Source organism: Reichenbachiella sp. (genome assembly GCF_965233835.1).
In the GTDB taxonomy this organism is placed as follows: Bacteria; Bacteroidota; Bacteroidia; order Cytophagales; family Cyclobacteriaceae; genus Reichenbachiella.
The window spans coordinates 1065244-1180586 of record NZ_OZ247585.1; the positions used below are offsets into that span (position 1 = coordinate 1065244).

At 39.6% G+C, this 115343-nt stretch carries 100 protein-coding genes, 4 tRNA genes and 2 pseudogenes (1 of these 106 running past the window's edge); 49 read left to right on the forward strand and 57 right to left on the reverse strand.

Going from position 1 to position 115343, the window contains the following annotated elements; all coding sequences use genetic code 11:
* Positions 1–83 precede the first annotated feature (83 nt).
* The 4 genes from ACO6S2_RS04530 to ACO6S2_RS04545 all read left to right on the forward strand — a co-directional run bounded on the left by ACO6S2_RS04530 (position 84) and on the right by ACO6S2_RS04545 (position 7168).
* On the forward strand, positions 84–518 hold the full coding sequence (locus ACO6S2_RS04530; RefSeq protein WP_422361333.1) for a TerB family tellurite resistance protein: 435 nt from the start codon (positions 84–86) through the stop codon (positions 516–518).
* A gap of 174 nt (positions 519–692) precedes the next feature.
* Entirely contained in the window at positions 693–3095 is a 2403-nt protein-coding gene (locus ACO6S2_RS04535) for an efflux RND transporter permease subunit (protein ID WP_422361334.1), read from the forward strand.
* 50 nt (positions 3096–3145) lie between these two features.
* A complete protein-coding gene (ileS, locus tag ACO6S2_RS04540) occupies positions 3146–6520 on the forward strand; it encodes an isoleucine--tRNA ligase (protein ID WP_422361335.1) in 3375 nt (1124 codons plus the stop codon).
* Between the two features lie 12 nt (positions 6521–6532).
* On the forward strand, positions 6533–7168 hold the full coding sequence (locus ACO6S2_RS04545; RefSeq protein WP_422361336.1) for a lipoprotein signal peptidase: 636 nt from the start codon (positions 6533–6535) through the stop codon (positions 7166–7168).
* Positions 7169–7244: 76 nt separating this feature from the next.
* Here the strand turns inward: ACO6S2_RS04545 and accD are convergent, their stop codons facing one another.
* The 9 genes from accD to ACO6S2_RS04590 all read right to left on the reverse strand — a co-directional run bounded on the left by accD (position 7245) and on the right by ACO6S2_RS04590 (position 16642).
* Complete coding sequence (gene accD, locus ACO6S2_RS04550) at positions 7245–8087, reverse strand: acetyl-CoA carboxylase, carboxyltransferase subunit beta (protein ID WP_422361337.1); 843 nt, start codon at positions 8085–8087, stop codon at positions 7245–7247.
* A gap of 80 nt (positions 8088–8167) precedes the next feature.
* On the reverse strand, positions 8168–9379 hold the full coding sequence (locus ACO6S2_RS04555) for an NAD(P)-dependent oxidoreductase (RefSeq protein ID WP_422361338.1): 1212 nt from the start codon (positions 9377–9379) through the stop codon (positions 8168–8170).
* A gap of 257 nt (positions 9380–9636) precedes the next feature.
* A complete protein-coding gene (locus ACO6S2_RS04560; protein ID WP_422361339.1) occupies positions 9637–10404 on the reverse strand; it encodes a TIGR00266 family protein in 768 nt (255 codons plus the stop codon).
* Positions 10405–10422: 18 nt separating this feature from the next.
* A complete protein-coding gene (locus ACO6S2_RS04565) occupies positions 10423–10617 on the reverse strand; it encodes a hypothetical protein (protein WP_422361340.1) in 195 nt (64 codons plus the stop codon).
* On the reverse strand, positions 10610–12151 hold the full coding sequence (gltX, locus tag ACO6S2_RS04570; RefSeq protein ID WP_422361341.1) for a glutamate--tRNA ligase: 1542 nt from the start codon (positions 12149–12151) through the stop codon (positions 10610–10612). Before gltX ends, ACO6S2_RS04565 begins: the two co-directional genes overlap by 8 nt.
* A gap of 72 nt (positions 12152–12223) precedes the next feature.
* Positions 12224–12601 (reverse strand): RidA family protein, encoded by a 378-nt coding sequence (locus ACO6S2_RS04575; protein ID WP_422361342.1) that lies wholly within the window; start codon positions 12599–12601, stop codon positions 12224–12226.
* Between the two features lie 2 nt (positions 12602–12603).
* Positions 12604–14439 (reverse strand): glutamine--fructose-6-phosphate transaminase (isomerizing), encoded by a 1836-nt coding sequence (gene glmS / locus ACO6S2_RS04580; protein ID WP_422361343.1) that lies wholly within the window; start codon positions 14437–14439, stop codon positions 12604–12606.
* Between the two features lie 6 nt (positions 14440–14445).
* Positions 14446–15846 carry a DUF4270 family protein gene (locus tag ACO6S2_RS04585; protein WP_422361344.1) on the reverse strand — a complete coding sequence of 467 codons (1401 nt, stop codon included), beginning with the start codon at positions 15844–15846 and terminating at the stop codon, positions 14446–14448.
* Positions 15830–16642, reverse strand: coding sequence for a glycogen/starch synthase (locus tag ACO6S2_RS04590; protein ID WP_422361345.1), 813 nt, complete (start codon positions 16640–16642; stop codon positions 15830–15832). The genes ACO6S2_RS04585 and ACO6S2_RS04590 overlap by 17 nt, the downstream gene beginning before the upstream one ends.
* 117 nt (positions 16643–16759) lie before the next feature.
* Between ACO6S2_RS04590 and panC the strand changes: the two genes are divergently transcribed.
* The 5 genes from panC to ACO6S2_RS04615 all read left to right on the forward strand — a co-directional run bounded on the left by panC (position 16760) and on the right by ACO6S2_RS04615 (position 21731).
* Complete coding sequence (gene panC, locus ACO6S2_RS04595) at positions 16760–17617, forward strand: pantoate--beta-alanine ligase (protein WP_422361346.1); 858 nt, start codon at positions 16760–16762, stop codon at positions 17615–17617.
* Positions 17614–18627 (forward strand): lysylphosphatidylglycerol synthase transmembrane domain-containing protein, encoded by a 1014-nt coding sequence (locus ACO6S2_RS04600; RefSeq protein ID WP_422361347.1) that lies wholly within the window; start codon positions 17614–17616, stop codon positions 18625–18627. Before panC ends, ACO6S2_RS04600 begins: the two co-directional genes overlap by 4 nt.
* Positions 18628–18667: 40 nt before the next feature.
* Entirely contained in the window at positions 18668–19354 is a 687-nt protein-coding gene (locus ACO6S2_RS04605) for a zinc metallopeptidase (protein ID WP_422361348.1), read from the forward strand.
* Positions 19355–19547: 193 nt separating this feature from the next.
* Positions 19548–20687: an acyl-CoA dehydrogenase gene (locus tag ACO6S2_RS04610; protein WP_422361349.1), complete on the forward strand. Its 1140-nt coding sequence runs from the start codon at positions 19548–19550 to the stop codon at positions 20685–20687.
* 123 nt (positions 20688–20810) lie between these two features.
* The gene (locus ACO6S2_RS04615; RefSeq protein WP_422361350.1) at positions 20811–21731 is read left to right on the forward strand and encodes a helix-turn-helix domain-containing protein; all 921 of its coding nucleotides are present in this window, start codon (positions 20811–20813) and stop codon (positions 21729–21731) included.
* Here ACO6S2_RS04615 and ACO6S2_RS04620 read toward each other — a convergent pair.
* The 13 genes from ACO6S2_RS04620 to ACO6S2_RS04680 all read right to left on the reverse strand — a co-directional run bounded on the left by ACO6S2_RS04620 (position 21717) and on the right by ACO6S2_RS04680 (position 34712).
* Entirely contained in the window at positions 21717–22481 is a 765-nt protein-coding gene (locus ACO6S2_RS04620; RefSeq protein ID WP_422361351.1) for a geranylgeranylglyceryl/heptaprenylglyceryl phosphate synthase, read from the reverse strand. The genes ACO6S2_RS04615 and ACO6S2_RS04620 overlap by 15 nt on opposite strands.
* Complete coding sequence (locus ACO6S2_RS04625; protein WP_422361352.1) at positions 22441–22824, reverse strand: hypothetical protein; 384 nt, start codon at positions 22822–22824, stop codon at positions 22441–22443. Before ACO6S2_RS04625 ends, ACO6S2_RS04620 begins: the two co-directional genes overlap by 41 nt.
* Positions 22808–23170, reverse strand: a complete 363-nt coding sequence (locus ACO6S2_RS04630) for a phage holin family protein (RefSeq protein WP_422361353.1) — start codon at positions 23168–23170, stop codon at positions 22808–22810. Before ACO6S2_RS04630 ends, ACO6S2_RS04625 begins: the two co-directional genes overlap by 17 nt.
* 54 nt (positions 23171–23224) lie before the next feature.
* The gene (locus ACO6S2_RS04635) at positions 23225–24664 is read right to left on the reverse strand and encodes an SLC13 family permease (protein WP_422361354.1); all 1440 of its coding nucleotides are present in this window, start codon (positions 24662–24664) and stop codon (positions 23225–23227) included.
* Positions 24664–25854: a M20 metallopeptidase family protein gene (locus tag ACO6S2_RS04640; RefSeq protein ID WP_422361355.1), complete on the reverse strand. Its 1191-nt coding sequence runs from the start codon at positions 25852–25854 to the stop codon at positions 24664–24666. Before ACO6S2_RS04640 ends, ACO6S2_RS04635 begins: the two co-directional genes overlap by 1 nt.
* Before the next feature lie 120 nt (positions 25855–25974).
* Entirely contained in the window at positions 25975–26511 is a 537-nt protein-coding gene (locus tag ACO6S2_RS04645; RefSeq protein ID WP_422361356.1) for an SPOR domain-containing protein, read from the reverse strand.
* 51 nt (positions 26512–26562) lie between these two features.
* The gene (secA, locus tag ACO6S2_RS04650; protein WP_422361357.1) at positions 26563–29910 is read right to left on the reverse strand and encodes a preprotein translocase subunit SecA; all 3348 of its coding nucleotides are present in this window, start codon (positions 29908–29910) and stop codon (positions 26563–26565) included.
* 97 nt (positions 29911–30007) lie between these two features.
* Positions 30008–30778: a diaminopimelate epimerase gene (gene dapF, locus ACO6S2_RS04655; protein ID WP_422361358.1), complete on the reverse strand. Its 771-nt coding sequence runs from the start codon at positions 30776–30778 to the stop codon at positions 30008–30010.
* Positions 30779–30887: 109 nt separating this feature from the next.
* Positions 30888–31241, reverse strand: a complete 354-nt coding sequence (rplS, locus tag ACO6S2_RS04660; RefSeq protein ID WP_348308945.1) for a 50S ribosomal protein L19 — start codon at positions 31239–31241, stop codon at positions 30888–30890.
* Between the two features lie 92 nt (positions 31242–31333).
* Positions 31334–32692: a DNRLRE domain-containing protein gene (locus ACO6S2_RS04665; protein WP_422361359.1), complete on the reverse strand. Its 1359-nt coding sequence runs from the start codon at positions 32690–32692 to the stop codon at positions 31334–31336.
* A 90-nt stretch (positions 32693–32782) separates the two neighbouring features.
* Complete coding sequence (gene trmD / locus ACO6S2_RS04670; protein ID WP_422361360.1) at positions 32783–33475, reverse strand: tRNA (guanosine(37)-N1)-methyltransferase TrmD; 693 nt, start codon at positions 33473–33475, stop codon at positions 32783–32785.
* Positions 33465–33995 (reverse strand): ribosome maturation factor RimM, encoded by a 531-nt coding sequence (gene rimM / locus ACO6S2_RS04675; RefSeq protein ID WP_422361361.1) that lies wholly within the window; start codon positions 33993–33995, stop codon positions 33465–33467. Before rimM ends, trmD begins: the two co-directional genes overlap by 11 nt.
* A 6-nt stretch (positions 33996–34001) precedes the next feature.
* Positions 34002–34712: a 30S ribosomal protein S16 gene (locus tag ACO6S2_RS04680; RefSeq protein WP_422361362.1), complete on the reverse strand. Its 711-nt coding sequence runs from the start codon at positions 34710–34712 to the stop codon at positions 34002–34004.
* Positions 34713–34940: 228 nt separating this feature from the next.
* Here ACO6S2_RS04680 and ACO6S2_RS04685 point away from each other — a divergent pair, with 228 nt between their 5' ends.
* The 4 genes from ACO6S2_RS04685 (at position 34941) to ACO6S2_RS04700 (ending at position 42030) form a co-directional block, all read left to right on the forward strand.
* Positions 34941–37655, forward strand: a complete 2715-nt coding sequence (locus ACO6S2_RS04685) for a 2-oxoglutarate dehydrogenase E1 component (RefSeq protein WP_422361363.1) — start codon at positions 34941–34943, stop codon at positions 37653–37655.
* A 36-nt stretch (positions 37656–37691) separates the two neighbouring features.
* On the forward strand, positions 37692–39194 hold the full coding sequence (gene odhB, locus ACO6S2_RS04690; protein WP_422361364.1) for a 2-oxoglutarate dehydrogenase complex dihydrolipoyllysine-residue succinyltransferase: 1503 nt from the start codon (positions 37692–37694) through the stop codon (positions 39192–39194).
* Positions 39195–39290: 96 nt separating this feature from the next.
* Positions 39291–40685 (forward strand): dihydrolipoyl dehydrogenase, encoded by a 1395-nt coding sequence (lpdA, locus tag ACO6S2_RS04695; RefSeq protein ID WP_422361365.1) that lies wholly within the window; start codon positions 39291–39293, stop codon positions 40683–40685.
* Positions 40686–40821: 136 nt separating this feature from the next.
* A complete protein-coding gene (locus ACO6S2_RS04700) occupies positions 40822–42030 on the forward strand; it encodes a YncE family protein (protein WP_422361366.1) in 1209 nt (402 codons plus the stop codon).
* A 56-nt stretch (positions 42031–42086) separates the two neighbouring features.
* On the opposite strand, the gene ACO6S2_RS04705 is transcribed toward ACO6S2_RS04700, so the two are convergent.
* The 3 genes from ACO6S2_RS04705 to ACO6S2_RS04715 form a co-directional block, all read right to left on the reverse strand.
* The gene (locus ACO6S2_RS04705) at positions 42087–42437 is read right to left on the reverse strand and encodes a DoxX family protein (protein WP_422361367.1); all 351 of its coding nucleotides are present in this window, start codon (positions 42435–42437) and stop codon (positions 42087–42089) included.
* Positions 42438–42476: 39 nt separating this feature from the next.
* Complete coding sequence (locus ACO6S2_RS04710) at positions 42477–43571, reverse strand: BT_3928 family protein (RefSeq protein WP_422361368.1); 1095 nt, start codon at positions 43569–43571, stop codon at positions 42477–42479.
* An 89-nt stretch (positions 43572–43660) separates the two neighbouring features.
* Positions 43661–44212: a DUF1599 domain-containing protein gene (locus ACO6S2_RS04715; RefSeq protein WP_422361369.1), complete on the reverse strand. Its 552-nt coding sequence runs from the start codon at positions 44210–44212 to the stop codon at positions 43661–43663.
* A gap of 155 nt (positions 44213–44367) precedes the next feature.
* On the opposite strand from ACO6S2_RS04715, the gene folP reads away from it, so the two are divergent.
* From folP to ACO6S2_RS04730, 3 genes are all read left to right on the forward strand, one after another.
* Positions 44368–45207 carry a dihydropteroate synthase gene (gene folP / locus ACO6S2_RS04720; RefSeq protein WP_422361370.1) on the forward strand — a complete coding sequence of 280 codons (840 nt, stop codon included), beginning with the start codon at positions 44368–44370 and terminating at the stop codon, positions 45205–45207.
* A gap of 2 nt (positions 45208–45209) precedes the next feature.
* Positions 45210–46115, forward strand: a complete 906-nt coding sequence (gene cdaA, locus ACO6S2_RS04725) for a diadenylate cyclase CdaA (protein WP_422361371.1) — start codon at positions 45210–45212, stop codon at positions 46113–46115.
* Positions 46116–46182: 67 nt separating this feature from the next.
* Complete coding sequence (locus ACO6S2_RS04730; protein ID WP_422361372.1) at positions 46183–46674, forward strand: DUF4293 domain-containing protein; 492 nt, start codon at positions 46183–46185, stop codon at positions 46672–46674.
* A 72-nt stretch (positions 46675–46746) separates the two neighbouring features.
* On the opposite strand, the gene ACO6S2_RS04735 is transcribed toward ACO6S2_RS04730, so the two are convergent.
* Positions 46747–47421 carry a toxin-antitoxin system YwqK family antitoxin gene (locus ACO6S2_RS04735; protein WP_422361373.1) on the reverse strand — a complete coding sequence of 225 codons (675 nt, stop codon included), beginning with the start codon at positions 47419–47421 and terminating at the stop codon, positions 46747–46749.
* Between the two features lie 248 nt (positions 47422–47669).
* Here ACO6S2_RS04735 and htpG point away from each other — a divergent pair, with 248 nt between their 5' ends.
* The 6 genes from htpG to creD all read left to right on the forward strand — a co-directional run bounded on the left by htpG (position 47670) and on the right by creD (position 53395).
* Positions 47670–49562: a molecular chaperone HtpG gene (gene htpG, locus ACO6S2_RS04740; RefSeq protein ID WP_422361374.1), complete on the forward strand. Its 1893-nt coding sequence runs from the start codon at positions 47670–47672 to the stop codon at positions 49560–49562.
* A gap of 128 nt (positions 49563–49690) precedes the next feature.
* Positions 49691–50512, forward strand: a complete 822-nt coding sequence (locus ACO6S2_RS04745; RefSeq protein ID WP_422361375.1) for a toxin-antitoxin system YwqK family antitoxin — start codon at positions 49691–49693, stop codon at positions 50510–50512.
* A gap of 47 nt (positions 50513–50559) precedes the next feature.
* Positions 50560–51036 carry a GNAT family N-acetyltransferase gene (locus ACO6S2_RS04750; RefSeq protein WP_422361376.1) on the forward strand — a complete coding sequence of 159 codons (477 nt, stop codon included), beginning with the start codon at positions 50560–50562 and terminating at the stop codon, positions 51034–51036.
* Positions 51037–51107: 71 nt separating this feature from the next.
* The gene (locus tag ACO6S2_RS04755; protein ID WP_422361377.1) at positions 51108–51725 is read left to right on the forward strand and encodes a hypothetical protein; all 618 of its coding nucleotides are present in this window, start codon (positions 51108–51110) and stop codon (positions 51723–51725) included.
* Positions 51722–52012, forward strand: a complete 291-nt coding sequence (locus ACO6S2_RS04760; RefSeq protein ID WP_422361378.1) for a winged helix-turn-helix domain-containing protein — start codon at positions 51722–51724, stop codon at positions 52010–52012. Before ACO6S2_RS04755 ends, ACO6S2_RS04760 begins: the two co-directional genes overlap by 4 nt.
* A gap of 42 nt (positions 52013–52054) precedes the next feature.
* Positions 52055–53395 carry a cell envelope integrity protein CreD gene (gene creD / locus ACO6S2_RS04765; protein ID WP_422361379.1) on the forward strand — a complete coding sequence of 447 codons (1341 nt, stop codon included), beginning with the start codon at positions 52055–52057 and terminating at the stop codon, positions 53393–53395.
* A gap of 51 nt (positions 53396–53446) precedes the next feature.
* On the opposite strand, the gene ACO6S2_RS04770 is transcribed toward creD, so the two are convergent.
* The gene (locus ACO6S2_RS04770) at positions 53447–54856 is read right to left on the reverse strand and encodes an aldehyde dehydrogenase family protein (RefSeq protein WP_422361380.1); all 1410 of its coding nucleotides are present in this window, start codon (positions 54854–54856) and stop codon (positions 53447–53449) included.
* A gap of 188 nt (positions 54857–55044) precedes the next feature.
* On the opposite strand from ACO6S2_RS04770, the gene ACO6S2_RS04775 reads away from it, so the two are divergent.
* Positions 55045–55830 carry a hypothetical protein gene (locus ACO6S2_RS04775; RefSeq protein ID WP_422361381.1) on the forward strand — a complete coding sequence of 262 codons (786 nt, stop codon included), beginning with the start codon at positions 55045–55047 and terminating at the stop codon, positions 55828–55830.
* Here ACO6S2_RS04775 and ACO6S2_RS04780 read toward each other — a convergent pair.
* The gene (locus tag ACO6S2_RS04780; RefSeq protein WP_422361382.1) at positions 55827–58754 is read right to left on the reverse strand and encodes a DEAD/DEAH box helicase; all 2928 of its coding nucleotides are present in this window, start codon (positions 58752–58754) and stop codon (positions 55827–55829) included. The two genes, ACO6S2_RS04775 and ACO6S2_RS04780, sit on opposite strands and share 4 nt — an antisense overlap.
* Before the next feature lie 197 nt (positions 58755–58951).
* Here ACO6S2_RS04780 and ACO6S2_RS04785 point away from each other — a divergent pair, with 197 nt between their 5' ends.
* Both ACO6S2_RS04785 and ACO6S2_RS04790 read left to right on the forward strand, forming a co-directional pair.
* Entirely contained in the window at positions 58952–61360 is a 2409-nt protein-coding gene (locus ACO6S2_RS04785) for a bifunctional UDP-N-acetylmuramoyl-tripeptide:D-alanyl-D-alanine ligase/alanine racemase (protein WP_422361383.1), read from the forward strand.
* Positions 61361–61442: 82 nt separating this feature from the next.
* The gene (locus ACO6S2_RS04790) at positions 61443–61952 is read left to right on the forward strand and encodes a hypothetical protein (RefSeq protein WP_422361384.1); all 510 of its coding nucleotides are present in this window, start codon (positions 61443–61445) and stop codon (positions 61950–61952) included.
* A gap of 371 nt (positions 61953–62323) precedes the next feature.
* On the opposite strand, the gene ACO6S2_RS04795 is transcribed toward ACO6S2_RS04790, so the two are convergent.
* The 3 genes and pseudogenes from ACO6S2_RS04795 to ACO6S2_RS04805 all read right to left on the reverse strand — a co-directional run.
* Positions 62324–62455: a hypothetical protein gene (locus tag ACO6S2_RS04795; RefSeq protein ID WP_422361385.1), complete on the reverse strand. Its 132-nt coding sequence runs from the start codon at positions 62453–62455 to the stop codon at positions 62324–62326.
* Between the two features lie 30 nt (positions 62456–62485).
* A pseudogene (locus tag ACO6S2_RS04800) lies at positions 62486–62842 on the reverse strand (energy transducer TonB); the annotation flags it as partial.
* 447 nt (positions 62843–63289) lie between these two features.
* Positions 63290–64330 (reverse strand): annotated as a pseudogene (locus ACO6S2_RS04805) (hypothetical protein); the annotation flags it as partial.
* A gap of 48 nt (positions 64331–64378) precedes the next feature.
* On the opposite strand from ACO6S2_RS04805, the gene ACO6S2_RS04810 reads away from it, so the two are divergent.
* The gene (locus tag ACO6S2_RS04810) at positions 64379–64876 is read left to right on the forward strand and encodes a PaaI family thioesterase (protein WP_422361386.1); all 498 of its coding nucleotides are present in this window, start codon (positions 64379–64381) and stop codon (positions 64874–64876) included.
* Between the two features lie 40 nt (positions 64877–64916).
* Here ACO6S2_RS04810 and ACO6S2_RS04815 read toward each other — a convergent pair whose 3' ends face one another.
* Entirely contained in the window at positions 64917–65267 is a 351-nt protein-coding gene (locus ACO6S2_RS04815; protein WP_422361387.1) for a DUF6249 domain-containing protein, read from the reverse strand.
* A gap of 81 nt (positions 65268–65348) precedes the next feature.
* Here ACO6S2_RS04815 and ACO6S2_RS04820 point away from each other — a divergent pair, with 81 nt between their 5' ends.
* The 4 genes from ACO6S2_RS04820 to ACO6S2_RS04835 all read left to right on the forward strand — a co-directional run bounded on the left by ACO6S2_RS04820 (position 65349) and on the right by ACO6S2_RS04835 (position 66762).
* Positions 65349–65954 (forward strand): RNA polymerase sigma factor, encoded by a 606-nt coding sequence (locus tag ACO6S2_RS04820; protein ID WP_422361388.1) that lies wholly within the window; start codon positions 65349–65351, stop codon positions 65952–65954.
* 33 nt (positions 65955–65987) lie between these two features.
* Entirely contained in the window at positions 65988–66425 is a 438-nt protein-coding gene (locus tag ACO6S2_RS04825; RefSeq protein ID WP_422361389.1) for a hypothetical protein, read from the forward strand.
* Between the two features lie 90 nt (positions 66426–66515).
* Positions 66516–66591: transfer RNA gene (locus ACO6S2_RS04830), tRNA-Gly, on the forward strand.
* An 87-nt stretch (positions 66592–66678) separates the two neighbouring features.
* Positions 66679–66762: transfer RNA gene (locus ACO6S2_RS04835), tRNA-Leu, on the forward strand.
* 85 nt (positions 66763–66847) lie between these two features.
* Here the strand turns inward: ACO6S2_RS04835 and ACO6S2_RS04840 are convergent.
* Positions 66848–68596, reverse strand: a complete 1749-nt coding sequence (locus tag ACO6S2_RS04840) for a WYL domain-containing protein (RefSeq protein ID WP_422361390.1) — start codon at positions 68594–68596, stop codon at positions 66848–66850.
* A 341-nt stretch (positions 68597–68937) separates the two neighbouring features.
* Here ACO6S2_RS04840 and ACO6S2_RS04845 point away from each other — a divergent pair.
* From ACO6S2_RS04845 to ACO6S2_RS04860, 4 genes are all read left to right on the forward strand, one after another.
* A tRNA-Tyr gene (locus ACO6S2_RS04845) sits at positions 68938–69020 on the forward strand.
* Positions 69021–69235: 215 nt separating this feature from the next.
* Positions 69236–69290 (forward strand) — tRNA-Val (locus tag ACO6S2_RS04850).
* A gap of 375 nt (positions 69291–69665) precedes the next feature.
* Positions 69666–70766 carry a slipin family protein gene (locus tag ACO6S2_RS04855; RefSeq protein WP_422361391.1) on the forward strand — a complete coding sequence of 367 codons (1101 nt, stop codon included), beginning with the start codon at positions 69666–69668 and terminating at the stop codon, positions 70764–70766.
* 125 nt (positions 70767–70891) lie between these two features.
* Positions 70892–72307 (forward strand): RtcB family protein, encoded by a 1416-nt coding sequence (locus ACO6S2_RS04860; protein ID WP_422361392.1) that lies wholly within the window; start codon positions 70892–70894, stop codon positions 72305–72307.
* A gap of 29 nt (positions 72308–72336) precedes the next feature.
* On the opposite strand, the gene ACO6S2_RS04865 is transcribed toward ACO6S2_RS04860, so the two are convergent.
* The 10 genes from ACO6S2_RS04865 to ACO6S2_RS04910 form a co-directional block, all read right to left on the reverse strand.
* Positions 72337–72927: a hypothetical protein gene (locus tag ACO6S2_RS04865; RefSeq protein WP_422361393.1), complete on the reverse strand. Its 591-nt coding sequence runs from the start codon at positions 72925–72927 to the stop codon at positions 72337–72339.
* Between the two features lie 46 nt (positions 72928–72973).
* Positions 72974–74008, reverse strand: a complete 1035-nt coding sequence (locus tag ACO6S2_RS04870; protein ID WP_422361394.1) for a transglutaminase domain-containing protein — start codon at positions 74006–74008, stop codon at positions 72974–72976.
* A 1-nt stretch (position 74009) separates the two neighbouring features.
* Positions 74010–74744, reverse strand: a complete 735-nt coding sequence (locus tag ACO6S2_RS04875; RefSeq protein ID WP_422361395.1) for a carboxypeptidase-like regulatory domain-containing protein — start codon at positions 74742–74744, stop codon at positions 74010–74012.
* Between the two features lie 178 nt (positions 74745–74922).
* Positions 74923–75666, reverse strand: a complete 744-nt coding sequence (locus tag ACO6S2_RS04880; protein ID WP_422361396.1) for a glutamate racemase — start codon at positions 75664–75666, stop codon at positions 74923–74925.
* Positions 75663–76964 (reverse strand): class I SAM-dependent methyltransferase, encoded by a 1302-nt coding sequence (locus ACO6S2_RS04885; protein WP_422361397.1) that lies wholly within the window; start codon positions 76962–76964, stop codon positions 75663–75665. The genes ACO6S2_RS04880 and ACO6S2_RS04885 overlap by 4 nt, the downstream gene beginning before the upstream one ends.
* Entirely contained in the window at positions 76961–78166 is a 1206-nt protein-coding gene (locus ACO6S2_RS04890) for a hypothetical protein (protein WP_422361398.1), read from the reverse strand. The genes ACO6S2_RS04885 and ACO6S2_RS04890 overlap by 4 nt, the downstream gene beginning before the upstream one ends.
* A gap of 235 nt (positions 78167–78401) precedes the next feature.
* Positions 78402–79145, reverse strand: coding sequence for an N-acetylmuramoyl-L-alanine amidase (locus ACO6S2_RS04895; protein WP_422361399.1), 744 nt, complete (start codon positions 79143–79145; stop codon positions 78402–78404).
* Positions 79096–79947, reverse strand: coding sequence for a YARHG domain-containing protein (locus ACO6S2_RS04900; protein WP_422361400.1), 852 nt, complete (start codon positions 79945–79947; stop codon positions 79096–79098). The genes ACO6S2_RS04895 and ACO6S2_RS04900 overlap by 50 nt, the downstream gene beginning before the upstream one ends.
* A gap of 55 nt (positions 79948–80002) precedes the next feature.
* Complete coding sequence (locus tag ACO6S2_RS04905) at positions 80003–82708, reverse strand: DEAD/DEAH box helicase family protein (protein ID WP_422361401.1); 2706 nt, start codon at positions 82706–82708, stop codon at positions 80003–80005.
* A 50-nt stretch (positions 82709–82758) separates the two neighbouring features.
* A complete protein-coding gene (locus tag ACO6S2_RS04910) occupies positions 82759–83571 on the reverse strand; it encodes a helix-turn-helix domain-containing protein (protein WP_422361402.1) in 813 nt (270 codons plus the stop codon).
* Between the two features lie 158 nt (positions 83572–83729).
* On the opposite strand from ACO6S2_RS04910, the gene ACO6S2_RS04915 reads away from it, so the two are divergent.
* The 6 genes from ACO6S2_RS04915 to ACO6S2_RS04940 all read left to right on the forward strand — a co-directional run bounded on the left by ACO6S2_RS04915 (position 83730) and on the right by ACO6S2_RS04940 (position 92775).
* The gene (locus ACO6S2_RS04915; protein WP_422361403.1) at positions 83730–84125 is read left to right on the forward strand and encodes a YbjN domain-containing protein; all 396 of its coding nucleotides are present in this window, start codon (positions 83730–83732) and stop codon (positions 84123–84125) included.
* A 29-nt stretch (positions 84126–84154) separates the two neighbouring features.
* The gene (locus ACO6S2_RS04920; protein ID WP_422361404.1) at positions 84155–84862 is read left to right on the forward strand and encodes a PspA/IM30 family protein; all 708 of its coding nucleotides are present in this window, start codon (positions 84155–84157) and stop codon (positions 84860–84862) included.
* Between the two features lie 61 nt (positions 84863–84923).
* Positions 84924–85535, forward strand: coding sequence for a hypothetical protein (locus ACO6S2_RS04925; protein WP_422361405.1), 612 nt, complete (start codon positions 84924–84926; stop codon positions 85533–85535).
* A 16-nt stretch (positions 85536–85551) separates the two neighbouring features.
* Complete coding sequence (locus ACO6S2_RS04930; protein WP_422361406.1) at positions 85552–87717, forward strand: flotillin family protein; 2166 nt, start codon at positions 85552–85554, stop codon at positions 87715–87717.
* Positions 87718–87808: 91 nt separating this feature from the next.
* Positions 87809–91075, forward strand: a complete 3267-nt coding sequence (locus tag ACO6S2_RS04935) for a DNA repair ATPase (RefSeq protein WP_422361407.1) — start codon at positions 87809–87811, stop codon at positions 91073–91075.
* Positions 91057–92775 (forward strand): AAA family ATPase, encoded by a 1719-nt coding sequence (locus ACO6S2_RS04940; RefSeq protein WP_422361408.1) that lies wholly within the window; start codon positions 91057–91059, stop codon positions 92773–92775. Before ACO6S2_RS04935 ends, ACO6S2_RS04940 begins: the two co-directional genes overlap by 19 nt.
* Positions 92776–92781: 6 nt before the next feature.
* Here the strand turns inward: ACO6S2_RS04940 and ACO6S2_RS04945 are convergent, their stop codons facing one another.
* Positions 92782–94170, reverse strand: coding sequence for a TIGR00341 family protein (locus ACO6S2_RS04945; RefSeq protein ID WP_422361409.1), 1389 nt, complete (start codon positions 94168–94170; stop codon positions 92782–92784).
* On the reverse strand, positions 94163–94936 hold the full coding sequence (locus tag ACO6S2_RS04950) for a TerC family protein (RefSeq protein WP_422361410.1): 774 nt from the start codon (positions 94934–94936) through the stop codon (positions 94163–94165). Before ACO6S2_RS04950 ends, ACO6S2_RS04945 begins: the two co-directional genes overlap by 8 nt.
* Positions 94937–95094: 158 nt before the next feature.
* Between ACO6S2_RS04950 and ACO6S2_RS04955 the strand changes: the two genes are divergently transcribed.
* Together ACO6S2_RS04955 and ACO6S2_RS04960 are read left to right on the forward strand one after the other, a co-directional pair.
* A complete protein-coding gene (locus tag ACO6S2_RS04955; protein WP_422361411.1) occupies positions 95095–95877 on the forward strand; it encodes a zinc-dependent peptidase in 783 nt (260 codons plus the stop codon).
* Positions 95874–95966: an SEC-C metal-binding domain-containing protein gene (locus ACO6S2_RS04960; RefSeq protein WP_422361412.1), complete on the forward strand. Its 93-nt coding sequence runs from the start codon at positions 95874–95876 to the stop codon at positions 95964–95966. The genes ACO6S2_RS04955 and ACO6S2_RS04960 overlap by 4 nt, the downstream gene beginning before the upstream one ends.
* Positions 95967–95968: 2 nt before the next feature.
* On the opposite strand, the gene ACO6S2_RS04965 is transcribed toward ACO6S2_RS04960, so the two are convergent.
* The 5 genes from ACO6S2_RS04965 to ACO6S2_RS04985 all read right to left on the reverse strand — a co-directional run bounded on the left by ACO6S2_RS04965 (position 95969) and on the right by ACO6S2_RS04985 (position 99433).
* Positions 95969–96115 (reverse strand): hypothetical protein, encoded by a 147-nt coding sequence (locus ACO6S2_RS04965; protein WP_422361413.1) that lies wholly within the window; start codon positions 96113–96115, stop codon positions 95969–95971.
* Between the two features lie 11 nt (positions 96116–96126).
* Positions 96127–96678: an NADAR family protein gene (locus tag ACO6S2_RS04970; protein WP_422361414.1), complete on the reverse strand. Its 552-nt coding sequence runs from the start codon at positions 96676–96678 to the stop codon at positions 96127–96129.
* 109 nt (positions 96679–96787) lie between these two features.
* On the reverse strand, positions 96788–97300 hold the full coding sequence (locus ACO6S2_RS04975; RefSeq protein ID WP_422361415.1) for a hypothetical protein: 513 nt from the start codon (positions 97298–97300) through the stop codon (positions 96788–96790).
* Between the two features lie 11 nt (positions 97301–97311).
* Positions 97312–98016 carry a peptide chain release factor H gene (gene prfH, locus ACO6S2_RS04980; protein WP_422361416.1) on the reverse strand — a complete coding sequence of 235 codons (705 nt, stop codon included), beginning with the start codon at positions 98014–98016 and terminating at the stop codon, positions 97312–97314.
* Positions 98017–98026: 10 nt separating this feature from the next.
* A complete protein-coding gene (locus ACO6S2_RS04985; RefSeq protein WP_422361417.1) occupies positions 98027–99433 on the reverse strand; it encodes an RtcB family protein in 1407 nt (468 codons plus the stop codon).
* 489 nt (positions 99434–99922) lie between these two features.
* Between ACO6S2_RS04985 and ACO6S2_RS04990 the strand changes: the two genes are divergently transcribed.
* Positions 99923–100738, forward strand: a complete 816-nt coding sequence (locus ACO6S2_RS04990; RefSeq protein ID WP_422361418.1) for a hypothetical protein — start codon at positions 99923–99925, stop codon at positions 100736–100738.
* On the opposite strand, the gene ACO6S2_RS04995 is transcribed toward ACO6S2_RS04990, so the two are convergent.
* Genes ACO6S2_RS04995 through ACO6S2_RS05005 form a run of 3 tightly spaced genes read right to left on the reverse strand, consistent with a single transcriptional unit; the run spans position 100735 to position 103100 of the window.
* Entirely contained in the window at positions 100735–101187 is a 453-nt protein-coding gene (locus tag ACO6S2_RS04995; RefSeq protein ID WP_422361419.1) for a DUF2062 domain-containing protein, read from the reverse strand. The genes ACO6S2_RS04990 and ACO6S2_RS04995 overlap by 4 nt on opposite strands.
* A 10-nt stretch (positions 101188–101197) precedes the next feature.
* On the reverse strand, positions 101198–102322 hold the full coding sequence (corA, locus tag ACO6S2_RS05000) for a magnesium/cobalt transporter CorA (RefSeq protein WP_422361420.1): 1125 nt from the start codon (positions 102320–102322) through the stop codon (positions 101198–101200).
* A gap of 1 nt (position 102323) precedes the next feature.
* Positions 102324–103100 (reverse strand): crotonase/enoyl-CoA hydratase family protein, encoded by a 777-nt coding sequence (locus ACO6S2_RS05005; RefSeq protein WP_422361421.1) that lies wholly within the window; start codon positions 103098–103100, stop codon positions 102324–102326.
* 74 nt (positions 103101–103174) lie between these two features.
* Here ACO6S2_RS05005 and glpX point away from each other — a divergent pair, with 74 nt between their 5' ends.
* Positions 103175–104125, forward strand: coding sequence for a class II fructose-bisphosphatase (gene glpX, locus ACO6S2_RS05010; RefSeq protein WP_422361422.1), 951 nt, complete (start codon positions 103175–103177; stop codon positions 104123–104125).
* Here glpX and ACO6S2_RS05015 read toward each other — a convergent pair.
* From ACO6S2_RS05015 to ACO6S2_RS05025, 3 genes are all read right to left on the reverse strand, one after another.
* Entirely contained in the window at positions 104111–106825 is a 2715-nt protein-coding gene (locus tag ACO6S2_RS05015; RefSeq protein ID WP_422361423.1) for a CHAT domain-containing protein, read from the reverse strand. The two genes, glpX and ACO6S2_RS05015, sit on opposite strands and share 15 nt — an antisense overlap.
* A gap of 4 nt (positions 106826–106829) precedes the next feature.
* A complete protein-coding gene (locus ACO6S2_RS05020) occupies positions 106830–107804 on the reverse strand; it encodes a hypothetical protein (RefSeq protein WP_422361424.1) in 975 nt (324 codons plus the stop codon).
* Between the two features lie 75 nt (positions 107805–107879).
* On the reverse strand, positions 107880–108983 hold the full coding sequence (locus ACO6S2_RS05025; RefSeq protein ID WP_422361425.1) for an AI-2E family transporter: 1104 nt from the start codon (positions 108981–108983) through the stop codon (positions 107880–107882).
* A 221-nt stretch (positions 108984–109204) separates the two neighbouring features.
* On the opposite strand from ACO6S2_RS05025, the gene nadA reads away from it, so the two are divergent.
* From nadA to ACO6S2_RS05040, 3 genes are read left to right on the forward strand one after another with little or no spacing between them, the layout of a single operon-like run.
* The gene (gene nadA / locus ACO6S2_RS05030; protein WP_422361426.1) at positions 109205–110164 is read left to right on the forward strand and encodes a quinolinate synthase NadA; all 960 of its coding nucleotides are present in this window, start codon (positions 109205–109207) and stop codon (positions 110162–110164) included.
* 3 nt (positions 110165–110167) lie between these two features.
* On the forward strand, positions 110168–111721 hold the full coding sequence (gene nadB / locus ACO6S2_RS05035; protein ID WP_422361427.1) for an L-aspartate oxidase: 1554 nt from the start codon (positions 110168–110170) through the stop codon (positions 111719–111721).
* Positions 111722–111781: 60 nt separating this feature from the next.
* On the forward strand, positions 111782–113332 hold the full coding sequence (locus ACO6S2_RS05040) for a peptidase (protein WP_422361428.1): 1551 nt from the start codon (positions 111782–111784) through the stop codon (positions 113330–113332).
* 3 nt (positions 113333–113335) lie between these two features.
* Here ACO6S2_RS05040 and ACO6S2_RS05045 read toward each other — a convergent pair whose 3' ends face one another.
* The gene (locus ACO6S2_RS05045) at positions 113336–113650 is read right to left on the reverse strand and encodes a Yae1 family protein (protein WP_422361429.1); all 315 of its coding nucleotides are present in this window, start codon (positions 113648–113650) and stop codon (positions 113336–113338) included.
* 204 nt (positions 113651–113854) lie between these two features.
* Between ACO6S2_RS05045 and ACO6S2_RS05050 the strand changes: the two genes are divergently transcribed.
* Both ACO6S2_RS05050 and ACO6S2_RS05055 read left to right on the forward strand, forming a co-directional pair.
* Complete coding sequence (locus ACO6S2_RS05050) at positions 113855–114559, forward strand: TetR/AcrR family transcriptional regulator (RefSeq protein WP_422361430.1); 705 nt, start codon at positions 113855–113857, stop codon at positions 114557–114559.
* A protein-coding gene (locus ACO6S2_RS05055) for a peptidase domain-containing ABC transporter (RefSeq protein WP_422361431.1) crosses the window boundary here: on the forward strand, positions 114556–115343 show its 5' portion. It continues 937 nt past the right edge of the window; 788 of the gene's 1725 nt are visible here — the first part of the coding sequence; it begins with the start codon at positions 114556–114558; its stop codon lies off the right edge, out of view. The genes ACO6S2_RS05050 and ACO6S2_RS05055 overlap by 4 nt, the downstream gene beginning before the upstream one ends.

Sequence of the window (115343 nt, forward strand, 5' to 3'; positions counted from 1 at the left end):
TGTTATTTTATGTATCTTTAGTTAGAACTAATAAAAACCTACCTAATCTATTTGAACATACAAATTGATTTAAATTCTTACCTTTGAATGCAACCGGCATTTACTATAACCTTGATAAAATAATGAGTATTAAATCACAATTAAGCATGCTAGTGAAGTTAGCAAACATTGATAATGACTTTGCTGACGATGAAAGAGATATGATATTGATGGTGGGCAAAGCCAATGGAATTTCTGAAGATGAGATTAACGGATTGCTGGAGAGCCCAGAACCATTACCCCCACTGAGCACAATGACTGATGATGAAAAATTTGAATATCTCTTCAATGTAGTTCAACTAATGAAAATTGATAAGGAGGTTTTTTTAAGTGAAGTAAAATACTGTGAGGAAGTGGCGGTAAAGCTTGGATTTAAAAAGGCAGTAATAGCAGAGCTTTCAGCTAAAGTTTATTCTGACCCAACTATTGTGGCAAACAAGGAGTCTTTAAAAATGGCAGTTTTGAAGTATCAAAATTGAGTACTGGAGCACAGTTTGAAAATATTAAAAAGGAGGAATGTTCCTCCTTTTTTTGTATCAATATTTTAGTCTTTACATCCGAAAATAGATCGCAATTTTTAAGATGTCAGACTAAAAAAACAACGCCTTATTTAAATAGTAAAAATCCTTACCTTTGCAGATTCATTTTTGCTCATGTGGTATAAACTTTCACAAATCATACTCAAGCACAGGCTCTTATTGATCCTTGCACTTTTTGGCATTACAGGCTTCATGGCCTATAAAGCACAAGAAGTTAAATGGTCATTTAGTCTGGCTAATATCGTTCCGAAAACGGACCCTGAAATGATATATTTCAAGGAGTTCAAGAAACAATTTGGGGAAGATGGCAACATTCTGGCCATTGGTATCAAAGACAGCACGGTCTACCAAGAGGACAACTTTCGAAAGTTGAAGTACATGACGGATGAGCTCGCTAGCATCAGGTATGTGAAGGATGTATTGAGTTTGCCAAGTCTAAAGAGGTTGGTCAAAAACAAAGAAGACAATCGATTTGAGTTAAGAAATGTTTTTGACGATGTTCCTTCTGATCAGAGTGACCTTGATAGTCTAATTGCTTATTGCCAGAGTCTGAAGTTTTATAGTGGACAGCTGCTCAATGCAGAAAATGGGGCTAATATGGTTTTGGTGACCATAGAAAACGAGGTGATGAACTCAAAGGCTCGTAACACAGTGGTGGGAGATATTCTACAGGTTACCGAGCAGTACAAAGAGCATACTGGTATCGATTTGAGATATGCAGGCCTCCCATTTGTTCGATATATCAATACAGTAAAGATTAAAAAGGAACTTAATATGTTCCTCATTTTCTCCGTGATAGTCACGGGATTTATTCTCTTTCTCTTTTTCAGATCATTCAAGGTGGTGTTTGTGGCACTCTTTATTATCGGAATGATAGTAGTCTGGGTAATGGGTACGCTCGCGCTGTTTAACTATGAAATCACCTTGTTGACCGGCTTGATTCCTCCAATTATTGTTGTCATCGGGATCCCTAATGCAGTATACATGCTCAATAAATATCACCAGGAATATTTTCAGCATGGTGATCAGAGAAAAGCACTCGAGAGAATTATTCGAAAAATAGGCATCGTTACGTTGATAACAAACTTTACGACGGCTGTTGGATTTTTAGTGTTGGCCTTCACGGATATCGTTGTACTACGGGAGTTTGGGGTTATTGCTGGAGTGAATATTCTTGCCACGTTTGTGGTAAGTCTGATCATGATACCAGCAGTGTTTTCTTTTTTGAAACCGCCATCAAGTAGACATTTGAAGCATTTGGAATTTGTTCCGTTAGATAAGGTTTTAACTGGGTTGGACCTCCTAGTGCACCGACACAAATACTACATATTTGGGGCAGCTGCAATTATTGTGGTACTCTCTGGCTACGGAATCTCGAAGATAGAAGCGAGGTCATATATGGTTGATGATCTGCCTGAAGAAAGTCAAGTGAAACAAGACTTGAAGTTTTTTGAGGATAATTTTTCCGGAGTTATGCCTTTGGAGATTATCATCGATACAGGCACGAAAAAAGGAGTTCAAAGTCTCAAGAATCTGAAGAAGATTGATGAGTTTGAAACTTTCCTCAATTCACTGGACAATGTTTCACAACCGCTTTCTGTGGTTAGTTTTATCAAAGCGACCCGACAGGCCTTTTATAATGATAATCCTAGCAAATATGCACTTCCAAACAATCGGGATAAGAATTTCATCTTCAGGTATTTGAAAAAGGAGTCAGACCAACAAGGCATTTCAAAGGCATTCGTAGATAGCGTAGGGCAAAAGATTAGAGTGTCTCTGAAGATTGCAGACATTGGGTCTAACAAATTGGATGTGTTGGTCAATGATGTGATTCAACCCAAGATTGATGAAATATTCGGCGATACCAAAATGAAAGTTTCCATTACTGGAACCACTTTACTATTTATTAAAGGCAATAAATTTTTGATTGATAATTTGATCACCAGTATGATCATTGCATTTTTCATTATTGCTTTGATCATGGCGGTATTATTCAGAAATTTCAAAATGATCATTTTGTGTTTGATCCCAAATATAATTCCACTGATGATCACAGGAGGAATGATGGGGTTTGCAGGCATTCCGTTGAAACCAAGTACGGCGTTGATCTTTAGTATCGCTTTTGGTATTTCAGTAGACGATTCTATCCATTTTTTAGCCAAGTACAGACAGGAGCTGTTTGCCAACAACTTTTTTGTACCAGTTGCAGTTAGTAAGAGTCTAAGGGAAACTGGGGCGAGTATGATCTATACTTCTATTATTCTCTTTTTCGGTTTTGTGATTTTTGCGGCATCGGAGTTTGGGGGAACTGTTGCTTTGGGAGCACTGACATCAACTACTTTACTCATGGCTATGTTGACCAATTTGATTGTGTTGCCTGCGCTTTTACTAAGGTTTGATAAAGGTAGTAGAGATACGCACAGTCATCCGCTGATTGAGAAATATCCAGAATTCTATGATGAGAGGGAAGATGAAGAGATCGATTTGGATATGATCGAAGTGAAAGAGTCTAATTAACCCATACTGAGTTAGAAATCATTTTTTAATACGTATTAGAAAATAAAACATTGAGTTACAAAGAATATAAGAATATCAATTACGCTGAGGTTGCAGATGAGGTATTAGAGTTTTGGAAGAAAAATGATGTATTCCAGAAGTCTGTAGATGAGAGAGAAGGTGCAGAAACCTTTGTGTTTTACGAAGGTCCTCCATCGGCCAACGGTACACCAGGGATTCACCACGTGATGGCCCGTGCCGTAAAAGATATTTTTTGTCGATACAAAACGCTCAAAGGTTATCAGGTAAAAAGAAAAGGGGGCTGGGATACGCATGGTCTTCCTGTTGAACTTCAGGTTGAAAAGGAGCTGGGTATTACTAAAGAAGACATCGGTTCTAAAATCTCTGTAGAGGAATATAATGCCAAATGCCGTGAGGCAGTAATGAAGTTCAAAGATCAATGGGATGACCTGACTGAGAAGATGGGTTACTGGGTTGACTTGGACGATCCGTACATTACTTTCGAGAAGGACTACATCGAAAGTTTATGGCATCTATTGAAGAAATTTTATGACAAGGGCCTTTTATACAAAGGTTATACGGTTCAGCCTTTTTCTCCAGCTGCAGGAACTGGTTTGAGTTCACATGAGTTGAACCAGCCAGGGACTTATAGAGATGTAAAAGACACTTCCGTTGTTGCTCAATTCAAGGTAAAAAAATCTGATCTTTCAGCTAAGTTGTTTGATGGAGAAGAGGATTTATTCTTTTTGGCCTGGACAACCACACCCTGGACATTGCCCTCGAATGGAGCATTGGTAGTTGGTAAAAAAATAAAGTACGTGAAAGTGAAAACTTTCAATCAGTACACCTTCAAACCTATTTCTGTAATCCTTGCCAAGGACTTAGTAGGAAAGTATTTTTCTGAAAAGGCGAAAGAGGTTGCTTTGGAAGATTATAACGGAGGGGACAAGCTGATTCCTTGGAACATTGAAGCAGAATATACGGGTGCTGATTTGCTGGATATTCGATACGAGCAATTGTTCCCGTATGTGACTAATGAGGACCTGGAAGTCAATGCATTCAAGGTAATCCCTGGAGATTATGTAACGACGGAAGATGGTACGGGTATCGTACACGCAGCAGCCCTTTTTGGGGCAGATGATTACTTTGTTTCCAAAGCAGCGGGTGTACCACCTGTTGTAGCGAAAGATGAAAAGGGAGATGATATTCCTTTGGTAGATAAGCAGGGTAGATTCATTCCAGAAGTTACCGACTTCGCAGGGAAATATGTGAAAGAAGAATATTACTCAGACGAAGAAAGAAAAGCGGACGGTTTTAAGCCTACGGATGTTCTTATTGCCATCCATTTGAAAGAAGCCAACAGAGCTTTTAAAGTAGAAAAATACGAACACAGCTATCCGCATTGCTGGAGAACTGACAAGCCAGTATTGTACTATCCCTTAGACTCATGGTTTATCAAAACTACAGCCTACAAGGATCGACTGGTTGAACTGAACAATACTATCAACTGGAAGCCGGCTTCAACCGGTAGCGGTAGATTTGGCAACTGGCTGGAGAATCTGGTGGACTGGAACTTGAGTAGATCAAGATATTGGGGTACGCCATTGCCTATCTGGGTAACTGAAGATAGACAAGAGCAGAAATGTATTGGCTCAATTGCTGAATTGGAAGGAGAAGTGAGAAAGTCCATCGAAGCAGGCTTTATGACTGAGGAGTTAGGAGAAGACTTTGATTTGCACAGGCCCTATGTAGACGATATAGTTTTGGTAAGTGATTCTGGTAAAAGAATGACTCGTGAACCAGACTTGATCGATGTGTGGTTTGATTCTGGGGCGATGCCATATGCACAGTTCCATTTTATGGGAGATGACCCTACAGCCGATACTCAGGCAGAAGGAGGACTGAGCGATGTGTACCCTGCGGATTTTATCGCTGAGGGAGTGGATCAGACTAGAGGCTGGTTCTTTACGCTTCATGCTATTGCTGTTATGCTATTTGACAAAGTATCTTTTAAAAATGTGATAGCCAACGGTCTGGTACTTGATAAGAATGGTAACAAGATGTCAAAGCGCTTGGGCAATGCAGTGAATCCATTTGAGACTTTGGCTAAATATGGACCGGATGCTACTCGTTGGTACATGATCTCCAATGCCAACCCTTGGGACAACTTAAAGTTCGATATTGAGGGAGTTGCCGAAGTGCAGCGAAGGTTCTTCGGAACGCTTTATAATACTTATAACTTCTTCGCATTATATGCTAACCTGGACAATTTCAGTTTTAGCGAAAGCGAAGTAGATAATACGAAAAAGACAGAAAGTGATCGTTGGATTATCAGTAAGTTGAATACGCTGATTGGTCAGGTAGATGAGGCCTACAATGAGTATGAGCCTACCAAAGCTGCTCGTATGATTCAAGATTTCGTTATCGACGACATGAGCAACTGGTACGTGCGCCTGAACAGGAAACGATTCTGGAAAGGTGAATACAATGACGATAAAATGGCTGCTTATCAGTCGCTTTATACTTGTTTGAAAACCATTGCAAAACTAGCTGCTCCGATTGCGCCGTTTTATATGGATCGCTTGTATAATGACTTGAATGCCGTGTCAGGACATGAATCTCATGATTCAGTGCATCTTTCAAACTATCCAGAAGCCAATCCTGATTTGATCGACAAATCTCTTGAGATCAGAATGGAAATGGCACAAAAGATTTCCTCTTTGGTTCATTCCTTGAGAAAGAAGGAAAAGTTGAAGGTACGTCAACCATTGTCTAGAATCATGATACCTGTGTTAAATAAAGACACGGCTACTCATGTGAAAGCGGTTGAGGAATTGATCCTAAATGAAGTAAATGTAAAGGCCATTGAGTTTTTGGATGACACTTCGGGTATTCTGGTCAAGTCTATCAAGCCTAATTTCAGAAAGCTGGGTAAAGAACACGGTCCAAGAATGAAAGAGATATCTCAGAAGATAGGGGCTTTCACAAAGGATGACATCACGAATTTAGAGGCAAACAACAGTTTTGAATTGGACTTGGGCGACCAAAAAATAAATTTAACGTTAGAGGATGTTGAGATCAGTTCACAGGATATTCCGGGTTGGTTAGTGGCCTCTGAAAATGGATTGACCGTAGCCTTGGATATTCAATTGTCTGATGAGTTGAAACAAGAAGGTGTGGCCAGAGATTTAGTGAATAGAATTCAAAATTTGAGAAAAGACAGTGGACTTGAGGTCCAGGATAAGATCGCGGTGCAGCTGCAGGGTTCTGATGAATTGTTGAAGGCTTCTGTCGATTCGTTTAAGGATTATATTTGCCAAGAGACACAAGCTAATGAATTGAACCTCGTTTCAGAATTGGAAGGGGGGCAAGCTTTGGAGATGGATGAGTTTGAGGTGGCTGTGAAACTAAATGTTGTAAAATAAGAAGAAAATAGCGTGAAGTATTATAAATATTATTTGCTGAGTTTGGGGATCATTCTATTGGATCAGGTGGTGAAGCTATTGGTTCATTTCAATATGGATATGGGAATGCCTGGTCAAATTCATGTCATTGGTGATTTTTTCAAGCTGTACTACCTCACTAATCCGGGAATGGCATTTGGAATGAAGTTGGGAACCGAATATGGTAAATTGTTCTTGACGTTATTTAGGTTGGTTGCCATGGTAGGTATTGGTTATTACCTCTACACACTTATCAACAAAGGCGTCCACAAGGGTATGCTGATTTGTATAGCTATGATTTTAGGCGGAGCGATAGGGAATGTAATTGATAGTACTTTCTATGGAGTGTTTTTGGATAATGCACCTGTAGGTTCTCCTACGCCCTGGTTCTATGGTCAGGTGGTTGACATGTTCTATGTTGATATTTGGGAAGGTCATGTTCCCGATTGGATGCCTTTTATGGGAGGTAAGTATATGTCGCTGTGGCCTGTATTTAACGTAGCAGACGCCTCCATATTTGTTGGGGTATTTGCTATACTTATCTTTCAGAAGAAATTCTTCCATGAAGAAGAAGAGGAGGAAAATCAAGACTCTGCTGTTCAAACAGAAACGGTTGAAGTAGAGGCCTGAGAAAAAGGATCTAAAGAAACAAAAAGGGCTTCAAGTGAAAACTTGAAGCCCTTTTTGTTATGAGTCATTTAAGAATCTAGTTCTCCAATAGCTCTAATAACGTAGTTAATTTTCTTTTCAGGCTTCTTCTATCTACTATAAAATCCAAGAATCCATGATCTAAGACAAACTCAGCGCTTTGAAAGCCTTTTGGTAGATCTTTTCCGATGGTTTCTCTAATCACCCGTGGCCCTGCAAATCCAATCAACGCACCAGGCTCAGCGATATTGAAGTCACCTAGCATAGCATATGAAGCCGTTACCCCGCCTGTAGTGGGGTCTGTCAATAATGAGATGTAAGGAATTTTGGCCTCTGACAATAGTGCTAATTTTGCTGAAGTCTTCGCCATTTGCATTAAAGAGAAACCGGCTTCCATCATTCTAGCACCTCCCGATTTTGAGATCATCAAAAATGGAACTTTGTTCTTTAGAGAGTAATCGATAGCTCTGGCAATTTTTTCTCCAACTACCGACCCCATAGAACCGCCAATAAAGCTAAAGTCCATACATGCGATCACGATATCCTTGTTGTGCATTTTTCCAACTGCACTTCTTACAGCATCTTTTAACCCTGATTTTTTCTGAGTAGCAGCTATTCGAGTAGGATAAGGTTTTGAATCTGTAAAGTTCAAAGGATCGGCTGAAGTCATTTCAGCATCCAGTTCTTTAAACTCGTTATTGTCAAACAAAATTTCAAAGTACTCCTTAGAGCCAATTCTTACATGATAGTCATCTTCAGGACTTACGTACGAATTGTTTTTGAGCTCTCGCATGTGAACAATTTTACCGCTAGGGGTTTTGTACCACAGCCCATCAGGAGCTTCTTTTTTTGCAGTTGTAGGCGTCTGGATGCCTTTGTCTTTTCTATTAAACCAAGCCATAAATTACCTTTTGTTAGAAGGATTGCAAAGATATATTAGTTGAGAGACTTTCGAATATGTGCAGTTAGTTATTTGAACTTTTACTCTTTACCGTCTGCATAATCTTGTAAATAATCATAGTGAGAGGTCAATTTCCCATTCTCAGCAATCGTTGCTCTTTCAATTATTTTATCAGGGTCATCTCCTAGTAAACACGGAAGTACATTGTTTACCAATTCTTTTCCAAAGTCTTCAGAGGCATTTCTAGGCAACTCGCAAGGCAGATTGTCCACTGACATCACAGAAATATTTCCTTCATCAGAAAACGGAGGCATCTCTTGACCTGTGGTTGGGTCATAGTCAAATACTGGCTCATCGATAGTTGCCGGACGAATAGTAGATGGAATTGAACCTTCAATATCACAGGTTACATCTGCAATGATGTTGATTTTGAAATCTCTATGAGTCGCCTCTTCTCGAGTGAAAAGCACCGGTGCAGCTGGATGCCAGTAGGCACAAGCAATCAAAAGGTCTGCGCATTTGGCGTATTGATAAAAATCAGATTCAAAATTTTCCGGATGTTCGAAAAATTCTGATCTTGTAAATTCCTTTCCTTCTTTGTGCTTGTTATAATCTCTACTGTTCAACTGAGTAAAAACTGGTTCTTGAAAGTCTTCATTCACAAATCTTTCAGGAGTAACCTTTCGAATGTTCAATCCTAATAAAACTTCCATGGCGCCCTTGGCCACACGGCCACCACCAGTGATAACAATTTTAATATTGGGAAGCTTTACCTTGTTAAATTCCGTCTTCATATCTTCTAAATCAAAGCACTCATGTGCTCGTCTGATATTGAAGAGGTTATATCTTTTTCCGAAGGACCAAATGCCGTTATATGCACCTACGATACCTGCATATCTACCGAACGCAATAATGCGCTGACTGTTGGCATCAGTCAAGGTTTCATAGTCAATGAGTCTGATGTTTTTATCTAGTACTTCATTGAGCAACTCCCGATTGTACTCTTGCTTTTTGATCGTGTGAGAAAAAAAGAAGTATGTTTTATTAGGAATCAGTTTGCCTAATGGGACCTCCTTAACGCCAAATATGACATCGCAGTCATCTACAGCATCCACCAATTCAATTCCTTCATTTTGGTAGTCATCATCCGAAAAGCATCTGATATCACTTTTCTGGCAAACTAAATCAAGCTCAGAGAAATTCTCCTTAATTAGTTTGGCTTGCGATGGAATGATAGCTACACGTCGGTCGATTGGAATTTTACCTTCTTTGAGGATGCCAATTTTAGTCATTTGTAATGGGTTATCTGAGTATCAAATTGTGTCGCAAATATGCTTCATTTTTACTCGAATTGAAATGACTGCAAAGACTTCATTTTAACTATCGTCATCCTCCGATGCGACGAAGGAGTGTTCGGGGGATCTGTTCTTTAAGGCAGATACGCACAAGGGCAGTCTGCCATGAATTACAGATTGCCTGAATTGATATTTTGACAGCGTATGTACTAGGCGTGCCTCTAAATCAATCGGGCAATGACGGATTCCCGATATTACTCCAAGAAATCTCCTAGAATGGAAGAGGCTTCCTTTCTTGAGTTTTTACCATAAGGAGCAATAGCCTGTATGAGTTTTCTGATAGGCATAGATTGAAGCCATACTTTTCCAGTTCCTTTCATAGTGGCTAGAAACATACCTTCACCGCCAAACACCATGGACTTGAGTCCTCCAGCGGATTGGATATCAAAGTCGAGGGTAGGTTCAAAAGCCACCACACAACCTGTGTCGATCCTGAGTGTCTCATTATTGAGTTGTTTCTCGATGACTGTTCCTCCTGCGTGCACGAAGGCCATGCCGTCACCTTGAAGTTTTTGCAAAATGAAACCTTCTCCTCCGATTAAGCCCGAGCCCAATCTTTTGTTGAGTGTGATAGAAACCTTCGTGCCTAGTGCTGCACATAGGAATCCATCTTTTTGGACAATGAGTTCCTGATTTGGTGATTGTTGTAGATCGATTGGGATTACTGTGCCAGGATAGGGAGCTGAGAATGCTACTTTTTTCTTTCCTGCTCCGTGGTTGGTGAAGTGTGTCATGAACAGCGATTCACCAGTCAAAACTCGGGTGCCGGCTGACACCAGTTTCCCTAAAAATCCCTGATTCGGTTCAGACCCATCTCCCATTTTGGTTTCAAATGAAATGCCGTCTTCCATAAATAGCATGGCACCTGCCTCTGCTACCACGGTTTCTCGGGGATCTAACTCTACTTCAACAATTTGAATGCTTTCGCCTTTGATTTCGTAGTCGATTTCATGGCTTCTCATGTGGGGTGTAATTTAAGTTTAGGAATTAGTTTTAGTGTCACTCAGATCATCTCGGTCCCTCAGTTTTTTGTCTTCGACATTTTTATTCAGAAATTGATTGAGTTCATCAATTTTTAGTGAGGACTTGATTTCTCCGAAAGAATTAATGTTGACCTCGAATCCCTCTAATTCGGGATTGACATTTGGTTTTTTCTTTTTGTCTTTTTTACTCATTGTTGGTTGCCTGATCAAAAGCGTTGGTTGCCTTTTTTATACGATCAGTCACTTCATTTGTTCCGAGCACTTCCATGATCTTCATAAGGTCGGGCCCGCCTGCTTCGCCAGTGATGGCTACTCTCAATATTTGCATGACCATGCCCACCTTGGTATCATTCTCAGCGGCTGACTGTTCCAAGGTGGTTTGAAAGTCTTCAGCTTTTAATTTCTGATGAGCAATTTTTCCTACAAAAGTGGAAAACACTGCTTTTGCCTCACCCTTCCATTTCTTACGTATTACTTTATCCACATACTCAGTTGGGGCGGAGAAGAAGTACTGTCCTTTAGAAAGCAAGTCTGGAATAAAGTCGATGCGCTCTTGAAGCAACTCGGCAATAGCCAATGCTTTTGAATCATCGCAAGATATACTGGCTGCTTTTGTTTGATTCGACAGAAGTGTAGCTAAATCTGAAGGCTGCATTTTCCGGATATACTGCTGGTTGAACCAAATAGCCTTATCAATGTCGAATTTGGCTCCCGCCTTGCTGATTCGTTCTATGGTAAATGCTTCTACCAATTCATTTAAGCTGAAAATTTCGTTCTCAGTTCCGGGATTCCATCCAAGCAATGCAAGAAAGTTGACAAAGGCCTGACTCAGGTAACCTTCTTCTTTAAATCCTTTCAATGACGCGTCTTCCTCGGTTACTTTCCATTCCATAGGGAAAATTGGAAAGCCATTTTTGGCAGCGTCTCTTTTACTGAGTTTGCCGTTTCCATCAGGCTTCAATAATAAAGGTAGGTGGGCAAATTTCGGCATGTCTTTTCCCCAACCTAAATATCGATAAAGTAAAACGTGCAGTGGGGCAGATGGCAACCATTCTTCCCCACGAATCACATGAGTGATTTTCATTAGATAGTCATCTACCACATTGGCCAGGTGGTAAGTAGGCATGCCATCGGATTTCATGAGTACCTTATCGTCCATGGTAGAGGTATGGACATTGACCCATCCTCGGATCATGTCATTCAATCGAATATCTTCTTTAGCAGGTACTTTAATTCGAATTACATATGGTTCCCCGGAGTCTAGTCGCTTTTGTACTTCTTCAGCAGGCAGAGTCAGCGAATTTTTCATTGTATTTCGAGTGATCGAGTTATAATTCAAAGAGTTGGCCTTGGCTGCTTTGAGCGTTTCACGCATTTCGTCCAACTCCTCAGCTGTATCGAAGGCATAATAGGCCGTACCTTCATCGATCATTTGTTGCGCGTATTTTGCGTATAGATTCTTACGTTCAGACTGTTTGTATGGTGCGTAATCTCCTCCTTGATCAGTGCCTTCGTCAATCTCAATGCCACACCAAGCCAAGGAGTCTTTGATGTATTTTTCGGCTCCTTCCACAAAGCGTGATTGATCAGTGTCTTCTATTCTTAGGATAAATTTCCCCCCATGCTTTTTAGCAAACAGATAATTGTACAATGCAGTTCGTACGCCACCAATGTGAAGGACTCCTGTTGGACTAGGTGCAAATCTTACTCTTACTTCGTTACTCATCGATCAAATGTTTACAAAAAAATATGCCGGAGGATATCCGGCACGGCAAATTTATCAATATTTCAGGCTAGATTATATGATGGCAATGCAGGAAATTTCCACATTAACATTTTTCGGTAGACAGCTTACTTCCACAGTTTCTCTCGCGGGAGGGTTGCTAGTAAAATACTCTCCATACACGCCGTTGATTTTCCCAAAATTGCCCATGTCACTCACGAATATAGAGCACTTGACCACATGAGAATAATCTGCACCAGCTTCCTTTAATATGGCTCCCATGTTTTTCATTACTTGATGAGTTTCTTCTTCGATACTATCAAGTAACAATTTGTCAGTACCGGGAACTAGTGCGATTTGTCCAGATACATAAAGGGTGTTTCCAGCTAAAGTAGATTGACTATAAGGACCAATGGGTGCTGGAGCATTATCGGTGTTGATGATTTTGTGCATGATTATTCTACAGTTACGGATTTGGCTAAATTTCTTGGTTGATCCACATTGCAGCCACGCATAACAGCTACATGGTAGGAAAGTAATTGTAATGGAATGACAGATACCAAAGGCATCAAAGCTTCTTCACATGGAGGCACTTCAATGATATAATCAGCAAGTGCAGGAATCAAGGCGTCTCCTTTAGTCACTACGGCAATCACTACTCCCTTTCTTGCTTTTACTTCTTGAATGTTGGACACTACTTTGTCATATGAGCTGTCACGGGTGGCAATGAAGACCACTGGCATTTCTTCATCGATCAATGCAATGGGACCATGTTTCATTTCTGCTGCGGGGTAACCTTCGGCATGTATGTAGGAAATTTCTTTCAACTTCAGCGCTCCTTCCAAAGCCACAGGGAAATTATATCCTCGCCCTAAATAGATAAAATTCTTGGCGTCTTTGAATCGCTCTGCTATTTCTTCCACCACGGCATTGTTGTCCAACACTTCCTTGATTTTAGCAGGTATGTTAGACAACTCAACGAGTAGCTCTTTGTAGCGTGTTTGCGTAATGGTCCCTTTTTTGTGAGCGACACTTAACGCGATCATTGTCAAAACAGACAATTGACCTGTAAATGCTTTTGTGCTGGCAACCCCAATTTCGGGCCCTGTATGCAGATAAGCCCCTTCATGAGTTACTCTTGAAATGGATGAGCCTACCACGTTTACAATTCCCAATATGATGGCGCCTTTAGATTTGGCCAATTCAATGGCCGCCAAAGTATCAGCTGTTTCACCAGATTGGGAAATGGCGATTACAATATCTCCTTCGTGGATGACTGGATTTCTATAGCGAAACTCTGAAGCGTATTCCACTTCAACAGGAATTCTACAATATTCTTCAAACAGATATTCCGCAACCAGACCGGAGTGCCATGAGGTGCCGCAGGCCAGAACTATAATTCGCCGAGCATTTATAAGTGCCTGAGAATATTCGTAGATGCCCCCCAGGGTAAGGTTACCATTGGTGGCATCCAGGCGTCCTCGCATACTATCTGCGATGGAGTTGGGCTGTTCGAATATTTCCTTAAGCATGAAATGCTCATATCCGCCTTTCTCCAACTCCTCCAGTTTCATTTCTACCTTTTGAATGTAAGGCGTTTGCTCTACGTCGTCGATATTGGTGATTTTGAAATTGTCTCTATTGACAATGGCAATTTCGCGGTCTTTCAGATAAACCACCTCATTGGTGTATTCAATAATGGGAGTAGCGTCAGAGGCAATGAAATATTCGTTATTTCCAACTCCGAGAACCATTGGACTTCCCTTTCTTGCGGCTATTAGCTGGTCTGGGTTCTCTTTATTTAGAATGACAATGGCATAGGCACCTTCTACGGCATGAAGAGCCGAGCGAACAGCCTGCTCAAGACTGGCTCCATTTTGTTTTCTTATATCCTCGATGAAAGTAATGAGAACTTCGGTATCCGTGTCACTTTCAAATGAATAGCCTTTAGAAAGCAACTGTTCTTTAATGGTGTCATAATTCTCTATGATACCATTGTGGATAATAGATAATGACCTGTCAGCTGAAAAGTGAGGGTGAGCATTTTTGTCATTTGGTTCACCATGTGTTGCCCACCTGGTATGGCCAATGCCAATGGTTCCTACTATAGATTGCCCTGCAACTGATGATTCAAGCTCTGCTACTTTTCCAGCCTTTTTATAGATTTTTAAGTCGCCATCATAAACAGAGACACCAGTGCTATCATATCCTCTATATTCAAGTCTTTTTAACCCTTTAATAATTAAAGGGAAGGCCTCTTGCTGACCTATATAAGCTACAATTCCACACATATGTACTTAATCGGGGAGAGTATAATAAAGTTTTATTCTAAAGCCTGTTTCTTCGTCAAAGATTGAAAAATCCGGAGTTGTTATATCTGTTGGCATTAAAATCGCATGATCGACCTCAAGTGTTTGATTCTCCACTAATTGACCAAACAAAGTTGGAATTCCCTGATAAGTAAGTGTGGTGTTATCAAGTTCTGTTGTTAGCACCTCCGAGGTCCCTGCCAAATATCCATTGTCGGTAAGAATTGTGGTAGTTAGGAGTTGATTTGCAATTAACCCTTGCGAGTTAATTTTGGAACCGTCCTCATTGTCAACGAACATAAATCTCATATTGGGAGTGTTAGCATAGAATTGAGAATTTTCCTGTGTTTCTAATGCAAATTCCATCCTATTGACCTGAATATTAGGATTTGCATCAAAAAAATCAGTCAGCGCTGTCAAGTCTACTTTAGGGAAGATCCCACTAGCGGGTTGTAAATAGATGTTTCCATCATTCACCAGAAACTCATTATAATCTCCGTTTTCTGCCATCATCAATGATCCGCTACGATCCGTAGATATTTGAGAATAGTACAACCCGCTTCCTCCAAGTGTTAAATCCATCGTGTAGGATTCGAACAACGAATCTTTTACTACGCCACTTTCCTCATAATAATCCTGTATGTGATAATGTATTTTAATGGATGTAGAGTCATTTGGACTAATTCCAATGAGTGCTGTATTTGAAGGGTCTGGAACAATAGCTATGCCCTTGTAATCATACCAAGTAGATGCATTTAGACTTATGCTTTCGTCTTTGACGTATCCCATAAGTTTTTCTCCCATACTATCATTTAATCTAAATGAAAGTAAGTATGTGCTGTCATCTTCCAAATAACCAATTTCTGACTCGCTAAGATTGAAACTTATTGATCCTTCAGGTGTAGTCGAATTGTAAGGGACATTAAAATCTGATAAGTAAAATGCACCTGCATATAGGGTGTCCTCTACTTGGTAAATATCAAATGATTGACTAGGAATAATGTTATTGGAATGAACCTTCTTAATATCCAAGTTAAGAACGATTGAATCGTACACAATTGGATCCTGTCCATAATCCGCTAAGTCATCATCATAAATTGAGCTGCTTGGAATTGCTGTTAAAAATGTCAATCTAGAATAGGCCGTACTCGTTGTAGTGCCAAAAGTAGGATCTGAGCTTTTTCCAATTAATAAGCGTACGTCATTGCTTGTTCTAATACTATCGATGCGCACATTAGTAGCCTCTAAAGGGATCTCTGTGTATAAAACTTTTACGCTTAGACCCTCAGGATCTAAGCCCAAACCAATGTCATGGGCATCTTCACATGAAAAAATGGTTAGGGTTACGAGTATCAGTAACCCATACCAGTTTTTATCCAACAAGTTCATTATATAAATTATAATAGGAGTCTAAAAAGTTGTCGTCTTTTTGAATGGTTTCTACTTTTTTATCTTTTGGAGCCGAAGATATCAACTTGTCGATAATTTTGTTCGTCTCATTCTTAGACTTAATGACAGCGTCGGCATATTCGATGCCTAGCTTTACAAAACCTTCGAAATCTTTTGAGTTGAGATGCTCTAGCATACTCTCTTCGATGTCCATCATCATCACTTTGTTGATAAGATCACCTTCGAATTTGTGTTCAAATTCGTTGTCATATAAAGTAAAAACAGACTTAGAATCCTTAAAGATTGGGTCGTTTTTATAGGTTGTTTTTAAGTAAAGAGGGATCAAGCTGGTCATCCAGTCATTACAATGCACGATATCGGGAGACCATCCCAGCTTCTTAACTGTCTCCAACACGCCCTTACAGAAGAATATAGCGCGCTCGTCATTATCTGCATGGAAATTTTCTTCTTTGTCAAAAAAGACTGATTTTCTGTGAAAATAGTCTTCGTTATCTATGAAATATACCTGAAGCTTGGCATTTGGTATTGAAGCTACCTTGATGATAAGCGGCTTTTCTTCGTCACCTACGGCAATGTTGATACCTGAGAGTCTTACAACTTCATGTAGGCGGTTTTTTCTTTCATTGATCAATCCAAACCTTGGAACCAATATCCTAATTTCCATTCCCCTCTCTTGCATCGCCTGTGGCAATGCTCTCACAAAATCGGCTACTTCTGTGGTTTGTAGAAAAGGATTAATTTCACTTGCCACATAGAGTATTTTGTACTTTGACATAAACCGTGTTTTTAGTTTGATAATTTCAAAATGACCACAAAATTACACTATTTTTGAATCTTTTTCAACAGAGAAATGGAGTTTAAGCACATATAGTTGGCTGAGTAGCAGGAAATAATGGAAATAATTGATAGTATAGTTGAACTCCGACACTATTTGGATTCAAAGCGGGCCGATGGCCTATCCATTGGTTTGGTGCCTACCATGGGAGCTCTTCATAGCGGGCATGCTGAATTGATTAAAAAGTCGACCAATATTTGTGATATAACAGTATGCAGCATTTTTGTGAATCCAACACAGTTTAACAATTCCGATGACTTACTGAAATATCCAAAACAGATCGAAAAAGATACGGATTTGCTCGGTTCGATCGGTTGCGATGCTGCCTTTATCCCCTCGGTAGATGAGATGTATCCAGATGATGAGGAAACATTGGTCATGAACTTTGGGGTGCTTGAGACTGTGTTGGAAGGAGCGTTTAGGCCAGGTCATTTTTCAGGTGTTGGTATAATTGTTTCTAAATTTTTAAATATAGTCCAGCCAGATAAGGCCTTCTTTGGGCAGAAGGATCTGCAGCAGTTGGCTGTGATAAAGAAATTGGTGAAGGATTTAAATATCCAATCTGACATCGTTTCGGTGGCTACTGTAAGAGAAAGTAATGGACTGGCCATGTCGTCTAGAAACCTTAGGTTGAGGGGTAACGAAGTGCAATTAGCAGCTAATATTTATAGAGTTCTAAGCTCATCCAAGAAGAGAATTTTGGCAGGGGAATCGATAGGCTCAGTGCTAACTTCGGTGAAAGTGGAGTTGGAAGGAATTGACGGTATTGAACTAGAATATTTAGAGGCAGTCAATTCAAATACTATGATTAGTGCAGAAAAAATAGCTGATGCAGGTAGTATCTCTATTTGTATTGCCGCTTACGTTGGAGATGTCCGGCTAATAGATAATTTGTACATAAAACAAGAAGATTGAAAATTTCATCAATAATAAAATATAGTTTTTCTCTCCTGTTAGCTGGAGTACTATTCTATTTCGCATTTAAGGACGTCACATTTGAGGATATGGTCCAAAAGATGTCAGGAGTAAACTACTGGTGGATATTTTTATCAATCCTACTCTCTCTCCTAAGCCACTGGCTACGAGCTTATAGGTGGAATCTTATGCTGAAGCCATTGGGCTACGATCGATTGTCCGATGGAAGAACATTTCTGGCGGTAATGACGGGTTACTTGGCCAATCTGGCATTCCCAAGGCTGGGAGAGGTTACAAAATGCGGGGTTATGAAGCGCAATGAAAAAATTCCAATGAGTATATCATTCGGTACTGTGATAACAGAGCGTGTGTTAGATTTTTTAATCCTTCTTTCTCTCGTGATTCTCGATTTTTTCGTTGAATTCGATAGGGTGTATGAGTTTTTCATATCAGCTGTTGGATGGGATACAGAAGTGGATCATACAATGAACATAATTCTGATAGCCAGTACTCTTCTTATTTTAGGAGTAGTTGGAATCTTAATATTGAAAAGAATCCTAGATCATGAATTTGAGAACAGCCTTCTTCAAAAAATTCATCGAGTGCTAACAGATATTGTAAATGGACTTTTATCCATTAGAAAGGTGCAAAACATTACAGGGTTTGTTGTCTCTACGATTGGAATTTGGGTTTTCTACTATCTGATGAGTTTTGTGATTTTCTTCTCTATAAGCGAGACGTCAGATTTGGGTTTTGGAGCGGGGCTATCAATTTTGGCTGCTGCTGGAGTGGCAATGGCTATGCCGGTACAAGGTGGTATTGGTGCCTACCATACGTTGGTGAGTGGAGTGCTTATTATTTATGGGATAGAAGCAACGAGTGGCTTGTTTTTTGCTACGTTGCTTCATACCTCTCAGCTCATTTCTGTTTTGTTTTTTGGAGGAATAAGTGCACTGGGAACAGTGTTTATTGCTCGTCATAGAAAAACAGAAATGGCATTAGAGTCGTAAGGTGTATTTAGGTAAGTTGAATTATTAAATTTTATATAAAATGTTGATCATATTTTTAGTCTTTTTTGTCGTAGGGCTTTATGTAAGTAATAAGCTCAAAAGCAAGTTCAAGAAGTATTCTCAGATTGGTTTGCAATCAGGGCTTTCTGGTCGTGAAATTGCAGAACTGATGCTTCGTGATAATGGGATTACTGATGTTCAGGTGATTTCAGTTGAAGGTCATTTGTCTGATCATTATAATCCATCCAACAAAACGGTGAACCTTAGTCCAGAAGTTTATGGTGGACGAAGTGCCGCGGCGGCTGCAGTAGCGGCCCATGAGTGCGGGCATGCTGTGCAACATGCCACAGCATATAGTTTCTTGGAGTTCAGATCGGCCATGGTACCAATTCAGAATTTAAGTTCTAAAATTTTGAACTTTATTCTTATTGGAATGTTCTTTTTTGGCTTTGCTATGCACTCATTTGGGCTGGAAACCATATTTCTAGTTGTGGTAGCTGCGCAGTTTGTAATTACGCTGTTCTCATTGGTTACATTGCCTGTGGAATTTGACGCATCAAAACGAGCATTGGCTTGGATTGATCAGAGAGGTATAGTAACCAGTCAAGAACATGATATGGCTAAGGATGCTTTGCATTGGGCGGCTATGACTTATGTGGTTGCAGCTTTGGCGGCTATTACTCAGTTGTTGTATTTCGTCATGCTTTTCTTGGGAAGTAGAGACTAGACCCGTCAAACGCAAGATATTGTAAAGGATTTGAACAATGTTCAAGTCCTTTTTTTATATATTTGTATGCATACATACTATTGAAATTCAGAATAATATGTTGAAAATGTGGCTATGCGATACTTGTTCAAAATAATGATTTGCGTAGCGATTTAATAACGAATTATATTTTGCAACTAAAACAATTCCCAAAATGAATTTTGCACTAACAGAAGAACAACTAGCAGTTAGAGATGCAGCCAGAGAGTTTGCTCAGACAGAGCTTTTACCAGGTGTGATTGAGCGTGACGAAAAACAGCAGTTTCCCGCTGAGCAGATCAAAAAAATGGGTGAGCTTGGGTTTATGGGAATGATGGTTGACCCAAAATATAATGGAGGGGGAATGGACACGGTTTCCTATGTGCTGGCAATGGAAGAGATTTCAAAAGTAGATGCCTCTTGTTCTGTTGTCATGTCCGTGAATAATTCATTGGTGTGTTGGGGATTGGAAAAGTTCGGAACTGAAGAGCAAAAACAGAAATACTTGACCAAGTTGGCCACTGGAGAGTGCATTGGTGCTTTCTGTCTATCAGAGCCAGAAGCAGGGTCAGATGCCACTTCCCAAAGAACCACAGCCGAAGATAAAGGAGATCACTACTTGCTGAATGGAACGAAGAACTGGATTACCAACGGTAGTAGCGCCTCTTTTTACATTGTAATGGCTCAAACTGATGTGGACAAGAAGCATAAAGGGATCAATGCAGTGATTGTAGAAAAAGGGATGGAAGGCTTCACCATAGGGCCAAAAGAAAATAAGTTGGGCATTAGAGGTTCTGATACTCATTCTCTAATGTTTCAGGATGTTAAAGTGCCAAAGGAAAATAGAATTGGCGAAGACGGCTTTGGCTTTTCATTGGCTATGCAAGTACTGAATGGAGGGAGAATAGGGATTGCATCGCAGGCCTTAGGAATCGCTAGTGGTGCTATGGAGTTGGCTGTAAAGTACTCTAAAGAGCGTCAATCATTCGGAAAACCTATCAGTCAGCATCAGGGTATTCAGTTCAAATTGTCTGAAATGGGTACGAATATTGAAGCTGCGCGTCTGTTATGTTTGCAAGCAGCAGCAAAAAAAGATCGCAAAGAGGACTTCGTTAAAGAAGCCGCGATGGCTAAGTTGTTTGCGTCTAAAGTGGCTATGGAAACTACCGTTGAGGCCGTTCAAGTGCATGGAGGGTATGGTTTCGTTAAGGAGTTTCATGTGGAAAGATTGATGAGGGATGCCAAGATTACACAGATTTATGAGGGCACTTCTGAGATACAAAAAATCGTAATTGCACGAGAGATATTAAAATAGTATAAATAGTCCTTCGGTATTAATTTATTTATAATCTTTGTATTTATTATACATTATATTAGATTTATACAATAATACCAATGGAAATTAGCCTGATTCGAAAGGCTACTCCGAAATAATTCAATGGAGGACTATAATAAGATCATTGAATCTCTATCCGTAAGATTCATCTCAGCTAAGAATATTAATATTTTACAACCACTTACGGTTGAAAACTATTATGATGTAGAAAATGTGTTCATCTATGTGCACAAAGGAGAGGTGAGATTTGGGAAGGAAAAGGAGCTTGTAAAAGAGAATGAAATCCTATTTGTTCCAGGAGGAAAAATGGTGGGATTGTCCTATGGTAGCGGCAATTCCATGAATTTATCCAACGATGACTTCATTAACAATAAGGAGAAATTTTTCCAGACCAGTGAGGAGTTTAACCCAATGCCTGAGCATGAGAATATCACCATGATCAACTTCGAGGCGAAGGTTTTTGATACGGTGAATTTCTTTGCGTCCTTAGATATTCCGGCTTTTGTGATTAAGGGTAATCATAATCTTATTTCACTGGTGAAGTTGATCGTAACAGAAATCTATTCTGATACGCCAGGTAAAGCTAGGGTGGTGAACTTGGAAACGGATCATCTTGTGGTGGAACTGATCAGACACATTTTGAATAAAGGGTTATTCGTAGAGCAGCTTGCTACAAATTCCACCTACTTTAAAGACCCTCGACTTATCGATATTTTCTCCTTCATCAAGGATAATCTACAAGAGGATTTGTCAAACAAGGTGCTGGCTAATGTTGCTAACGTGTCTGAAGATTATGTAGGTCAATATTTCAAAATGCTAACAGGTATCAATCCACAGGATTACATCGAATATCAACGTATGGAGATGGCTGTCAACATGCTTCGAACTACGAAGAAAAGTATCCGAGAAATAGGCAAAGAAGTCGGCTACAAAGACACCGCATATTTCTGTCGAAGGTTCAAGATGATGTTTGGTATTCCTGCAGGAAAGATGAGAAGAAGAGAGACGTTAATGAACGTCTAACTTTTCATTGAGGGAATGTATTCTGTCAGAGACCTGAATCAAGAAACTTTCTTCCTTTTCAATAGCATTTCCAATCACAATCATATCGGCTCCAGCTTCTAGTGCTTTATTCACTCGACTGATCGAATTTAATCCACCACCAACTACTAGTGGTACTTCAATCGATCTGGCAACAGTTGAGATTAGCTTTTGAGGAATTGGATCCTCTGCGCCACTGCCCGCGTCCAAGTAAATAGTTTGCATACCAAGCATTTCTCCAGCCATGGCGGTACATGCAGCAATTGTTGGTTTGTTAGAAGGAAGAGGTACCGTATTACTCATGTAGCTTGCCGAGGTAGGTGCTCCGGAATTCACTAGCATGTAGCCCATAGGAATGATTTCCAATTTACTTTTTTTCAAAACTGGAGCGGCTAATACATGTTGCCCGATAAGAAAATCTGGATTTCGTCCAGAGATTAGTGAAAGTAAAAAGATCGCATCTGCATTGGAGTCAATCTGAATGTGGTTACCTGGGAAAATGATCACAGGAATCTCGCAGTTAGACTTGATAATTGAAACTACTCTTGAAAAATTATCATTTGTCATAAGGCTGCCACCAGCCAAAAGATAATCCACTTTGTTTTCAACACAGAGGTTGATCAGTCTCATGATTTTGCCCAAATCGGTAGCCTTATCTGGGTCTATAAGTACAGCCAGTGACTTTTGCTTGTTAGCTTTTCTGTCTTGAAGTTGATTCAGCAGCTTTTTCATCTTTGGTGTTATTGCTGTTGTACTTAGTGAATTTTTCTATGGCTAAAGGTATTAATTTTTGTAGAGCAATGGATACCACTGACGCGGTGACTGCTGACGGTCTACTTGTCGATGCTTTTACTTTTTTCTTCTTCTCTTTAACCTTCGGTTCTGGAGTGACTAATTTGTAAAGGATCGTAGCAGCCAGTACTCCGGCACTTACGACAGCCAAAGTTTTCAGCGTGCTCTCTAGTTTCGACTCCACTTCGTTAGCCTCGTCCTCTAGGTCGGCAACCAACTTACGTTCCTTAGACAGTAACTGCTCTCTTCTTGTTGGGATCAATTGATTACTTTGTTTCGTCATTTGATTTTTCGTTAGAAATATTCTCCATCAGTTTGGCTTCAAAAAAGGCCTTCAATTTTCCTGATTTTAGAAGAAAGAAAACAAGTAGCAAAAACAACAAGTAAATGCCAGCAACGATTAAATAGCCAATGGCTTCATTTTGAAAGAAAGAATTCAGAAAGTGGGCAAGCGCAATGCTGAGAAAGGTGACCATCAATCCTGAGATCACAAGAATGACCAAATAGGCGATCATCTGTGCCAAAACATTAGACAGGTGTTCTGTAAGGTCAAGCTTGAATAGCTCGAATTTCACTCTTATGTACTCAGTGAAGGTTTCTTTTAATTTACTAATCTTTAAAATATCCACTTGTTATGCTGTCATTTGTGGCATAAATATAAAGGATATCAGTCAGACAAGAGATTAGTTGATAGAAGATAAAAAGGAAGAAATATCCAACGTCCAGACTAAAGGCATCACGACGTAAACAACCAATGTTATTAAAAGAATGGATAATATATTGAGCAGAATTCCTGCCTTGATCATGTCTTGCATTTTGACAGTTCCAGCGCTAAATGCAATGGCATTTGGTGCTGTGGCAACAGGGAGCATAAAGGCGCATGAGGCGGCTAAAATCGCTCCAACCATCAGATAATATGGATGTGCTCCAATGGAAACTGCAAGTGCAGCCAATATGGGTAGCACCATGCTTGCTGTAGCAATGTTCGAAGTAATCTCCGTCATGAAATTGACTGCAGCTACTATAAGTAGAATTAATAGCACGAGTTCCAGATTGCCCCAATGGTTGAGCAAGTCTCCAATCCAAGCAGCAAGATCCGTTTTAGCTACGGCGTTTGCTATAGACAAGCCTCCTCCATACAAAACTAAAACTCCCCAGGGTACCTTGCTCATCAATTGCCAGTTTAGCAGCTTTCCCCCTTCAGTATTTGGGATAAGAAATAAACAAAGTCCTCCAAAAATACCAATGGTGGTATCGTTGAGTCCTGGTATGATTGGGTTGAGTAAATAGGTTCTCGTAAGCCAACAGAACGCAGTGAAGGAAAAAACGGCAAGGACCCTTTTTTCTTCCATGCTCATTCGTCCCAATTCGGCCAATTTTTCATCTATTCCCGCCCCGGAAAGGTTCATGTTGGGTGATATTTTAAAGGAGAATTTGGTTAGTACTAACCAAGTAATACTTATCATGAGAATTGAAAAGGGAAGGCCAATCATCATCCATTCTAGGAAATTTACTTCTATACCAAACGTGTCTTTGATCACACCTGCAAATACAATGTTAGGCGGAGTTCCTATTAAGGTAGCCATGCCCCCGATAGAAGCCGAGTAGGCAATGGCCAGCGGAAGGGCTTTTGAGAAATTTTTCTCTTCATCTAAATTGGCGATGACCGATAGGCCAATGGGAATCATCATTAGTGTGGTGGCTGTGTTAGATATCCACATGGATAAAAAACCAGTGGCAATCATAAACCCAAGAATCAAGCGGCTCGGGTTTGAGCCCAAGAGAGAGATAATGCTTAAGGCAATACGTTTGTGTAGATTCCATCTCTCGATGGCTATGGCTATCATGAACCCTCCTAGAAACAGAAAAATTAGCGGGTGCGCATACGGGAAAGTAGTGGCCTTCATATCTATGGCACCAGTGACTGGGAATAACACCATGGGTAACAGAGCGGTGGCTTCTATAGGAATGGCTTCAGTCATCCACCAGATACCGACCCATGCGGTTGTGGCTAATACAGCTCTGCCTTCTTGACTCAAACCGTCGAGAGGCAACAAGAAATATATGATTAAAAATGAAGCAGGACCCAGTGCCTTACCAATAAGCTTTCTGTCTGGTTTCATTAAGCATTTAATTCATTGATAGCCAACCAGGCCATAAGTCCAGGGCCGTGTGACAAGGCGTCTTCGTCAATATCAAAAGTAGGCGTGTGTACACCTGAAACAATGCCTTTAGCTTCATTTCTAGTGCCCAATCGGTAAAAACAAGCATCCACTTCTTGAGAGTAATAAGAGAAGTCTTCAGCAGCCATCCAAATATCAAGATCAACGACATTTTCTTTTCCCATGTATGCTATTGCTGCCTGTCTTGCCCTTTCCGTCAATTCAGGATCGTTTTTGAGAAAAGGGTAACCTACTTGAATATTGAAGTCACAAGAACCTCCCATAGATTCCGCCATGCCCTCGGCCATTTTTTTCATTTTGATATGGGCCTCTTTTCGCCATTCTTCATCAAGCGTTCTAAAGGTGCCTTCAATCTTCACTTCATTGGGGATAACATTGGTGGCACCCATGGCTTGAACCTTTCCGAAGCTTAGTACACTAGGGATTTTAGGGGCTGCCATCCGGCTGACCACTTGCTGCAGTGCAATGATGATATGCGAAGCAATCACCACAGAGTCAACGTTGTGTTCAGGTAAGGCTCCATGGCCCCCTTTGCCGGTTACAGTTACATATAGCTCGTCCGCGCTGGCCATATACATGCCTTTACGGAATCCTACTTTTCCCACTGGTACGAGCGGCATCACATGCTGGCCAATGATAGCATTCGGTTTTGGGTTTTCCAGAATACCTTCTTTAATCATCAACGAAGCTCCGCCCGGAAACAGTTCTTCTCCTGGTTGAAAGATGAACTTGATAGTTCCTTCAAAATCGTCTTTGACTTGATTTAATATATTGACTGTAGTCAAAAGGGAAGACGTGTGTACATCATGACCACATGCGTGCATGACCCCTTCGTTTTTTGACTTATAGGGTTTGTCGCTGTCTTCTACAATCGGGAGTGCATCCATGTCAGCTCTTAAAGCGATTACTTTTTTGGCTGGATTCTTTCCTTCTATGATGGCTTCTATACCGTTTCCAGCAATACCAGATTTGATTTTCACGCCAAATCCTTCCAGTTGAGTGATGACATATTTGGCAGTCTCAGTTTCCTGAAATGAAAGCTCAGGGTTCGCATGAATGTGATGCCTGTTGGCGATGGTTTCCTTGTGAAGGGATGCAGAGAGGGTCTTTATTTTATCTAGTAGCGTCATGGATGAATTTTTGGTAATTTAATGAAATTCACCTAGTTGGTTAAGCCAAAATGGGACACTTAGATTTTTTTAAAATTTGTCTAAAGTTGTACAAGTTTGATTGAAGGAATGATAAATAAGCTACTTTTCAATCTTGATCTTCACAGGAACTAATACCGCTCTTGAAAAGTGCTGCTGAAGAGTAACAAAATCTGAATTAGCCTCCATTCTATTGTAGTATTCTCCTACGCGTACCTTATAGTTCGGCTGGTCGTAGCTTACCCTGGGTCTCTGATCTTCCAGTACCTCATAGGTTTTTACCTTCACTTGGTTGGCCTTGTCTCTGCTATTACCAGAATAGAGTTGAATCGAAAAGCCATCCACATATTTGATGTTTTTACGAGACTTCTTAATTCTGTAAAGAACCGTATCCAATTCTGTCTTGATGTCATTGGTCGGTGTGACATACTCAACAGTGGGCAAGTAGGTTTCCTCTGATGTTGTTTCTTCAGAAACAACTTCCTCCTCTAATGAATAAGTGGAACGATACACCGACAAATCTTCTTCATACACAGCGCTACTAGTGTTTGTGGAAGCTGTGGGTGCACAAAACTGTAATAGGGTAGCAATGGTAACTATTGGAAACACGAAAGCAAACTTTGATACAATGGTTTTCAAAATACGAAATTTAAAATAACTGATCAATAACTCAAGGTACAAAGTCAGGACTTAACTTTCAACAATTACACACTTTCCTGCAGAGACGTCCGCTTCCACACTCTTGAATTTTACGTCTTCTTTCAAAGTACCGTCGGCATATTGAGCAGTCACTCTGTCATTTCGGCCATATACCTTCTCTGATTTGATTGGAGCAGTTTTTTCTACAGGAGCAGTTCTGTTGTTGGCAGCTAGGGCAGAACCACTATCCGCTTTAGACTCGCTGTAGTTCTGAGCGGCTCTTTGCTGGCGTGCCTCTTGAACCTCATCTGGTTCTTGTACGGCGATTTCAGATTTGGTTAAGAAAGAAACGGTATCTTCATTCACTCTGGCTAAGAATTGTTTGAACATTTCGAAAGCCTCAAACTTGTAGATTAAAAGTGGATCTTTTTGCTCATGTACAGCCATTCTTACTGACTGCTTCAAGTCATCCATTTCACGTAAGTGCTCTTTCCAGCTTTGGTCAATGATAGCCAGGGCGATCATTTTTTCCATGGCCTTGATCATCTCACGGCCTTCCGTTTCGATAGATTTCTCCAAGCCGGCTACAACTCCGATTTGCTTTTTGCCATCGCTGAATGGAATTTGGACTTCCTTTACTGTTGCGCCTCTAGTCAACTGGATATTCTTTAATACCGGCAAAGCACGCTCTGATACCATTTTGTTCTTAGCGTGGTAAGCATCCAATGCTTCATGGTAAAGGTTTTCTCCCAATTGCTCAGGACTTTGACCAGCAAATTTCTCTTGATCTACTCTGGTATCCATTCCGAGAATTCCAAGGCAGTTGAGCTTCAAACTGTCAAAGTCACCCGATGCTTTAGCATTGATGGCGATATCATCTGCTGTGTCATATAGCATGTTTAGGATATCGAGATCTAGTCGTTCGCCGTAGAGCGCATTTTTTCTTCTTGAATAAATTACCTCACGCTGTGAGTTCATCACGTCATCGTATTCGAGTAAGTTCTTACGAGTCGCAAAGTTGTTTTCTTCTACTTTAGTCTGTGCTCTTTCGATAGACTTGGTAATCATACTGTGCTGAATTACCTCTCCCTCTTCCAGACCTAATCTATCCATGATGCGAGCGATTCTGTCAGAACCAAAAAGTCTCATCAGGTTGTCTTCCAGACAAACGAAAAACTGAGAAGATCCCACATCACCCTGACGACCAGATCGACCTCTCAACTGTCTATCCACACGTCTTGATTCGTGCCTTTCCGTACCAATAATGGCCAAACCACCTGCTTCCTTAGACTCAGGAGTCAATTTAATATCCGTACCACGACCTGCCATGTTGGTCGCGATAGTCACTGTACCAGGCTTACCCGCCTCGGCAACTACCTCTGCTTCTCGAGCGTGTTGTTTGGCATTCAGTACCTGATGTTTGATGTTTTTCATCGTAAGCATTCTGCTCACCACTTCAGAAATTTCTACGGAAGTGGTACCTACTAGCACAGGCCTGCCAGCTTGCGTTAGTTCAACTATTTCGTCTGCTACGGCATTGAATTTCTCGCGCATGGTCTTGTAGACCTTATCTTCCATGTCCTTTCTTTGGATAGGACGATTGGTTGGGATCACGATAACATCCAGTTTGTAGATTTCCATGAACTCACCCGCTTCAGTTTCGGCCGTACCTGTCATACCAGCGAGTTTGTGGTACATTCTGAAGTAGTTTTGCAAGGTTATGGTAGCGTAGGTTTGCGTGGCGTCTTCGACTTTTACATTCTCCTTTGCCTCGATCGCCTGGTGCAAGCCGTCAGAATATCTTCTGCCATCCATCACACGACCGGTCTGTTCGTCCACAATCTTTACCTTGTCTTCTACTACGATGTATTCTGTATCCTTCTCGAAGAGGGTGTAGGCTTTCAATAGTTGATTGACAGAATGAATCCTTTGTCCTTTTACAGAGTAGTCACGGATTAGCACTTCTTTTTTGTGAAGCATGTCGTTTTCACTTAATGAGGTGTCTTGCTCCAACTGCGCAATCTCTAATCCAATATCTGGTAGAATAAAGAAATTCTGATCTTCTCCTTCTCCTGTAATCAGGTCAATACCTTTATCAGTAAGTTCAATGCCATTCGTCTTTTCATCAATGGTGAAGTACAAAGGCTCATCAGCTTCTGGCATCAATTTTTGATTGTCAGCCAAGTAAATATTTTCGGTTTTTTGAAGAACCTGACGGATGCCAGTCTCACTCAAAAACTTGATCAAAGGCTTGTATTTCGGCAATCCTCTGAATGCTCTAAATAGTGCTAATCCACCTTCATTTTCATTGCCTTCTGCGATTAACTTTTTGGCTTCATTCAGAAATTGCGAAGTGGTCTTTCTCTGAGCGTCTACTAATTTGCTAATTCTTGGCTTGAGCTCATAAAACTCGTGTTCATCTCCTTTGGGAATAGGGCCTGAAATAATAAGTGGCGTTCTAGCATCATCAATCAATACAGAATCGACCTCATCGACCATGGCAAAGTGGTGTTTGCCTTGCATCAATTCGTCTGGGTGACGAGCCATGTTGTCTCTTAGGTAGTCAAAGCCAAACTCGTTGTTTGTACCGTAAATGATATCGCTTTCGTAAGCTGCTTTTCTTTGTGGAGAATTAGGCTGATGTTTGTCGATACAATCTACCTTCAAGCCATGAAATTCGAAAAGTGGAGCATTCCACTCGGCATCCCTTTTGGCTAGGTAGTCATTCACAGTAATAACGTGTACGCCTCTGCCTGAAAGCCCATTTAAGAAGGCAGGAAGAGTTGCTACCAAAGTTTTACCTTCACCAGTTGCCATCTCGGCAATTTTGCCTTGGTGCAACACCACACCGCCAAGCAGCTGAACGTCGTAATGGATCATGTTCCAAACTACGTCTTGACCGAATGCTTTCCATTCGTTGTGCCAGGTGGCAGTTTCGCCATTGATTTCTATGTGCTCTTTGCTGGCTGCCAATTGCTTGTCCATCATGGTAGCCTGCACGGTCAATTTTTTATTTTCGGTCAGACGACGCGCAGTATCTTTCACAATGGCAAAAGCTTTTGGGAGAATATCCATAAGCTTCTCTTCGAGCTTTTCATCCCTTTGCTTTTCTAGCGCATCGATTTTATTAAAAACGTTTTCTTTTTCAACGATATCAAGATCTGGGTTGTCCTCAACTTGTTGGTGCAACGCAGCCATTTCGTCATCAATAGACTTGAGGTACTCAGCAATTTCTTCTTTCAACTCTTGAGATTTGCCTCTCAATTCATCGTCTGAAATCTGGGCTAAATTCTCATATTCACTATTGATCAAATCCACATAAGGCAAAAGCTCCTTCAAATCCCTATCCGCCTTGGTACCAAATACTTTGGCTATGCCTTTTGTAATAATATTTAACATGAATATTTACGTTTTTAATTAATCGGTAAATTTAATTTCTTTTTTGTTTTAGACGTGAATCTAGCTGGGTAATAACAAAAAACGAACCGTTAGTTTTTTATATGTCAAACTGGCCGACAAAAACCTGTTTGGCTGGGCCGATCAGCCAGATGTTTGTAAAGGAATTATTGCTACTTTGTTCGAACTGCACCTCTAGTTGTCCGCCCTTTGCTTCAATTGCAATTGGGCTCTTTAGGCCTTTGTCGGCTGCTGCTAAGGCAGAAGCGGTAATACCCGTTCCGCAAGATAAAGTTTCGTCTTCCACACCGCGCTCGTAAGTTCGCACGAAAATGGTATTGTTCGTTTTCACTTCTACAAAGTTGACGTTGGTGCCATGAGGACTGTAGGTGTCTGAATATCTGATCGCAGCACCTTTAGTGAAAACGTCTTTCTCTACAGCATTTTCCACGAATTCGATGTGATGAGGAGAGCCGTTGTTTAGGAAATAATGAGAGTCGAACCGCTCTGGGCTATGTTGGTCTTGCATGTGCAAGTGAACGAGCCCTCCTTTTATATCCGCCTCATATTCGCCATCTATGGTCAAAAAGCTTGTGTGTTCTTTGATAACTCCTAGGAAATTGGCAAAGGCCACCGCACATCTGCTACCGTTTCCACAAAGACTTTGGCTGCCATCAGCATTGAAATAAACCATTTCAAAGTCAAGTGTCTCGTGGTTCTCAATCAATATCAGTCCATCTGCTCCTATACCAAACTTACGATCACACATTTGAGTAACAAGTTGTGTGTCATGTGGGAACATGCCTTCGCGATTATCGATCATCACAAAGTCATTGCCAGTGCCTTGGTATTTGTAAAAGGTGATATTCATTGGTTAATCTGAATACGTGATTTGTTTGTGTTCGATCACAAAACTAGAAACAAAAAAAGTCCCGATTGATAGATCGGGACCTCTTAAATATTTTGGCAGGTGAATTAAATTAGATTCTTTCTTTAATTCTTGCTGCTTTTCCTTTTCTACCTCTCAGGTAGTACAATTTAGCTCTTCTTACTTTACCTTTTCTCAACACTTCGATCTTCTCGATGTTAGGAGAAAGCATTGGGAAAATTCTCTCTACGGCGATGCCGCTTGAAATTTTTCTTACTGTGAAGGTTTCGCCATTAGAGCTAGGGTTTTTAATTTGTAAAACAGTTCCCTGAAACTGCTGAATTCTTTCTTTATTACCCTCTTTGATCTTTACGTGAACATTCACAGTATCGCCTGGGTTGAAAGAAGGCATTGCTGCTCTCTTCTCTTTATACTCGTCTTCGATTAATTTAATTAAGTCGCTCATTTTATTAGCTTTATATGCCCTTCCAAAAATCGGACTGCAAATATAGAAATTTATTTTTTAAATAATTCAAAGGCATTCAAAATAAATTCGCTCTACTCTGAATATATAATTTCTAATTCTGGATGCAAGTTAGATTCCGGAGCATCACTTGAAGCAAATACTAAACTGCGATAGTGAGATTCTGTTTTGAGAGACAGCATTACACCATAATGGTTGAACAACTCTTTTGTAGGTTCATTGACCAGCAATCCTAGAATATTTTGATTCAGATAATCTTCATCAGAAGAGTTGCTTGACGAAATAGTGATTTCGCCTTCTGCGGTAGTGGCCGGAGCTGTATTCCATGTGACTTCGTTTTCAACCCAGGGTTCTACTACTCTTTGAAGTATGCTTTCATTGCTTCCACTTATCTGAGAGTGACCAGGGTTGGCTGATGCTACATAATGATAAAGAGAAAGCAACGCACCTTCGATTTTTGCTTGGGGAGGAATAATAGAGAAGTCAAACTGAATCAAACTACGCATAGTTTGTGGTTGGCCGGAATTGGTCCAAGCCAATGCATTGATTTGCGGATGATTACCATAATTGTTGTCTGGCTGAAGGTCGTAAAGAATTGCATCTACCCCCTGTTCAGAATCAGGCTTAAGTGTAACAGACGTGAACCCTTCTGGTAAAAGCTTAACTACAATTGGCTGATCTTTGTATAATTCTAGTTCGTCAAAGGATAGGTTGAGTGTTTCAGTATAATAACCAGGCTTAGTGACAATGAGTTTAAAATTTTCAGAACTGTTAACTATTTGAATTTCATTAGTAATCGCCTCAAGCGAAAAAGTATGCAACATTACCTCATTTGCTTTGACCTCTAGAGTAGCTTCTGATAATTCATAGTTGCTTATTTGAGAGTTGTACGTGAATACGCCAATAAGAAAGGATGAATAATCAACAATTTGAAAGTCAAAGGTAGCGTAGCCGAAATCGGAGGGTGAAAATTCCTCAGTACTTACTACTTCTAAGGTGGTCTTCGTTGTTTCATCTTTAGAAATTGAAAATCCTACCGGAAGTGGGTGTTCGACGAGATGTGCTAATTCAGATCCTTCTAGCGGAGTAGCATATATGATTTCATCGTTTCCGTTAAGAACTAAAAATTCAGTGATTGTATATAAGCCAATAGGTAATGATATTGGATTCGAAATGTACTCTCCGTTAAAGTTATAAACAGGTAATTTTTCCTTTTCATAAACCAGACCTGATTCTTGGTGTGATATGGAAATCAGCACAGCAGAAACATTTTCTTCTAATTTTAACTTTCCGTTGTTAGAATTTTTAAATGAAATATTGAAGTCTAACACTCCGTGAACCTCACTTATATCATCTTCAGAGTCACTACATGAAAAAAATAATACGGATAATATTAAAACAAATTGAGGAATTAAGAATCTTATTTTTTTCATTGATTTAGTTGGGTTTTTAAAAACGGAAGTTAGAATTATTATGTGGTTGGTGGGTAATATTTTAAAAAAATAAAACCAAATTGTTTTTAATCAATCTTCAGATCCCGAATTTTTAAGTAAATCAGGTCTTTTTGCTTTGGTTCTTTCCACTTGTTGATCAAATCTCCAGGCTTCTATTTTGGCCTGATGACCTGAAGTTAGCACCTCTGGGACCTTCCAGTCCTTATACTCTGCTGGCCTGGTATAAACCGGAGGGGCTATTAAATCGTCCTGAAAAGAATCGGTCAGAGCTGAGGTTTCATCATTCATCACCCCGGGCAATAACCTTATGACGGAGTCTGCGACCACAGCGGCAGCTAGTTCACCTCCAGTTAATACATAGTCACCGATACTGATTTCACGTGTTATCAGGTGCTCTCGAACGCGTTCGTCTACACCTTTATAGTGTCCGCATAATAAAATGATATTTTCATGAAGACTCAATTCATTAGAAATACCTTGCGAAAGCGTCTCTCCATCTGGGCTCATATAGATCACCTCGTTATAATCTCTTTCAGATTTGAGCTTAGCAATGCACTTGTCGATTGGCTCGATCATCAATACCATGCCAGCGCCGCCACCAAAGGCGTAGTCATCAATTTGATTGTGCTTGTTGATCGCATAGTCCCTTAGGTCATGCACATGAATATGCGCTAATTCTTTTTCGCCAGCTCTTTTTAGAATACTCTGGTCGATCAAGCCACTAAATGTGGCAGGTACACATGTAATGATATCAATCCTCATCTTCGAGATATATATCTATGAGACCTTCTGGGATCTCGGCATCAATTCGGTTTTCCTCAAGGTCAACTTTTTTGAGAATTTCATCCTTTACTGGAATGAGTATCTCTTTATCCTGATGGATAACTGAAATAAGCTCTTGAGGCCCAATTTCAAACAACTCCTTTACTTCACCTATGTATTTACCTCTATCATGGAGTTTCATCCCTACCAACTGATGTAAGTAATAGTCACCATCTTTTAGTTCAGGTAGTACGTCTAGCGGTAAAAATAGTCTGCAGGAGACCAGACTTTTGGCTTGTTCTATATCATCCACTTCTTCAAATTTAGCAATTGTTTTACTCGGATTGATTTGAAGGTGTTCAATAAAAAATGGAATCAACGAGTCGTTCTGTTGAACGAGCATTGATTCCATTTCTTGATATTCTAAGGGATTGTCCACATCAAAAAATAGTTGGACTTCTCCTTTTAAGCCGTGGGTCTTGATTACATGACCAATTTGGTAGCAATCATCAACCGTCATAATAAATTATTCAGCGGCCTTGTCTTCTTCCTTAGGAGCCTCTTCAGCAGGTTTTTCTTCCGCTGCAGGTGCTTCTTCTTTGGCTTCAGCTTTTGGTGCTTCTTCCTTTTTCTCCTCTACTGCAGGAGCTTCTGGAGCTGCTTCCGCTGCTGGTGCCTCTTCAGCTGGAGTTGCTGCTTCGGTTGCAGGTGCTTCCTCTTCAGCTGGAGCTGCTGCCGCCTCTGCTTCTGCTTTAGCTGCTGCTTCGGCTTCATCGATTGCTAGTCTTTTCTTAGCAATTTCTTCAGCTCTTGCTGCATTCACTTTAGCTTCTGCTTCAAGCTTGGTTTTGTTAGCTGCATCTTTAGCTTTCGCTAATGTGTCAACTTTACCTTGAACCTTCGCTTCTTTCTCTTTCATCCATGCTTCGAATTTCTTGTCAGCATCTTCTTGAGTAATAGCACCTTTGTTCACACCTACTTGTAAGTGCTTCTTGTACATCACACCTCTATATGAAAGAATAGCTCTTGCTGTATCGGTAGGTTGCGCTCCATCCATAACCCATTTGAATGCTCTTTCTTCATCGATGCTGATGAAAGCTGGGTCAGAGTTTGGGTTGTAAGAACCTAACTTCTCGATAAATCGGCCATCACGTGGCGCACGGGCGTCTGCTACGACTACATCGTAAATTGCCTGTTTTTTTCGCCCTCTGCGGGCTAGTCTAATTTTTACTGCCATTTTATATGGTATAGTTTAAATGTTGTGGATCACGTCCACTTGTATTAAAAAGTCCGCAAATGTAGTGCTTTTTTCGGAATTTATTAAAAAAGCGTAGAGCAATGAAAAATGCATATGAGAAAATAAACGAAATTTCGGTTTATTTGCATATAACTGGATACACGACTATACGGTTTTTAAATATATATTGAGGGTGTTATATTTGTGCCAGCAAAGATAAAATAACCAATGGATAAATATTCTTATATCGCGAATGCCCACAGTGGAGTGATCGACGATATGTACCAATCTTATAAAACTGACCCCAATTCGGTTGATGTTTCATGGCAACGTTTTTTTGAAGGCTTTGAGTTTTCCCTTCAAAAGTATGGTGAAGAGGGTGGCGATGCCGCTGGTGTTTCGAGTAAAGAATTAGCGGTTCGAGACTTGATTCATGCTTATCGCTCACGTGGCCATTTAAAATCTAATACTAACCCTGTTCGACAAAGAAAGGATAGGAGGGCTCTTCTGGAAATTGAAGACTTCGGTTTGACAAAGGAAGATTTAGATACAGAATTTGAATGTGGGAACATCATTGGTATTGGGAAGGCTTCTCTGAAAAAGATAGTAGCTTCTCTAAAGGATATATATGAAGGGACTGTTGGGTTCGAGTTTATGTATATCAGAAAACCTGATATTCTAGAGTGGTTTAAAGAAAAAGTTGAAAGAGAAGCGCTGAATTTTAATCCTCCTGTTGATGAAAAGAAACAGATTTTATCTAAGCTCAACGAAGCGGTGGTATTTGAAAATTTCCTACATACTAAATATTTAGGTCAAAAGAGATTTTCGCTAGAAGGTGGCGAGACTACAATTCCAGCATTAGACGCAGCGATCAACAAAGGTGCTGAGCTTGGAGTAAAGGAAGTGGTTATGGGCATGGCGCATCGTGGCCGACTCAATGTGTTGGTAAATATCATGGGCAAGACTTATGAGCAAGTCTTTAACGAATTTGAGGGTGGATATGTGCCAGATCAAACCATGGGTGATGGTGATGTAAAATATCATATGGGATTTTCATCTCAGGTGGTTACACCTTCTGGGAATACTGTGGACTTAAAATTAGCTCCAAACCCATCCCACCTTGAGGCGGTTAACCCAGTAGTTGAGGGATTTGCTAGAGCAAAAATCGATGGATTGTATGAGGATGACAATTCTAAGATCATGCCTATACTTATTCACGGAGATGCAGCCATTGCAGGTCAAGGCATAGGGTATGAACTGGTTCAAATGTCCAAATTGGAGGCTTATTCTACGGGAGGCACTATCCACTTTGTGATCAACAACCAGGTAGGCTTTACAACGGACTTTGATGAAGCAAGGTCCAGTATATACTGTACTGATTTAGCTAAAACTGTCGATGCACCCGTACTGCACGTGAATGGTGATAATCCTGAAGCTGTAGTTTTTTGTATGAAAATGGCGGTAGAATATCGTCAGAAATTCAAGAGAGATATTTTCGTGGATATGGTTTGTTATAGACGACATGGTCATAACGAATCCGACGAGCCGAAATTTACACAACCATCGCTTTACAATAAGATTTCCAAGCACGCGAATCCAAGAGAAGTATATAATAAGTCTCTGATTGACAGAGGCGATATCGACGCTGGATTGGCGAAAACTATGGATAAGGAATTTAAGGCAATGCTTCAGGACCGCTTGAATCAGGTGAAGCAAGATAAATTGCCTTACACTTTGCAACAAAGTGAGAAAGAGTTCTCAGAAATGAGACTCTCCAGACCTGAAGATTTTGATGAGTCGCCTGACACTTCGATCACACAAAACGTGGTGAAGGCAGTAGGTGAAGCTATGATGCAAGTGCCGAAAGGTTTCAAGCCATTGAAGCAAATCGACAAAGTGCTGAAACAACGCAAGGAAATGTTCTTTGATAAAAAGGAACTGAATTGGGCTTCAGCTGAAATGCTAGCTTATGGTTCATTGCTGCTTGACAATAAGACAGTAAGAATTTCAGGTCAGGATACAAAAAGAGGAACTTTTTCTCACAGACATGCCGTGGTGAGAGACATGAATACCAACGAGCCGTACAGCTTTTTGGATCATATTGAAGGTTCTAAAAAAGATTTCAAAATTTACAACTCGTTACTTTCTGAGTTTGGCTGCATGGGATTCGAATTTGGCTATGCCATGGCTGACCCAAATGCAGTTGTAATTTGGGAAGCGCAGTTTGGTGACTTTGCTAACGGTGCTCAAGTAATGGTTGATCAGTTTATCTCCTGTTCGTATACGAAGTGGAGAAGAATGAACGGCTTGGTGTTACTATTGCCACATGGCTATGAGGGCCAAGGGCCAGAGCACTCTAATGCACGACCAGAGCGATACTTACAGTTGGCCTCAGGTAACAACATGTACATCTGTAATTTGACTACACCAGCCAACTACTTTCATATGATCAGAAGACAGCTGGCCATGCCATTCAGAATGCCATGTATTTTGATGTCACCAAAATCATTGTTTAGACATCCGTTGGTAGTTTCTAAACTGGATGAATTTACCAAAGGCAAATTCAGAGAGGTGATCGGTGATGATTATGCTGATCCAAAAAAGGTGAAGAAAGTATTGCTATGTAATGGTAAGGTGTACTTCGATTTGCTCGAAAAGCAGCAAGCTGATAAAAGAAAGGATGTTGCCATCATCAGAGTTGAACAACTGCACCCATTCCCTAAAAAACAGGTAATGGCTGAATTGAAGAAATACAAGGTGGACATGGTTCACTGGGTGCAGGAAGAGCCAGAAAACATGGGAGCATGGTCATTCATTCTTCGAGTATTCAGAGAAGTGACTAAGGATGTGATTTCGCGTAAAGCGGCCGCATCACCAGCTACAGGATATGCTAAAGTGCATAAGCAAGAGCAAGAAGACTTGGTAAACAAGGCCTTTTCTTAAATTCAAACGAGACTTAAAAAATTTAACAATAAAGAAATGATTGAAGTTAAAATACCAACCGTTGGTGAATCGATAACCGAAGTAACGGTATCGCAATGGACCAAGCAGAGTGGTGACTACGTGGAAATGGACGAAGTCATCTGCGAATTGGAATCAGACAAGGCAACTTTTGAATTGAATGCAGAGGCCGCAGGGATTCTAACCATCAAAGTTGAAGAAGGAGAGACTATCGAGATTGGCACTGTGGTTTGTACCATAGATGAATCCGCATCTGCCGGTGCTTCTGAATCTGCACCTAAAGCAGAGGCAGCTTCTGCTCCGTCTGAAGCTCCAGCTTCTGGTGGCAAAACTGGGGAGACATTAGAAATGAAAGTGCCAACTGTAGGTGAATCGATCACTGAAGTGACCATTGGTACTTGGATGAAGCAAGATGGCGATGTGGTAGAGTTGGATGAACCGATTGCAGAAATAGAATCTGACAAAGCTACATTTGAATTGGCCGCTGAGGCTCGAGGCGTATTGAAAATTGAGGCACAAGAAGGTGATACCATCGAGATTGGTGCTTTGATCTGTAAAATAGAAGTGATGGATGGAGCGGCAGTCGGCACTGCGGCACCTGCTCAGACATCAACTGGCGATTCAGGTTATGCTGCTGGACATCCGTCTCCTGCCGCTTCAAAAATATTAGCTGAAAAAGGGATTCCAGCAAGTGAGTTAACTGGATCAGGAGTTGGCGGTCGAATCACTAAAGAAGACGCTCAGGCTGCTCAGAAGTCAGCACCTGCTACTAGTGCCCCAGCCAAAGAAGCTGCACCAGCTGTGCCTGCCTTTGGAGGAGGTAGAGAGCAGACTAGAAAGAAGCTGACTCCTTTGAGAAAAACAGTTGCCAAGCGATTGGTTTCTGTGAAGAACGAAACGGCGATGTTGACTACTTTCAATGAAGTGGACATGAAGCCGGTGATGGACCTTCGTAAAAAATACAAAGAGGCTTTCAAAGACAAATATGAAGTAGGTCTTGGATTCATGTCGTTCTTCATCAAAGCAGCATGTCAGGCCTTACAAGAATGGCCAGCGGTGAATGCGCAGATAGACGGAAACGAAATCGTGTACAATGATTTCTGCGACGTGTCGATAGCTGTATCTGCACCGAAGGGATTGGTAGTGCCAGTAATCAGAAATGCCGAGTCACTTTCGTTTAATCAGGTGGAGAGCGAAGTGGTTAGGTTGGCGAAGAAAGCCAGAGACAACAAGTTGAGTATTGACGAAATGCAAGGCGGAACTTTTACGGTAACAAACGGAGGTATCTTCGGTTCTATGTTATCTACGCCGATAATCAACGCACCACAATCTGCGATCTTGGGTATGCACAACATAGTAGAGCGGCCAGTTGCGATCAACGGACAAGTGGAAATCAGACCGATCATGTACTTGGCGCTTTCTTATGATCATAGAATTATCGATGGACGAGAATCTGTGAGCTTCTTGGTTAGAATCAAGGAATTGTTGGAGGACCCTGCTCGATTGATGCTGGGAATCTAATCTGTATTTAGTAGGTAGTATTTAGTCCTAAGACTAGATCTAAATTTTAAAAATCAAATACCAAGTGCTAGGTACTTGGTACTAATTCTTCACAATATGAAATACGATGTAACAGTAATAGGATCTGGACCTGGAGGATATGTGGCAGCGATACGTTGCGCACAGCTAGGCATGAAGGTGGCTATTGTAGAAAAATATAACTCACTTGGTGGAACTTGTCTGAATGTTGGCTGTATTCCGTCTAAAGCTTTACTTGATTCTTCGCATCATTTTCATGATGCGGAACATACTTTTAAAGAGCATGGTATTGATATCAATGCTCCGAAGGTTAACTTCAAGCAAATGATCGCCAGAAAGGGTGATGTGGTTAAGGCCAATACTGACGGCATCCAGTTTTTGATGAAGAAGAACAAAATTGATGTTTTTCATGGTCATGGCTCATTTGTGGATAAAAATACCGTCAAAGTAGCTGGTGAGAAGGAAGAAACTATTTCTACTGACAAGGTGATCATTGCAACAGGTTCTAAGCCTTCTTCATTACCTTTTATCAATATTGATAAAAAGAGAGTGATCACAAGTACTGAAGCTTTGGAGCTGAAAGAAATTCCGAAGCACATGATCATCATCGGCGGTGGTGTGATTGGGTTAGAGCTTGGCTCCGTCTATAAGAGATTGGGGGCTGAGGTGTCCGTAGTAGAATTTTTTGATCGCATTGTACCAGGTATGGACGGAACCATGTCCAAAGAATTGACCAAGTCATTAAAGAAATTGGGTATGAAATTTTACCTGAAGCACAAGGTGACTGGAGTAGAAGCTAAAGGCAAAAATGTGACAGTGAAAGCGGATACGCCTAAAGGAGAAGTGTTAGAGCTGAAAGGCGACTATTGTTTGGTATCTATTGGCCGAAGAGCCTATACCGATGGCCTCGGATTGGAGAATGTGGGTATCTCTACGGATAAGGCTGGAAGAGTAGAAACTGATGACCATTTGAGAACTTCAGTTGATAATATATACGCCATTGGCGATGTGGTGAAAGGTGCGATGCTGGCGCATAAAGCTGAAGAAGAAGGCGTACTGGTAGCTGAGCAACTGGCCGGACAGAAACCGCATATCAATTACAACTTGATCCCTGGTGTGGTTTACACTTGGCCGGAAGTAGCAGGAGTTGGTCAGACTGAGGAGCAGTTGAAAGAAGCTGGCAAGGCCTATAAAGTAGGGTCATTTCCATACAAGGCTCTCGGAAGAGCTCGTGCCAGTATGGATACAGACGGAGTAGTGAAAATATTAGCTGATAAGGTTACGGATGAAATCTTAGGTGTACACATCATTGGTGCAAGAGCAGCAGATATGATTGCGGCAGGTGTTACGGCTATGGAGTTTAGAGCTTCTGCTGAAGATGTATCTAGAATGTCACATGCGCACCCTACCTACATGGAAGCAGTGAAAGAGGCTTGCTTGGCCGCTAGTGATGCTCGGCCGATACATATGTAGTTTGAAAATAATGTAAAGTGATACCAGCTTCATAGGGGCTGGTATTTTTTTGTCTACAAAATATAATGCAACATAGTTGCATTAATTGATTGATGAGCTTTTATTTGCAACATTATTGCATTTAAAAACTTATAACATGATTAAGAAAATTATCCCGATGGGTTTATTGGCCATTGGGACATTTGGATGTTCTGAAGACAATGAAATGTCTCATGCTGAAGCAGAAGAGTTTGAAGGTATTGGTGTACTTATTTCAGATGCAGAGTCCCAAGATTTACATTGGTACAATCACCATAACAAAAGTCAAGAGACATTTGAGTCCAAGCACGCTAAACCAAGGATCTATCGAACCGGTTCCGGTCGCTATGCCGCCATTATACATAGGGACGAAAGTTTGGTAGAATATTTTGATAGTGGATTGGAACTACATGGCAATCATGTGGACGAGCTCAACGAGCCTGGAATTGGTCCAATGACCGGTGTAGGTGGTAAACCAACTCATTTTAAAAGCAGTCACAACCTACTGCTTGCCTTTAATGATGAGGATGGAACTTTACTTATGGCGGATGAGGCTGATGTTTCTGAAAACGGAGCGAAGATGACCGTGTTGGATGCCGGTTTGACGCCACATCATGGAGCCATGGCCATTTTTGATAATGGCAATATCGCCGTCACAAAAAAGACTGGTGACATAGAGGGTAGTTTGCCTGAGCAAGTGCAAATTATTGATCAAACAGGAGCTATGGCTCACGAAGCTACGATAACGACCAATGGTATTCATGGAAATGCCGGTGACGGTAATCATGCGGTCTTTGGTTCGGCTTCGGGTATTTTGGTGGTCACTCAAGATGGGGCACAAAAACTAATCGATCATCCCGATTCATTTGGAGATTCATGGTTTGGTAGCATATTGTCAACTCAGTACGATGGTGTGTTTGTAGGTTATACTTCGGACCATGGAGTATACCTGATCGATGTAGAAAGTGAAACGCTTACTCCCTTGTTTACTTACTCAGGACTCTTTCGCTGCGCAATGGATGTAGATGGTAGTCATGTACTAGTCTTGCTTGAAACCGGCATGCTTCATGTACTTAATGTGTCCGATCAGACGGAATCTGCTTCAGGTGCTGTTATCTCGGCCTTTGAAAAACCATCTGGTGGACATGGTGCCGTTTACCCAAGCCTAGCGGCTAGTTCCAGGTACGTCTATGTTACAGACCCAGACAATGGTCAATTAATTGTAGCCAATCTACAAGATCTAGAGGATATTGAAAAGGTGCCTATTTCATCTAAACCATACAGTCTTAGCCTGGTGGGGCATGAATCAGAAGTAGGGCTTCATTAAAGACCCAGTTCATTTTTAGTTCAAATCAAAGTCGGTTCGTTTTGCGAATCGACTTTTTATATCCTTCGGCCAAAAATGTAGGAAGAGCAGAGTAATATTAGAGCAATTACAGCTCCAAAATGCTCGCCATCTTGAATGTTCCAATGAGCAAAGAACGCCAGCGCAAAGTCGAAAAAGAATCCTGCATAGGCCCATTCTAAAAGCATTTTAGATCGACGAGTTAAAATGGCTATAACTCCTAAAATTTTGGCAAATGCCAACGGGTACACCAGGTAGTCTGGATAACCAAATGAGATGAATAGACTTTTGATTTCTGCGGTATTGAACAAATACATACCCGCGGACATGAGCATCATAGCACTTAACAATCCAGAGGATACCCAGTATATTATTTTATCTCTTTTCATTATTTTATTTTTTTAAATGGGAAGCTCTGCTTCGGTTTTTTACAATTTTACTAGATTCAAAACCTGACTATAATTCGGCACATCATTATAATGCCACTTTCCTTTTACAGTTCCGTTTGATAACAACCATAGACCAGGGTTTGACCTTGTGATGGTTTTTAGAACAGTAGCATCTGTGTAATAATAAGAAATGTTCAATCCTGCTTCTTGTTGAAAAGATTCAAAGGTTGAGCCGTCCGAGGCGGTCAAAGCATAAATTTCTATTTTGTCCCCCAGCGCCTTAATCAAATTGTTGAAAGCTGGTATGCTCGACTTTTCTGATTTCGAAACATCATACAAAATCACAAACAGTTTATTACCTTCAAAAACTTCTGATGTGAAATCACCATCATCATTCCAAACCCCAAAATCCGTGATTTTAGGAGCGGCCTCTGGGTTCAAATGATTCATCGCTACAAACTTGTAGGCGGGATCTGTTGGGTAACTTTCAAATTTGAATTCTTGTCCGTCCTTTTCCATCACATATTCATATATGTATTCCGCAGATGGCTGCATTTCTGTGGGTATGTGATTGCCAATTTTATACGCTCTGAAATCGATAAATGGTAAGTGAGCTACTGCATATAGTGCTAAACCCAAAGACAGAACTAACGACCCACCCACTATGAAATGACCTTTTTTTTCCGCTGCTTCAGATTGAGGGTCATGTTGACTTAGGTACAAGAAAACAATCATGATTAGAAGGACAATGTCCTTAATGAAGGACTCCCATGGAGTAAGCTTGATGGCATCCCCAAAACAGCCACAGTCTGTCACGCTATTGGTAATAGCAGACCACCCAGTAAGAAAGGTAAAGAATACAATGATCGCTAAAAGGGCTTTCAGCGTCCAATTCTGCTTGTAGTTAATGATCAATGCAATTCCAAGTACGACTTCCAGAACAACCATGAATATTGAAATCGGAAGGGCAAACGGAACAAATAAGTGGAAGAAATTGGCAATTTCTAGAGAGAATATCTCAAAGTATTCCTCCATCTTGATCGCCGTACCTACCGGATCATTCACTTTGATCAATCCTGAAAAAATGAATAATCCTCCAACGAAATATCTTACAAGAGTCAATGCTAGTTTCATGCGCTGATTGTTTTAGGTGCTAAAGTTAATGAAGTATCTGTACGTCTTTTTTGAGCTTCCGGTCAATAACACGTATTTAACAATTGGAATTATTGCTTGTTTGTAAATCCCATCAAAATCAAACAAAAAACAGAATAGTTGATCATGTCTTGATAATTCGCTTCTACACCTTCGGAAATCAGGGTTTGGCCTTGATTATCTTCTATCTGTTTGGTCCTCAAAATTTTCATCAAAATGATATCCGTCATGGAAGACACGCGCATATCCCTCCAGGCCTCACCGTAGTCATGGTTTTTATTGGCAAGTAGGTCACATGTTTCATTGGCTATGTCATCATATAGTGGCTCCAGGGTTTCATATGGTATTTCTAAGCCTTCTTCACCATTCATGCGAACTTGCATAACCGCCATGATGCAATAGTTGATAATTGCTACAAATTCACCAGCAATATCTTCCTGAATTTTTTGTTCCCCTTTCTCCTGAATTGAACGAATCCTTTTTGCTTTAATGAAAATCTGGTCGGTCAAAGATGAAGCTCTTAAAATCCGCCAGGCCGTACCGTAATCCTTAGTTTTCTTTTCAAAAATGTCTTTACAAGCCTTTATAACTTCAGTATATTCGCCTACTGTTTTTTCTTCCACTATTGCGTCTGATTTTATTGAAATGAACGGCTAAAATTAAGGTGTAAATAGCTGGCAACAAATTTTTTATTGTCATTTCGGTGGAGAAGAAATCTAATTGAGAAATGAGTCCCAAGTCGAAGGTAGTGTGTACCAACGCTGATAATTTGCAATTCATGACTGAGTCTAAATTCATAAATGTAAAAGGAAAACTGATGGCCCTGTCGTCTCCCAAGGTGATGGGAATTATTAACCTTACGGCTGATTCCTTTTATGACGGTGGAAAGATCAAATCTGATAAAGATTTGTTGAGCAAAGTAGAAAAAATGATGGAGGAAGGCGTGGATATTTTGGATGTTGGGGCGTACTCCAGTAGGCCAGGAGCGGTAGATATTCCAATGCGGGACGAATGGGATGCAGCCGTGGATGGTATTGATAGTATTCTGAAGCACTTTCCCGAAACCATCATCTCCATAGATACCTTTAGGGCTACCGTAGCTAAAGGAGCATTGGAACATGGCGCTTGCATCGTTAACGATATATCAGGAGGAAACTTGGATGAAGGTATGTTTGACCTATTGGCGGAGATGAATGTACCTTATATCATGATGCACATGAAAGGTAATCCGCAGACCATGGCTAATCTTACCGACTATGATCACATGGTTTCGGAGATTATTGATTATTTTAATGCCAAGGTCAAAACCTTGAGAAAACGAGGCGTTAAGGATATCATTATTGATCCAGGTTTTGGTTTTGCAAAAACTAAAGAGCAAGGTTTTGAGTTATTAAATAAGTTGAGCTTGCTGAAAATATTAGAAGTGCCTATGCTGTGCGGCGTATCTCGTAAATCGATGATATTTAAAGAATTGGGGATCACTCCAGACGAGGCACTCAATGGCACGACAGCACTAAATATGGCTTGTTTAATGAATGGTACTTCTATTTTGAGAGTACACGATGTGAAGGAAGCCAGAGAAACAATCAGGCTTTACGAAGCGATGACAAAGAATTAAAAATGATATTAGGATTTCAAATAGGGTTTTTGGAAATAGGTTGGGTAGATGTCTTCGACATTCTATTTGTCAGCTTCTTCTTGTACCATGTGTATAAGCTGATGAAAGGAAGTGTGGCCATAAAGATCTTCCTTGGATTCTTATTCCTCTATTTAATTTATCTGGTGGTTAAGGCTGTGGACATGGAACTTCTCAGTATTATACTTGGCCAGTTTATGGGTGTAGGAGTTATTGCAGTGATCGTACTTTTTCAGCAGGAGATCAGAAAGTTTTTGTTGCTACTTGGAAAAACTACAGTTTTTGAAGAGGGCAATATTCTTAAAAATGTCCAACAATTTTGGCAGGAGAAGTATGACAAAAACCACCTGGATGTCTCTCCCATTATAGACGCCATCAAAAACATGGCAGGTTCCAATACTGGCGCACTAATCGTATTTTCAAGAAGCTCGGAGTTGAAGTTTTTTGCTGACTCCGGAGATAGACTGGAAGCTAAAATTTCCAAGAGGCTGATCCTAGCGATATTTAATAAGCTGTCTCCACTCCATGATGGCGCTATTATTGTCAATAACAACCGAGTAGTAGCAGCCAGGTGTATTCTACCTGTATCGGAGCGAGATGATATTCCTGCTCAGTTTGGTCTTCGGCATCGTGCGGCACTGGGAATGTCCGAAACTACCGACTCACTGGTAGTCATTGTCTCTGAAGAAACAGGACAACTGACAGTGGCTAGAAGCGGAGAGTTTGAATACAATCTCTCTACTCAGGAAATACGTTCTCGAATCAACGAATATCTTAGCAATTTGGATGAAGCCAAAAATGAAAGTTTGATGGCGAAAGCGATAAAAACCGAACAAAAAGAGAAGGCGCCTAAGGAAGAATCAACGAAATCAGAACTCTCGATAGACTGATCAAATTCCATTTTCAATTCTAGATATTGAGAAACAATTCTCTACTTTTGCCCAAATTTTAAACCTTATGATACAAAGAGTTCAATCTATATTTCTATTTGGCGTGGCGGCCTGTATGATTACCATGTTATTTTTCCCTATCTGGAATAAGCTAGATGGCGAGAAAAATGAGTTGGTAGAATTGACCGCTTTGAAATTTTCTCATACCAAAAAAGACATTGAAACTGGTGAAATAGCAGTAATCACTGAAGGTCAAACCTTCTATATTGCCATCCTAGCTCTATTGGCAGCGGGCGTCGCACTTTATTCAATTTTCAAATATGACAATCGCTTACTTCAGATGAAGCTTGGAGCTCTAAATTCACTATTTATGGGTGGTGCCATGGGGCTCATCGTGTACCATGTTTATCAGGCCGAGCGCATGATTGCGCCTACACAGCAGGGCAATTACCTATTTGCCTTTTATCTGGGTGTATCTGCTTTGTTGTTCAATTTGCTTTCTAATCGTTTTATCCGGAGAGATGAAAAATTGGTAAGGTCTGCGGATCGTATTAGGTAATCTGCCAACCTTCCCTCATATTTAGTTGACAGTTATTGATTGATATAAGTAATATATCCTACCAGAATTGATTCATTCGGCTTTCTCGAATTTAAAGTGATACCTTGCCTCAAACGTGCCTTCGGGATTTTTAACTTCATACAATACTCCTGATAATTTTGTTTGACTTGAATCTAATTTATAGACATATTTTAAACTATCTGCGTTAACATAACCTAAAGTATCAATCAAGTTTCCAATGGAATCAATATTCCCAATACCCAAGAATATACTTGCATCATCAAATTCTGTATGTGTCAGCTCAATTTCAACACTATGAGTTGCAGAATCGTAGGTAGTTTTTATAGGCAAGTTACTTGCAATTAAATGCCCTTCTTGGGAGTATGTTTTTCCATAAACGGCCGTGTCTTGAACAAAATATAGTTTCCTATACAAGTTCCCATTATCATAATATTCCAAGCATGTTCCATATCTCCTTCCACCTATTAGCGTCCCCGAATATTTGACTTGTCCGTTTGAGTGAAATTGTCTAAAACCTCCTTCCATGATATCGTTAACAACATTAATGATAGATATTACATTACCTGATGAGTCATATTCAATAAACTGTCCATTCCTCTTACCATTTTTAATTGGCACCTCAAATTTGATATTTCCATTCTTGTAATACTTGACTTCTTTCGAATCCTTGCAACCAAGAAAGACTAAAGGTAATAGCGGAAAGAAAATTATTAATAATCTTAGCATATTCTATTTCTGAAAATCAAAGTTCAAATATAGGAATACCAATAACACAGTGTTTACCCATATTCTCAACTAGATACTCTACTCTGCATTGGTTCGTGTCCTCACGAACCACACATCTGCCAAAAAATCCTAATCCGCTGACAATCTGTCGCGGATTTCTTGTTTATTGGCTTTGGAATGGCATTTGATTAGACACCCATCACCGGAGCAATCCGATCAAAATTTAATTCATTAAATAAAAATATATCATGCAAGAGAAAGGTAATATTTCGATTCACACCGAGAATATTTTCCCCATCATCAAGAAATTTCTTTATTCAGATCATGAGATCTTCTTGAGAGAATTAGTATCCAACGCCGTAGATGCTTCTCAAAAATTGAAGCAGCTGTCAGGTATGGGTGAGTATAAAGGCGAACTTGGCGATTTGACTGTTGATGTAAGCTTCGACGAAAAAGCAAAGACCATTACCATTTCTGATAAGGGTATCGGAATGACCGCTGATGACATCAAAAAGTACATCAATCAAATTGCTTTCTCAGGAGCAACTGAGTTTGTGGAAAAATACAAGGACAAAGGTGACGAGCAGCAGATCATTGGGCACTTTGGCCTAGGATTCTACTCTGCCTTTATGGTTGCTGATAAAGTAGAGATCAATTCTCTTTCTCACGTGGAAGGTTCGGAAGCTGCCAATTGGATTTGCGATGGTAGTACCGAATTTGAAATCACTGCTGGTACTAGAAAAGAAAGAGGTACGGACATTATTCTTCATATCAATGAAGAATCTGAAGAGTTCTTGAATCAAGCAAGGCTCCAGGGTATTCTTTCTAAATATTGTAAGTTCTTGCCAGTTGAGATCAAGTTTGGCCAAAAGGATGAGAGCATTCCTGACGGTGAAGACAAAGATGGTAAGCCTCAATACAAAACTGTAAAAAAGGACAACATCATCAACAATCCTACGCCACTTTGGACAAAGTCTCCATCGGAGTTGAAAGATGAAGATTATTTGGCTTTCTACAGAGAGCTATATCCAATGTCGGAAGAACCTCTTTTCTGGATTCATCTGAACGTAGATTACCCATTCAACTTGACTGGTATTCTTTACTTCCCGAAAGTAAAGAACGAACTAGAACTTCAGAAGAACAAAATTCAATTGTATTCTCGTCAAGTATTTATTACAGATGAGGTTAAGGATGTAGTGCCTGAATTCTTGATGTTGCTTCACGGTGTGATTGACTCGCCTGATATTCCGTTGAACGTGTCAAGAAGTTTCTTGCAGGCCGATGGAGCAGTAAAGAAAATCAATACTTACATCACTAAGAAAGTGGCTGACAAATTGAACGAACTGTTCAAGAAAGATAGAAAAGCTTTCGAAGACAAGTGGGAGAACATCGGATTGTTCGTGAAGTACGGCATGTTGAGCGATGAGAAGTTTTACGATAAAGCCAAGGACTTCGCTTTGTTACAAAACACGAACGATGAGTTCTTTACTTTTGATGAATACAAGGAGAAGACTTCTGCGCTACAGAAAGACAAAGATGACAATCTGGTTTATCTGTATGCCACTGAGCCAGCGAAGCAGCACGCGTTCATTGAGTCAGTGACAAATAAGTCATACGATGTATTGAAGTTTGATGGACCATTGGATAGCCACTTCATCGGTACCTTAGAGCATAAGCTAGAGAAAACGCAACTTAAGCGCGTTGATGCTGAAACAGTAGATAAATTGATTGACAAAGATGAAAAAGTTGAATCTGTTCTTTCTGACAAGGAGAAAGAATCAGCTAAGGAGCTTTTTGAAAAGGCAATTGATGATAAAAATTCAACAGTAAATGTAGAGTCATTATCACCAGACGAAATGCCTGTGATAGTAACCATGCCTGAGTTTATGAGAAGGATGAAGGATATGCAGAAGCAAGGAGGAGGCGGTATGATGATGATGGGCGATATGCCAGATCAGTATACCGTAGCGGTAAATGCAAATCACCCATTAGTTTCTAAGATCTTGAAGGCGAAGAAGGCTGAAAACAAGGAACAATTGGCTCGCCAGGCCTATGACTTGGCATTGCTTTCTCAAGGATTGTTAGAAGGGTCTGCTTTGACTAGTTTCATCAAGCGATCTGTGGCGATCAGCGCGGAGTAATTTTTCAGGCCTAAGGCCTATTTTAGATAGATATAAACCTCTAGGTGTAGCCTAGAGGTTTTTTATTTACACACATCTTTATAGCTTTGAATTTGGCAATGAATGAAATCGATTGTCGTTCAAAATTTATGATCAAGAGCTTATTACCATACTGTCTTTTATTTTTTCTTGCTGCGTTCACATTTGAATCGCAGTCACAGGATTATACTGAGGATGATTTCGAATCTCAGTATGAAAAGCCGCTGACAGTAGATTTGGATGCTACAGATCTGGAGAGCATTCTCGAACCAAAAAAGAAAAAGCCCAAACGGAATGTCTTTTATGGGAAAAAGACCAGAAAGGGGTTTACCAGACAGGGCTTTGGTGGAAATACGGTCACAGAGTTGTTTACAGTGCTCAAGGTTTATGAGGATCCCCTGCCCTATGTGAGAGATATCTACTGGTATGATTTTAGAAAAAGAAAGATTATAAGATCTCGAAAGATCAATAAAGACAACGCCGGCATACTTCATGGGCCATACAAAAAAATGTTGGGTGATCAGGTGATTGAAGAAGGTATATTCTATATGGGTACCAAACATGGCCGATGGTCTACCTGGAACAAGCACAACATTCTGCAGACCAAAGAAAAGTACTACAAAGGATGGCCTAAGGAATCTTTGGTGGCCTACCACAACAAAGAAAAAAAGCAATTAGAAGAAATCATCCCGATTCACTTTGGGGAGAAAGAAGGTAACTATTATGCCTTTCACAAAAGTGGTAATTTGGCTGCTGTAGGTGAATACCACTTCGATCACAAAGTGGGTCTTTGGCGAGAGTACTATGACATAAGAAATCGAAGAAAACGCGAGATCTTCTATTCCAAGGATCCGTTTGATGATGAGTTTAGCCCGTACATTATAAGGGAGTGGGATAAGAGGGGGAAGCTGATCTACGAGCGTAAGGAATAACCATTATTCTCGTTGGGCGTAATCTATAAACATCTAAAAAACACAAAGTGAGTAGCATTTCTATCCGTCCCGCAACCCAAGAGGACTTACCTATATTACACGAATTTGAGCAAGGGATCATCACAGCAGAGAGGCCTTTCGACCCAACCTTAAAGCCAGACCCAATCAATTATTATGACTTGAAAGCGTTGGTCGAATCAGATCGGGCGTCGGTCATTGTGGCCGAAGATCAGGGACAGCTCGTTGCCTCTGGCTATGCGAATATTGTTGAAGCCAAAGATTTTTACAAACATACGAGGTATGCCTATTTGGGATTTATGTTTGTAAAACCCGATTACAGGGGCAAAGGCATCATCACTCAAATATTGGATGAATTGAAGAGCTGGAGCAAGGCTAAAGGCATCAATGAAATTCGTTTGGAAGTATATAGTGAAAATGATCCTGCCGTTCGTGCCTATGAAAAGGCAGGCTTCAAAAAGCATATGGTGGAGATGCGAATGGACATTTCCCGTAAATCAGATTAACAAAAAATTGTAAATTCTTTTCATTACAATAATTTGTCAATACATTTACTTTGTAATTCAAAGTACTTTTAATGAAAAAAGAAAAATATAAAGAGGATCTTGAAAGCATAAGAGACATTATGGTTCGATCTTCTCGATTCATTTCCTTGAGCGGCTGGTCAGGCGTTTCTGCAGGAATAGTTGCCTTGGCAGGGGCATTTGGCGCCTACCAGACGGTATATACCAATCAAAACTATTTAGGGTTTAGGTCGGCCGATTTAGCGCCAGAAAGCCTTTGGACTCTTCTGATGCTTGCCATAGTGACACTTGGATTATCTTTAGGGCTTGGTATTTATTTTACAACCAGGGCAGCCAAAAAACAAGGACAAAATATCTGGGATCATCAGACTAAAAGGTTGTTGACGGCTTTGGCGATTCCGCTGGTAGCGGGAGGCTTATTGTGCTGCATTCTTTTGTCGAAGGGCTTCGTGGGGTTGGTTGCTCCTTTAACTCTTGTATTTTATGGCTTAGCACTAGTGAATGCTAGTAAGTATACCCTTACAGAAGTCAAAAGTTTGGGGTTAATTGAGATAGTACTTGGTTTGATGGCTACCTACTATATAGGGTTTGGGTTGTTGTTTTGGAGTATTGGTTTTGGAGTTGTGCACATCATATATGGTATAATGATGGAGGTCAAATATAGATCGTGAAAGACATATTAAAAGATTTGAACAAGGCGTTTGAAAACAAGGTGAGGCTTGGTATTATGTCTGCGCTTGTAGTAAACGAAAATTTGGATTTCAATGCGCTAAAGGAACTCTTGGCAGTTACAGATGGTAATCTGGCAAGTCACCTCAAATCCTTGGAGAAAAGCAAATACATCTCTTTTCAAAAGGAGTTTCTTGGACGGAAACCCAATACAAAATATTCGGCCACTAAAGCAGGTCAAAAGGCTTTTGTCTTGCACATCAAGGCCATTGAGAAACTATTGCAATAAATTTTTTTATAACTATACTTTGTAATTCAAAGTACTTTTAATATGATTATGAATACTGAAAACTCAATTTTTGAAAAGCTGAACAACTGGATCAAAAATTCAGTGATGCTTAAACTGCTGACAATTACTATTTTGATGTTGCTATTGCTCATACCTACCTCTATGATCGAATCTATCATAGGAGAGCGAGAACAGCTCAATATGGAGGCAACTGCTGAAGTAAGTTCTAAATGGGCAGGTCAACAAGAAATCAATGGGCCGATTTTGACCATTCCGGTATTGTATGAGATAAATAAGGAAGACAAGAAAGAAGTGGTTACCCGATATTGGCACATTCTTCCTGAAAATCTTAATATCAAAGGTGAAATTATTCCTGAAAAACTTCGGAGAGGAATATATGAAATTGTGGTGTACAAATCTGATATTTCTGTGACTGGCGACTTTGTTTTAGACCACCATTTAGATCAAACACATCTCACAGAGATTCAATATGATCGAGCTTTTCTAACCATTGGGGTTTCCGACTTGAGGGGAATAAAAAGCCAGATGGAATTTAAGTTAAACAAAGATATTTTACGAGTGGAGCCTGGTTCAAGAGTATCCCAACTTATCTACTCCGGGGTAACGATTGACTTGCCTAACTTAACAGCTGGGCAGGACTTTGATTTTGAGTTTACACTCGACCTGCAAGGCAGCCAAAATATGACATTTGTGCCTATTGGAAGTACCACAAAAGTGCAGGTGTCCTCCGCCTGGAGTTCCCCCAGCTTTAATGGTAACTTTCTGCCAGATTTCCGAGAAGTGAATACCGAGGGTTTTACGGCCAACTGGAAAATACTGCAACTGAATAGAAATTTTCCTCAATCGTGGACAGGTTCTGATCAAGCGGGCAAAATGCAAGCTGCAGCATTTGGTGTTGATTTGATTCTTCCGTTGGATGACTACCAAAAATCAACGAGATCAGCTAAATATGGCGTGATGACCATTGCACTCACCTTTTTGATTTTTTTCTTGGTCGAAATTCTGTACGAAAGAAAAATTCACCCCTTCCAATACGTGCTCGTAGGACTCGCACTTTGTTTGTTTTATGTGTTGCTGGTATCTATTACTGAGCATTCGGACTTTAATACAGCTTATGGTATATCCACGTTTGGCATTGTTACTATGGTAACACTGTACTCTTTGAGCATTTTCAAAGTAAAGAAATTGGTGTTGATGTTGGTGGCAACCTTGTCTGGAATCTACGGTTTCCTATTTGTCACCTTGCAGTTAGCTGACTTTGCACTTCTGATGGGAAGTATTGGGTTGACGCTGATACTCGCAGCTACGATGTATTTCACAAGAAATATCAATTGGTACAATCTTAACATTGACAAAGACTAGTCTTTAACAAAGTGTTCGTAGGTGCTACGATCAACCTACGAACATTTTTTATTAAAACCACTTAATCAAAAAATTCACTACCCATTTTTTAAACCCATTAAAAGGAGGATAGAAGAGTAAGGCGTTAGTTAGTCCTATACGTTGACTAAGGACTGACTTTTGATTCGAGAATTCCATAAATCCATATTTGCCATGGGACTTTCCTATTCCGCTGTGATTCACTCCACCGAAGGGTAAATTAGGATGTGCATATTGAACCACTACATCATTGATTACCATAGAACCAGCCGATGTTGCTTGAGTAATTCGCTTTTTCATTTTACCACTTCTGGAAAAGAGGTAAAGCGACAATGGCTTGTCATTTTTATTGATGTGATCAATTACCTGGTTGATGTCATCGTATACTTTCATAGGCATGATCGGACCAAAGATTTCTTCCTGCCAAATGCGATTGGATTCATCTATATTCGAGAGTAGGGTGGGTTCGATAAATTTTTCTTCCGCCTTATGTTTGCCACCAAACTCGATATGGGCACCTGATTTTTGAGCCTCTTCGAGCATTTCTACCAATCGATTGGCATGTTTTACATTGACCAATCGAGAATAATCATTGGTTTTTTCCATGCCTTCGCTTTGGCTGTCAAAGAGTTGGGCGACGTATTTTTTAGCTGAAGCCACAAACTTGTCTTTGACCTTTTCACTGATGAAAATATAATCTGGCGCAATACAGGTCTGGCCATTATTAGTGAATCTGCCCCAGACAATTTTGCGAGCGGCATCATCTGCATTGGCGGTTTCATCAATGATCACCGGAGATTTGCCGCCGAGTTCGAGGGTTACAGAGCTTAGATTCTTTGCTGCTGCACCCATTACGATTTTTCCTACGTTCGTGCTGCCCGTGAAGAAAATGTGATCAAAAGGTAATTCAAGCAAAGAAGTCGTCTCAGGTATTGCACCTTCTATCACGGTCACCACATCCGGCTCAAATACATCTTCCACCATTTCTTTGATCAACTGAGAAGTAGCTGGTGTGTTTTCTGAGGGTTTTAGAATGGCCGTATTTCCTGCTGCAAGGCAAGAAGCTAACGGACTACCAATCAGATTGAAAGGAAAATTCCATGGTGCAATAATCAAACAAACACCCTTAGGTTCAGGTTGAATTTTTCCTGACGTGCCGAGATAGGTGAGTCCCGGTGAGACTCGTTGTGGGCGAGCCCATTGGTGAAGGTGACTCAGGGCATCGTTGATTTCTGTGGTGACCGTAAATATCTCAGAGATGTCGGTGTCTGTAGCTGATTTTCTAAGGTCAGCATGCAGGGCCTCTCGGATGTTGTTTTTGTTATTTAGAATCCAGGTTTTAAGTGCTTTCAGTCTTTTTCTTCGGTTATCGATGGGTTCTGTTCGAAGCTCCAAGCTCCTAGATTTTTGTTTATCAAATTGGGACTGAAAGGGATTAGACATAGAGATGTTTGTTTAATAAGTAGTCAAGAAAGATAATGAAGACAAACCACATATAGAATTTGTTTATGTAATGACCTCAGATATTCTGCCAAAATCATTGCTGAATACTGCCAATAGCTGATTTTCATTAGTTTGTTTGTTAACAATTACGTAACATTGAATTAACATTAAGAAAATTAAAACTCACGATGAAAAAAGCCCTTATCGGATTGATGCTTTTGACCTTGCATGCGACCATCTCGCAGGCCACAGGAGATAAGTACCTATCCAATGATACGAAGTTGGGACTATTCATCCGATCTGAGTTTGACAATCTGGATGCTGAGGAGGTAAAATCCTATGAGGAGCGCTATACAATACTGCTTGACAAGTTGAAAGAGAAGCAAGCTTCGTCAAAATCTGATGTCTTGTTTCTCAAGTATGTTTTTTATACTGTTCACCGTAAAATGCTTGGTCAATACGAGCAATATGTGACTTTCAGTGAGATTTTTAAGAAAGAAAGAAAATACGATTGCGTCACAGGCACGGCCCTTTATGCCTTGATTTTAGATGACTTAGGTATAGATTTTCAAATTCATGAAACAGACTATCATGTGTATTTGGTGGCCTTGTCCGGAGGAAAGGAATACCTGTTTGAGTCTACTGATGCTTTGGCTGGCTTTGCTTGGGATCCGAAGGAAATTGACGAGCGTAGAGCTTTTGTAAATAAGGAATCTTTAAGAATCAATACCGAATTGACTATGACCGGGCTGGCCAGTAATGAAGAAACTCAGCAGGGAGCCACTTATATAGACAATGTAGTAAATCTTCGGCAGCTTGCAGGGCTACATTACTATAATCAGGCGTTAAAGCAATTTAATACCAGTGATCATAAAGCGGCTTACAAGATGATCATTATTGCTCAGGGAATTTACCCGAGTCAACGAATAAAAAATGCCAGCACGTTGATGTTTTCAGCTGCCTTTGAGGATTAGTCCAGTAGCCCGGCGATATCATCTTTGGTCAGTGTTTTCACAAAGCTTTCTTCAGTAGTTATCAAGTCATCGGCTAGTTTTTGTTTGCTTTGTTGCAGCTTCAAAATTTTCTCTTCCACCGTGTTTTTCGTGATGAACCTGTATGTGAATACTTTGTTTTTCTGACCAATTCTATGTGCCCTATCTATGGCCTGAGCTTCAATAGCAGGGTTCCACCATGGGTCGAGTAAGAAGACATATTCTGCTTCCGTCAGGTTGAGACCCAGTCCACCGGCTTTTAGCGAAATCAAGAATACTTTAATGCTTTTATCATTTTGGAAATTCTCCACTTCTTTCTGTCGGTCTTTGGTACTACCATCCAGGTAAGAGTATTTTATATTTTGCTCTTCCAGATAATTGGAGACTATTTTTAGGTGTTTCACAAACTGCGAGAACACTAAAATTTTGTGATTCTTGTTGATGGCATTTTCCAGCATATAGCTGATATCCTCGAGTTTGCCAGAGTCCTCCTTGTATTCTTCATCAGCCAGGTAGGGATGATTGGCTATCTGACGCAACTTGGTCAGTCCCTGCAAAATCATGAACTGAGATTTGCCGATGCCACCCGTCTCGATTTCATCCATGATCTTGTCTCGATAGGCCGATTTCACTTTTTCATAAGCTTCCTCCTGGGCCTCAGACATGGTGCAATAGCGTACATTTTCTATTTTTTCCGGCAGGTCTGTAGCCACTTGAGATTTGTGTCTTCTCAGCAAGAACGGCTTGATGATGGTATACAGCTTCTTGGTTTTCTCTTCGTCATTTTTCTTCTCAATAGGTTGCTGGAATTGATTTTTGAAGAAAGACTTTGCTCCTAATAGACCTGGATTTAGGAAGGTCATCTGCGACCATAAATCCATGGTTGTATTTTCAATAGGCGTGCCAGTCAAAATTAATTTGTAAGACGAATTCAAATCTCTTACGCACTTCGAAATGTTAGACTCCGGGTTTTTGATTACCTGCGATTCATCCAATATGATGTAATTGAAATGAAAATCAGCTAATAAGTCTATATCCTGCCTGATCAGTCCGTAAGAGGTAATAACTATATCATAGTTGGCGAATCGTTTGGTATCCTTGTTTCTCTTTACGCCTGTGTAGTTCAATATTTTAAGTGCAGGTGTAAATTTTTCAGCTTCCTTCTCCCAGTTGTAGATCAGCGAAGTAGGCATTACCAAAAGACTGGTTCCATTGTCTTCTCCCTCATGTACAGATTGCAATAGGGCTAAGGTTTGAACAGTCTTACCAAGACCCATGTCATCCGCCAAACATCCGCCTAATCGGTATTCGTTCAGAAACTTCATCCAATTGAAGCCGGCACGCTGATAGGGTCTAAGTTCCCCTTTAAAACCGGCTGGGATATCATAATTTTCAATGGAGTCAAAATCTCTCAGTCGTTCTAGTTTGTTGGTCAGTTGGAGGTGGGCTAAGTTGGACTCATCCAAATCTTTGACTAGCGATATGTGATGTTTCTGAAGTTGAAGGGATTCTTCCTCTCCGACATCAGCAAATGCCATCAGTTCTGAGTATTGCGTAAACCACTCTTCCGGAATAACTGCTATTTCTCCATTAGGCAATTCTATTTCATGCTTTTTCTTCAGGATATAATTTCGGATGATGTGAAATGGAATTTCGAATTCCCCAAACTTGATCACCGCATGAATGTCAAACCAGTCAATATTCTCTTTGATTTCAACCGTCATTTCTGACTTGCCCAAGAAGTATTTCTTTTCGCCCTTGCCGTTTTGTTTGAGGGTGATACCAGAGTCTTCCAGCAGTTTTTTTGTACTTTGAATCCAGGAGAATGCTTTGGCAGTTTCCATGGTAGATCGGGCATGCTTCAAAGGAAGGCCTGTGTCAGAAAGAAAGGAAACAAACTTCTTCTCTTTATCCAGGTTCCTCTTTATCCTGTGGAACGTGTAGTTATCGTCCTCTTTTTCTACATGCACACTTACCTCTTTCATGTGCTCTGCACTATAGTGATGATCACCATAGTTGAATTTCAATTCGAATAGAATCTTTGATTCTACTTCAACGGTGCCGTTGCCATTGGAGTCGAACAACTCCATTGAATTACCATTAGACGCCAATTCAGAAAAATAAAGCATGGGTTTAACCTCTGAGGTTTCGGTTTTGATGTCAAAACCTTTGGCATACACGTCAAAAGAAGCCACCAGTGGCGCAACGAATTTGTGGTAATAGTTGTCTTCTATTTTTTTTGGTATCGCAATAAATTTCTTCTTCAGGAATGGTTTGATTTTATTGGCATCTACATTCTTTTGAAAGCTGTATAGCTTGTCTTCTACAACGATATAGGCCGGGTCGTTGCACAGGATGTAGGCTCCTTTGTATTGAAATTCTACTTTCTCGTCTCCATATTTTATTGTGGGGAAGTAGTGTGTGTTTTCTTCGTTTCTTCGAAAGTGAAAAAGCACAGTGGCTTTCTCATTGAGTACTTCAATTTCTTTCCAGGCGGGTTCTCCATCATTGCCCATTTCGAACAACCGCTTGCCATGCATCAAAGGCATAATTTTAGCACGTCTGCGCTCTACATAGTTTTTAATTTCTTGTTGTGCATGCTCGTCTCCAGCTTGTTCGTCGAAACACTTGAGAAAGAAATCATCGGGTTTGGATTTCTTTCGGTCGTATTTCTTAGCCACTACATCCGGTTGCATGGAATCCATCAGTTTGATCAGCTCATAGTCGTTTTCATCAAGTCCTTTATCAAACTCTCCTGCGTTTTTTGCAGAGATGTTTTGATGAGAGAAAGTAAGCCTTCCTTCTCCATCGAGTTGAATCACAAAAGACTCGAACAGATACCCCAAATATTGGTGCTCAAATAGGGTGTAAATAATTTGAAAAGGTTGACTAGGAGATACTTTCATATTGACGAATGCAAAAGGTCAATTTAACGATAATTCTTAATGGACTAAACTTTGCAAGTTAATCGAATTGAGATAACTCAAAAGCGAAAAGGATGAAAATATTCGATACCATTTTTGTAAAATTTTGTAAGTAAATTAGGTCGTTTGTCGAGCCTTCGATGGTGGTTGGTATAATCATTTAAATATTTTTTGTTTCTATGAAGTTTAGTGGATTAAGTAAGAGCTGTAAGGGGAAGATGTTGCAACTACCATTGGATATTCAAATTCAGGGATTGGCATTCGACTCTCGTCAGATATCCGTACGCTCAGGTGTGGTGTTTTTTGCCATTGCTGGTCAGAATCATGATGGACATCAATTTATCAATGATGCTTACGACAAAGGGGTCAGGCTTTTCGTTATTGAAAAAGAGGTAAAACTAAAAGCTGATGCCTCCTACTTTTTGGTGGAAGACGCCATTGCAGCCATGCAAGGCCTTGCAAAAACACATAGGGCGGAATTCAACTATCCGGTCATAGGTATCACAGGAAGTAATGGCAAAACCATTGTAAAAGAATGGCTAGCCCAGATGCTGGATGATCAATTTGATATTGTAAAAAGTCCAAAAAGTTTTAACTCTCAATTAGGCGTACCGCTTTCGGTTTGGGCGATGGGTGAACACCATAATTTGGGAATCTTCGAAGCCGGCATCTCCGAAGTAGATGAGATGGAGCGATTGCAACAGGTGATTCAGCCTACATTGGGGATTTTTACCAACATTGGAGAGGCCCACAATGCAGGCTTCAAGGACTTGGCAGAAAAGGCAAAGGAGAAAGCCAAGTTGTTCAGCAATTGTCAAAAAGTGGTCTATTGTGCCAAGCATGAGCTAGTAGAAAAAGTCCTTGAGACCACAGTATCTGATTCTACTCAACTCATTTCTTGGAAAGTCACCGATCAAAAAGGAAAGAAGTATGTACTCGATGTGCTGAACAGTTCTTTCACTTTTTACTTGAAATATGATGATCCCGCATCAGTAGAGAACATTCTCCATTGTACGGCCATGTTGGTGGCCTTGGGATATGATCAGGAATTCATTCAACTCAGATTGAACCGGCTGTCCTCTATCAAAATGAGATTGGAGATGAAACAGGCGATCAATAGGTCGTATGTGATAGATGATACTTACAACAATGACTTGTATGGTTTGGAAGTTGCACTCGATTTTCTGACCAGACAAAATCAACGCTCTAAGAAAACAGTCATATTATCTGACTTGTATCAAACGGGTTTGTCAAGTGATGCCTTGTATCAAAGAGTGAGTGAGTTGCTGCAAAAGCACAATATCCAGAAGTTTATTGGTATTGGTAAAGAAATTATTCAATCAAGTTCCAAGTTTCACATTCCATCTAAATTCTATCAGACTACAGAAGAGTTCTTAAAGGCTGGTTACTCGCCAAATGACGAAATCGTATTGGTGAAGGGTGCTAGAGATTTTGAGTTTGAATTGATTGTAAATAGTATGGAACAAAAAGCCCACGGCACCATACTTGAGGTGAACCTTGAAAACCTCATTCATAATCTCAACTACTACAGGAGTAAACTAGAGCCGGAGACTAAAATAATGGTGATGGTGAAGGCATTGGCATATGGCGGAGGTAATTTCGAAATAGCCAATCTGTTGCAATTTCATAAAGTAGATTATTTGGGTGTGGCTTATGCAGATGAGGCGGTAGAGCTTCGGAAAAATGGTATTCATATTCCTATTATGATTATGAATGTATCGCCGACTTCTTTTAGACTTTTGAAGGAATATAATCTAGAGCCTGAGATCTATAGTCTGGATCAATTGATCGATTTTCTGGACTATTATGAGAACATGCAGGATCTACCGGCTATTCACATCAAGCTGGAAACTGGCATGAACCGACTGGGTTTTACCGAGAGCAATTTGCAGCGGCTCATTGAGCAACTCAAACTCAATAAGCATCTGAAAGTGAAAAGTATTTTCAGTCACTTGGCAGGTAGCGAAGACCCACGACATGAAGATTACACCAGGCAGCAGGGTGAACGGTTCGAAAGAATGAGCCAATCCATTATGGAGAATTTGTGGTATACGCCGATGAGACATTTGGTCAACACAGGCGGTATAGCCAATTACTCAGATTTACATTTTGATATGGTAAGGCTAGGGATTGGATTGCATGGTTTCGACCCCACGCAGTCCGAGCAAGGCCAATTAAAAATTGTCAGCACGCTCAAGTGCAATGTTTCTCAGGTGAAAAAAATTGCAGCAGGGGAATCGATAGGCTATGGAAGAAGTGGTTTTGCCAAGGCAGATACAACGATAGCCATTATTCCTATTGGCTATGCAGATGGCTATTTACGAGCATTTGGCAATGGAACTGGTCACATGATGATCAACGATCAACTGGTACCTACCATCGGTAATGTCTGCATGGATATGACCATGGTTGACGTTACAGGTTTGGAGGTAAAATCTGGTGATGAAGTGGTCGTTTTTGGCGAAAAACCGAGTATTAGCGCGTTGGCCGAATGGATCAAGACCATTCCTTACGAGATTTTAACGAATGTGAGCCAACGAGTAAAGAGGGTCTTCTTAAGTGAATAATGCATTTTAGGCTGCGTGAAAATACGGATTGAAGGCCGTTTCGGATGATTCTACATTGCAGTAGACTTTAAATCTATATGCGATGAAATACCTACAAACATTATTAAGAGTTACCCTGGCCGGACTAATTGGAGCTGCTTTGCTACTCATCAGTTTTGCAAGCTTTGGTCACACAGACCCAACTGGTGAACTTACGCTGAATCGAAAAAATGATCCACTGATGGTGTTTACACAATGGCATTTTGTGGATTTTCAACTGGCGGAAAATTTGGAATCTTTGGAGTTTACTGCTCATGTACTACCCATTTTTGAAGTGACAAGAAGGGTGTACCTCAACCTGGACGAATATCAGGATCAGGTGATTGTGATGCGAGCACACGAAGGTAAGCACATGGGGGCCAATCAATACATGGCCAAAGCAGAGATCAGGATAAACGAGTCCATTATATCTGGATACTTCATATATGGAGAATCAGAAGATCACCGGTATGCGATTGAAGGGCATTTTGAAACCGAGAACAACCTGGTGGTGCCCGACCTTGCAGGGGAGGATATCAACTATGTACTTCGGGCTAAGCTCAAGCATAAATAAGGCATTTCTTCTTCTTCCAGAGCCAGACATTTTTATTGTATTATTAGGAAAGTCTGTTTGTATTTTCTTTGATTTTGAATTGCAAGTTCAGCTCTAATTTAAAGTTAAACTCAATTAAGCGTGTTTTAAGTGACTGTTATTCAGTAGATTAAAAATTATTCGCTAGGAAAAAAGCGCAAAATCACTTTAGGAGAATTTACTAATTGACTTAGCTAGGTTCGACACATATCTTGCAGCATATAATTGTTTGTAATTCACCACAAATTTATTTTATGTCATCAGCAATAGAAAAAGTAAGAGTCCAAATACTCAGGGCGTATTTCCTGGTATGGGCGGCTGGTCTGGCAGCATTTATATATGCTACCATCTGATCAACCACAACCTAAGAATCTTTTGAAATCGACGTCTGGTATTCCTTCCTGAGGAGTGTCAGGCGTCGTTTTGGTTTTGGGCTTCTGCGACACCTTCTTCTTTTCTTTCTTTTTGGTTTTCTGTTTTTCCATGCGATAACAGTTGAATGTTAATTGTTGCCCCTAAAATCGAGAATAGGGTCTGTCCTTCATACGGAAGGGTTTATTAACTGGTTCGCTTAATTTAAAGGTCATAGGAAGAATCATCCTTACTTTTACTGACTTGCCATTTAATGTGCCTGGAGTCCACGAAGGAGCATTTCGAATTACTCTTTCTGCTTCTTCGTCGCAACCACCTCCTATACCTTTTAGCGTCCGGACATCTGATATTGATCCATCAGTATTAACTACAAACTGAACAAACACTCTGCCTTCAATTCCAGCCCTTCTTGCTTGATTAGGGTAATCCATATTTTTCCCCACGTACTTATAAAAAGCAGGTAATCCTCCTGGTGGAATAGGTGATTCTTCAACCTTATCAAGGTCTATAATTGAATCATTATCTGCATTTAGATATGCCCCAGAAATTGATTTAAGCTCATTTCTATTAGGTAAATGATTTAAAAATGGGTAGTCATAAGTAGTTACAATTTCATCATGTGAAAAGGATTCAATGGATTGATAGGAAGATGGGTAAAACAAGCCTGATGTAAATTGTGTTTGATTGTAGGGTTTCATAAAGCCCGGATTACCTTGTTTCCCTGCCTTAAACATTCCGTTTTCATATGATTCAATTAAAATGACTTGTTCATTTTGGTTTTTTAATTCCCAATTTCCGATTCTCAATCCATTATTTACTGGGGCATGAAGTTGATAAGATTCTGTGATGCTTACTACAAATTTATAAGTCCAAATTCCTGTTCCTTTTTCTACTTTAATATTTCCGTCTTTGCCATATGATTCTATGATTATGAAATGGTTTCCATTGAATAGAATCTTTTCTTTAATATTTCCATTATTGTAGTAATAAGTCCATTTCCCAACTTGGATATTGCTTTTAAAATTGCCCTTACTATAGAGTTCCCCATTCTCATGAAACCTTTCAAATAATCCTGTCTTGTTGCCAAGAGAATCATATTGTCCTTGAACCAACACTTTCCCGTCAGGATAATAGTCCGCGAAAGGGCCTACAAATTTCAGATCTGAGGTTCTAATCTGAGCTTTCCGATAAGATACACCATTAAACTTATTCGTAAGTCTCCAGCTATTGTCATAATAAAGGCTGGCGCTAATTGTATCAGAGAATGTTTCGTTTATCTCCAATGCTAAATTTGTGTGATTTTTTGGCTCAATAACCTTTTTTGGTTTGAATGATTGACAATAGTTGAGTAGAAATTTTTGCGACTGTTCAGACCCCCTGTTGAAGGCTTCTTGAAAATTATTACAAGCATCTTGTGGTTGATTTAGATTTTTGTATGCAATAGCTCGATTGTGGTATGCATTAGCCATTGGGTTAATAAGTATTGAAGAGGTGAAATCAAGTATCGACTCTTCATATTTTTCAATGAATAAAAAAGCATTTCCTCTGTTAAAATAACAGTTGGCCAAATCTATCTTTACGTTGCTAGATGTGTTGTTTCTTATTGCTTTGGAGTAATGGCTAATAGCTTGATTATAGTTTTCTTGTCTTACTGTAATGTTTCCCGCGAGGTAATGAAGATCTGCTTCATCAGGAGATATCCCTAAAGCTTTTACGACAAAGTAATTAGCACTATCATATTTTTCAATTTTGAAATAAGCAGTTGCTATTCCTGAAAAGGAATCAGTATTTCCGTCATACAAATTGATTGCTTGATTGAAGAACTGTACGGCTTTGTTATAATCACTTTTTGATTGGATAATTTCCCACCCTTGATTCGTCAATTCAATGTTTTGATTATAATTATATTCGTCAATTACTTCTTGCGCGTTGCTAGAAGAAACTATTGAAAGAACAAGGAACACTGAAATGAAAAGGAAGTTTTTCATGCTTGAAGGGATTGAAAATAATGGCAATTATAACTTATTAAACAACTAATGATGAATCCATCAGATAAAAAATACTTTCAAAACCACATGCCGGAGAATGTCTGCTTTGGCTGTGGAATCAATAATGATAAGGGACTGCATATCAAGAGCTATTGGGAGGGAGAGGAGTCTGTATGTCACTGGCAGTCTGAAGAGCATTACCACGGTTGGTCGGACTTGATGAACGGAGGCATTATGGCCACGCTGATTGATTGTCATTGTATGGGAACGGCCATGGCACATGCCTACAAGGAAGAAGGACGCCAGCTTGACACTATGCCTGAGTACAGGTATGCTACTGGCACATTGAATGTGAAATATTTGAAGCCTACTTCAAACAAACACCCTGTAGAATTAAGAGCAAAAGTGATTGAAGTAAAAGGACGAAAAACGGTGATGCAATGTGACTTTTTCTGTCAGGGCGAGAAGACCGCCGAAGCGGAGGTCATTGGCATTCGAGTGTTTGACAGTAGCGAAGGGAAAGAAGGGAATGTGTTTAAATCATAATATTTTATAGGTCAGGGTTTAAACCCTGACCTATAAAATATTAATCCTTTTCTTGCTTGGCAGCTTCTTTTCTCTCAATGAAATAGGATGCAAAAAGACCTATTCCCCCAAATATCATAAGGCAAGAGAACACGGCAGCTTCGTCATCCATGATTCTGGATTCTGCTATCAAGTTGCCAACCAGGATACCAATACCGGCACCTATGAGTAAAAGCCCATAGCGTAAGGCTGGATACGAATTGCTTTTGGAAGTCCGATTGAAAATATTGGCGTCGCCTCCTTTTTCGATTAGTGCTAGTCGCTCGTCATTCTGAAATTTTCTGATAATGATGGCAACTACGGCAATGGAGATGAAGAAAACAATTGGGATTAAAAATTCTGGTCCTTGCATAATTTTAAATTTTTGATTTGCCCATTGGACACCTGCTAGTTACTGCTGGTTACAAAAAAATAAAAATTAATTCTTTGTAACTTGATAGAAACTCATGGCGTCACATCGGCAGTGAAAGAGAATTTTTCAGATATTCAATTAATAGAGAAGATTAAAACTGGAGATATGTCCAGTTTTGAAATGCTAGTGAATAGGCATAAGAATTTTGCTTTCACTATTGCAGACCGTATTCTCCAGAATGAAGAAGACGCTGAAGAAGTAGCTCATGATGCTTTTGTGAAACTTTTATCTTCTGTGGATAAGTTCAAAGGGGAATCAAAATTCACCACCTGGTTTTACCGTATTGTGATGAATATGGCGATCAGCCGGACGAGGAAAAAAAGAATAAGAACGGAAGACATTGATAGCCGACCAAGTGGAATCGCTGAATATTCTAGTTTCGAAGAGTTTGGAGGGTTAAAGGCTAAGGATAGAACCTATTATTTGAATCAGGCGGTAAGTAAATTGAAAGACGAAGAACGTTTGCTGATCACGTTGTACTATTTTGATGAACTGGACATGGATGAAATAGTAGAAGTGACCAAAATAGATAAGGGGAATCTCAAGGTGAAAATATTCCGAGCAAGAAAGAAGCTGGCCGATGTTTTGCGAAAGATGCTTCCCACAGAATTAGAGAGTATTCTGTAATCAAGTATTGTAGAAACACTAAATTTGAAAGTCATGGAGCGTAACGATAGAGACATAGAACATTTTGATTCGCTGGAGAATAACACTTCCTCGGAGGAATTGAATGATATTCAGGATCTCGACGAGTGGATGAAGTCTCTTCCACTGAAGGAGGTCGGTACTAATTTTACCTCAACTGTAATTGCGTCGGCCCTATTGGCCAAAAAGCGGAATGCTAATTTCAGACTGTTGGTTTGGTTGATGATGTTTTTTGCTACGCTTATTGCTGCCTCCTATTTCTTTATAGGCACGAGTGGAGCTGAATTGGAAATAACTTATCTGGATCAAGTGAAAACTCAGTCGATTGAAAGGCTTGATCTTTTGGCTGATCCAAGGCTTCGGCAGCTGTTTTTAGTGGTAGAGGGAATCATCTGTTTGGTGATCATTGAGAAGCTGGTCAGCAGCTTCAGAATCCTCCGACACGCGGCGTAAAAAATAATCTTAAAATTTTTCACGAAAGAGTTGATAAATTAAAGTGGCTATCTATCTTTGCATTCCATTAGCCAATCGGGCTGATAAAAAGCGAAAGTAGCTCAGCTGGTAGAGCGCCACCTTGCCAAGGTGGAGGTCGCGAGTTCGAACCTCGTCTTTCGCTCCAATTGAGTGTGAGAGTGTATGTGAGTGAGAAGGTGCATAAGCATCGCGCATACACTTTTTTTGTTTTAAAGCCACTCATAAGTCTACTGCCGGAATGGTGGAATTGGTAGACACGCAAGACTTAAAATCTTGTGACTTTCGAGTCGTGTGGGTTCAAGTCCCACTTCTGGCACATAAACCCTTGATAATCTATGATTGTCAGGGGTTTTGTGTTTAAAGAGTGTCGGTTTTGGTTTCGGAAAAATTAAGTTGTTTTTCTAATTGACATGGTTTGTCATTATTTCCATCCGTTCAGCCCATTTTATATCTTCTGGAAGCTCAATAGAATTAAACTCAAGATGAATTATTCTTCTATTTTTCTTATTGGTGGTTTTTGAAGATGCATGTAGGAGTAATGGCTTCATGAGTTGAATTCCACCGGCCCTAACGTCTATAGTTGTGGAAACGCTGTGTTCTGTGATTAGCTTTATTTCTTCCTTCGTCATGAGTTTCTTATGAGAACCTGGAAGAGCCATAAGCGCACCATTATCTTCATCTGTATCATCCAAGTGTATTCGAATCGTAACTGTATTTTTTAAAACTTCTTCTGGAGGCCTGACACCATAGGCATCTTCTTTTTTTGTCCAGCCTGAAAAGCCCTTCAATTCTTTTTTAGTATCTACATTGATAGTCGTATCCTGATGCCAAGTCACGTACCAATTTGATTCAGCAGGTTTGTCAAAGAATATCGCCTTTGTGAGAAATAGATTTTCGTCAATATTTGAAAGAATAATTTTAATGTTTTTATTCATCAGATAAGGAATCAATTCAGGAATTTTCTGGACAACGCGTCTGATTGCGTACACCGCAGGTGTGTTTTGTGGGTGTTGTTGTTTGTACTTAAATAGTAACCCTCCCATTTTGGCAATCTCTTTTCGAGTATAAACTGAATTGGTGATGTTGTATCCTTTGGATTCAAGCCTTTTGTCAATGTGCCTTACTGCACCATCACTTAATTCAGTATTATAAAGATCAATTGAATGGGCTAATCGCTCTTTAATTTTGGATCTAAGTCTGGAAGGTGAAATCACCTTTATTGAATCGCCAAAAGACAAGATTTCTTTTTCTAGTTCAAAATTGTGTTGCACCTTGATAGAGATTACCACCCCTTCATTTGTCTTTTCAATTACCTTTTGACTATGATGTAGTGGTTTAGTTAAAACATAAGGTGCATGTTTACCATATATGAGTAGTTTAATCTCAAGAGGTTCTTCTCCAATGTTTACAGTAGCTCCGATTACGTCATTAAAGTGATTGGCTAGGTCATACATACTATAATCCATTATTTCTTCTTCCAATATGCCAAGATTAGCAATTCGATCTAATGCGAGCATCATAAAATTGGCGGACGGCTTTTTCTTACCCAAGATGAACCACCGATTCCTCCATTCCTTTAATAGTGCCGGATGAAATCTAAAGGTGGACGGTGTACGAGCTTTAAATGATTGATAGGTAATGTTCAGGATTTTTCGTTTTGATACTGCCTGAAAAATGGGATCGATATATTCTAAGCCCTTCAGGTTCTCATTTTTCTCCATATCTATAATGGGCCTTTCCTTCGTACGAGAAACATGAATCTTGTTCTCCAGCTTTTGCACCATTCCACTTAGCTCTTGAAAGTGGGTGAACCCCTTGAACTGCTTCAGGATATCAACCACTTCAGTTAGTTTGCCTAAGTCTTGATCAGTTAGCGGAATATTGGTAATTGTATAATCAGGATCTTCATAGGTGTAATATTTCTTTTCCTTTACGATAATGGGCGCGTGGTACCCGATCTTATCGCTCCGCATCATCTGAATATCCATCTGAACAGTTCTACGGCTTACGCCTTTATCAATTCCTTCATAGTCATACAATGCTTCAGAACAGGCATCTATAAGGTCATCCAGTGTCCATTCACGGTACCTGTTTCTAAGGCAATTGTCAATGGTTTTGTATCTAACTAGTGCATTTCTATTGACCGGCATAAATTTTTTTATGTAAAAAAATGAAAAAATATTTTCTACGCAAAAAGACTGCGCAGTTGGTGTTCAGCTTTGAATTATGATTTACGCACAAAAGGTGCTGCTGCCCCCTCCACTGACGGTGGAGGGGATTTGAAATTTTGATAATACAAGCCTCCGTAGCTCCAAAGGTAGAGCACGGTAAAACATGTAGGGACCGGTAGCTTAACAGGCTGGTTTATGGAAGACTGAATCGTGGTTAATAGCCCAGTAAGTCACAGCACCGAAATGCCTCTCAGGGAAGCAAAGTAGGGAAGCGTGTTACTCCAGCGTTTGCGGGTTCGAATCCCGCCGGAGGCTCAAATGGGAATGCACCAGAGTTGGAGAGCTGGGGTGGTCTGTAACACCACTGTCATGTACTGAGAAAGTTCGAATCTTTCCATTCCCACTAGTCAAAAATGTTCTTTGAATGAAAATCTTGTGCTTTCAGCACTAAAAATCTTCCCCTAAAGGGAAGCACGGATTAAAACGGATGGAGAGAGACCTGGTGAGAGTTTCAGTATAGCTCCACAGTGCCATTATTGGTATGCTACTCAATCTTGATGTTGTTTTTCCCACCTTGTAGGTCGAGGGTTCGAATCCCTCTCACAGTCAAAGTGTGATAGTTCAGTTGGTTAGAACAACAAGTACCCTGTGTGTTGTGGGTTCGAGTCCCACCCTCAATTTATTGAGGTAGTTCAACTGGTAGAGCAACAGAAATGGATTGTTAATCCATTCTTGACGAAGAAGCAAACTTCTAAAAATTGCCTTTTGAAAGTAGAATAAATCATGCCTGCAATACTGGTCTTCGGAGCATGAATGCAGTCTTGAGAATGCTTAGAAAACATGAGGATACCGCTAGAAACGATGCTCTTGCTTTTCTTGAAGCAGGCACTAAAGTATGTCATTACAATTGTTTGAATGATTGAAACGGATGTCACTTGAAGAAAACCAATGGCTTTAATTCAAGCTGAATTGTGGTTCCGTTTTCGAAAGAAGGTGTGATTTACGCTGCTTTCTATTTATGAATTTTTAACAATTAAATTATATAACGATGCAAAGGATTAGAATTAATGCTGGCAAAATTGGATTGGTATTTAGAAAAGGAGATTACAAAAGAGTAATCACCGCAGGTACCCATTGGTTAATGCCATTTGAGAAGGTCATGCAATATGATTTGTCTCAACCATTCTATCCTTCAATCGAGCTTAACGTGCTTTTGAGGGATGAAGAATTGAAGAGTTATTTGACCATAATTGAGGTTGGAGACAACGAAATTATGCTTCAATATGAAAATGGCAACTTCAATAAAGTTTTGAATCCAGGAAGGTACACTTTTTGGAAAGGGTTGACAGAATACACCTTTGTCAAAGCCGACTTGAGTAAAATTGAAATCACAGAAGATGTAGATCTAATGTCTTTCAAAAGAAAAGAATTGGTTCCATATGTAAGAGTCAGTAAAATCGACTCCTATGAAAATGGTGTATTGTTCGTTGATAACAAAATGGACAAAATCCTCGGACCAGGAGAATATTACTTCTGGAAAAATGCCAAAGATGTATCTGTAGCAAAAGTCGATTTGAGGCAATTGCAGTTGGAGATTTCTGGTCAGGAAATTTTGACAAAAGACAAAGCTGCGTTGAGAGTAAATTTCTACACCCAATACAAGGTGGTGGACGTAACTAAGGCAATTGTCGACAACAAAGACTATGAAAAACAATTGTATATCTTGATGCAGTTTGCATTGAGGGAATACATTGGTACTTTGACCTTAGATGAGCTTTTGGAAAACAAGGAGGCAATTTCTGAATATGTTTTGAAAGCATTGAAGGATGAAGCTGCCGACCTTGGAGTGGCCATTAAAGGCTGTGGAGTAAGAGATATTATTTTGCCTGGCGAGATGAAAGAAATCATGAATCAGGTATTGATTGCTCAGAAACAAGCGCAAGCAAATGTGATCGCTAGAAGGGAAGAAACCGCTTCCACTAGAAGTTTACTGAACACTGCAAAATTGATGGAGGAAAATGACATGTTGTTCAAATTGAAAGAGATGGAATATGTCGAGAATATTGCCGAAAAGATCGGTGAGATCACCGTAGCCGGAAACGGACAAATTGTTGATCAGCTGAAAGGCATTTTTGCTCCTGGAAAGTAATACACTCTCATACTAATAAGTGAAAGACCGTCTAATGGCGGTCTTTTTTACTATTCTAGATTAACTTTTTAAATTAAAAATCTATTGCGCAAAAACACTGCGCAGTTGGTCATTTTATTTGAATTATGAAAAATGAAAAAACACATATATCTGGGCAAGACATACTATCCCTTGGGTATCCTGAAGGAAAAGTGATTGGAACGGCATTAGCTGTAGTTCAAGCACATTTTTCAAATAAAACAAAAGAGGAGGCAAACAAAGCATTGGAATCTGTTCTACTAGATCCAGCTTTATTTATTGAAGACGATCAATTGTCGGCTATTGCCAAAGAATTGATGGCTCCTAGGGATCAAGTCTTGCAACTAAAAGACACTCCTGATATATATAAAGTTTATGGTGCCGATGGTATAGAGCAAGGCGCGTTAAATCAAATTGAAACGGCGATGCGATTACCTATTGCCAAAGCAGGTGCACTTATGCCAGATGCGCATCAGGGATATGGCCTTCCAATTGGAGGTGTACTGGCCACTGAAAATGCTGTGATACCTTATGGTGTAGGTGTAGATATTGGATGTAGGATGTGTATGACTATTTATGATCTGCCTGAGTCTATGCTTGAGGATAGAAAAGAGGACCTGAAAAAGATGCTGATCAGAAATACTAAGTTTGGAAAAGCTACTTTTAAAAAACCTAAGGAACATGAGGTATTGGAAAATCAGCTATTCAATGAGATACCCATAGTTGGAAATCTTAAAGATCGTGCAGCAATGCAAATAGGATCTTCGGGTGGGGGAAATCATTTTGTCGAATTCGGAATTACCGAGGTTGAAGATGGAGAGTTTGATTTACCAAAAGGCAAATACTTGGCTCTTTTGTCTCATTCAGGTTCGAGAGGGTTTGGAGCTGCCATCGCAAAATATTATACCAAACTGGCCATGGATCAGTGTAAATTGCCTCAAGAGGCTAAACATTTGGCTTGGTTAGATTTAGACACACAAGAAGGCCAGGAATATTGGTTGGCAATGAATTTGGCAGGTGATTATGCTTCCGCTTGTCACCACCAAATACATGATAGAATGGCTGTTGGTCTTAGAACCAATCCTGTGGCCATGGTTGAGAACCATCATAATTTTGCTTGGAAAGAGCAGGACCTTGAAGGCAATGAAATCATTGTACATAGAAAAGGAGCTACTCCAGCTGGAAAAGGGGTGCTTGGGATAATACCTGGTTCAATGACGGCACCAGGATACATCGTTAGAGGAAAAGGTGATGATGCTTCTATTAACTCTGCCGCACATGGGGCTGGAAGAAGAATGTCTAGGACTCAGGCGAAAAATACGCTTAACAAGACTGAGGTCATCGATCAGATTAATGATGCTGGAGTAGAAGTGATTGGCTCAGGATTGGACGAAGCACCAGGAGCATACAAAGACATTAAGGAAGTCATGGATTCACAAAAGGATCTAGTTGATGTCGTTGGTACTTTTCAACCTAAAATTGTAAGAATGTGTGGAGATGAGAAATTTCATGAAGTGGATTGATAAATTCAATCCGCTTTATTGAGTTTCTTTTAAAGAATCATGGAAAGATATATAACTCCATATACCCAACCGATATATAGAACAGTATACCCAGCCCCATAAGTTACGCTCTTGAATAGGTCTCCTTGACATTCGCTTGATTTAGCAAATATCAATTTAAGAGCCCTGATAATTACCCAATAAATCAATGCAACAAACCCCAGTAGACCTGCCCATAAGAAAAGCTCTAATAGAATCAAGAAAAGAATAAAGAGCACAGTCATAACCACCCACAAGACTATGGAAAGTAATATACCCTCAATTCCATCGCCAACATCTGGGAGTCCAGGCGTTTCAGGAATAGTGGAACTGTTGCTCAATATTGTGGTTTTAGGCTTGCCCCACATAATTTTAAATTTATGTGAAAGGTTATCATTAATGTGGAGACCTATATAAAGCCCAATAGAAAGAAACAACAAGAACACTAATGCCAAAATTGACAACGAAATAAATGAGTTTTCAATGATTGTTCTATGAGAATTTAATCCGGTCAGATAAACGATAACAACTGTGCTCAAAATCGATAGGCTAGCCGCTATCAATATGGTCTGCCCATTTAAAAATATTCTTCTTTTTCTCATTTGCCACATTTATATTATTGAGAATAATATCAATCTAATTCACATACTACTTTAAAACTTCCACTGAATAAGTAACTATATAGTCATGATCAACTAGAAGGTGTACATCAACTATTCCTCTTCTATTAAAGGGCTGATCTAAAAAATACAACCCATTGCTGTCCTTATAAACTCTGCTGTATGTTGAGATTTTTGAACTTCCACGTCTTTGTTGGATTTCTATTGTTTTGCCAGTCAAATCCAGTTTAGAGCTAAAACTAAATGTTAGCGACTCACTTTTTTTAATTGAGAGATGAAAGGTTGAAGGCTGAATTGGGACAATTTGATGATTAAAGGCACCTTTATAGATTAGCGGGCCATTCAAAAATTCTTCTAAAGTAGGTCGCTGCTTCAGCAGTATCCAATTTGTATCTAAAGGGTAATGATTTTTAACAAATAGATTTGGGTCAGATAAGAAGTAGCCTTCACTAAACTCCTTAAGAAATGAAGAATGTTGTGGATTTATTGAACCACTAGACCAAGTAGCATCGCACAAATACCATTTATCATAAAGATTGACCACGTTCCAAGAATGATTGGGAATGCCTTCTCCTCCGATATTTGCTTGCGCAGTGCGACCGTAACCATTTACCAATTCAACTTCTATGTTGGCATAGTAAGCTAGCTCCTTGATCAGATAGGCATAACCTGTACATACCGTTTTGTATTCCTTAACTAATTTGTTAAATACTTTTGGGTGAAATTTTCTATTCCATTCTTTTAATTCTACTGGGTTGTTATTGAGCTTCTCTCTCATGCGTTTGTTTTTTAGATAGAAGCCATAATCATTTTCAATATTGTTACAAACCCATTTATAAATAGCTCTGAATTTCTCTAAATCTGATGTTAGTGAGTTTGTGAGTTTTTCAGAAAGTTCCTTTAAGTCGTTGATTGGGTGCTTGACATGTAAAGCTGCTATGCTATCGGCTGAGTTGAAATTGTAATTTGTGAAATCAGACAATTGTCCTTTTACACTATGGCCGAAAAATAATATTGCAAAAATGATCAGATAAAGAGGCTCTAGATTTTTTGGACGCTTCATCCTAAAACAACCCTTTTAGTTTTGACCATAGATTGCCTAAACCTGAAGATTGGGAAATATATACTTCCTCGATTGATAACTCACCCATTAGAGCATAGTGATCCATAACCATTTGAAGTTTCATGGTCACTGGTTCGTCTTTGCCAATAGTATATTCTTTGGTTTCCATTCCGATAAAACTAAATACTAAAATGTCCCCTGTTTTAACTTCTACAGGAAATTTAAACTTTCCATCCAAATCAGTGACTGCGCCTATGGCAGTACCTTTTAGGATAATATTGACACCTGATAATGAATCACCGAAATCATCAAGAACAACACCAGATACTGTATGTGTACTGACCTGTTTCTGGTTTACATCAACTTGTTTTTTCTTCATTTCAGGTTGAATTACTTCCGTTTCGGGTCTCAGCTCGATTTTCTTGGCTAGTGTCTGTTGACTCAAAAACAATAAGCTTAAGCTAGCCATTCCTGCTTTTAACCACGGCCACCGAGACGAGCCTATAGAATTATTAGGTTCAGAATACATATAGTTCAATTGATTCTGACTGATTCTAACACATGTATTTGACGAAGATTTGCTGATAAATTGGATAATCTCACTTTCCGTCAGCTTAGTAAAATCGATCACATCTTTTTGACATGAGTCACAGAAACCTCCTTCTGGTGTTTTTTCAAAACCACTCCATTTTTCTGAACAAGGTTTATTAATGGATAATGAGTATTGTTTTTTCATGCTATAAAATTTTGCAATGAGAATTGACTAAAATTAGTTTAAAGGAGATGCAATTGCGCATATCAAGTAACTATTCTATATCATCTAATCCAATTAGAGGTAAAAAGTCACATTTACTTATTGGAAATGAAACACCATACCAGTCATGATGTATGAGCTTTTTAAAACAAATGACCAATTAAATATCAATCCTTTTCACTTTCTCAATCTTAAAATTGAAGGCACCCTTTGCAGCTTTTTTCATCAGCTCCGCATCTCCAGAAGTATAAAATAAGTCTGACTTGCCATTTTGATTTTTTAGCTTTGGTTTGATGGTACCATAAATATGCTCAATGGGGTCGATTAATGTTTTCTCTTTCCCTATATACTCCTGAATTTGATTGGCGATGACCGGGTAATGGGTACAAGCCAATAGAATAGATTCTTGGTCTTTTAAAGGTTTGAGAATCTTTTCAATTGACTTGTTGATATTCGAACCCTCAACCACACCTGCCTCAATTAAAATGGAAAATTCTTGAGCTACTCTTTGTTTTATTTTGATGTCTGTGTTTTTGAAGGGGAGCCGATATTTTTGGCTTCTAATCGTTCTTCCGCCACCTATAATACCAAGAGTCTTAACATTTGAATCAAGGACAGCTTGTATGGTGCTTTTTGTTATAGATGTGACATTTTGATCGGATGAAACTATAACTGAACTTGCAGAATGACATGCCACTACGATGTGTTCTACTCCCTGAAGAAACATAAAATCAAGAATGCTCCGTACCCTTTTTCTCAATTTGGGGTAGGACAGTTTGCCATATGGTATTTCACCAGAATCAGAAAAGTATAGAAGTGGGACATTAGGGTTTCTCGATTTAACTTTTTTGGTCAGGTCAATTCCGCCTACTCCATAATCTAGGATACCGATAGGATATTTCATGGATATGAAAGTTCCATGTTTTTAGTGTTCTTCATGTTCAGCGAATCAAATGCTATGATCCGCGAATGGAGACCAACATTGATCACTTCTACTTTCCTTCCTGGGAAACGACTTTCCAGGTACCATTTCATTTCATGTTGAGATCTGATAGGGTTGTACCTCAGCATAACAGACCATGCTGGATGACTTACCAACTTTCTAAGATTTCTGTAAAATTCGGGCATCTTGTAGCGATCAAAATAGTGGGAGATTTTACTCTTCATAAAGAGTGGGATTTCAATCCATTTTACTGGGGCCGTGACCATATCTACAATTATTAGTTTCCCTTCCGACTTTAATACTCTTTCGATTTCTTTCATGATTGGATCCCAGTCCAAATATCTAAAAGACAAAAGTGAGATAACCAGATCGAATTCCTCTGATGGGAAATTTAATTTTGGACCATCAATTTTTTTGAATTCTAAATTATCAAATTCAGCATTAGATTTTGTGGCATGTTTTAATAGGTTTTCAGAGATATCTATTCCCACTCCTTGTTCAATATCGTTTCTCAATTCTCTTAATAGTGCTCCATTTCCACATCCGATATCCAATACCTTTTTTGGCTTTTCTTTAGGGATATGCTTTTTTATCCAGGTATATTCATCCTGTCGAACTTTGATGTCCTTAAACGTATCTGCATATAAATCTGCTACATTATTGTAGGTGCGATCTATATGCTGATTACTCTCATTAAATTCTTTGAGTGGCTCTGGCTTCATTAAACCTGCCATTTTTTTCAGAGTAGCTGACCAACCATGAGATTTTCTTCCGGGACTTCCGAAGCAATAGAGGTCTCTATTTTTAAGGAATATTGGGAGCGCATATCTGTCCTTTCTCGCAGAGAATGTAGTATACCAATAGTAACCATAGGTCTGGACATTTTGCGCTTTGGAGAAAAATGGAGCAAACCATCGTGCAGACCTGCAGCATCTAAAATATGCTTTGGCACGCGTTGAAAAGGGTATTTTTAGATTTTCTAACTCATAAGGACTGAATTGTTCCGGATATGATACAGTTCCAAACATCGGCCCGTACATGCCAGCATGTCCAATAAAATGAAACTCGTAGATTGATTTATCATCTTCAACTAGCGAGGTAAATATAGATTTGAGTTCAGCCTTTGATTCAATAGCTTGACATCTTACTTCCAATGACCCTTTGGTCTTTTCTGAGGCAAGCGTTTGAGCCACTTTTTTAAATTGATGACCTCCCCTTCTGTACTTTGTTGTATATACTATTAGTATTATTTCATTCATAAATTCTCTTTCCCCTTTAGTAGATAGTATGGTCGTTGTTCAAGAGGATTTCCACCTAGTTGAAGTCGATTCAAAATTGCTTCATCATTATTTTTTTGTACCTCCTTGTAAAAGGAAATCCAAATATTTTCTGGCAATGCAAAGTAATGTAGTGTGAGTTTCTCAATACTTTTCAATTCAGAATTATTCAAATATTTTGCAAAATGAACATAATCCAAATTACTGACAACTCTTAATATTTCTCCAGTCGGAATGTTTGAAGGAGGAGACCAATTAAGTGCATCAAATTCGGTCCTATAGATGATCATTTCCGCAAGTGATTTATGTACTACCACCAAGGGAAAACGTTCTGGAGAATAATTTGAACTTAGACGGTCAACAATCAACTCATATAGCTGATTGGGTGGATCGTGCAGTTTGGGATTATATGATTTGTAACTAAATGCGGAGCAGCACAAAAAAACGAAAGAGACAACCAATACACATGTGTTAGCGAGATTTAGCTTGCCGCTGAAATAACAAATAATAAGAACTGGCGCGATCATGAAAAACCTATAGCCCATACTGCCAAATTCAACCGTGAAAAAGGGGAAAATTGAAACAACAATTAATACCGGCCAACCCCATTTTTTGAGCCATAAAGATGAACTATAATCCTTGTCAGAGAGGTATTTAAATGCAAGAAAAATTAAAAGAGCGGATAAGAATAAAAGCTCAATGCTCCACCAGAAATTAATACTTCTTTCGAAGAGTGAATAGACTGAAAAAGGAGTGAATTGAATCATTGATGAAAGTTGACCTTCAAAGCGTTTCAAATCACTTATATGGAGTATACCTGGTAATAATGATATTGTTGTAACTATTAATGCGCCTCCTACAATCCACCTCCACTTCAATAATTGAAGCATATAGCAAAAGGATATGAACAAGCATAGTCCACCTGTCATTCGATGTGTGAGGAGAGACAATAGAATGAATAATGCGGATAGAACGAAGCGTTTTTTAGCAAGAGCCCTCAGCATAAGGGTGAAAAAAATTAGACCAAGAACATTTTTGGGAAATTGACTGACAAGGTAAATTGTCGTAGGACTAAAGGCCAAAAATGAAGGCACTATGACGGCAGTAATTTTTTTTGAGTTCAGCTCGTTTGCAAAGAGAAATGATGTGCCAATTAGTATTCCTCCAAGGATCGATGCTCCCACTTTGTAGGCTATCACATAGTCCTCAAACAAAAAGCTAATGAAAATGAAGTATGGATATATAAGAGAAGAGTCGGGTGATTGTAGACGGCTATAAGTCAGCCATGAATGCGATTGCATGACGTAATAGTAGCCATCCCATCCGTTGGCATATATTGTTTGGGAAGTACTCAGTAGATTGATGATAAATCCGGCCACAATGAAGAATCCGGCTACGGCATATTTGTAATATGCTTTTTTAGTCCAAAAATTCAAGATTATATTTTTCTAAAAGTTGGTGTCTCAAATCTTTCATAAATCTTATACCTGGATCTGGTTTGTCATACGGTTGATAATTTTCATCAAGGGACATGAACAGGCTATAATGTGGCAGATTGCTTTTGTTATACTCATCGTGTCCAATCAAAAACTTGATTGTTGGATGGATGTATTTGAGAGCTTTTACTAATTCTACATTACTTTTTAGCTGCTCCTTGGTAAGATCATCTTTAGTTGCTGCTACATTTTCGATGCCTATACTGACATGATTGAAACCGATAATATGCCTAGCAATAATTGTATCAGGAAGTAAATTGTAGATACTTCCGTCTCGGTCAATGACATAGTGGATTCCGACATTTAGGGGGCTAAAACGATTAATAAATCTTCTATTGGAGGCTAACTCATCCTGTTTAAACAAATCAATGGTTTGGGCGAGTGCAGGAATGACTGTATGGTGTATAACAATCATCTTAGGGCTATCTAGTAAATAGTCACTGAACCCATAATTCTTTTTACAATAATCTTTAGTTAGTTCTAATTTTCGAGAACTAAGTGTGGATATGGTGTCCACTTGAATATTTTGTAAAACTTCTCTGGGTCTTTCTATATTTTTTTCTTCCGATTTTTCTTTTGAGCATGCAAGAGCAAAACATATTAAGAAGATGAGAATCTTATGATTCCATTGACCTGATGAATTGTGCATTAGTTTTTTCCAGTTCATTCAAAAATGGCGTGGCGTCTTCGAAGTAAGCTTTGTACCACGATTGGGTGCCAAAATATTCCTGCATTTTCTCCGTCTTAAACGAATGTCCATGTCTGGCAAAAATTTCATTTCTTAGGTAAGCCAACTCATCATTCGAAAAACCGGCTAAATCTTGGGCTGTCAATTCAGAGATTCTAGCTTTTAAAAACAGCTCATCTTTATTAAAGATATATGGTTGGTTTAAGTCAACAATCAAATCTTCTTCATAGTCGTATGCGTCACCCATTCGCTGATATTCTCCGTAGCCGTATGGAGATGCTTGTAAATAAGAGGAATGATATTCAGCTTCAATCCTCACGGTGACCTTTGACACTTGCTTTTCTACACCCTCTTGTTGAGTGTCTGTGATATTCAACGAACCTTTTATTGTTATGGAGTCTCCCGGAATAACATTATCCTGCTGAGCTGAAAAAAAACCGGCATATTGATAGTTTCGACTTTGCTCAATCTCAGCAATTCGATTAAGCATTCCTTTATCGATGATAACAGCAGTGTACTTGAAATCAGTTGTGCCTACCTGAATATCCTCATGCTTAATGAATGTATTACGATCCATTTTCATTGCGTTTTCTCTTAAAAAGAAAAACAAGTGCTCTTTTAGTATAGGAACATGATTCTGTTGGAATGTGAATTTTTCCTCTTTGACTACAGGCTCGGGTGTTTTTTCGACAACTGCAGTTTGGGATTTCTTTGTTTCAGAACAGGCATAGACTAAAGACAAAGCCAATAGAACAAGAATGTTATTCCTAATTTTTTTCATGAGCGGAAAGGTAAAATAAAATTTGGAAATAATTTTTGGGTTAGAGTGATCCCTATTATTTCCATCTATTAGTTCTTTCAGATTTCTTTTGAAACTCTGAAGCTAATGAATGGAAACGAGCTTTCAATAGTGCTTTTCTACCAGTCTCATTTCGTGTGAAAATTGTTGTGCAACTTCCAACTAATCGTTTCCAAAACTCGTCAAGGGTTTTGACAAATGATTTGTGTTTGCCCAACGCTTCTGGTACTGGGTGATAGTCTTTCTGATCAAACAAATTGAAAAGTGTACTCCTTCTAATAATTAAATATCTGGGGCTATCAACAGGGCTAATGATTTCTTGTAATGATTTAATGAAGAGGCTCTTTTCGTATGTGGTTCCTCCTTCTAAATGACAAAAAACTTCACCATAATCATTCACAGAAGATCTAATTTCCAACTTATCAATAGTTGTGTGAATGTTCTTAGTCTTGACGAGAGATCTTAGTAGTGCTGCTCCAATATTTTGAATGTCTTTTGATATGTCTCGGTATTTTAAAAGAAGCTTTGCAGACTTGAAAAGCTTGGCTCCAAAAATGACAAACCCCACAATCAAAAAGAGCATGAATAAATATTCTAGTACTTCCTCAGATCTCGGTTTAACTCTACCTAAAACATTTAAAAATTCTTGAGTGTAAATGGTTATTCCGAACGACAATTCTGCTAATACAAAAGCAATTGTTCTATTGAGGTAAAACCTTTTTACTTTCTTAAAACTCTTTTCCTCAGGAAATGGAATTTTAATTTCCTCAGTAAGTATGGTTCCATTTTCAATAGCTTGATGCCATTGATCCCTTAACAGATCTCGGTCACCTGCTGATTCCAACATTTTGCTATTTACATATTCCAACCCATCATAAGATATCTTCTCAGGTATTTCCATACGCTGAAGGCCGTTTTCTATGGTCCGGTTTTCTCTTTCTGATATACCGACGAAGCCTTTAAAGCGACGTGATAGCACCTGTAAATCTGAACCACCATTTGGGCTTGTTGGATCATTGCACACCAGATGCCAAATGTTTCCTGTCTTCTCTGTATCACCCTGCACAGTTCTGATAGCCCTGCCTCTCATTTGATTGGACAAGACGAAAGATCCAACAAAGCTGGCCAGAATCAAAGCGTTTATGGAAGGAGCATCCCAACCCTCTCCTAATAGTGACTTTGTGCCAACAAGAACGCTAATTTCTCCAGCTTGAAAAACTTGCGTTACAATGTGTACTACATCGTGTCGAAGCTTGTCATTAACATTTATTATTAGATATTTTGGGTCATATTCAAGAGGCTTATTTCTAATTGATTTGATACCATATTTTTCAGCGACCTCATTCATTTTGCCCAAAGCGGTTTGAGGTATGATAATCAGTGATCCAGTTAATACACCTAGTCTTACCTCTAATTCAGAGTCCCTTCTTAGTTTCTCGAATATTGGTATTACACCAAGTTTATTGATTTCTGTTTTATCAGAAAGAAACTCCTTTCTTATAAAGTCCCCTAAGATCACTAATCTCAGGTTATCGCTCAAATGAGATTTTTCAAATTGGGTGATTTTTACAATGCTGTCGAGCTTACTCAAACTGGATTTTAGTTGAGATTCAATTATTGAATCATCAGTAATATTGATCCTTTTTCGTTCAAAGGCACTATTTTTCCTTAAAAGACTAATTACATATTTCTTATGCTCAATGATGTCATCTTTATCGGATTGATTATGATTTAGGTAGTAATCAATCAATAGCTCTAACCAGCGTTTATCAAGTGAGGGAATTTTAGTCTTCTTGTTTCCTGTAATCCGAAAGTGTTCATCACTTAACTCTACTTTGTTATGATTTAAGTATATCAATAGAGCAGAGTAATACTCCATATGGCTATAAATCCATTCGTAATTATTGCCGGGCTGTTGAATTACAGATAAGGAAAGAAGATGGTTCACCACTACTTTATCAGTACCTAGCCTATTATAAAGTAGCTTACGATTGTCTCGGAATTCTTTGATTTTTTTGAGTTCATCCTCTTTTGGCTGGGAGAATAGAATGTAGTCTTGATGAGGGCACAAATCGCCTTCTTTCACAAGTTCAGGAACTGAAATTTCAGTATCGACTGGGCCATTCAATTCTATATACCTATTCCATTCTTGATAAGAAACATCATAGGGAGGTGTTGCAGTCAGTCCTACCATAGTAGGAGACAAGTCCTCTTTAATAGCCATTAAAGACTTCCACCAGGCATTCTTTAAATGGTGAGCTTCATCAATTATAATGGTTCCAATGTTTTGCTCCTTCAAGGCTTTCAGTATAGCCTTTAACTTTTGATTTGAATAATCCTTTTCATTACCATTTGCATCTTCCGTTTCCAGTTCTTCAAATTCATCTTCAATGATTTTATCACCAGTACATGCTGCATGAAGCCCTTGGTAGGTTGATACAGTAATAAACTTTGGTTCTTTAATACTTCTGGATATCCATTTTGGGCTGCTTTCAGTCTGCAGAAACAAATCCCTAAAACGTTCTATCCATTGATTTCGAATCGCAATTGTTGGAGCTAATATTAATGTGGGTTTATTGAGCCTTAGCATAACTTCCAGACCCAATACTGTTTTACCAGAACCTGGCGGAGCGATTACGTGCAGATGGTTGTCGTTTAAGTGCTCATCAAGTTCGTTCAGCACTCTCTGCTGATATTTCCTCCAGGGATATTTGAATTGTATGTCTTTGGAAAACTCTTTCAAATGTCTATGAAATATTATTTGGTATGCATTTTACTCTCAATAATAATATCTCATTTCTTCACGGTCTCATTTAATGCCTGAAGACTGCTTTCAAGTTTTAACACTCGTTCTTCCAAAAAGGTCGGTTTATTCAGATATTTGCTAATTACCATTTTCACATGCCACAATTGCAATATGTCGTCTTTATCTATCGTCAAGGCGTCATAATTTGGATCGTCTGTGATAAACGTCAACAGATTGCCTTCTATAGCTTTGAGACGCCTTGTGAAAATACTGTTTTTCTCAACAACAGCTAAGATTTGATCAATGTGTATGCTTGGATCTACTTGATGAACATGCTCTCCAACTAATAGGTCTCCATGATGCAACCCCTGTTGATTATATTCCATTTCACTCCCATTCATTTCAAAGGCCATAAGAGATTTTTCTGAATGATACGGAACATGGATGCGTTGAAGGTTTAGTATAAAATCTGCCGTTTCATACTTTACAATATAATCGTAAGTGTCAATCAGCCTCACAAGTGAAATCCCTTCGTTGGTGTCTATATGGGCGCTATCGATCCTTGAATCTCTAGATTGATGCACTTCATTTAGTTTTTGATTTAAACGATCCAAACTAAATATTTCGCTAACGGTCAATTCTTTAGTTAATAGCACATCTACCGATATTCTAAAATAATTAGCTATTGCAATTATAGTTTCAATTTTAGGCTCGGACCGCCCCTCTTCATAAGCACCTACGCTGGGTCGGGCAAGATTGAAAAGATTTGAAAAATCGGCCTGACTCATCTTTTTTACTTGTCTTATTTTTTTAATGTTTGATCCGATCTGCGAAAGTTTTTTGCTAATATTTTGAGCCATGCTATAACTTTTGTCATTTTATTTCGTAAACTTACACAAAATCATTTATAAATTACCGATACAAAACATGAAAATTAACACAAACGATAGACTATAGCTTCTAATACAAAACAGAATGATTAATTTAGATTTTTCCAAAATCACCAAACAAAAATAATATGAGTGCACATTTTCAAATTGTCAAAACCTACCTGCTGGAATTAAACTACACGATTATACGAGAAGATGAATCAGACAGCGTATTAGTGGTAGAAAATGAATCCAAGGGAATTAAAAATGCAGTGTTGATAGTAGCTGATCCTTTACTTATTATCGAGCAATTTTTATTTGATATAAAAACTGAGACATTAGAGATTCATAAAGATCTTTTAATGAAAAACAGGGACATTATCCATGGTGCCTTCGCATTAGATGAGACAGGAAAAAAGGTAGTATTTAGAAATACTCATGAATGCGAAAATTTGGACCTAAATGAACTAGAGGCAACATTGAATTCGCTAAGTCTATTATTGAGTGAATATGCGGGTCAATTAATCACATTCAGCAAAAACTAAAAAAGATTTCAAATTAAAAATAGATAACCATGAACGTATTCAAAAGATTATTCAAAATTGGAGAAGCGGAAACACAATCTGCCATAGATAAACTTGAAGATCCTATAAAAATGACTGAACAAGGCATTCGAGATCTTAAAAATGACTTAGATGCGGCCTTAAAAAATCTTGCTGAAGTGAAAGCAATGGCAATCAGGTCAAAAAATGAAGTTGATGCACACAAATCAAAAGCAGAAGAATACGAGAACAAGGCAATTCAACTGCTCAAAAAAGCACAAAACAATGACCTAAGTGCCGACGAAGCTGATAGACTAGCAACAGAAGCGTTGACAAAAAAAGATCAATGTACTCAAAATATGCTCAGAGGTAAAAAAGAGCAAGACAAGTTTGATTCTAATGTTGATCAGCTGAACGCAAATGTAAAGAGCCTAAAATCCAGCATTAGCGCTTATGAAAATGAACTCAAAACACTTAAAGCAAGGGTAAGAGTTAGCGAAGCGTCTGCCAAGGTAAATAAGCAGATGGCTCAAATCGATTCTTCAAGTACCGTTTCTCTTTTAGAAAGAATGAAGGAAAAAGTAGCGCAGCAAGAAGCACTTGCTGAAGCCTATGGGGAAATGGCTAATGAAAGTAAATCTATAGATCAGGAGATTGATAAAGCATTGGATGGCAACTCCGCTCAAGCCTCAGCTGATTTGGAAAAATTAAAGGCCAAACTAGGCCTTGACAAAAAGTAAATCGTCTCAACATTCATTCCTAACCTTTTAACAAAAACAAGCGAAATCACAATGAACAACCATGTCTGAACTATTAGAATTTGCATTTTCTGGAATCAATTTAATCCCAACCATACTTCTTATTTTTATAACGATTTATTGGGCGATTGTTATTCTGGGGATAGTAGATATAGATGCAATGGACATAGACCTAGAGGTGGATGGAGGCGTTGAAATTGGTGGGTTGGCTTCTGTACTATCTTTTTTCAACATAGGTCACATGCCGCTAATGGTATTTATCACGTTCTTTACTATCCCACTCTGGATGACCACACTTATAGTCAATGACTTTCTGGGATTTAGTGGATATATCACTGGCTTGGTCGTATTTATTCCTTCTTTCATTGTGTCTCTGTTTATTGCTAAGTTTTTAACCATTCCGATTGCCAAATTCTATAGAAAGGTAAGGAATAACACTGAAGCCGTTGAAAATATAGTCGGACAAGTTTGCACTGCAAAATTAACAATCACGTCAGACCGCAAAAGTCAGGCAGAAATCAAGGTAAATGGTACCTCAGTCTTGATTTATGCCATGACCCGTGAGGGTCAAATAGTCGAAAAAGGAGAAACGGCTCTAATCATCGACTTTGTAGAGGCACAAAGCTTCTATTATGTAGAACCTTATAATCAATAATTTAAATATTCAAATTATGACTGGACCAATTTTTTACGTAGTTATTATACTATCAGTATTCATATTTATCGGACTTATCACCGCAATCATTCAGATGTATCGGAAAGCACTTCAAGGTGAAGCCATGGTTCGAACTGGTATGGGGGGTACCAAAGTTTCATTTTCAGGAATTTTCGTTGTACCCGTCATCCACAAATTAGAGGTGATGGACATCACACTTAAAACAATAGTAATTTCAAGAACCGGGAGAGAAGGCTTAATCTGTAAAGATAACATGCGAGCAGATATTAAGGTTACCTTCTTTGTCCGTGTAAATCAAACCATGGAGGATGTCAAACAGGTAGCCCAATCTATTGGTAGCCAGCGTGCTTCTCATCAAGAGAGTATTGAGCTACTTTTTGATGCTAAATTTTCGGAAGCATTGAAAACAGTTGGAAAAAACTTTGACTTCGTTGACCTCTATAGTAGTAGAGACAATTTCAAACAAGACATACTAAATATTATTGGAACAGACTTGAATGGATATGTACTTGACGATTGTGCCATAGATTATCTGGAGCAAACACCAATGACAGAATTAGATGAAAAAAATATTCTGGACTCTGAAGGTATAAAGAAAATTATCCAGTTGACATCTCAACAAAAGGTTCAATCTAATCAAATTGAAAGAGAAAAAGAAAAGACGCTGACCAAGCAGGATGTAGAAGCTAAAGAAACCATCCTTGAATTAGAAAGGCAACAGGCAGAAGCAGAGGCCAAACAAAAAAGAGAGGTCGAAACGGTGCAAGCAAGAGAAGAAGCCGAAACAGCTAAAATCAAAGAAGAAGAGCGACTTAAAGCTGAGCGGGCCAGGATTACATCTGAAGAAGAGATTCAAGTTGCTGAAGAGAACCGTCTCAGAGAAGTGGTGGTCGCACAAAAAAATAAGGAACGAACTGAAGCTGTAGAGACAGAAAAAGTAGACAGAGCAAGGCAATTGGAGCTGACAGACAAAGAGAGATTTGTGGAAATAGCTCAGATCGAAAAACTCAAAGCAGTTGAAGAAGAACGCAAAAACATCCAGGATGTAATCAGAGAACGAGTGACTATTGAAAAGACTGTGGTCGAAGAAAAGGAACGGATGAAGGATATTGAAGCGATTGCAGAGGCTGATAGAACGAAAAAGGTTGCGATTACACTTGCCGAAAAGGATGCAGAAGAAGCACTTGTAAAACAAATCAAAGATGCAGAAGCTAAGAAACAAGCTTCTGAGCATCTTGCGAAGCAGCAATTGATAGATGCCCAAGCTGCGGAAAGTGCAGCTATGCACAGGGCTCAGGCCAAGAAAACATTGGCCGAAGCCCAGGCTGCTGAAGCAGCAGCTATCGGAATGTCAGAAGCGCAAGTCATGGAAGCTAAGGCTGCGGCAAGTGAAAAAGAAGGTGATGCTGCAGCTTCAATCATTGAATCTCAGGCAGAAGCAGAAGCTAAGGGAATAAGGCAAAAAGGTTTGGCTCAGGCAGAAGCTGACGAAAAATTAGGATTGGTTGCTGCCAAAGTAAACCTTGAACAAGGCGAATCAGAAGCTAAGGTCACAGAACTAAAGGCTCAGGCGGAAGAAAAAATGGGTCTGGCAGAAGCCAAAGTTATGAGAGATAAATTCTCTGCAGATGCAGATGGCATCAAAGAAAAAGCCAATGCGATGAAGCAATTGGATGAAGTTGGAAAATCTCATGAAGAATTTAAACTCCAGCTGAATACCGATAAAGAAGTCGAGTTGTCTAGAATTGCCATCCAAAAAGAAATTGCCCTTTCTCAGGCAAATGTGATTTCGGAAGCACTGAAAGCAGCCAATATTGAAATTGTCGGAGGTGAAACCATGTTCTTTGAGCAGATCGTAGGATCAATCACAAAAGGCAAGTCAGTGGATAAACTCATGAAGCATAGTGATACGCTTACCCAAGTCAAAGACACCTTTTTTAGTACAGAAAGTGGAGAGGGGTTCAAACACAGATTGACTGATTTTGTTAATCAGTTTGGCATCTCTGCTCAAGATATAAAAGACTTGAGCGTTTCCGCATTGTTGATCAAGTTAGCCGGACATGCCAGTTCTGCTAATGACATTAACCTCCTGCAACAGCTAGGCAATGTCTCCCAGGCTTTGGGAATTACCGATCATAAGATCTCGGATCTGGGAATATAACTTCCCGGATTGTATTAGAAATCCTGCAGGGCCTTTACCATGTCCTGCAGGATCACTTTGTCAATTTATTTTCATTCTGACCAAGATCACTATGTCTGAAGACCCTTCACAAAACAATACATCGAGCACCATGGACGCGGGAACCTATGAAATCCTTCGCAAAAGAATCGTGAGTCATTCCAATGAGTTAAAAAACACATTGAATTCACTTAATAAAGAAAGAAAGGATGTATTTGGAACGATAGAGACCAAGGTGCTCGCTACCGAACGAATCACCACCGATAATAATTGCATACCATGGGATATGTGTGCCATTGGTAATAGATTTCTATTTGGTTATAATGTACACGTAGGATTAAGAAGCGAAGTGAAGCCCACCGACGTATTTAGCTATTATGAGTTCAAAGACCATCAATTTCACGAGCACACTGTTGGCGACCTTCTCAACGACAGCGTTTTTCTTGACGACTTTCAGAAACTCTATAAGTACTACAAAAACTCGCAATTTCTTAGATTTAAGATTACTGGTATTCATCTACACATGGTTTTCCGTATTGGCAATAAAGTTGATGACGTCAAAACTTTCAAATGGGAAATCAAAGGTGAAAAACTGATCTATATTGATAATCGGAGTGATCATGAGTATAAATTCCCGAGTCAACATGAGTTCAAGTGGAAACGCACAAGAAGAGAAGATTATCGAGATGGTCTTCACCCTCATGTATCAATCAAAGATCGCGTATTTGTTGAGACAGTAGGGGGTGATTTGACTGTCAAAATTGAAGACAATACTGAGGATGGCGCTGGTATTTATAGTGAAAAGGTTGACCATGAGCAGCAAACACTGGACGATGCTGAATTTTATTACGCCATTGTTGGTCATATTATCATTATCAAAGCGATCCCGTATCAGGAAGAAGCACGGTATCTGGTTTACAATGAGAAATTGAAAGAAGTAAAACGTATAGATGCAATAGCAGAGGCATGTATTTTACTTCCTGACGATCATGGTCTCATATTTAGTAATGGATATTATCTGCAAAGCGGGGAATACAAACAATTTGACCTCGACTTGGAGGACATGCTTTTCGAACGAAAGATCACTTCACTCAATGGAGAAGATTTTTGGTATGTATTTTATAATCGGTTGAAAGGCATATACTTATTACTCAATTACAATATCATTTCTCAAAAAGTCGAAAACCCGATCATTTGCCATGGGTTTACTGTATTTGAAAATGGTGAAACTTGCATATTCAGAGCAGATGAAGAACCTAAAAAACATCATGCCATTCAAATTTGGCAAACACCCTTTACCGGTCCAAATTTCAAAGCACCAGAGCAGAAGAAGTCATTCCTACAGAAAATAGGAAACAAAGATGTAGTTCGTGCCATGGCGGAATGCCAGGAAATTATAAACCTTATAAGTCGAGAAGACATTTATTCGGAGTTATATCTGGATGTCATTAAAAAATCTACCGATATCATAGATTCCTACTACTGGATTGGAGAGCATGAGACGCTTGATATTAAAAGCTCACTAACCGAAATCCGAAAAGTAGCTGAATCCGCTGTAGACGAATATGAAAAAGTACGCCGAATACAGGAAACAGCTCAGGTAAGGCTTTCTGAAATTGAGACAGTTGTCAATGACGCCTTAAAAAAGTCAAAGGCCTCTTTTGGTAATATAAATTCATATGTGGACTTGTTGGGAGAAGTGCGCGCCATACGAGGAGAAGTGATTAGCGCAAAAGATTTGAGATACATCAATCTTGGTAAACTTGAGGAATTTGATAACGACCTCTCTGAAGCAGGAGATTTTGTTTCAGAATCATGTGTGAGATTTTTGATGCAGGAGCATGCGCTGAAACCCTATGAAGAAAAAATTAAAACCTATCAGACTAAAATCGAAAAGGTAAAAAAAGTTATCGAGGCAGACGAATTGATATTAGATGGGGATCAAATTGCGGGAGAATTAGATTTGCTAATTTCAACGGTCTCCAACCTTAAAATCACTGACGCAACTCAGACCACTCGAATTATTGAAAACATATCTGAAATCTACGGCGAATACAATCAGCTCAAAGGGGCACTGTCTAAGCGACGCAAAGAAATGCTTTCAAATGAAGGGAAAGCTGAATTTGGAGCCACCCTTAAACTTCTAGAACAGTCGGTAACCAACTATCTTGATATCTGCGATACTCCAGAACAATGCGAAGAATATCTTACCAAGCTCATTGTTCAGGTAGAAGAATTAGAAGGAAGATTTTCTGATTTCGGTGAGTTTATTGAAGTAATTACACAAAAAAGAGAAGAGGTATACAATGCATTTGAAGCAAAAAAACTTCACCTAACCGAACAACGCAACAAAAAGTCAAATCAACTTTTCCAGGCCGCTGAAAGAGTACTCAGTGCGGTAAAAAATAAAGCAGCCACTTTCAGCTCCAAGCAAGATATCAACAGCTATTTTGCTGCAGATTTAATGGTAGAAAAAATCAGAAACATGTCGACTCAGCTCGTAGAGATGGAGGAGACTGTAAAGGCAGATGACCTACAAAGTCAGCTCAAGACCATTAAGGAAGATGTTCTGCGTCAATTGAAGGATAAGCAAGAGCTGTTTACCGATGGAGATAATATCATTACGATGGGGAATCATAAATTTTATACCAATAACCTGGATTTAGACCTAAGTATGGTAATAAAAAACAAGGCTCCACACTTCCACTTAGCTGGAACTGATTTTTTTGAACTTATCGAACATGAACAATTAAATGCTTTATCATCGTTGTGGGACCAGTCTGTAGTTTCGGAAAATAGTGAGGTCTACAGAGGAGAGTATTTAGCCTTTTCATTATTCCAATTGCTAATCGATCCTCAAAATGAAATGGATAAGGCCACCTTTCTAGCACTTTCGGAAAAAAATAAGCTGTCCTTCATTCAAAAAGAAATGACTACACGCTATCAGGAAGGGTATATAAAAGGTATTCATGAATATGATGCGTTAATTATTCTCAACAAACTGATCGAGTTGTCGGATGGTGCAGGCGTTTTACGGCATGCTCCTGCGGTTCGAGCATTAGGTATTTTCTTTTGGCAATCATGCATATCGCAGGAAATCAAAGAGGTATTGCACCATCAATTGAAAGCCGCAGGAATTATCTTAAAAGTATTTCCTTCTTCTGAAGAGTTCGATGGCCTAAAGGCAGATCTTGTGACTGAGATTACAAAATGCGAGAACCTCTTCTATGTACATGATGTCAATTTTGATGAGGTAGCAGAATATCTATTTGACGAGCTGATTCAAAAGAATTCTTTACCATCAGTTCAAGTGCTGCACAGTTGCATCAGGATTTTCTGAAATATCTGAAGTCGACAAAATCTGAAAATGATTTCCGCAGTTCAGTCAAGCCTTTGGCTGATCAACCTGCTAATGCAGTAAGAACGATTTTAAAATGGCTCAACTCCTATATAGCGCTAGACCAGGAAATGAATGATATGACTTTCTTTGTAAATGAAACAGCGCTTCTATTGTTTTATGATAATTATTCAGACAAACACATACAGCAGATATCGCTCGAACAAAATCTAAAAGATCTCAAAGGAGACCACACAATAATTGCTAAGGAAGGTTATAATTTTCATCTCAATCATTTTTTAACGAAAATGAAGCAGTACAATAGAGAAATTGCTCCCAAGTATCATGCACTTCAGGAATTGAAAAAGGCACTTTCTTCAGATTACAAGACCGATCTTCGGTTAAATGAATTCAAACCAAGAGTGCTGTCATCATTTGTAAGAAATCAACTGATTGACAAGGTATATTTCCCCTTAATTGGATCCAACTTGGCCAAGCAGATGGGTACAGCTGGAGAAAATAAAAGAACCGACCTTATGGGACTATTGCTGCTTGTTTCCCCTCCGGGGTATGGTAAAACAACCTTAATGGAATATATAGCAAGTAGGCTAGGTGTAATTTTTATGAAAATCAATGGGCCTGCCATCGGACATGAGGCTACTTCTTTAGATCCAGCTGATGCACCCAACGCGGCTTCAGCGGAGGAACTTCAAAAGCTAAATCTCTCATTTGAAATGGGAAACAATGTCATGATTTATCTGGATGATATTCAGCATTGCAACCCTGAACTACTTCAAAAATTTATTTCAATGTGCGATGCGCAACGAAAAATTGAAGGTGTTTACAAAGGAAAAACCAAAACCTATGATTTTCGAGGTAAAAAAGTATGCGTAGTCATGGCAGGCAATCCATATACGGAGTCGGGAGACAAGTTTCAAATTCCCGACATGCTCTCCAATCGTGCGGATACGTACAATCTAGGAGACGTCATTGGAGAGAATGAGGAAGTGTTCAAATTGAGCTATATAGAAAATTGTCTTACCTCTAATACAATTTTAAGTAGGCTGGTTTCAAGAAGTCTGGATGATGTTCAGACCATACTCAAAATGGCGGAGACAGGAACCTCCGAGGGCTTGAAATTTGAGGGGAATCACAGCGCTGACGAAATTCAAGAATATGTAGCTGTGATCAAACATTTGATTACCGTGCGAAATGTGGTGCTCAATGTAAACCTACTTTATATCAAATCAGCTGCTATGTCTGATGAATATCGCACAGAGCCTCCGTTCAAATTGCAGGGATCTTACCGAGATATGAATAAAATGGCAGAAAAGATTCTTCCATTGATGAACGAATCTGAAGTCGATGTTATCATTCAAAGTCATTATGAAAACGAGGCTCAAACTTTGACTTCGAATGCCGAAGCCAACTTATTAAAATTTAAGGAAATTAATGGGTCGCTGAACGAAGAAGAGCAATCACGTTGGGACCACATCCTGAGCAAATTTATTGAAAGGCAAAAAAAATTGGGTTATGGACAAAACGCACAGTTGGCTTCTGGATTAGAGACCATATCTGAGAACCTGGAGGGTATTATGAATACCATAAGTGACAAAAAACTTCAGCCTAGGGTATTTATACAGTCCGAAGCGGAGGCTAAAAAGGCCACAAAGACTAAGGCCAAGAAGAATACAAAATCGTAGACTTGTCTATAAGAGAACAAGCTCAATTTCTTCTGTTTTCAACCGCTGCTCAAGCCACAATTCGATTTTCATCAATTCGGATTTTCGAGGAGTTTTTGAAAATTTGATTAGCGCATAACAGACTGTGTCCATGACTTCTTCCTGCATGTTTTTTCGTATGACATCACTCAGCGCAAAAGAAGTCATGGTTGAGTAATGAATTTTCAACTCAGCCGACAAATCAGACACAGGATAATAGCGGCCCTGCTGTCGCAAAATCTCCCTTTCCAAAACCGCAATTTGTTCATCCTTTGATTCAATCAGGGCCTCGTTTTTCTTGTACAAGTCTTCAATGATATCAATCTTTAATTTAGTGCTCATTTCTTCGAATTCCTGGCCAAGGTCAACTTCGTGCTCATACCCTTGATGAAGGATCAAATGCGTTTTTGGGTTTAGTTTAAAAATAGGAATCTGCCTTTTGATATCAACAATCTGAACTGAATCCAATGTTTTTCCATAGAGCGTAACTTCAATAGAACTACTATCAGCATCATAATAAAAACTGCTATTGATGACTTCCGTCTCGGCAAAATCGAATTCTGTTGACACAAAGTATTTTGCATTCTGCTCGAAGAGTGTTCGTTGAACTAAATGATAGGCCAGATAAACACTTGGAATAATCGTAATAATGACAAATACAGCGATTGATCGCTTTACATTGGTTTCCGAATTGGGGTCTTCAAATTTCCGTTTAGGATACTTCAAAAAACGAACGATCAGAAAGGTAGCTACTGAAATAAATACACTATTGATAAAAAAAAGGTAGAATGCCCCAACAAAGAAATACCAATTGAGGTTCGCTAATGCATATCCGGCCGTGCAGAGAGGAGGCATGAGAGCTGTAGCAATAGCGACTCCAGGAATGGCATTAGATCTTTCTCTTCTGGAACCGGCAATAATTCCGGCCAATCCTCCAAAAAAAGCAATCATTACATCCCATATTGTAGGATAAGTACGCGCCAAAAGTTCAGATTGTGCTTCGTGTAGTGGAGTAACCCAAAAATAAAATGCAGAAGTCATGACACTGATGCCAACCGCCACGCTAAGGTTTTTGAAAGCTTTCTTAATCAGATCAAAGTCATTGATACCGGCCCCTAATCCAATACCCATGATAGGGCCCATGAGCGGAGATATGAGCATGGCTCCTATAATGATAGCAGTAGAATTTACATTGAGCCCGATAGAGGCAATTATGATGGCGAAAATTAAAATCCAAAGATTCGTCCCCTTAAATTCGACTCCTTTGCAAATATCCTCAATAGTCTTACTTTCCCGCTCTTTGTCTTCATGCAAATCGAACAGATCGTGCATAAAAACCCGAAGCCCTTCAATTGGCTTTATTCTTCTTTTAGCCATTTTTTTGCCTTTTTTCTTTCGCTAGGAGCAATTTCTTTTGGTATTTACCTTGAACGATATCTACCACAACTAAAACAAAGATTACAAAGTAAAAGGTGGCCTTACTCATCGGAGTGATCTCACTACCAAAAAGGGACAGATGTGCTAAATGCCCTCCTTCAGATAAAAGCATGACTCCCACGAGAAACAAAATGAATAATCCAAGTACTTCGTAAAGTCTGTTTTTGGCCAAAAAGACCGACACTTTATCCGACAGCCAAATCATAAGTACTCCACTAATGATGATCGCCGTTGCCATTACCCAAAATACATCACTCAAAGCCATAGCGCTTAATATGGAGTCGAAAGAAAAAATCAAATTCATAAACACAATCATCATGATAATCCGAGTGGTCGAGGTGTTGTCTTTGACGTCATCATCATGTTCTTCCAAATACACTAGATGCCAAATCTCTTTGATAGCTGTGTAAAGAATAAATGCACCACCAAATATCACAATCAAACTATGAATGTTGAATGTGCCATCTACCCATCCGAAAAGATCAATATGAAAAATTGGATTTTGAAAATATTTAATGAGATTCACCAAAACGAAGAGAAGTATAATTCTAAGAATAATGGCCAGACCGATACCGGTAGTTCTAACCATCTTTTGTTTATCTAAAGGTGCTCTTTTGGATTCAATCGATATATAAAGTAAGTTGTCAAATCCCAGGACTGCCTGTAGCAAAACAAGCATCAACAGGGTAAGAATGTTCTCAAGCATTTGTTCTATTTAGTTTAGAAATGTCAACTTCAATGATATTGAAAATAACCTGAATAGTCTATGATTATCTGCTAAGTTTACTTCTTTTAGTATATGGGAATTTTGGTACTTCAACACATATGATCTTTTCGGACAAAAGTTGAGCAAAATAATAGTACATGATTTACATTCTTCTTTTGGTTGTGGTAGCCGGAGCAACCTTACTTTACAATAAGAAGCAGGTTGAACGCACTAGTCCTCCATTTGCCTCTCCAAAAAAATGGGATCAAATTCTTATTGAAAAAGTAAACTTCTATAGAAATTTGAACGACAAAGATAGGCTTCGTTTCAAAAATGATTTGGCAAATTTTTTATCAGCAGTAAGAATTACAGGTGTAAAAACAAACGTATCGGTTGAAGATAGAATCTTGGTGGCCAGTAGTGCAGTCATTCCATTGTTTGGGTTTCCGGCCTGGACTTACCGCCACCTGGATGAAGTCCTATTGTATCCTGATTCCTTTGATAGAAATTTTAATATTGGAAGTAAAAGTGAAATCATAACCGGAATGGTTGGCAACGGTGCCATGGAAGGTAAAGTCATTTTATCCAAACCTTCCCTACATCTTGGGTTTGATATTTCAAATGATAAAAAGAATGTGGGCATCCATGAATTTGTTCATTTATTTGATAAAGAATCTGGAGCAATTGATGGTATTCCGCCTGGTTATGAGGACAAATCATTTACTCTTCCATGGCTGGATTTCATTAATCACAAATCAGCTGAAATTATTAACCAGCGATCCGATATCAATGAGTACGCAACAACCAATAAACAAGAATTTTTTGCTGTAGCCTCCGAATACTTTTTGAACGTCCACATCTGCTTCAGAAAAAACATCCGAAACTATATGATCAGTTGTCCGAAATTTTCAATCAAAGCCTCACAAATACAATACAATTGAGCTCATTTCATGCAAAAAAAGATCCAGGAAGAAATGATCCTTGCCCTTGTGGCAGTGGAGAAAAGTATAAGAAGTGCTGCTTAGTTTAAACTTATACGTACTCAATTGATAAGACTCTATAGACTAACTGTTGCTTAATCGTTCTTCTAAACTTTCTGTTGGCCTCTCTCTTATCCTCCTTTTCAGAATCTGAGTTGGCAATAGCTTGAATCGGTGTCTTCTTTTTTGATCTACTCATAAGTCAACTATTTACAAATCGCTTATCATATCTCTAACTTTCATCAACGCAAATCCTAACAAATTTGATCCTCTCCACTTAGTCGGGATAGAGGCAAATTCATGTTCACTATTCAATCCTATTCCCCAAATACTATCAACCGGACTTGCTTCAACCAGCACTCTACTTTTGGTATTAATCAAATACTTCTTCAAAGATAGATTTTGAGTAAACTTATGAAACCCTCCTTTGACAACAATATCAAATCTTTGTTCATCCCATAAGCTTTGATCAAAACCTATGACTCGTCTGCCGATGCTTTTAGCTTCGCCTGGTGACTTTGCTTTTAATATTTTGACGCAGGATTCTGAATCCTCAAATAGTCTGGCCTTACAAGCCATCATCCAATGTTCAGCTGTAGGATAAACAATGTTGTCAACTGTAAATGGTGAGGCATACCACTGACTAAAACAGGAGCTAGTTACTTCTCCATTCCTACTACGTTCGTGACCCCAGAAGAATAAATATTTAAGTTTCTTACCGGATTCATGTAATGCTACTATTTTATCTTTTGAATACTTCATTCTAATTGAGGGCAAAAAAGACAAGATCTACAACTTGGCTTTAGTCCCCATTAAATAACTAATTATATCAATAAATGAAGGCAGCATGGCTTTCATTCCGTACTACCTATTATGAAACATGATATGAAACTTTCTGATTCATTTCCTGTTTCCTGTTTACCCTATTCTTCTCATCCTCTAGAAAATCTATATACCTGGAGTCATAGCTTTCAGCAATAGCCTCGTTGAGAACATTTTTGGCTTTGTCATATTCTTTCGTCAATTCAAAAGTCAAAGCCTTTAATCTGAGTAATTCTGGCAAAAGAGCGCCTTTCAAGTCGAGTGCGTAGTTGATTAATTTTAGCGCTTCCTTGTATCTGCGTGTCTTGACCATCAACCATGCAAAGTTCTCGCATGTATTGATATTTTCAGGATCAGTGGACATAGCTGCGACAAAGTGCTCTTCGGCTAAATCGAATTTCTGAAACTGCTCCATGTAAAGTTTACCCATTAGGTAATTTGCTCCAGCATGTTCCGTGTCATAGCTCAATGCATAATTGAGGTTCTCTAACACTTCGGTAAAACTGTAATCATAATCATCAAGTGCTTTTAGATAATATTGATCTGCTAATGTGATAGACATTGTTCTATAATTTATTCGTTTAGATGTCTAAGAAAATCCTGCTTGCTGGACTTTCTATTTGACTTATAATTCTTGTTTTTATAATTGGGTTTAAAATCTGTCCCTTTGAATATTCTCACAGGATTACCGCGATCTAGTTCATTGTGATTTTGCCAACTCGCTTGTACTTGCTTTTTATCTTGTTCAAGTGACTTTATTTCCAATACTTCCTGCATTCGTTTGATTGCTTCATGTTTGTTTTGCAATTGCGATCTGCTGTTGGAAACAAATACCACTGCTCCACTTGGAACATGAGTCGCTCGGACTGCCGTACTTACCTTGTTGACATGCTGTCCCCCTGGTCCTCCGGATCGAGTAAATTCAAACCGTATATCCTTACTATTAAAAGTGTTTTTCTGATTGAGTGTCAATTCGTTTACACCTACAAACCAGTTCTTTCTTTTGTGATATTTTCTGAATTTACTTTGTCCAATCCATTGCACCGTACCCAACCAATTTGTTAGAAAGGAGTCTAAATTCTTCCCTTCCAATTTGAGGCTTGCAGAAAACAATGTTCCATTTTCTGTTCCTTGTTCACGATGTAGAATCGTGGATTCTATATTAGATTCATTTGCTTCATTCAACAAGAGCTTCAACACCTTGGCTACCACCCAGCAACATTCTGCCGGGCCTCTGCCAGAGGTGATTTGTATGATTTTTTCGTTTTGCTTTTCCATGATAATTCATCTATCCTTTGTCCATTATCACCATTTTAGGTGTGAATTTTCCAATGATGTCAACCAAATCCTTTTGGCTCGCCATCACCTCGTTCAAGTCCTTATAGGCAATAGGTGCTTCATCCACACCGCCACCAATCAATGTGACCCCTTGACTACTTAGCACCTTTTTCAAAGCACTATTCGTATAGCTGTTTCTAGCCTGAGCTCGTGACATCTTTCGCCCAGCACCATGCGATGCGCTAAACAATCCGGAAGACTCTCCCTTGCCTCTCACGATGTATCCATCCGTGGCCATCGATCCAGGGATAATCCCCAGTTCACCTTTGGCTGCAGGTGTTGCTCCTTTTCTATGCACAATCAATTCCTCACCAGTCAACCCAGCTTCTTTCCAAGCGAAGTTGTGATGGTTCTCTACTCGTGCTATAGCCTCAATTCCAAGATGCTTGCTTAAATTCAAATGAATTTGATCGTGGCATGCTTTCGCATAATCACCTGCTAGGTTCATTGATAGCCAATACTCCTGACCTTCATCAGAATTCATATCCAACCAGGCAAAATGTTGTGCCTGACGAGGCAACAAACATTGATTTCTTGCCAGGCCTGTGTAGTGTCTTGCGATTGCAGCACCAAAACCTCTCGATCCTGAATGAGACAACAACCCTAGATATTTACCTTCCGGCATACCTAAATCATTGTTCTCTTGTAATTCAACTTCGCCAAATTCAACAAAGTGATTTCCAGAGCCTGAAGTACCCAATTGTTGAACAGCCTTGCTATGCAACTGCTTAAGAAGTGGAGTATAACCAAACTCTTGACGATCCAACACCTCATGTTGTTGTTGAATATTGAGGCTACCACCAGAGCCGAAATAGGTCTTTTCTTTTAGCGCCATTTTGAACTGGTAACGGTTGCGTTTGAGGTATTCTGGCTGAATATCAAAAACACTTAAGCTCATCCTGCATCCTATGTCAACACCTACTCCATAGGGTATCACAGCATTTTTCGTAGCCAATACTGCTCCAATAGGAAGTCCATAACCCATGTGGGCGTCTGGCATCAAAGCACCTTTTTCAGCAATTGGGAGACTCATAGCAAGTTCCATTTGACGATAGGCATTACTGGAAATGTGCTTCCTACCAAAGACTTTGAAGTCTCCAGAACCTCTCAACAATTGGATTTCTTCTTTAGCTTTCAACTGTTCCTTCTCAGCAAACTCATCTGCCAATACGCCTAAAATTGGATCATCGAGATATTCATTAGGATTGTTTTTAACCGCTTTTAATACATTTAACTTTTCAATTTTAGAAATATGTTTATAGTGCATCGACATAATATCGATGGCCAGGCTTTTAGCCCTATTTGTTTTATAATTAATGATTTTGAGGTCTTTGCCTCGTATCTTATGATTGCCCATTATGCAATTGTTTTGACCATATAGAAAATACATGGTCGAGATAAACACATGGCCGAATACGGCATGATGCTTATCTGTTAAGAAATAATATTTGAAAAATGGATTTAGGATATGTCCGTAATTTGGACATAAAAAAACCCGACCTCAGATTTAGTACTGGGACCGGGCAGAATATAAAGTCAGCTACTGACTACTTGCGCCCGGGATTTGGTTCGATATGTATATTCTGCACCATCATAGTTTTCCTGTTTTTAGGATTTAATGTAGGACAAAGGTATGGCAATTGAATTGGCTTTTGCAAATGGATATTCTTAATTCCTGTTATTTAGAATTATTCTACTAGAAAAGGGTCATAAACCCTCATTTGCCATATGGAGCTTTTAAAGATTCAACAAAAACTTCCAACTCGTGATCCTGACAAAACATCGAAAAGACTGATGAACCGATATTGGCATCAATGTTGTCTATTGCCATGAAACTACTGCGCTTATGACCATTGACCAATCAACTAAATACTTCCTATTTTGCTCAGTGCTTCTGTTTGTGAGCATTTCACCAAGCAGCGCTCAATCTTGTGATAATAGCGACTCTTTTTTTGACCTGCTCTTTGATATATTATCTAATGACAACAATGATAATTTTGCTAATTCTGAAGAGTATAAACCTCAAATGGAAAACCCGACCACGCCCATAATACGAAGTGATAAGACAGAATGGAAATATGGGATTAGTATTATGGGTGCTCCTCGAAATATTGGCTACAGACCTGGCGGCTTAGAAGTGGGGTTTTATTCACAAGCATTTTCATCAAATAGATTCTATCTGGGTTTGTCTACAGCGTTTTATCCTTTGAAGCGATATGCCTATGATTCTTTGTTTAATGATTTTGATAAAATCCGTACCAACCAAAATATCTTTAGTTTTCATTTTGCTATGAAATACAATATCATTAAAAATAAAAAGTTTCAGTTGGCCTTGGGTGCTCATGCTGGGACCATGATTTTTGGTGCCAGAACTTTTGCTCAAGACAATACGTGTGATTGCGAAGGAGAAAGAACACCAAACCAGACGTTGAAGGATTACACTGCCGCCAGGCCTGACTATGGTGTTTCAATCAACTTGCAGTTTGCACTAAAGAATCCATACAACAAGTTATTTATAGAAGTAATGAGACAGTCGCCAGGCAATTCTACCTATCTGGAAAAAGACGGTGTAGAAGTAAAACCCAACAATATTCATTATCCTTTGGTCGAGAATAACTGGAATATGCTGGTTTTTAAAGTTGGGTTTAGTCAGTATTTTTAGTTCTTATACTTAGTTGCTTTATACCTTCTCACTCCAGCTTTCATCAAAAAATAGCTAAGTATAGAAATTGGTATAGACAGGAATAGATTGCCAATCAGAAATCTTCTTGTGTACTCAAAAGCCTGGTCTAGTTGCTCAAATTCCCAAACGACGACTTCAGTATTACCAAATATGGCTTGGCCGATTTCGTAGCTGGCCCAATAGATAGGAGCAAGTGTCCAGATATTCCAGACAATCATGGCCAGAAATAATGCGTATTTGTTGATCTTCTTGAAGATAGCCACGATGATAATACCTATCAGAATGCTTACTCCTGGCGTTGGAAGTATGGCCACAAAGCTACCCACGGCAAAACCCATCGCCACGGAATGATCAGAGGTTTTGGTGCGCAGCACTTCTAGAAAGTGCCGCTTGAGTTTGAACAGGAGCTGGTTCTTGAAATTTCTCACCACTTCAAGGTTAGATCCATTTTCTAACTTTAAAATAAATCAACATCACCACAAAAATAACGCCCATCACACCCCAAGTATAGAAGTAACCATTGGGATGATGGAGCTCTGGCATGTTGTCGAAGTTCATGCCGTAGATGCCTGCAATGAAAGTGAGTGGAATAAAGATGGTTGCCACTGTGGTAAGCACTTTCATAGTCTCATTCATTTTTTGGCTTTGGGAAGCAAAGCAGATGTTGGTCAGACCTTCTAAGGTTCGAAGCGTAGCTTCTATTTCTTCCATTGCCGCCACCGCAGAGTTGCCCAAATCTCTAAAATATTTGAGATTGTTGGCATGAATGAATTTGCTGTCTCCATTCATCAGGTTGGTCAAGGCTTCTTTAAATGGGCTTAATGCCTTTTTAATAATCTGAGCATTTTGTTTGTGCTTCTCCAGAACAATAAGCGTAGATTTATCCGGATCATCGATTACCACTTTTTCTATGAAGGAGATGGCTTCATTGGTTTGGTCTATGGTCTCGAAATAGTTGTCCAGAATGGCATCCAGTAGCTGTGCCAGCAGATAGTCGCTCGAGCGCTTTCGAATGAATCCCAGTCCCTCATTAAGTTTGTTTCGAATGCCTTCGAAATGATCGCCTACTTCTTCTTGAAAGGAGACTACATAGTGTGACCCCAACACAAAAGACAGTTGTTCAACTTCAATTTCTTCTTCTTGTTTGGCAATTGATTTCACACTAAAAAACAAATGATCGTCATATTCCTCTACCTTCGGACGTTGGGTGGTATCTAATATTTGTCTAATGGTCAGTCGATCCAGATTAATAGAGTTTCCCACTTTTTTGAGCAATTCTACATCGTGCACCCCATGAAAGTTGAGCCACGAAATATTATGACCTTGCGCTTTTTTCAAGAAGTCAAATTCATCCAAGTCATTTTCAAGCGTCAAATTTTTGGCATCAAACTGATAGAGTTGACTCTGTACCGACTCCATTTTCTTTTTGCCAATAAAGGTGAGCTGAGCCTTCGCTTTGGCTTCAGATTTTTTATCTGAATATAAGTTTTGTCCTAGAGCGCCTAAAGTTTTTATGCCTTGGAGTAAGAGTTTGTCTGGCCTGGTGATATCGATTCCTTTCATTTTACTTTCCTTTAAAATTCGCCTCCCTTCTTTCCAAAAATGACAGCAATCCTTCCTTGGCATCTTCAGTTTGCATGAGGTGGTGAAGGGCAGGCATTAGTCCTTGTTCTGCTTTATGACTTCCGTCGAGAATGGCTGTTTTGGCGCTATCTAAAGTAGCTTGTACTGCTAGAGGTGCTTGTTTAGCAATTCTTTCTGCGACCTCAATCGCTTCATGGGTCGGATCATCACTGAGTGTTTGAACAAGCCCAATCCTTAGCGCTTCCTGTGCATCAAACATATCACCTGTTAGTAAGTACTTCATGGCATTACCCCAGCCGCATCTTTGTTGAAACCGGATGGTAGCTCCTCCAAAGGCAAGGATGCCTCGTTTGACTTCTATCTGACCAAATTTACTGTCATGGCCTGCTATGCAGATATCATTCGCCAAGATCATTTCGATGCCTATGGTGAGGCACGTGCCTTGCACAGCTATAACTACCGGCTTCGTCCTTTTTTTGTCGAATATCTGCAGGGGATCTATTTTCCCTTCTTCAAACAATTTAGCACCTTGCTGTATGTGTTTAGATACATCTGCTAAATCTAACCCGGCAGTAAAATGATCACCTTCGGCATACAGGACTCCGCATCGTAATTCAGGATCAGACTCCAACAAGGTATAAGCGTCTGACAATTCTTGCAGCATGGCATAGGAAAAGGCATTCATCTTTTCGGCCCTGCTGAGTGCGATGTGGAGGACGTGATTTTTTATTTCTGTGGTTATTAAGGAATTGCTCATGTTCTAAATTAATCGAAATAGAGATAAATATTGAAATCTTATTTGGAATCGTTTAGGCACTTTAGTTTTGTCGCATGACAGAGCAAGAGCAATTAGTTGAAGACTTGAAGAAGGTAGTCTGCAGCGCCGCAGCGGCGGCTAAAGAATTCGTTGGAACGGGAGAAAAGGAGGCTGGAGATCAGGCTGCTGTGGATGCTATGCGCAGCGCTTTTGAACAGGCTCATATGGATGCCGTTGTAAGAGTAGGTGAAGGGGAAAAAGACGAAGCCCCCATGCTCTATGTCGGTGAAAAGTTGGGAAATGGTGAAGGTCCGAAATTAGATATAGCCGTAGACCCTGTAGAAGGGACAGCACTAATGGCTGAGGGTAAGCCTAATGCCATAGCGGTGGTGGCTGCGACAGATCAAGGCGCTTTTTGGGATGCTGGTAGTGCCTATTACATGAATAAAATAGTAGTAGGGGAAACGGCCAAAGGGGCTATAGATATTACAAAATCCGTAAGTGAAAACTTGAAATCAATTGCCGAGGCTAGTGGTAAAAAGGTGGAGGAGTTGGTAGTTTATGTCTTGGACAAACCTCGCCATATCGAACTCAGAAAACAAATTGAGGACTGTGGAGCAACTGTTGATCTGCATGCCGAAGGTGATGTGATCGGGTCAGTATTGGCACTTTTGCCAGATAGCGATGTTGATGCCTTGATGGGCATTGGCGGTGCACCAGAAGCAGTGATAACGGCAGCGGCCGTTTTGGCATTAGGTGGCGATATGCAGGGGCAGCTGGCTCCTCAGCAGGAAGAGGAGAGAACCGGCCTTTTAGCTGAGGGTGCAAACATTGATCGAGTCTTGATGCTAAAGGATTTGGTCAAGTCAGATTGGGCGGTTTTTGCAGCCGCTGGTGTGACCTCAGGTGAACTTCTAGAAGGCCCAATGGAAAGCACAGGTGACGAAACACTGGTGGAATATTTGACTATTGGTCCTGAATCCGGTCAGGTCGAGAATGACTTCTACCCTTTACTCACCGATTAATACAAACGGTGCCCAATAGTAGGGTTTGCTGTATTTTTCATCATTGATCAATGAAAGTTTGGCCATGCGTAACGCTCCGCTGAACGTGTTGTATGTGGAAGAATATAGGTGGTTGTTGTAAAAATCAATCATCAATTGTGATGTTGAGGCGTCGGATACGGTCCAAAGCGAAACCACCAAATTTTTGGCGCCAGCGTAGAGCAGCGCTCTAGATAATCCAATGATTCCTTCACCTTTTGATATCTTACCTAACCCTGTTTCACAGGCACTCAAACACACCAAGTCTGCGTTAATGTCGATGTTGTAGATGTCTCCAGAGTAGAGGCTGCCGTCTTGCAAGAAAATTCTTGAAAGATTAGGCTCAGATTCATTCACCATACCATGGGTGGCAAAATGAATGTATTTGTACTGCTTAATATCATCATTGGCAATGTTGCTTTTTGTGGCGTCAGACTCCACGAGCAGATTCGCTTTTCTACTGTTGGCTTTGAACAGATACTTTATCTCATCTATTTCTGCTTTGGAGCCTGGTAGGTCACTTAACCTACCCGATAATCCCTGATATTTTTGACTGCTAAAATTGATGGGTGCAACCAACAAAATATCTTCTGTTTCACCCTGGTAAGCATCTATTTCCTTTTTTCGCTGAGCGAAAAGTGTGGCCGAGTTGTCGTAGCTGACGTTATACTTTTTGATTAAAAATGGCATTTGACCATAATCAATATCTCCTTCAAGTTTGGCATCTGTCACCAGCGCTTCAAAAGGTATGGTAGACAGCCCGCCTTCAGGAATAATCAAAAGCTGGTTGATGTTACTTTTTATTTTCATCGGAAATAGTTCAGCGTATAATCGCTGAGAGGTGGATAGAAACGATTTTTTGACGTCGTATTTCATCGAATTCCTAAGCCCAAGAATTTGTTTGTCAAAGTCGTCTGCTTTGGCTTCATTGAATACTCGAAAATCTTCATTGGTGACATAGAATGTGAAAATTCTTGTGTCCGTAATGAAATGTGTCACTAAAGCCGTATTGGTGCCCAAGGCAACCTGCAGTTCGGCTAGTCCGATGTGTTCTACATTAAATTTTAAGTTATAGTAGTTAGGGTAATCAGCTTCAAGTTGACGTACGAATTCGTTGTAAGCATTATTAAGTGAAAGCAATTCTTGTTTTAGGCCGGCTTCCTTATCAGGCTCTTGATTGGTGGCCAATTTTTGTTCTTGCAAAACAATGCCAGACTTCAATTCACTCTCTTTTGATATCAATTCGGACGGAATGCCCGAAAACTCTTTAGCATTGGTGTCTTGAATAGCAGAAAGCAAAACGGCTGATTTGCTTTTCTCAGCAAAGTAGAAAGCCTTTTCTAAATATACTTTTGGTTTGAGCACTACTTTGCTCATTTGGTAGGAAAGAGAAACACCTGCTTCATATATTTCAGAAGCTTTCGCACTCAACGAAATTTTATCCTTTTCACTCAATCTGATTTGGCGAATGTGACTGACCAACTCATCGGCCTTTTCCAGCGTGTTCAGCGCTGCGGTAAGGTCCCTAAATTTCAGTGTTTTGTTGAAATGATAGGTCTCAAAAGCATCCGCTTTTTGTTGCAAAGAGCTAAGTAAAATGTCCGCGTTGTAGTAGTTTTCAAGTTTAGGGTTCTGGTAGATATCCGTAAGTTCTTGGTCGGATAAATTGGCATAGATGGCTTTCTGTATGGTTTCCACGGCCATTTTATACGCACCTTGTTTTTGATAAATGTCACCTTTCAGATTGTAGATGTTGGCGATTTCAGGATGCTTGGGTCCGTATAACCTTATATACATTTCTAAAGCCTGGTCTTGGTATTTGATGGCTTCTTCGAATTCTTGCTGGTGGTAGTACACATTACCAATACTGAAGGCCACAAAAGCTTTGCTGGGGTGATCACCCTCATGCAAATTATCCCAAATATCAGAGACACGATTTAAACTTTCGAGGGCCTTGGGGTAGTCATCTTGGGCATCATATTGTAGTGCCAAGTTGTTGAGGGTCAAAGCCACTTTAGGGTGATTTTCGTGATACAACTCCTGATATATTTTCAGTGCATTATTGAAATAAATAACTGCAGCAAAGCCATTGACATCTGTATTTACCAAACCAATATTATTATAGGTGTCAGCAACGGCAGGGTGTTTTTGACCATACAGTTCTTCACGAAGGTTCAGTGCATTTTGTAGGTATTGTAGAGACAGGTCTGTGTTGCCATTGTTCCAGTAGGCGATGCCCAGATCGTTGTAGCATGTGGCCTTTTCTTTCGAGGCTTCTACTCCTGCTGTTTCAAATAGATCTTGGGCTTTCAATAAATATTCAATCGCCTCACCGTTTTGACCCAAATGAAGATAGGCGCCTCCCTTTACACTGTAGTTTTCTGCAAGGAGCAAAGTATTCGCAGACAACTTTGACTCAATCTCATTACACATATTTAGGCCTACTTTGGCATTGCCTAGACGTGTATTGACTTCAGCAATTCTCAGTTGGCATTGATTGGCTGACATCCCAGATAGACCTTCAAAAACAGTCTCATATTGGTCAAGAGCTTCATTGTAGTCGCCAGATTCAAAAAGCGCTTCGGCTTTTTGATATTGTTCGTTATACTCTAATTGCTGGGCAACAGAAGAGGTAAAGGACAAGCAAGCAAAAAGGAGTAAGCCAGAAATTTTTCTTCTCATGTTTCTAAAATCTAAATCCATAAGCGACAATAAATACTTGTACTCTAGTCAAACCGTCCGGGTTTACATCCCTATCTGTGATCTTATGTCCATAGGATAATTTTAGGCTATTCGTCACATCAAAATTATAGGTAAAGCTGGTCAATAGAGTCAGCGCCAACCCTGTAGTCCCTTCTAATTTCATATACTCGCCAGTGTCTCTGTCTGCAATTTGATCTTTAGTGATTCTATAAATCGGAAGCAGTCCTACGTTGAAACTGTAGTTGGAAAATCGAAAATTTCTTTCAACACGTAGCATAATGTCTGTGCCTCGTTTTAGCTTGGTGGCGTTGTCATAGGTGAGCACGTAGTCAAAATCTGGATAGACTGGTGACTGCCATTCACCACGCCAAAATTCATTTCCATTGGCGGTGAGCGCCATCTGAATACCGGTAGCCACGAGCCATTTTGAGTTAATCAAAGAAGCACCAGCCACTATATCATAACTTCCCAAACTGGTTTGATAATACATCGGAAGCGATAAACCCTCTGCCTCAGGGTGTTTTGAGCCACTATCTTTTAGGTTGGCATCATTGCTGGGTATTTTCATTCCTAAGGTCGCATTCAGATCATATTTTTCTGTGCTTTTGAGGCGCTGTGTGGCGCTGAGAGAGATGTCTCCCATACCTGCTGTATTGTCAAAATTGCCATTGACCCATTGGTAAGGAACCTTTATTTGAAACCCCAGATTTTGTGTAATGGAAAAAGAAGCATCCAAATTGGCTACTTGTACAATAGGTGAAGTTGTGGTTTCACCATAGTAGTAACTGAGTTCAATGGTTCTTAATTTCAGTTTTACTTTTTTGTTATAGGCTTGATCTGGCTTCATCGCACCCATGGTACAGAAACCGGCATCACTGCAGCCTTGAGCCAGCACTTGTTTATCCACCATCAGCCCAATGATGAACAATAAGACAAGCCCTAATATTCTTTTTTCCATAGTTCGAAATTAACAGTTGTTTTGTATTGCTAAAATTTCTTAGTTCAATACAGGTTTTTATTCGATCAATCGAAATTAATCTTCGGTTGAATCTTCAGTATTATCAGTAACTGTTGGGTCTGTGCTTAAGTTCCCACTTTCCGATAGTGCCACTGCTACAAATCTCAGGCTTGGTATTTCTTCACAAACAATGATCATCATTACCGTAATGGGTACACTCAAGATCATTCCCATGATACCCCAGATGGCTCCCCAAATGGTTAACGACAGCACAACCACCAATGAACTCATATTGAGCGAATTTCCCATCATTTTGGGTTCGATGATGTTACCAACAACAACCTGAATAACTCCCACAGAAACTAATATGTAGACGAAAGGTGCTAACTCACCAAATTGCAAAATCGCAAAAAAGGCAGGAAATAGCGTAGCAATCAACGACCCCACCGTCGGAATGTAATTCAATACAAAAATCAGCATGGCCCAAAAGAAGGGGGAATCAATGTCGAACAGAAAAAGTACCACATAACTCAGTAAGCCAGTAATAAAACTCACAAAAGTTTTCAGTAGCAGGTATTGACCAATATTTCGGTCCATCTTGTTGAGCAAGCTAAATTTCTTCTTGCGCGTCTCGTCGTTTGGATAAAAAGCCTCCATTTTTTTATCAAAAACCGTTTCTTCTATGAGCAAGAAAATAATATAAATCAAAATCAAAAAAGCGTCCCCAAAAAGAGTGGTGGCTGTATCAATCATCATGCTGATGTACTGTGTCAAATCAGCATTTGTCACGTAGTCTATAAGTTGTGAAGAAACATTGATGCCTGCCAACCCATCTAATTCTTCTAGTGCTAAAAGTAAATTGGCTTGATATTCATCTAGATTCTCAGAAAGATGAGACATGCTCGCGTAAAGTAATTTTCCTACTACAAAAAGTATGACGTTCATAAACAGGAAGGAAAACATACTCTGCACCCAAACAGGTACTCTGTCTTTTACGATAGGAATTCTTACTAAATATTCGCGGGCTTCATGAATAATAAACCATACCAGCATAGCCACAATGAATGGGATGACATACTGTTCAGAATAAGAAAGAATCATAACCACGGCCACGGTGCTAATCAATAAATAAGTGATTTTGGCCAGGTCAGGCGTTTTAACAGAGTTTAGCGCAGACATTGTTTACGTTTTAGTTTTTATGATTGAGTCGCTGGTTTGAATATTTAACTTCTAAAGATATTGAAAAAAATTAGCCGAGTACCTCAAAAATTCGTTGTGACTGCAAAGTTTATTTTTGGGGACGTTTTCGCTGAACCCCACGATTTACATTAAATTTGCACTTTCAAGTAAATAATGAGCTTTCTGACCATTTCATTGGTTGAAAGAAAGCATTTCGAGCCATGGAGCAATTGGAATTAGTACCAAAGACCAGAGCAGAGTATCTGGAAGAAATTGTAAGACTTAAGAAAGAAAAAAATGCCGTTTTGTTGGCTCACTACTATCAGGAGGCTGACATTCAAGATATAGCGGATTTTGTTGGAGATAGTTTAGGTCTCTCAAGGAAAGCAGCGGAAACCGATGCTGATATCATCGTATTCGCAGGAGTACATTTCATGGCTGAAACCGCCAAGATTATTAACCCAACAAAAAAGGTGATCCTTCCAGATGTAAATGCTGGCTGTTCTTTGGCAGAGTCGGCTCCAGCTGGGCCTTTCAAAGAATTTGTGGAGGCACACCCAGACCACATTGTGATCACTTATATCAATTGTACGGCCGAGATCAAGGCCATGAGTGACATCATATGTACCTCATCCAATGCGGTAGATATTATCAATTCGGTTCCTAAGGATCAGAAAATCATCTGTGCTCCGGATCGAAATTTGGGAGAATACCTGATCCATCAAACAGGCCGTGATATGGTGCTTTGGGATGGTGCATGTATGGTACATGAGGCGTTTGCGATGGATAAGATTTTGGACCTGCACAAAGAAAACCCACAAGCAAAATTTATTGCTCATCCAGAATCTCAGCAGCAAGTATTAAGAGTGGCTTCTTTTGTGGGTTCTACGGAGAAACTGCTCAACTTTGTGCAAGAGGATGATGCGGAAGAGTTTATAGTAGCAACAGAAGCAGGCATCCTGCATGAAATGCAAAAACGTGTGCCGAATAAAACGCTTATCCCGGCCCCGGCCAAAGAGGACAACACTTGTGCTTGCAGCGAATGTCATTTCATGAAAATGAATACTTTAGAGAAATTGTACCTTTGTTTAAAAAAAGAAACCCCAGAAATCGACGTACCGGAAGAAATAAGAAAAAAAGCGCTTGTTCCATTAGAGCGTATGTTTGAGTTGTCGAAGTAATTAATGGTCAAACACGATTTTCTTATCATTGGCTCTGGCCTGGCGGGATTGACTTATGCTTTAAAGGTCGCCAAGCGATTTCCTGCAAAAACTGTTGCCATCGTTACCAAAGCGGCGGCTAATGAGTCCAATACCAAATATGCTCAAGGAGGAATGGCCGTGGTGATAGATACAGTGACGGATTCATATGAGCAACATATCGAAGATACACTTATAGCAGGTGATGGTCTCTGTGACCGTGACATTGTAGAAATGGTGGTGAAAGAAGCACCAGACCGGTTGAAGGAATTGCTGAACTGGGGGGCAGAATTTGACAAAAACAACCTAGGTGATTTTGATCTGGGGAGAGAAGGAGGCCACTCCCAAAATCGAATTTTACATCACAAAGACATTACGGGTTACGAACTGGAAGAAACACTGCTCGATCAGGTTAATCAATGTGATAATATCAGTTTGCTTAGCCATCATTTCGCCGTTGATTTGATCACGAATCACCATATCCGGGAATGGAAAGGAAGAGAAGATAATGAGTGCTATGGCGCGTATGTCTTGGATGAAAAAACGGGAAAAATTGAAACCTATCTTTCTAAGATTGTCCTTTTGGCTAGCGGGGGTATAGGTCAGGTTTATCAGAATACTACCAATCCAAAAGTAGCTACCGGGGACGGAGTGGCGATGGCTTACCGGGCAAAAGCCTTGATCAAACACATGGAGTTTGTTCAGTTTCACCCTACGGCATTGTACGACACAAGACCTGGGCAAACCTTTTTGATTTCGGAGGCTGTACGTGGGTTTGGAGCCTTATTGCGCAATAGGAAGGGCAAACTTTTCATGGAAAAATATGATGAGAGAAAGGAGTTAGCTTCTCGTGATATTGTTTCAAGAGCTATCGATAGCGAGTTAAAGAAAAGTGGAGATGACTACGTCTATCTAGACTGTCGTCATCTAGACCCTGTGGGTTTTGAAAATCACTTTCCGAATATCATTCAAAAGTGCAAAGAGCTAGGTATAGATTGGAAGAAGGATATGATCCCAGTAGTACCTGCAGCCCACTATTTATGTGGCGGGGTGGTGACCAATGCTTTTGGTCAAACACAAATTGCCAACTTGTATGCCTGTGGAGAATGTGCCTGTACCGGACTCCACGGAGCGAACAGATTAGCGTCGAATAGTCTCTTGGAGGCTTTGATTTTTGCACATCGCTGCTATGAAAAATCATGTGAAGAAGTGGAGGGTGTTTTAGAAAATGCTAAGGTACCTGACTGGAGCGAAGAAGGAACAACAAATCCAAAGGAGTTGATTCTAATCACCCACAACAAGAAGGAAGTGCAAGCCATCATGAGCAATTATGTAGGAATTGTACGATCCAACGAAAGACTCAATCGAGCTTCAAATCGACTAAAGGTTCTTTATGAAGAAACAGAGGACCTGTATAAAAAAACAAAAATATCGCCGCAACTGTCTGAACTACGTAACTTGATTACCATCGCTTATCTAATTGTAAAGCAGTCCCAAGCGCGAACAGAAAATAGAGGAGGCTTTTATAAGGAGGCCTAGGAGAATAAGGGTATTCCATAAGAATATCGTTTATTTACATACACATTAACTGAATTTGATATGACTACAAGGGTTAGAATTTTAGCACTACTTTCTTTTTGGTTTATTTCCTCTTGTGACGACAGCGTTGATCCCAGCTTCGTTTTGCCTATGGATGCAGATTTGTCTGACGCGTTTTATGTTCATGTCAATCTGAATGATCGGTCTGGTGATACTTTTAAAGTTGAAATGTATGTGGATGGCTTGACGAGTGATAATAATATCATCCAGTTTGCAGCTACGGTTCCTGGAACCTATGACATTTCTAATGTAGGACGTTTTGTTGATAACCTTCAAGTATTTGATGAGGATGGCATTGAGATTTCCAGCGGTCCTTCTGCTACTAACCAATGGGAAATAGCAGACCCTGCTTCTGCACATAAAATCACTTATGAAGTAAAGGAAACATTTGACACTCAGGTTTCTGAATACCCTATTTATGCCATGGCAGGTACATCGATTGAAAACGATCACGTACTTCTTAATACGCCAATGGTTATAGGATATCCTGTAGGTTTAAAAGAACGCGATTATTATGTGTCTCTATCATATCCAGAGAATTGGACCGTTGGTACAGCGTTACCCGAGCTGAGTGCCGATGTCTATAGAGCCACAGACTTTGATCATTTAGCAGACTCTCCCATATTAGTTGGAGAGATGACCAGTGCCTCCACCGAAGTAGGAGGAGCAGATATCAACGTGTATGTTTATTCAGAAGGTGGTCATATGAATGCGACAGAGATCTTGTCTGATGTAAATCAAATTTTACTTGACGCAGAAGCATTTTTGGAAGTTTTGCCTACGGATAGATATGATTTCCTATACCATTTTGGTGATGTCCACGCGGGGGCACTAGAACATTCCAAAAGTTCGGTTTATGTGTTGCAGGATGCTCCCTATAGCGCAAGCTATGCTAGTGGTATCAAGAGTATTTCTGCACACGAATTTTTTCATGTCGTTACTCCTCTGAATATCCATAGTGAAATTATTGCTGACTTTAATTTTGCGACCCCTACACCATCACAGCACCTGTGGTTGTATGAAGGAGTGACGGAATGGGCTTCGGATTTCATGCAGTACAGAAACGGATCTATGCATTTGAATGTCTTGCTCGGTCAGCTTCAAACGAAATTGTCTATTGATGCTAAGTTCGATCCAGACTTTAGCTTACAACAAATTGGTTCAGAAGCATATAGCACTTATGGCGGTGGGCAGTTTGGTAACATCTATAATCGAGGTGCCTTTGTGGTTAGTTTACTTGATATTCGCTTGTTGGAGTTGTCAGGAGGGACTAAAGGCATGCGAGAAGTTGTGCTGGAATTGATAGATACATTTGGCCCAAGTAAAGCATTTTCTGAGGAAGGCTTTTTTGATACTGTGGTAGCAATGACGTACCCGGAGATAGAGACATTTATCAATGATTACATCAAGGGAACAGAAATGCTACCTATTCAGGGGTATTATAATAAAATTGGCATTGAGTACGATGAGTCAGATTTCAGCTTTTCGAAAATGAGTACACTGACGGCAGATCAAGAGGCATTATTTAGCGCTTGGTCGAAGAATATGTGAGACTTACCATCCCATTCTGCATTCTTCATATCCTCTTTTTTTTCCGGCTTCATAGCCAGCTTGGTAACCTGTCTTTTTGCCTTGGGTAAAACCAGCTTCATAGCCTTTTTCATGTCCCTTAGCATGTCCTTCTTCATGACCCTCTTCTGCGCCTTGCAGTTGACCGGCCTCAAAACCACTTTCAAAACCCTCTTCTCGCCCTAAAGCGAGGCCCTCGGCTTTCCCTCTTTCCAGGCCTTCTTTTACCCCTTCCTCATATGAGCGACATGAAGTAAATGATAAGGCAAGAAGTAATAGAATATTTATGAATCCTTTCATAATAGCTGCACTGATGAAATATAAATTTAACAGGAATTAAATATAATTATACTAAGATTGGTAATTATCTCTAAATACCCAATTATGTGCGAAATCAATCTTGCCAGTTTCAACGCACTTTTCACGACTAAATAATCCGTATAAATACGGAATGGATCAAAATTTAATATTACTACTTTTGTTCTTGATAGTAATACTATTATAATGTCAAGTATAACAATAGTTCTTGCGGATAAGTATTTTAAGAAGGATCCACATTCGTCTGATTTGGGACGAAGAATAGTGAGTGAAGGCTTAGCCATGTTGAATGACTTGGGCTTTGAAGAGTTCACGTTCAAAAAACTAGCCAACAGCATTGACTCAACAGAAGCATCTATTTATCGCTATTTTAAAAACAAGCATAAATTTCTAGTCTATTTATCTACCTACTACTGGTCGTGGTTAGAGTATGTTATAGAATTTGAGACGCACCATATCAAGGAGCGGTCAGTGAAACTAGACCGAGTAATTGATATAATCTGTCATTCCTACGAATTGCCAGATGTATTGGATCTACCTGAGCTCAATATTTCTCAACTTCGAAGAGTGATTGATAATGAGTCGGAAAAGACCTACCTCAATAGACAAGTGGATGAAATCAATAGAAAAGGGCTTTTTATGGGATATAAAAAACTCTGCGGAAAAATCACTTCTATTGTTCAAGATCTAAATCCTAACTATCAATACCCTAAGGCACTGGTGAGTACCATATTAGAAGCGTCACATCAGCAGACTTTTTTTGCGCATCATTTGCCTTCACTTACAGAATTAGAGGCTAATGGCAATGGGCTTTTAGAGAAACAAAGTGCAGATTTTATTAAACATACCGTCAGATCAGTTTTAAAAATTAATTCGAATATAGTGATATGATAGAAAGTAAGTTTGTAGCCGAAAAGATCAAGCTCTCTCCGTTGATGAGGCTATTCAATATGCTATCGCTGGATAGGCGAGAGATATTCATCATCTATGCTTATGCGATATTCAATGGATTAATAAATCTATCCTTACCTCTGGGTGTACAGGCCATTATTGCTTTTGTGATTAGTGCCGAGTTTTCAGCTTCCTGGGGGCTGTTAATTTTTATTGTGGTAGTAGGTGTGGCTGCCTCGGGAGTCATTCAAATTTTACAATTGTCTCTGACGGAATTACTTCAGCGAAGAATTTTCACCCGGGCGTCTTTTGAATTTGCTTATCGTATCCCAAGGTTTAGGATGGAATCTGTAACAAGTTTTTATCCGCCGGAATTGATGAATAGATTCTTTGACACATTAAATGTCCAGAAAGGTCTCCCTAAGATTTTGATTGATTTTTCAAGTTCTACGCTACAGATTTTATTCGGATTGATTTTACTTTCAATGTATCATCCATTTTTTGTGTTTTTCGGGTTTTTACTTGTAGGCCTAATGGTTCTAATATTTTACCTCAGTGGGCCAAAAGGACTGAAAACCAGTATTCTGGAGTCCAAGTACAAGTATCAGGTGGCTCACTGGCTTGAAGAGCTGGCCAGGGTAATGGGAACATTTAAACTAGCTGGAGAAACGGCACTTCCTGTTGAGAAAACCAACGAATACGTGGCCAATTATTTGAAGTACAGAAAGCAGCACTTCAAAGTCCTGATTTTTCAATTTTCCAATATCGTCGCCTTCAAGACAAT

Bases quoted from the DNA above. Each gene is read 5' to 3' on its own strand.
- ACO6S2_RS04535 (WP_422361334.1), top strand. From the start codon at position 693: ATGTGGTATAAACTTTCACAAATCATACTCAAGCACAGGCTCTTATTG.
- accD (WP_422361337.1), bottom strand. From the start codon at position 8,087: ATGGCTTGGTTTAATAGAAAAGACAAAGGCATCCAGACGCCTACAACT.
- ACO6S2_RS04555 (WP_422361338.1), bottom strand. From the start codon at position 9,379: ATGACTAAAATTGGCATCCTCAAAGAAGGTAAAATTCCAATCGACCGA.
- ACO6S2_RS04560 (WP_422361339.1), bottom strand. From the start codon at position 10,404: ATGAGAAGCCATGAAATCGACTACGAAATCAAAGGCGAAAGCATTCAA.
- ACO6S2_RS04565 (WP_422361340.1), bottom strand. From the start codon at position 10,617: ATGAGTAAAAAAGACAAAAAGAAAAAACCAAATGTCAATCCCGAATTA.
- gltX (WP_422361341.1), bottom strand. From the start codon at position 12,151: ATGAGTAACGAAGTAAGAGTAAGATTTGCACCTAGTCCAACAGGAGTC.
- ACO6S2_RS04575 (WP_422361342.1), bottom strand. From the start codon at position 12,601: ATGCACAAAATCATCAACACCGATAATGCTCCAGCACCCATTGGTCCT.
- glmS (WP_422361343.1), bottom strand. From the start codon at position 14,439: ATGTGTGGAATTGTAGCTTATATAGGTCAGCAAGAGGCCTTCCCTTTA.
- ACO6S2_RS04585 (WP_422361344.1), bottom strand. From the start codon at position 15,846: ATGAACTTGTTGGATAAAAACTGGTATGGGTTACTGATACTCGTAACC.
- ACO6S2_RS04590 (WP_422361345.1), bottom strand. From the start codon at position 16,642: ATGTCAAAGTACAAAATACTCTATGTGGCAAGTGAAATTAATCCTTTT.
- panC (WP_422361346.1), top strand. From the start codon at position 16,760: ATGGAAATAATTGATAGTATAGTTGAACTCCGACACTATTTGGATTCA.
- ACO6S2_RS04605 (WP_422361348.1), top strand. From the start codon at position 18,668: ATGTTGATCATATTTTTAGTCTTTTTTGTCGTAGGGCTTTATGTAAGT.
- ACO6S2_RS04610 (WP_422361349.1), top strand. From the start codon at position 19,548: ATGAATTTTGCACTAACAGAAGAACAACTAGCAGTTAGAGATGCAGCC.
- ACO6S2_RS04615 (WP_422361350.1), top strand. From the start codon at position 20,811: ATGGAGGACTATAATAAGATCATTGAATCTCTATCCGTAAGATTCATC.
- ACO6S2_RS04620 (WP_422361351.1), bottom strand. From the start codon at position 22,481: ATGAAAAAGCTGCTGAATCAACTTCAAGACAGAAAAGCTAACAAGCAA.
- ACO6S2_RS04625 (WP_422361352.1), bottom strand. From the start codon at position 22,824: ATGACGAAACAAAGTAATCAATTGATCCCAACAAGAAGAGAGCAGTTA.
- ACO6S2_RS04635 (WP_422361354.1), bottom strand. From the start codon at position 24,664: ATGAAACCAGACAGAAAGCTTATTGGTAAGGCACTGGGTCCTGCTTCA.
- ACO6S2_RS04640 (WP_422361355.1), bottom strand. From the start codon at position 25,854: ATGACGCTACTAGATAAAATAAAGACCCTCTCTGCATCCCTTCACAAG.
- secA (WP_422361357.1), bottom strand. From the start codon at position 29,910: ATGTTAAATATTATTACAAAAGGCATAGCCAAAGTATTTGGTACCAAG.
- dapF (WP_422361358.1), bottom strand. From the start codon at position 30,778: ATGAATATCACCTTTTACAAATACCAAGGCACTGGCAATGACTTTGTG.
- rplS (WP_348308945.1), bottom strand. From the start codon at position 31,241: ATGAGCGACTTAATTAAATTAATCGAAGACGAGTATAAAGAGAAGAGA.
- ACO6S2_RS04665 (WP_422361359.1), bottom strand. From the start codon at position 32,692: ATGAAAAAAATAAGATTCTTAATTCCTCAATTTGTTTTAATATTATCC.
- trmD (WP_422361360.1), bottom strand. From the start codon at position 33,475: ATGAGGATTGATATCATTACATGTGTACCTGCCACATTTAGTGGCTTG.
- rimM (WP_422361361.1), bottom strand. From the start codon at position 33,995: ATGACGGTTGATGATTGCTACCAAATTGGTCATGTAATCAAGACCCAC.
- ACO6S2_RS04680 (WP_422361362.1), bottom strand. From the start codon at position 34,712: ATGGCAGTAAAAATTAGACTAGCCCGCAGAGGGCGAAAAAAACAGGCA.
- ACO6S2_RS04685 (WP_422361363.1), top strand. From the start codon at position 34,941: ATGGATAAATATTCTTATATCGCGAATGCCCACAGTGGAGTGATCGAC.
- odhB (WP_422361364.1), top strand. From the start codon at position 37,692: ATGATTGAAGTTAAAATACCAACCGTTGGTGAATCGATAACCGAAGTA.
- lpdA (WP_422361365.1), top strand. From the start codon at position 39,291: ATGAAATACGATGTAACAGTAATAGGATCTGGACCTGGAGGATATGTG.
- ACO6S2_RS04700 (WP_422361366.1), top strand. From the start codon at position 40,822: ATGATTAAGAAAATTATCCCGATGGGTTTATTGGCCATTGGGACATTT.
- ACO6S2_RS04705 (WP_422361367.1), bottom strand. From the start codon at position 42,437: ATGAAAAGAGATAAAATAATATACTGGGTATCCTCTGGATTGTTAAGT.
- ACO6S2_RS04710 (WP_422361368.1), bottom strand. From the start codon at position 43,571: ATGAAACTAGCATTGACTCTTGTAAGATATTTCGTTGGAGGATTATTC.
- folP (WP_422361370.1), top strand. From the start codon at position 44,368: ATGACTGAGTCTAAATTCATAAATGTAAAAGGAAAACTGATGGCCCTG.
- cdaA (WP_422361371.1), top strand. From the start codon at position 45,210: ATGATATTAGGATTTCAAATAGGGTTTTTGGAAATAGGTTGGGTAGAT.
- ACO6S2_RS04730 (WP_422361372.1), top strand. From the start codon at position 46,183: ATGATACAAAGAGTTCAATCTATATTTCTATTTGGCGTGGCGGCCTGT.
- ACO6S2_RS04735 (WP_422361373.1), bottom strand. From the start codon at position 47,421: ATGCTAAGATTATTAATAATTTTCTTTCCGCTATTACCTTTAGTCTTT.
- htpG (WP_422361374.1), top strand. From the start codon at position 47,670: ATGCAAGAGAAAGGTAATATTTCGATTCACACCGAGAATATTTTCCCC.
- ACO6S2_RS04745 (WP_422361375.1), top strand. From the start codon at position 49,691: ATGATCAAGAGCTTATTACCATACTGTCTTTTATTTTTTCTTGCTGCG.
- ACO6S2_RS04755 (WP_422361377.1), top strand. From the start codon at position 51,108: ATGAAAAAAGAAAAATATAAAGAGGATCTTGAAAGCATAAGAGACATT.
- creD (WP_422361379.1), top strand. From the start codon at position 52,055: ATGATTATGAATACTGAAAACTCAATTTTTGAAAAGCTGAACAACTGG.
- ACO6S2_RS04770 (WP_422361380.1), bottom strand. From the start codon at position 54,856: ATGTCTAATCCCTTTCAGTCCCAATTTGATAAACAAAAATCTAGGAGC.
- ACO6S2_RS04775 (WP_422361381.1), top strand. From the start codon at position 55,045: ATGAAAAAAGCCCTTATCGGATTGATGCTTTTGACCTTGCATGCGACC.
- ACO6S2_RS04780 (WP_422361382.1), bottom strand. From the start codon at position 58,754: ATGAAAGTATCTCCTAGTCAACCTTTTCAAATTATTTACACCCTATTT.
- ACO6S2_RS04785 (WP_422361383.1), top strand. From the start codon at position 58,952: ATGAAGTTTAGTGGATTAAGTAAGAGCTGTAAGGGGAAGATGTTGCAA.
- ACO6S2_RS04790 (WP_422361384.1), top strand. From the start codon at position 61,443: ATGAAATACCTACAAACATTATTAAGAGTTACCCTGGCCGGACTAATT.
- ACO6S2_RS04795 (WP_422361385.1), bottom strand. From the start codon at position 62,455: ATGGAAAAACAGAAAACCAAAAAGAAAGAAAAGAAGAAGGTGTCGCAG.
- ACO6S2_RS04810 (WP_422361386.1), top strand. From the start codon at position 64,379: ATGATGAATCCATCAGATAAAAAATACTTTCAAAACCACATGCCGGAG.
- ACO6S2_RS04815 (WP_422361387.1), bottom strand. From the start codon at position 65,267: ATGCAAGGACCAGAATTTTTAATCCCAATTGTTTTCTTCATCTCCATT.
- ACO6S2_RS04825 (WP_422361389.1), top strand. From the start codon at position 65,988: ATGGAGCGTAACGATAGAGACATAGAACATTTTGATTCGCTGGAGAAT.
- ACO6S2_RS04840 (WP_422361390.1), bottom strand. From the start codon at position 68,596: ATGCCGGTCAATAGAAATGCACTAGTTAGATACAAAACCATTGACAAT.
- ACO6S2_RS04855 (WP_422361391.1), top strand. From the start codon at position 69,666: ATGCAAAGGATTAGAATTAATGCTGGCAAAATTGGATTGGTATTTAGA.
- ACO6S2_RS04860 (WP_422361392.1), top strand. From the start codon at position 70,892: ATGAAAAATGAAAAAACACATATATCTGGGCAAGACATACTATCCCTT.
- ACO6S2_RS04865 (WP_422361393.1), bottom strand. From the start codon at position 72,927: ATGAGAAAAAGAAGAATATTTTTAAATGGGCAGACCATATTGATAGCG.
- ACO6S2_RS04870 (WP_422361394.1), bottom strand. From the start codon at position 74,008: ATGAAGCGTCCAAAAAATCTAGAGCCTCTTTATCTGATCATTTTTGCA.
- ACO6S2_RS04875 (WP_422361395.1), bottom strand. From the start codon at position 74,744: ATGAAAAAACAATACTCATTATCCATTAATAAACCTTGTTCAGAAAAA.
- ACO6S2_RS04880 (WP_422361396.1), bottom strand. From the start codon at position 75,666: ATGAAATATCCTATCGGTATCCTAGATTATGGAGTAGGCGGAATTGAC.
- ACO6S2_RS04885 (WP_422361397.1), bottom strand. From the start codon at position 76,964: ATGAATGAAATAATACTAATAGTATATACAACAAAGTACAGAAGGGGA.
- ACO6S2_RS04895 (WP_422361399.1), bottom strand. From the start codon at position 79,145: ATGAACTGGAAAAAACTAATGCACAATTCATCAGGTCAATGGAATCAT.
- ACO6S2_RS04900 (WP_422361400.1), bottom strand. From the start codon at position 79,947: ATGAAAAAAATTAGGAATAACATTCTTGTTCTATTGGCTTTGTCTTTA.
- ACO6S2_RS04910 (WP_422361402.1), bottom strand. From the start codon at position 83,571: ATGGCTCAAAATATTAGCAAAAAACTTTCGCAGATCGGATCAAACATT.
- ACO6S2_RS04915 (WP_422361403.1), top strand. From the start codon at position 83,730: ATGAGTGCACATTTTCAAATTGTCAAAACCTACCTGCTGGAATTAAAC.
- ACO6S2_RS04920 (WP_422361404.1), top strand. From the start codon at position 84,155: ATGAACGTATTCAAAAGATTATTCAAAATTGGAGAAGCGGAAACACAA.
- ACO6S2_RS04925 (WP_422361405.1), top strand. From the start codon at position 84,924: ATGTCTGAACTATTAGAATTTGCATTTTCTGGAATCAATTTAATCCCA.
- ACO6S2_RS04930 (WP_422361406.1), top strand. From the start codon at position 85,552: ATGACTGGACCAATTTTTTACGTAGTTATTATACTATCAGTATTCATA.
- ACO6S2_RS04935 (WP_422361407.1), top strand. From the start codon at position 87,809: ATGTCTGAAGACCCTTCACAAAACAATACATCGAGCACCATGGACGCG.
- ACO6S2_RS04945 (WP_422361409.1), bottom strand. From the start codon at position 94,170: ATGGCTAAAAGAAGAATAAAGCCAATTGAAGGGCTTCGGGTTTTTATG.
- ACO6S2_RS04950 (WP_422361410.1), bottom strand. From the start codon at position 94,936: ATGCTTGAGAACATTCTTACCCTGTTGATGCTTGTTTTGCTACAGGCA.
- ACO6S2_RS04955 (WP_422361411.1), top strand. From the start codon at position 95,095: ATGATTTACATTCTTCTTTTGGTTGTGGTAGCCGGAGCAACCTTACTT.
- ACO6S2_RS04965 (WP_422361413.1), bottom strand. From the start codon at position 96,115: ATGAGTAGATCAAAAAAGAAGACACCGATTCAAGCTATTGCCAACTCA.
- ACO6S2_RS04970 (WP_422361414.1), bottom strand. From the start codon at position 96,678: ATGAAGTATTCAAAAGATAAAATAGTAGCATTACATGAATCCGGTAAG.
- ACO6S2_RS04975 (WP_422361415.1), bottom strand. From the start codon at position 97,300: ATGTCTATCACATTAGCAGATCAATATTATCTAAAAGCACTTGATGAT.
- prfH (WP_422361416.1), bottom strand. From the start codon at position 98,016: ATGGAAAAGCAAAACGAAAAAATCATACAAATCACCTCTGGCAGAGGC.
- ACO6S2_RS04985 (WP_422361417.1), bottom strand. From the start codon at position 99,433: ATGGGCAATCATAAGATACGAGGCAAAGACCTCAAAATCATTAATTAT.
- ACO6S2_RS04990 (WP_422361418.1), top strand. From the start codon at position 99,923: ATGACCATTGACCAATCAACTAAATACTTCCTATTTTGCTCAGTGCTT.
- corA (WP_422361420.1), bottom strand. From the start codon at position 102,322: ATGAAAGGAATCGATATCACCAGGCCAGACAAACTCTTACTCCAAGGC.
- ACO6S2_RS05005 (WP_422361421.1), bottom strand. From the start codon at position 103,100: ATGAGCAATTCCTTAATAACCACAGAAATAAAAAATCACGTCCTCCAC.
- glpX (WP_422361422.1), top strand. From the start codon at position 103,175: ATGACAGAGCAAGAGCAATTAGTTGAAGACTTGAAGAAGGTAGTCTGC.
- ACO6S2_RS05015 (WP_422361423.1), bottom strand. From the start codon at position 106,825: ATGAGAAGAAAAATTTCTGGCTTACTCCTTTTTGCTTGCTTGTCCTTT.
- ACO6S2_RS05020 (WP_422361424.1), bottom strand. From the start codon at position 107,804: ATGGAAAAAAGAATATTAGGGCTTGTCTTATTGTTCATCATTGGGCTG.
- ACO6S2_RS05025 (WP_422361425.1), bottom strand. From the start codon at position 108,983: ATGTCTGCGCTAAACTCTGTTAAAACGCCTGACCTGGCCAAAATCACT.
- nadA (WP_422361426.1), top strand. From the start codon at position 109,205: ATGGAGCAATTGGAATTAGTACCAAAGACCAGAGCAGAGTATCTGGAA.
- nadB (WP_422361427.1), top strand. From the start codon at position 110,168: ATGGTCAAACACGATTTTCTTATCATTGGCTCTGGCCTGGCGGGATTG.
- ACO6S2_RS05040 (WP_422361428.1), top strand. From the start codon at position 111,782: ATGACTACAAGGGTTAGAATTTTAGCACTACTTTCTTTTTGGTTTATT.
- ACO6S2_RS05045 (WP_422361429.1), bottom strand. From the start codon at position 113,650: ATGAAAGGATTCATAAATATTCTATTACTTCTTGCCTTATCATTTACT.
- ACO6S2_RS05050 (WP_422361430.1), top strand. From the start codon at position 113,855: ATGTCAAGTATAACAATAGTTCTTGCGGATAAGTATTTTAAGAAGGAT.